Genomic DNA, 110,172 nt, shown 5'->3' with positions numbered 1-110,172 from the left:
CGCCGCGACCGATACGGATGTCCGTCTCTTCGCCACTGAGCGTCAGGGCGGCTGCGCCATCGGCGAACAGAATGGTTGCGATGATATCGGCCTTTTTCGGGCGCGCCTTGCGGAATGAAAGAGTGCAGGTTTCGACCACGACCAGCAGGAGGCGCGCCTGCGGATTGGCGGCGGCAAGTTCGCGCGCCACATTCAGGCCGGAGATACCGCCCGCACAACCCAGGCCGAACAGGGGCACACGCAGACAGTCATCGCGAAAGCCCATGGCGACCTTGGCCTGCGCTTCGAGGGTCGGCGTCGCGATCCCGGTGGACGAGACCGTCACGAGAATGTCGACCTGATCTGCGGTCCAGCCGGCGTGCGCCAAGGCCTGCGTCGCCGCATCAATATAGAGTTCGGTCGCGCCCGCCATGTAGCGCGCATTCCGGTCCGTCCAGCCGCCGGCCGTTTCGAACCAGTCGAACGGGGCCACCGAATAGCGCATCTCGACACCGGAGGTTTCGAACACGGGCGCCAGCCGCTCGAAACCCTTGAACCGAGGACCGAGTATTTCATGAGCGCGCCGGGCGACCTCACCCTGCGGCAGCGCATGCGGCGGGACGCAGGTGGACAGGCTGTGCAGATAAACGGTCATCACACCCTGATAGGCATGAATAGACGGGATTAACTAGGGCCATCCTGTCACATCTCCGACAGGTCGGTCATCTGGAACGGGCTTAGGGCCCAGACCCCTCAAACGTCCGCCCATGAAAAAAGCCCCGCTCGCGCGGGGCTTCGTCATTCAGACTGTCAGGTCCGCCTATTCGCGACCGAACAGGTTCATCAGGATGGTGAACATGTTGATGAAAGCGAGCAGCAGGGACGCTGCGCCGAAGGCCGACGCCTTGTTCATCATGTCCGTATCGCCTCGCGTCCCGTAATAGATCCGCTTGAGCGTCTGGGTTTCCCAGGCCGTGATCAGTGCGATCGCGCCCAGCGCCACCACATTGATGATCGTGCCGAACAGCCCGCCGCCAAAGACGCTGAGCGCCGGAACGAACATGCCGACAAAGCCAATCACGATATAGGCCAGGAAGGCTGCCATGGCATATTTGATCACGGCATTCAGATTGAAGCCGGTCGTGTAGCCGAACATGGACAGAGCCGCGAACATCGCCACCGTCATGAAGAAGATCTTCGCGACGATCATCGGATTGTAAAGCGAGGCATAGGCCGACATCAGAACGCCCATGAAGGCGGCAAAGCCGAACAGGAAGGCTAGCACGCCGCCCATCGACATGGAGGGAAGCTTGCGCCCCACCGCCCCGAAACCGAAGACGATGATCCCGAAAGAGACGATCGCAACGATCGGATTGTAGATGATACCCAGCAGGCTTGGATCGGCGAGAATGGCCTGTCCCACCATAAAGGCGACCGTGGCAGTCACGCCCATCGCCAAAGCCATCCAGCGATAAGTGCCGAGCATAAAGCTCTTCAGGCCGACATCAGTATCGATATCACCGCCGATGACGCCTCTATTGTAATCGTTCATTGTGAACTCCGTAAAAGTGGCGGACCTCGATCAGCGAGGTCTGTTGGGACCAATATAGGCGCAAAGTTGCGCCTTTGCCAATGACAAGCGGGTTAGCCGGGGGCGCGAGAGACAGTTTTTTCCTATAGTCGTGATATGAAAACGATAATGACGCGGGTGACAGTTTTGCTCAAAGCGCTGTAGGAGGGCGCCGACACGCTTTCCCGCACACAGGATTCAGACCTTATGGAACGACGCAAACTCGGCACGACGGATATTGATGTGACGTCGATCTGTCTCGGCACGATGACCTGGGGGCAGCAGAACAGCGAGGGCGACGCGCATGAGCAGCTCTCTTACGCCATTGATGAACGTGGCATCAATTTCATCGATACGGCGGAAATGTATCCAGTTCCGGGTCGGCGCGAGACACAGGGCCGGACGGAAAGCTATATTGGCAGCTGGCTGAAAGCGCGCGGCAAGCGCGAAGACATCGTGCTGGCGACCAAGGTGGTCGGACGGTCGGGCATGGTCTGGACCCGCGATGATGAGGTCGATCAGACACGCCACACCCGCGCGCAGATCGACATGGCAGTCGAAAACTCGCTCCGCCGCCTGCAGACCGATTATATCGATCTCTACCAGCTGCACTGGCCGGATCGGGATCTGTCGGCTTTCGGTCATCATAGCTATGATGATTATGACGCGCAGGATATGGTGCCGCTGATCGATATACTGGAAAGCCTGCAGCGCCATGTCGAAGCCGGCCGGATCCGCCATATCGGCCTGTCGAACGAATCCGCCTGGGGCATGATGAAATTCGTCGCTCTTTCAGAGGCTCATGATCTGCCGCGAATCCAGTCGAACCAATGCGTCTATTCGCTGATCGCGCGCCGGTTCGATTATGACCGCGCAGAGATCGCGATGCGTGAGAATGTCGGCTTGCTGGCCTACAGCCCGCTGGCCATGGGGGTGCTGACCGGTAAATATGATGACGGTAATGCTCCCGAAGGGTCGCGCGGGGCGCTGTTTGATGGTTTCATGGCCAATTACATGAAGAATAATGAGAGCTGGCTGGATGCCAACCGGACCGCGCGCGCACTGGGCCTGACGCCTACCCAATTCGCACTGAAATTCGTCGAAAGCCGCGACTTTGTCACGGCCAATATCATCGGAGCCACATCCGTGGAGCAGCTACGCGAAAATATCGACGCGCACGATATTGACTGGACGGAGGAGATGGAAAGCGAGGCCGACCGGCTGCATGCAACCTATCGCTGCCCGATGGGACGCTGACAACAGGTTCTGATGATCCTGTTCGCCGCCATCCGACCGCCATCAGGCGTCATCCGGGCCGTAACGCGCCTGCAGAAGGGCGTTCCCGGCGCGCGCTGGAGCCCAGCGGATAAGCTGCACATTACAGTCGGCTATTTCGGCGAGGTCCCGGACGTGCTGGCAGAAGTGCTGGATGCGGAGCTGGCGCGCCGCCCGCTATCGTCGATGGAGTTGACCTTGCGGGGGGCCGATCATTTCGGTCGGGCGGAGCCGCATCAGATCCATCTGAAACTGGCAGACAATCCAGGTCTGACGCGATTGCATCAGCATTGTCGCCGCGCCGCCCGCGAGGTCGGGATCACGATGGAAAAACGCTTATTCAAACCGCATCTGACGCTGGCCTATCTCAAGCCTTTTCCCGATCTGGAAAGGATCGCGGCCTATGAACAGCGTCACGTCAATACCGAGATCGGCCCGTTTCTGGTCGATCAGTTCGGCCTGTACAGCAGCTGGCAGCAGAAGCGCGGCCCCAATCGCTATGATCTGGAAGCGACCTATCCGCTGATTGGCTGATCAGCCCGGCGTCAACTTCAGCAGACGCCCTTCATTGTCTTCCAGCACATAGAGCGCGCCGTCCGGGCCCTGCTCCACTTCGCGGATCCGCGCGCCCCATTCGAAACGCTCCGCCTCCTTGGCAATGGTGCGGCGACGGTCGGATTTGGACGGCGTATCACCCGCAGCTTCGATCTTGTCTTCATCGAAGACGACGCGGACCAGCGCCTGGGAGCTGAGCCCGCCGATAAAGCCATCGCCCTTGAAACCTTCGATCAGGTCGCCGTCATAAATGACGAAACCGGCCGGGCTGATCGCCGGATGCCACCAGGCGGCGGGATGTTCATAGACGGGAATGTCGACATGATCCGGAATATCGACCCCCGAATAATGCTCACCATTGGACACGGTCGGATAACCGTAATTCTCAGACCGGATGATCAGGTTCAACTCGTCACCATGGGCCGGGCCCATTTCGTGTGACCAAAGCCGCCCATCTGCATCGAAATCGATACCGAGCGGATTGCGGTGGCCCAATGACCAGATTTCGCTGGTCACGCCGCCTTGCCCATAGAAGGGATTGGTCTCGGGCACCGAACCGTCCCGGTTGATACGGACCATCTTGCCCAGATTCATGTCCATATTCTGTGACGGGTAGAATTTCTGACGTTCGCCCGATGTGATGAACAGATAGCCGCCGCCGCCTTCCGCATTGTCCGGCGAAATGGCGAGCCTGTGGCCATAATGTCCATTACCGGTGACTTTCGGAAATTGCCTCCAGATCACTTCGCGGTCGGCCAACGCCCCGCCATTGGACCCGAGCGCAAGCGTCGCCCGCTCGACAGCCGCGCCGGACAGGCGCTCATCGTCCGCATCGCGTTCGACATAGGACAGATAGACGATATTGTTCGTCTCGAACGCCGGATCGAGAATGATGTCGCCCATGCCGCCCTGATTTCGCTCCGTGACCTCGGGCATATTGTCGATCCGGGCGACCTTGGTGCCGCGCCGATTGAGCAGCCACATAGTGCCGCTCTGTTCGGTCACCAGGGCGCGCCCGTCGGGCAGGAAGGTCATCGCCCAGGCTCCGTCAAATTCCGCCAGCGTTTCCATGGCCAGGGTCGTCCCCGCCGTACCGGTCACGCTGTCCTGTGCGGCACAGGCCAGGGGAAAAGCTGCGCAGGCAACGCTAAGAAGAGCAAGGCGGAGTGGGCGGGTCATGGAGCCTCCGAAAGACAGGATGGACGATAGGTCGTCTCTTACATACGATTATCCGCGCGAAACGTTCAGCCTTTTCGACCCGATCTCGCAAGATTGTGACCCGCACACCATGGTGAGAGACGAAAAAGGCCCCGCCGAAGCGAGGCCCGTTCCTGATGTTCTCAATCTATGGCGGTCTAGCCGCGGATTGTCAGCTCCAGACCGAACAGCCGGCCTTTTTTGAGCGGGCTGAAGGTCCCGATTGCAGGGTTGGCCCCGAACGGCACATTGACGCCTGTCGAGCGATTGGTTGCGCCCGGCACGAGCGGCGCGACGGCCCCGCCAAAGGGCAGCTGCGTATCACCACCCACTTGCACTTCGTCGAGCAGGTTGCGGGCGTAGAGCGACAGCGTCACCCCATCCATCGGTGTCTGCCAGGCGACATTGCCGTTCAGCATGTTCGCAGCCTGGACCCAGCCGAAATTATTGTCCGTATAGGCGAAAGCATCGCGATACTGGAAGTCCAACCGGCTGGTCAGCGCACCGGCATTGCCCAGATCGGCCTCATGGATAAAGCCGAAGCCATAGGTGGCGTCCGGAACACGCGGCAGAGCAAGTTCCAGATCCGCCGTATCGACATTGCCATCGCTGGAAATATCGAACAGCACTTCATCATAATCGGCGCTGATGACCCCGAGATTGGCAGTAACCAGGAAGCTGTCCGAAACCCGGAAACGGCCATCGACCTCAAAGCCGCGGATGGTCGCATCCGCCGTGTTGATAATGGTCTGCAGTACGCCGGCAGTCGGGTCGGACAGGTTCAGCTCGCGCTGCATGTCCTGCACGCCAGTTTCGAATATGGCGGCATTGAGCTGCCAGCGACGGTCATCGCTTTCCAGCTTGGCGCCGAGCTCGAAACTGTCGACCTGTTCTTCATCGAAAGCACGCTCCGAACCTGGTGGGAAAATGGCTTCGAAGGCCGCCGGGGCCGTGATCCGGAAGTTGTAGCCACCGGAACGGTAGCCGCGCGACCAGCTGCCATAGAACTGCGTGTTGTCATTTGGGAAATACTGAAAGCCCAGACGCGGCGAGAAATTGCTCCAGCTATCAGAGTCCGTGAAGCCGTTATTTTCCGTCGGAATAAAGGGATTGGTTCCCGTCGTCGGGCAGGTTCCACCAACGACCGAGCACATCGGACGCGGACGCACATAGGTAATGGCGGCGTCCTTATCTTCTTCCGAATAACGCAAGCCGAGGTTCAGAATGAACTGTTCCGTCACAGAAAAATCGACCGCACCGAACAACCCCAGCACCGTATGATCCTGCATTCCGCCGCCATAAAAGGTCAGCGGTGATAGCGGCGGCAGATCCCGCACTTCGGTATAGGCCACGCTCTGATCGAAATAGAACAGGCCCGTCGTCACTTCGGCCCGTCCGAACGTGCCTGTGTAGCGCAGCTCGTTGGAGATCTGGTCCTGCTCAAGCTCCGTCGTGGAATGGAACAGGAAGAGCGAGGTCGCATCGATGTCGCTATCCGTAGCGCTGCTGAAGTCGCGATAGCCGAAAATGTTGGTGATGACGCCGTCGCCCAGAGCCACGTCCCAGTCCAGCTTGATCGATCCCGTATAGGCCGTCGTGTCGTAAAATCCTTCATTGTCGACGGCGAAGTCGAAGCTTTCACGGTCATACAGACCCCGGTTCTGAGCTGACGGACCGTCCCCTTCCGAAGTGAAATATTCGCCTTTGGCCAGAATGGTGACATTCTCGCTGGCGAAGAATTCCAAGGCGCCACGACCGATATAGGTCTGCGCCTCGCCGTGATTATCGCCTGTCGCGAGGTTCTTGAAATAACCAGAATCGCCATTGAAGTAGCCGCCGAGTTTCCCGTTCAGACGACCTTCGATGATCGGGCCGGAAACCGTGCCCTGAATGAAGCTGTTGATACCACCCCGATCGTCGTCCAGCGGACTTTCGACCGCGACGCGCGCCTTATATTCGAACTCATCCGTCGGATTGCCGGTATTGATCAGGACCGCACCGCCCGTCGTGTTGCGTCCGAATAGAATACCCTGCGGGCCGCGCAGGACCTCGACGCTGTCCAGATCGAACAGATCGAACACGACACCGGAGTTCAGCCCCAGATAAACCCCATCGACAAAGACGCCAACGGTTGGATCGATGGAGGGGATCGAACTGTTCACGCCCAAACCCCGGATCGAGAAATTGGCCGTGCCGCGCGTCGTGCCAATATCGTCGAGGCTGACATTGGGGGCGGAGAAGGTCAGGCTTTCCAGACTGCGGACCTTCAGCGCTTCGAGCGTGCCGCCATTGAACGCCGTCACGGCAATGGGAACGTCCTGGACATTTTCCGCATCCGTCTTCTTGGTTGCAGTCACCACGATTTCATCCGTGAGCGCATCGATCGCCGACGTCCGGTCCTGCGCCAGAGCGGTTTGACCGGCGGCCAAGGCCGTCAGAAGCGCCAATGTGCTCGCACGGGCGGCATGGAAGTTCAGCATGTCAGGGTCTCCTATTGATTGTCGGAGCTGCATAGTCCTGTTTTCAGGCGGGCGTGCAGTCCGGATTGGCGAAACGGCTTCGGAGTCCTACTTTTCCGCATGGCTGTGATGAAAATGTCACAACTCACCGGCCTGACGCGCACATTCTTTGGGCGTCGGCTCTTGTTTGGCTCATAATTCGCAGCCTTCTGTCTTCCTCAGCATCACGCAGCCTTCCGTCGGCGCGGCTGCGGGATTCTTCTGATTTTGCGCAAATCAGGTTGAAACAAGGCCTGAGTTCCGCCAATAGTCCCGCCATCGCGAAGGGAAGCGCTACTTCTATGGGAGGAGGGGCGGCCAACTTCATACATCGCGAGGGGAAGCGTCGGGCGTCCATCAGGGACCGGGACCGGCGGCCAACTTCAGACCAAATTGAGGGAGACCCGATCAAGCAAGGGTCGGGGCCAACTTACCAATGACACTCTATCTGATTATCGGCGCGGCGCTACTTGCCGTGCTCTACGGGATCGTGACCCGTGCCAGCCTGATGAAGGCCAGCACCGGCAACGAACGCATGAACGAAATTGCCGGCGCCATCCAGGAAGGCGCCAAGGCCTATCTGAACAAGCAGTATAAGACGATCGCCATGGTCGGCGTCGTCGTGACGATTGCTCTGTTCTTCCTCTTCGGCATGAAACTCATCGCGCCGGTGGGCTTCGTCATCGGGGCCGTCCTGTCGGGTGTCGCCGGTTATGTCGGCATGCTTGTTTCCGTACAGGCCAATGTCCGCACGACGGAAGCCTCACGCGAGTCGCTTGGTTCCGGCCTGAATGTCGCCTTCAAGGCGGGCGCCGTCACGGGCATGCTCGTGGCCGGTCTCGCCCTGCTGGGTCTGGCCGTCTATTACATGGTTCTGACAGGCCCGATGGGCGCAGATGATCGCGGTGTGATCGACGGGCTGGTTAGCCTGTCCCTCGGCGCGTCTCTGATTTCCGTCTTTGCGCGTCTCGGCGGCGGCATCTTCACCAAGGGTGCGGATGTCGGCGGCGATCTGGTCGGCAAGGTCGAAGCGGGTATCCCGGAAGATGACCCCCGCAACCCGGCAACCATTGCGGATAATGTCGGCGACAATGTCGGTGACTGTGCGGGTATGGCGGCCGATCTGTTCGAAACCTATGTCGTGACTATTGCGGCAACCATGATCCTCGGTTCGATCCTGTTTGCGAGCGTCGGCGTGCTGACACTCTATCCGATGGCCATCGGCGCAGCCTGTATCGTGACGTCGATCATCGGCACCTATTTCGTCCGCCTGTCAAAAGGCTCCACCAACGTCATGGGCGCGCTCTATAAGGGCCTGATCGCGACGGGCGTTCTGTCCGTTGCGGCGATCGCGGGTGTCACCCATTTCGTTCTGGGCGGCTTCGGCGAGGTGGTCGGAACCTCCTTCACCGGCATGGATCTGCTCTGGTGTTCGGTGGTCGGTCTGGTCATTACCGGCCTGATCGTGATGATCACCGAATATTATACAGGCACCAAGTACCGTCCTGTGCGTTCGGTTGCAGCCGCATCCGAATCGGGTCACGGCACCAACGTGATTGCAGGTCTGGCCGTTTCCATGGAAGCGACCGCCATTCCGGCTCTGATTATTGTGGCTGGTATCATCATCACCTTCAGCCTGGCCGGCCTTTACGGCATCGCCATAGCCGTGACCGCCATGCTCGGCGTGGCCGGCATGATCGTCGCGCTCGACGCTTTCGGTCCAGTGACCGACAATGCGGGCGGGATCGCTGAAATGGCCGAACTGCCCCCGGAAGTGCGCAACACGACCGACACGCTGGACGCCGTCGGCAACACGACCAAGGCCGTGACCAAGGGCTACGCCATTGGCTCTGCCGGTCTAGGCGCGTTGGTGCTGTTCGCGGCCTATTATCAGGACATTCTGTATTTCTCGGCCCAGCCGGGTAATCCTCTGTCCGGTGTGACCGTCGATTTCAGCCTGACCAATCCTTATGTGATTGTCGGTCTCTTCATCGGGGGTCTGCTGCCCTACTTGTTCGGTGCGTGGGCGATGCAGTCCGTCGGACGCGCGGCCACCGCAATCGTCGAAGAAGTCCGCCGTCAGTTCAAGGCCGATTCTGGCATACTGGCGGGCACGTCCCGTCCGGATTATGCCAAGGCTGTCGATCTGCTGACCGGTGCGGCGATCAAGGAAATGATCAAGCCGTCCCTGCTGCCGATCCTCTCACCGATTGTGCTCTACTTCGCGATCTACTTCATCGCCGGCACAGAGCAGGCACTCGCCTCGCTCGGCGCGATGCTGATGGGCGTGATCGTCACCGGTCTGTTCCTGGCCCTGTCCATGACCGCCGGCGGCGGCGCATGGGACAATGCCAAGAAGTACATCGAAGACGGCAACCATGGCGGCAAAGGCTCGGAAGCCCATAAGGCGTCCGTCACGGGCGACACGGTCGGCGATCCCTACAAGGATACAGCCGGTCCTGCCGTGAACCCGATGATCAAGATCACCAACATCATGGCACTGCTGCTTCTGGCCATCGTCGCGCACTAGCGCGCACAACAGGATCTACGCGTTACGAGCCGCCCTTCGGGGCGGCTTTTTTCATGGCACATAAATGTTGGGCAGAGACCGGTCTTGCCGACGACCAACTGCTACTCTGCCAGTCGCGACGCAAACCAGTCGCGCGTCGGCTTGTCCGAGAGGCGTTCGATGGCGGCGAGCAGATCGGGCGTTGTCTTGATCTTCTCGATCATCATGACCCGCATCAGTACGCGAAACGCGTCACGTCCCAGACGCTCTTCCAAGTCGCGCAGCGCCAGCGGCGCGGCGCGGTAGCTGATCAGATAGGGTGGGCGGCCTGATGCATCCGGTGTCCAGATCGGCGGCAGATCCTGTCCGTCCAGACGCTCCGCATAATCGCCGAGATAGGCCGCATAGACGGCTTCGCCCATGGCATGGCGCACCCCCATCAGGGCGATATATTCCGCCACGCCTTCATTGATCCAGTTTTCGGCCCCGCCCGCATTGGCGTGGCTCCAGAAATGCGCCAGCTCGTGACAGATGAATTTCTGAAGATCCGTATCGGTTTCGTTTTCAATATCGGTCAGCGCGATCAGCGTTCCGCGCGAATAGCCGCCCTCGGCCCGGTCCGTCACAAGGATGGACGCTTTGGGAAGCGGCCCGGCCGATCCCGCCATATCGTTCAGATAGGTGGTGCAGATTTCCAGCGCCTGGGTCAGATCGTCGATCTTCGTCCCGGGCTCCCGGCGTGCATCATGGATGATGTAATCGTCCGAGGTGACGATCTGGGAATTGGACAGCAGCGAAAAGGCGATATCCAGGGCCGGATCGCGCTGGCGGATGCGAAAGCCCTGATCGACACGCTCGACCTGATCGACCCCGACGCCAGACCATTCGCCATCGATGCGCACGCCCAGATTGGCCGTCAGGTCACTGTCAAACCGCAGATCAAACGGAAACCAGAAACTGTCCACCGTCAGTTCGACCTTGTTGCTGTTCAACGTATTGATCGGAAAGGAGGGTTCCGGATCGAAGAGCGGGCCGGAATAGGCAAAGCGCACACGCCGGGGCCGGTCGCCGTCGACCGCACCCAGATCGACCTGATAGGCCCGGATCGCCCCATCGAAACGCGGATCGAGCGTAGTGGTCACGGACATTACATCCGCACCACTGACCGCAGCCGTTCCCAGCGCCGCACTGAGCCCGAAGGTGATCGTGTCGAGGTCGCTGTCCAGCACCTGTATCGTCCAACCCGCCGTCAGCTGTCCTGTTTCCGGCATGAACTGAATACTGCCCGTATAATCGAGATCGGCCCGGTCGGCGGCGTGCGCATCCGTCAGCGCGATGCCCATCAGACTACAGGAAAGACAGGCGGACAGAGCGAATGACGGCCGCACCAGTCTGCGGATTTTCTTCACATCCTGCCCCTTTCCTGCACCAATCCCGCGCCAATCCCGCGCCAATCCCTCCAGCTTCGATAGCGGCTCTCCGGAGCTTGGCAATTGTTTTCGGACGATCATGTCAATGCCGGCCTTTTCTGCGCTTCGATTCATTGACGGGCTTTGCCGACTTCGCCACGTTTGGGCCATGCCATCCCGGGACCCTCTTCTTCGCCCTGCCTTGCCCCGCGGGCGACCGGCCGACCGGCTGGCCGCCGGACTGGCCGCGCTGGGTCTAGTCGGATCGACCTTGGCGACGCTCTGGTTCTTTCTCGGTTTTTTCGAAACTGATCCGGCCTGGGCGCCGGCCAGTTCGGCCTTTTTGCTGTCCCTCGGTCTGGGTGCTTTTGCGATCATCCCCTGCGCCGTGACGATGCGCCTGTGCTGGACAGCGTGGCGGCACGGCTTTCAGCCCGCGCATGCGCTCTGGACCCTGTTCCTGATGGCGCCGTGGATCGGCTTGGCGGTCGTTGCCGGGCGGTCTGACTGGCTGCCGCTCTGGCTTTCTGCCGGTCCGTTGCTGATTGCCATCCCGCTCTGCCTCTGGGCGAGCGTGTCGCTATGGCTGGAACGGGTCAACCCGCCGACCGATAAGGGCTGATGGAATCGTGATGTCCTTGCGGGATGAAAGCACCATAAGAAAAGTTTATGTAAGGCTCAGCCTTCATTCAGGTGATGTGAGGCAGATACGCGCGCGAGACAAGGAGACCCGCCATGACGATCAACGCAACGCATAAATGGCTGCGTAAGGCCGGACTGTGTGCCGCCGTCGCCCTGATGACGGCCTGCGCCACGGCCACGCCCTATCAACCCGCCAGCGAGCCTGGTGCCTTTGACGGCTTTTCACAGCAGATGATCGAGGCCGATCGCGCCCGGATCAGCTTTGCCGGCAATTCCCTGACCAAACGCGATACGGTGGAAAACTACCTGCTCTACCGCGCGGCTGAAACCACGCTCGAGCGCGGCTATGACTGGTTCGAGCTGGTCGAACGCGATACGAAAGCCAAAACCCGGACCCGGGTTTCGCCCAGCGCCGGATCATTCTACGATCCCTATTTCGGCTACAGCTTCTATCGCCCACGCTTCGGCTGGTCGCGTGGCTATCGCTATTCGCATTTCCGGGGCTTCCGGCAACGGCGGGGTTTTGGCTTCCGCGGCTTCTATGATCCGTTCTACGATCCGTTCTTCAATGATTTCGATGTGCGTGAGATCACCAAATATCGCGCCACGGCCGAAGTGCGGTTCGGCAATGGTCCGCGCCCGGACGGTCGCAGCAATGCGTTCGACGCCCGTTCCGTGATCGAGAATATCGGCCCGACCGTGAAACTGCCCGAAGACCAGCGCTAGGGCCGGCCTGTCGGACAGTTCCCGGCGCCGGGCCCTGTCGTGGGACCTACTCGACTAGCAGTGCGGATGAGGGCGTCGAGCCCGTCATGATCAGCACATAATCGAAGCCGTGAATCGTCCGGGCCAAGGCGACCAGATCAGGATCGGTGGTGCGTGTCAGAACCGCACGCAACGGACGCAGATCGATCAGCGTGTATCCGCTGTCGAACGCGGCATCATAGAGCGGCCCCATGCCAGCACCGTAACCATCCTTCGGCGCGCCGTCCCGGAACGTCATCGCCGTAGGATCGAATACGGCGACAGATGAGCCCTGCCCCGGCAGCACAAAGAGGCTGACTGACGGGCGACCTTCAAGCGCGGCCAGTTCCGGCAAGGTCGTGCCGAGATCGAACACGCCGTTGGAATTCCGCCCGCGGACGAGATGCGACGCACCATATTTGGCGAAGACCCGCGGTTCGGGACTGCGCCCATCTGCTAGCTCCACCCGCCAGTGACGAAGAAAGTTCGCCACCAGATGATCTGCGCGCCGCTTGTTGGACGCAAAATTTTGGCCCGTCACGAACAGGCGATTGATTTCCAGCGTTTCTTCGATCTGATCGAGTATCCAGGCCGCATCCACGGATCGGTCGAGCCAGGCGGCCTCGACATCCCGGACCCGCTGCGGATCGCCGGAAAAACTGAACACGAATTGCGGGCTGCGTGTCTCTTCATATTTGGCCCAACCCGCATCGCTCTCAGCGCGCAAGGCGGACAGCGCTACAGCAGCCGCCTCAGGCTTGGGCATGGCTTCGAGCGCACGGAGCATCTGGCGATCGCCAAGCACTTCGTAGTCCGTCCCCCAGAGCACATCCGGGGCGTCGGCAAGATTGCCGCGCACAGTAGCCAGCATTTCGGCTTCTTCGGCCATGCCGAAAAACGCTGGCTGTCCGCCCGGCTCTGCGAACAGCTCTTTCAGCCCGTCTAAGCCGCCTTCGGCCAGAGCGTCATCCATTCGCGCCGCCATGAAGGGCGACACTTCGATCGCGAAGCGCGAATAGCCGCTCTCGCTCAGGTCCGTGAACAGTGCCGCAGCCAGTTGCGGGTTTTCGGCAATGCCGTGCTCTTCGCCGAGCAGGAAGAATTGCGACTGACGCCCTTCTGCAAGCAGCCGATCCCAACCATCGCCGGAAAAAATGTCGCCGGATTTCTCGATACGGTAGCGATTCGCTTTTGCCGCTTCCGTCACCCGGTCCGACAGGCTCGGCGGTGCAGGCTCCGTCGTCTGCGCGTGAGCGAGCATGGGCCACAGCAGCAGGCTGCTCATGAAAATGAGGGGCTTTATCATTGGCAATGTCATCCGCACAGTGCGGATCTCCTACAGCGTGCCCCGCCGTTCCAGTTCAACTGGTCCGGTCATGATGACATGATTATCGGCAGTTCGCCAGTCGATTTCGAGAACACCCCCATCGACGACGACACTGACTTTTCGACCCATGCGTTTCTGACGGTGGGCCGCAACGACGGCGGCACAGGCCCCGGTGCCGCAGGCCAGCGTCATGCCAACACCGCGTTCCCACACTTTCAGGCGCATCCGGTCCGGACCCTCGACCCGGGCAAACCCGACATTGGTCTGTTCCGGAAAGAGCGGATGAAATTCGACCATCGGTCCGGCCAGATGCGGTTTTACCGTGTCGAAATCATCGACGAAAAAGACGACATGCGGATTGCCCATACTCACCGCGCCAGGATTGCTCAGAACAGGCGCATCGATTGGGCCCAGCTTCACATCGACATGATGGGTATGCATCGGCTCCTTGAGCGGAATTTGCGACCAGTCCAGCTTGGGTTCGCCCATATCGACGGCGACAGACTGCGGCCCGGCGCGGGTGCAGGACAATAGCGCATCATTGGTCTGAACCACGGCCTCGTCATCGCCCGTTTCTTCCATGACCAGCCAGGCCGCGCAGCGCGTGGCGTTGCCGCACGCATCGACCTCGAAGCCTTTCTGGTTGCGGATTTCCATGAAGATATCGGCATCGGGCGATGTCGGCTTTCGCAGTATGATCAGCTGATCCGCGCCGAGCGGCCCCATGGCGGCGGAGCCCGGTTCGCTGATCCCCCGCACCTGTTCATCGCTCAGGGCGAAGTCCGGCAGATCCCGCGCATCGAAAATGGCAAACCGATTGCCTGCCCCGTTCATGATCAGAAAGTTCACAGCATGGCTCCGGCTTGCGCAAAGGCCCAGTCAAACGCCTTACTGGCGATCTCTGTCTGATTGGGACGCTCCCCCGTCATGGGTGAACCGTCCACAGGACTGCCCAGATCGGCATGCGCGAACACGGCCCCCGTTTCCGGGACGACCCAGAGGCCGCAATAGACGCCATAGGCTTCGCCGTGATGGCCGACCCATTGTCGGCCCGCCCCGGGGCGCGGACCATGCGGATAGATATAAACCCCTTCGCCGAAGGCGGTGAAATGCCCGGCTTCGTGACCGCGACCGTCAATACTTTCAGATTCCGAACCGCGTCCATCCGTCTCGCTCGCCTGCCAGTTCGGCGTCCAGAGAGCGGGCTGCTGCAGGACGATCTCTTGTCCGATCACGATCAGGTCGGACAGGCTGGCTCGCAGGCCGCCCTGCGGAGAGAACAACGTGCCGTTCGAGCCCGGCACATAGTCTTTCAGATCGAAGCCGCGATCGCGTAGTATGGCAGGCTCGGACGCGGCCAGCGTGTCAGGCCGATCGACCTGCACATCCCAGGCACCGGGTCGACCGCGCATGACGGGAAAGCCCGACGCCCGGCGTGCCGCACTGACACCGGACCAGTTGAACCCGATATCGAGCCCCAGCGGTTGCGCAATCCAGCGGGTGAATAATCGGTCGAACCGATCGCCCGTGGCGGCTTCCATGACCGTCGCAGCTATACCGTAATTCAGGTTGCTGTAGCGAAAGCCTGCCCCCGGCCGGACGCCCGGCTCCCAAATCTCATCCGTCAGCAGGGTGCGGATATTGCCCGGAGCCGCCATCCAGTAGACAGGCGGATCGATGATGCCGGATTGATGGCCGATCAGGCGACGCAGGGTGACCGGCTCCTGCAGAAACCCCGGATGGCGCAGGGGGTAATGGATGATGTCGCTGACATCGTCATCCGCATTCAGCTCTCCTGCGGTGTGAAGGCGGCGCATCAGCTCCCCAACCAGCAGTTTGGATACAGAAGCAATGCGGAATGGGGACGCTGCGGAAAAGACCCGCCCGCCGATCCGGCCCGACATGTCGGACAGCAGTGTTGGCGCCCCGTCACTGGCTGCAGGCACGCGGAGCACCCGGCCCCTGCCGGGTCTGTCGTCCATTTCCGGCACAGGCGCGGCGCGACTGACGCAGCCCACCCCTGTCAGGCCTAAGGTCACCGCACCGCTGGCCATTAATGTCTGTCGTCGTGTCAGCATTGTTCCGCTATATGGCCATAATCGGGTTTGCACAAAACCACTGATCCTGAGGGTTGTTTCGTATGCGTATCATTCTTTTTCTGCTCTGTCTGATGGTACCTCTATCGTCGCTGGCGCAGGACGCGCCTGCCGACACGGCCCCGATCACGGTCGCGTCCGGCCCGACCGACGCCCAGGTCGAGGCCCGGATCACGGATATTCTGGCGCGGCTAAGCGATACGCGTGAGGTCACGGTTGCGGTCGAAGGCAGTGTCGTCACGCTGGCTGGAGAAGCCGCCAATACGGAAGCGGCTGAACGCGCCGTCGGGATTGCAGAGCGCGTCGACGGCGTCGTCGCCGTTCAGGACGACATCGTCCGGACACTGGACGTGACTGATAATGTCACGCCGCTGGTCGACCGCTCAGCCGAACTGACGACGCAGTTCGTCCGCGCCCTGCCCCTGATCGCCGCCGCCTTGTTCGCCCTTGTCGCTATTTTCCTGCTGGGTCGCTTCCTGGCCAGCCGGACCGGCGTGATCAGACGCATGGCCGGCAATCCGTTTCTGGCCGAGCTGATCGCAACGGCCATTCGTATCGCTTTCGTGATGATCGGGATTATCGTCGCCTTGAACATATTGGGCGCGACGGCGCTGGTCGGGACGGTGCTAGGCGGGGCCGGGATCATCGGGATCGCGCTGGGCTTTGGCGTGCGCGACACGGTCGAGAATTATATCGCCTCGCTGCTGCTGTCGATCCGCCAGCCCTTCCGGGCGCAGGACCATGTCGTCATTGACGGGCAGGAAGGGATCGTCGTGCGACTGAATACGCGAGCGACCATTCTGATGACGCTGGACGGCAATCACCTGCGCATTCCCAATGCCAAGGTGTTCAAGGCTGACATCCTGAACTATACGACCAATCCGGAGCGGCGTTTCAAATTTCGGATCGGCGTGGACAGTGCGGACGATCCCGTTGCCGCCATTGCGGTCGGCGCAGAAATCATGGCCGATCTGGATTTCATTCTGGACGATCCGGGCCCGATGGGCACGATCGTCGAAATTGGCGACAGTTCGATTCTGATCGACTTTTTTGCTTGGATCGATCAGCGCGAAACGGGCTTCGGTACGGCACGCAGCCAGGCCATTCGCGATGTCAAAGCCGTCCTGGAAGAGCGTGGCTTCTCCCTGCCCGAACCGCTCTACCGCGTCCGCGTCGATGGCCCCGCCGCGCTGGGCAGTTCTTCCTCCGATGAGGCGTCCGATCACACGACGGAAACAAGGCCACGCGACGGAAAGGCGGCCAGGGCGCTGCACGCCGTTCTGAATACGGATGCCGACCTGACGATCGTCGAGCGCGTTGCAGAGGAACGTCAGGGCACCCAGCAGAACGACACGGGCACGGGCCCCGATCTGCTGAGCGATACCGCCCCGAAAGAGTGACGCGTCATGGCGCCCAAGATGACGCAGAGTTTATCCCGCGCCCGGTCCGTCGGCCCGCTTCTGCTTGCCAAAGTGACCCAACCCCTTAGAAGACGGCCCCACACAGGCCCGTAACGCGTATAAGACCTGACGGGCCGCCCAAAAGGAGACTTTCAATGAGCCCCCGTAACACGACCCGAAATTTTCTGACGGCGACCGCCATGGCCCTCGTGCTCGCGGCCTGTTCCAATGCTGACGAGGCAAGCGTGACCGAAACGACTGATACTGCCGCAACGGATATGGCGACGTCCGATATGTCATCGCCTGAAACGCCGTCGACCGACGCCGCAACCTATGTGCCTGTTGCTTACGAAACAGACGGTCAGCGCGATGCGGATCACCTTTGGCTCGAAGAGGTCGAAGGCGAAGCAGCGCTGGATCAGGTCAAGGCCTGGAACGAGGTGACGCTGAACGAACTGATGGCCGATCCGCGTTACGAGACGCTCTATAATGACGCGCTCTCCATTCTGCAGAGCAAGGACCGGATTCCTTACGTGTCCTATCGTGGCGGTGCGGCGCATAATTTCTGGCAGGACGAAACCAATGTCCGCGGTGTCTGGCGCAAGACGACGATGGACAGCTATCTGTCCGGCAATACGGCGTGGGAAACGGTGCTCGACTTTGACGCGCTCGCCGAGGCCGAAGACAAGAACTGGGTCTATAAGGGCAATAACTGCCTGTCGCCCGACTACACGCTCTGCATCATCAACCTGTCCGATGGCGGCAAGGACGCCGTCGTCCGCCGTGAATTCAACACGGAAACGGGGGAGTTTGTCGTCGACGGGTTCGTAACACCGGAATCCAAGGGCACGATGGACTGGGTCGATGAGAACACCATGGTGGTCGCCGTCGATTTCGGCGAAGGCACGATGACGGATAGTGGTTATCCCAGCACGGCCCGGATCTGGACGCGCGGCACGCCACTGGCCGAGTCGGTCGAAATCGGACGCGGCAACCAGACCGATGTCGGCTACTGGCCCGGTGTATTCGAGCTGTCCGATGGTCGGCGCGAAATCGTCGTCAGCCAGAGCGAGACCTTTTACGACACCAATTATTTCTGGTTCCCCCGCAATGCCGACGGCACGGTCGGCGATGCCGTCCCGTTCCCGATCCCCAGTAAGAGCAATCTCGGCGCCGAATTCAAGGGCCAGGTCATGCTGAGCCTCAATGAGGACTGGCGCGGCTTCAACTCCGGCGACCTGGTCAGCTTCGCCATTGACGACTTCATGGATGATGGCGAGATCGCGGATCTGAATCTGGTTTACAGCCCGGACGCGAAAAGCTCGCTCGGCGGTTATGGCGTGACCAAGGACAAGGTCCTGCTGGCCAAGACGACCGACGTCAAAGGCTCCGTTCTGGCATTTGACTGGGACGGCGAAACCTGGACGTCGGAACCGATCGCCTTGCCGGAAAACGGTGCGGCAGGCGTGGGGGCAACCAATCCGAAGGAAAGCATCGCTTTCCTGTCGGCCGAGGACTTCCTGACCCCGGATACGCTCTACACGATCGACACATCCGCCGACGCGCTGACGCCGGTCGCGGCCAAATCCCTGCCGGACTGGTTCGATGCATCGAACATGGTCAGCGAGCAGAAATTCGCGACATCAGCCGACGGCACCCAAGTGCCCTATTTCATTGTCCGGTCGAAAGACACGGCGATGAATGGTGAGAATCCGACCCTGCTTTATGGTTATGGCGGGTTCGAGATTTCACTGAATCCAAGCTATTCCGCCACGCGCGGCAAGCTGTGGCTGGAAAATGGCGGCGTCTATGTGCTCGCCAACATCCGGGGCGGCGGCGAATATGGTCCGAACTGGCACCAGGCCGGCCTGAAAACCGAGCGTCAGCGTATCTATGACGACTTCATCGCGGTGGCCGAAGATCTGATCGAAACCGGTGTTACCAGCCCGGATCACCTCGGCATCGAAGGCGGGTCCAACGGCGGGCTGCTGACGGGCGTGATGACAACCCAGCGTCCGGATCTATTCAACGCCGCCATCATCGCCGTGCCTCTGCTCGATATGCAGCGCTTCCACAAGCTGCTGGCGGGCGCATCCTGGATGGGCGAATATGGCAATCCGGATGATGCGGTCGAAGGGGCCTTCCTGCGCCAGATCAGCCCCTATCATAATATCCGCGAGGATGAGGACTACCCGGAAGTTTTCCTGATCACCTCGACCAAGGATGACCGCGTTCATCCAGGGCATGCCCGCAAATTCGCCATGCGCATGCAGGACCAGGGTCACGATTTCCATTACTATGAGAATATCGACGGCGGTCACTCAGCCGCGGCCAATCTAAAGGAAACAGCCAAACGTCTGGCCCTGCAGCATGTCTATCTGCTGCAGAAGCTGGCCGACGACGCCAGCTAGTTCCTGCAACATCATAGAATAGCGAAAGCGCCCCTGCGGGGGCGCTTTTTTCTGGTCAGTCCAGCCCTTCGACTGTGCCTAACGGGGCGCGGTCATAGGCAATTGTCCAGAGCGTTTTCGGCGCATCGCCGCTGACATCCTGCGTGCGTTGTTCCCAGCTGTCGGGACCGGTGATGACCCAGGCGCTGGCAATCGTCATGCTGCGGCCATCGGCCATTTCGTAGACCTCGTCCGGTGCCTTGAACCCGTCATCGACGGGAATGAGCGTGCCTTCGCTCTTACCGCCAGCGGTATCGAAATAGATATAGACGATCCGGCCCTCTTCCGCGTCCCAGCTGAAGATAGTCTCCCCGCCATAAGGGCCGCGCGCGCCATCGACAAAATGGCGGTCGCGGACGAAATGGCCTTTATTCATTGCGCGCAGGCAGTGCCGGTCCGTACTCTGGCCATCGCTGAAAACACCGTCCCAGCAGGAACCGACGAAAAACGCCATCGCATCCATGACAGGGGTCTGGTCTACCGTTGTCGCAAGGACTTCCGGTGGCGAGGATGGGTTGGCTGTGGCGCAGGCGGCAAGGGCCGACACGCCAATGCTTGCCATGATTGTCCTGATCATTCGTGTCATTATCTGTCTCCTAACCGATGGTTCCGAAAGCCAGGCCGAAAATCGCGAACAGGCCGATCATATAGCCACCATTGATGAGCGACAGGCGCAAGGGGCGACCTTCGAACAGGTCGCTGACCCAGTAACTGCCTGCCGCCCAGGCAAATCCTGCCGACAGCGCTGCGCCCATGGCGAAACCGAAGGACGGGTTCGGGCCCAGAAACGCGCCGAAAATCACGGCGGACAGCAAAAGCAGGATGAAAGCGCCGCCATAAGCTACACCGGGATTGGGCGGCGAAGTTTCATTATAAGTCGACAGGCGTTGCCATGTTTTGCCGAACAATATGGGTGAATACCATAGACCCCCCAGAATGAAGGCCCCGACAGTCGCAGCCGCGGCCGCGATAAGCGTAGATGTGTCCATGAAACAGTCTCCCTCATATGGACCGACACCAGAGGGTCTTCGGGACCGTCCCGAAGCTTTGATCCTGATAGCGTCTTCGCGGCGATCCCTACGCCTGCGCTGGGCCGCTTGATTGGAAGAATGTTACCTGCGCCGCATTTCCGCCCCACATTTCTGCCCCACATTTCCGTACAGTCATTGCCAGATCGCGCCGCCTAATCGAACAGGATCGATTCCCCGTCACTGGACCGGGCCGCGATGAAACGAAGCGGCGACTCGCCTGAGAAGGCTCTGAAGTCGTTAATGAAATGCGATTGGTCGGAAAAACCGAGATCCAGAGCCACATCTGCAAAATCCAGTCCCTTGGCATGCTCCAGCGCGCTCATGGCCCGACGGAAACGCTGCAACCGCGAAAAACCTTTCGGTGTCATTCCCGTGGCGTTGCCGACCAGAGTCGACAGATGTTTGCGACTGACCGACAGCTCGTCACACAGATCGCCGACCCTGATCTGTCCCCCGGTTGCGATCGTCGCGCCCACCGCCCAGAGCGCGGAAAACGGCATGGGCCGGATCGACCGCATGCGACAGCCGCGCAGAAAACCGCAGATGATGTCGAAACGGGCCGCGGTCTGCTTCGCCTCTCCGATCCGGTGCCAGATCGACTGCGCGGCCCCGCCGAACAGATCGTCAGCCGGGATGACCGTGTTGCGCAGCTCCCGCGGGTCGAGCCCGAATAATCGTCTGGCGGCGACCGGGGTCAGCGACACGCCAACCAGATGAGTGCCGTGAATCTCCGCGCGATAAGCCGGGCCGACATGGATCGGGCGGTCGAACAGACCGGACAGCCAGGCGCGGGTGAAGATCTGCGGATGATCCATCGACCCGTCCGGATAGAGCGCCTGCGGCCCGGCCAGATTGAAGATCAGATCGAGATGACCGCGCGGGACCATGCGCTCATAGCTGTTTCCGACGAAGCCTTTCGATTCCCACAGGCTGACGACGTCCCCGACCAGATCGATCGGGGCATCCCCGTCCGAGACGGTCCAGTTTCCGAATGGGGATGGAAAATGGTGCGTGCGGATGGACCCAGGCCGGTCCCGGAACGAAGGCGGGTCGATCACGATCCGGTCGCTATCATTTTCGCTGCCGCAAGTCGAACCCGAACAATATGGGCGTCACGCTTGGATCACAGCCGTGTGACGAGGCGAGAGCGATGTGTGTTTTGCTTATGAACCGATTGGTCCATAATAGGGTGGCACGGCTTCGTTGAGAGCCATCACATAAGACTTGAAAAGAGATCATCATGAATAATTTTCTGAAATCCACGGTCATTGCGACCGCCATCGCTCTAGGGACGACCAGCGCAATCCTCACCACACCAGCCTTTGCCATTGACGAAGTCAGCATCGCCGGATCGACTGCGGACGCGCCGAACCTGGCGGTTCAGGGTTATGATGTCGTCTCCTACCGCTCCGGCGACGCACCGGTCGTCGGTGCGGCGACTTACAGCGCCCAGTTCGAAGGGGCGACCTACCGCTTTGCCAGCCAGGCCAATCTGGACACGTTCAATGCCGACCCAGCCCGGTTCGTGCCCGTCTATGGCGGTTTCTGTGCCTATGGTGTGGCCAAGGGCAAGAAGTTCGACGCGGATCCACTCGCCTATACAGTCGTCAATGACCGCCTTTATCTGAACCTGAACAAGAAGATTCAGAAGAAATGGCTGAAAAAGCGCGATAAATATATCGATCAGGCCGAAGGCAACTGGGCCGATATCGAGCATGTCGCCATCGGCGATCTGTAGCGCCTGCCCCAGCTTTATTCGCGGGCGCATTCCGCCCTTTAGAGACCCGTCTGCTCCGGCAGGCGGGTTTTTCCTGCACCGGACGCAGCCAACAGGCAACAAAGCGCTTAACCCGCCGCGCAACCCTCGCTATGGGCGGCCATTATGGCGGCTTACAATCCATCTGCGACAGAACCGAAATGGCAGGCCCGCTGGGAAGCGGACGACGTCTTCACGGCGGATAATGCCAGTCTGAAACCGAAATTCTACGCGCTCGAAATGTTCCCCTACCCGTCCGGGCGCATCCATATGGGTCATGTCCGCAATTACGCCATGGGCGATGTGGTGGCGCGCTACAAACGGGCGCAGGGCTTCGAGGTGCTGCACCCGATGGGCTGGGACGCGTTCGGCATGCCGGCGGAAAATGCCGCGATCGAGACGGGCGGCCATCCCAAGGACTGGACCTACGCCAACATCGAACAGATGCGCGCGCCAATGAAACGGCTCGGCTTCGCACTCGACTGGTCGCGTGAATTCGCGACCTGCGATGTGGACTATTATACCGAGCAGCAGCGTATCTTTCTGAAGTTCTGGGAACGGGGCCTCGTCTATTCCAAGACCGCCAAGGTGAACTGGGACCCGGTCGACATGACGGTCCTCGCCAATGAGCAGGTGATCGACGGCAAGGGCTGGCGTTCCGGCGCAACGGTCGAACAGCGCGACATGGAACAGTGGTTCTACAAGATCACGGAATATTCGGAGGAATTGCTGGGCGGTTTGGACACGCTCGACCGCTGGCCGGACAAGGTCCGGCTGATGCAGCGAAACTGGATCGGCAAGTCGGAAGGGCTGTCGATGCGGTTCGAGTGGAGTGAAACTGATCCTGAACCAACCCCTTTGGTAAGCACTGCTCAGTTAATTTCTTTCGAAGTGTGCCGGGATGGTATCGAAATTTATACGACTCGACCCGACACCCTTTTCGGCGCTTCATTTCTTGCTCTCTCACCTGATCATCCAATTGCTAAAAAACTGGCGCGAACGAACCCTGATTTACAAGATTTTCGCACCGAGTGCGCCAAGATCGGCACGTCGGAAGAGGACATCGCCAAAGCGCCCAAGCTGGGCTTCGACACAGGCCTGCGCGTGCAACACCCCTTCACCGACGAAACACTTCCCGTCTGGATCGCGAACTTCGTGCTGATGAGATACGGCACGGGCGCTGTGTTCGGACAACCTGCGCATGACCAGCGCGATCTGGACTTTGCCCGCAAATATGGTCTGCCCGTCACACCCGTCATCCTGCCAGACGGCGAGGATGCGAAAGACTTTACCATCGAAGACGACGCCTATGTCGGCGAAGGTACGCTTTACAATTCAGACTTCCTGAACGGCCTGTCAAAGGACGAGGCGATTGCAGCGGCCATCGCCAAGATCGACGAGATGGGCCTCGGTGAAGGCACGACGCAATACCGCCTGCGTGACTGGGGTGTGAGCCGTCAGCGCTATTGGGGGTGTCCGATCCCGGTCATTCACTGCCCAGAATGCGGCGCCGTACCCGTGCCGGAAGATCAGCTGCCGGTCGAGCTCCCCTATGACATCGAGTTCGACAGTCCGGGCAACCCGCTCGATCGTCACCCGACATTCAAACATGTCAGCTGCCCGAAATGCGGCGCGGACGCAGAACGGGAGACCGACACGCTCGACACGTTCGGCGACTCGTCCTGGTATTTCGCCAAATTCGCCGGGAAGGACGGCCAGCCCTTCGACAAGGCGGCGGCGAGCGCCTGGCTGCCCGTGGACCAATATGTCGGCGGGGTGGAACATGCCGTGCTGCACCTGCTCTATTCGCGTTTCTTCACGCGGGGCCTGCGCGATTGCGGTCTGCTCGACCTGCCAAGCGGAGAGCCGTTTGCGGGCCTGTTCACGCAAGGCATGGTCACGCACGCCGTCTATACGGACGAAGACGGTGAATATGTCGTGCCCGCGGAGGTCATTGAAGACGGCAATATGCTGATCCGCATGGACACGAAGAAGGTCGTGACCCGGGGCGACGTCATCAAGATGTCCAAGTCGAAGAAGAACACGGTCGACCCGAACGATATCATCGAAACCTATGGCGCGGATGTGGCGCGCTGGTTCGTTCTGTCTGATTCCCCGCCCGAGCGTGACGTGGAATGGAGCGAAGACGGGGTGCGTGGGGCCTGGAACTTTCAGAAGAAAGTCTGGCGCATCGTGGAAACGACCGATGTGCCCGACCATTCGCCCATGGCCGCCGATCCGGACGCGACGGGCGGCGCGCTGACCTTGCGCCGTGCGGCGCATAAGGCGCTGGAGAAGATCACTGCGGGGATCGAGGCCTTCCGCTTCAACACGTCGGTCGCTCAAATCTACGAACTCACCAATGCCCTGTCCAAATATAAGGCGCAGGACGCGGTACGAATGGAAGCGCTCGGCATTCTGATCCGGTCGATCGCGCCCTTCATGCCGCACCTGGCTGAGGAATGCTGGGCCGGGCTCGGCGGGGACGGGCTGTGCGCCACGGCCCCTTGGCCGCAGGTCGATCCGGCCATGCTGGTCGAGGATAGCGTGACCCTGCCTGTTCAGGTCAATGGCAAGCGGCGGGCGGAGATTACGGTCGCCATGGACATGCCGAAAGCCGAGATCGAAGCGTGTGCCCTGTCCGAGCCGAATGTCGCCAAGATAATCGACGGTCAGACGGTACGAAAGATCATTGTCGTTCCGGGCCGGATCGTGAATATAGTGGCATCATGATCCGCACTATTCTCACTCTCCTGGCGATGACCGCCGCCCTGCTTCTGAGCGGCTGTGGCTTCAAGCCGGTCCATGCCACATCGGCAGGACAGACAAGCTTCAACGATATTCGACTGGTGGTCGAAGAAGGCGATGACGAGATCGATCGTCAGGCCGGGTTTCAGATCCGGCAACGATTGCGCGACCGGGTCGGGACCAGCACCCAAGCCAGCTACATACTGACGGTCCGGCCCAGCTCGACCCGCATCCCGCTCGGTCTGACCGGGCTTGACCGGGCCAGCCGCTTCGACAGCAACCTCTATGCCTATTGGAAGTTGACGGAAGCGGACAAGACCGAAATCCTGGCGTCAGGAACGGTCAATAGCGCGACGACCTTCGCCGCCGATGATGACCCGTACCGCCTGAATGCAACAGATAATGCCGCCCGCGAACGTGTGGCCCGCGATGTCGCGGACAAGCTACTGGTCGATCTGGCGCTCTATTTCGCCGATAATTCTGCCCCCTGACGCCGCCATGCCCGGGCCCATTCCCACAGAGGTTTCCTCAGAGACTGTGCGATGAAGGTAACGGGCGCACGCCAGAACCGGTTTTTGACCGAACCGCCACACGATCTCGTCGGCGCGCTGCTGTTCGGGCCGGACCGCGGACTGGTCAAGGCCCGGGCCGCGGCCCTGATTCAGACCCTGGCGCCGGATGTCGATCCGGCTTTCGGCGCGACCGTGCTGACTTCCGATGACCTGATCACCGATCCGGCCCGCCTGATGGATGAGATGAGCGCGATGAGCCTGTTGGGCGGGACGCGGCTCGTCCGTTTGCGACTGGATCATGAGCGTTCCGGCGCGGCGATCGGCAAGATCATCAAACAGATCGATGCCGATCCGTCCCGCGTCGAAGCCAAGCTGGTCATCGAGGCGGGAGATCTGTCGACACGGTCTGCGATCCGCAAGGCCGCCGAAGCGGCGAAACATCTGGCCGCGCTGGGCTGTTATCCGCTGGGGACCCGCGCGCGGCGTGATCAGGTGCGCGACCAGCTGCAGGAGATCGGTATCGCCGTCATGCCCAATGCGCTCGATCTGTGGGTTCCGCTACTGGAAGGCGATCACGCGCTGGCAGCGGCCGAGGTCGAGAAGATGGCGCTCTATAAGGGCTATGGCCGCGTCCCGGATGCGACTGTCACACCCGACGATGTGCGCACACTCGCCGCGGGCGCGCAGGGCTCCGCTATCGATCCGATCATTCAGGACGCATTTTCAGGCCGCATCGACAGCCTGGATGCGCGCTTCCGACGCGCGGTCGAGGCCAAGACCAGTCCAATCGCGATCCACTTCGCTCTGCAGCGCCATCTCCTGCGTCTGTGCGAGGCGGCGAGTCGAATGGAGACGGGCGATAGCGCCCTGGCTGCCACGCGCGCGCTTCGCCCGCCCATATTCCGCATGCAGGAAGATGCGTTCGTCGCCACGCTGAACCGCTGGAACAGTCGGGCTCTGCGCTCAGCGCTGAGCCAGTGTCAGACCGTCGAACGCCAGCTGAAAAGCACGGGCGCACCGGCGGAAGCCCTGACCGAACGGCTCCTGTTCGGCCTCGCCAATTTTGCAGCGCGACGCCGCGCCGCCTGATTTTCTACAAGGATTACCCCCCTCATGGACGTCATTGCCGATTACTGGGCCCAGGCGCAGGAGCAGTTCCCCTTTCTGCTAAGCATAGGCGGCAACATACTGGCTGCAGCACTGATCTTCGTGCTCGGCCTGATTGTTGGGCGCAGCCTGTCAAAGCGCATGCGCCGCTCGCGCTTTGGGGGCAGCCATCTCGATGCGACCCTTCGACCGGTTCTGGCCAGTCTGGTCTTCTATGTGATTCTGGCGATGACGCTCTATGCCGTGCTGATCAAGCTCGGCGTGCCGCCAGCCGCCCTCGTCGCCGTCTTCGGTGCCGCGGGTCTGGCGATCGGTCTGGCGCTGCGCGACACGTTGTCCAATATCGCCGCCGGGGTCATGCTGCTGATCCTGAGGCCGCTCAAGGTCGGCGATTTTGTCGATATCGGGCAAAGCACGCTGGGTACGGTCGAGGAAATCGGGCTTTTCACCTCCACCATCCGCAATGTCGAGAATGTCGCCGTCTATCTGCCAAACAGCCTGGTCTGGGGCAATCGCGTGCAGAATTTCGGTCGCCATGTGAATCGCAAGGCCATCGTCGACATCGGGGTCGGCTATGACACGGATCTGAAGGCGGCGCGTCAGCTTCTGCTTGACCTGATCGGCGCCCATCCAGGCGTGATACCTTTCGATGAAAGCGGGACCGGCGCGCCGACGCCGCCGGAAGTCTATGTGATGGGCTTTGGCGACAGTGCGATCAACCTGTCCTGCCGTTGCTGGCTGCCCGGCGATCAATGGCTACAGCGCATGACCGATTTGCGGGTCGCGATCAAATCAGCGCTGGATGATGCAGGCGTGGAAATTCCCTTCCCGCAGCGCGTCGTCCACATGGCCAAAACGCCTGAATAAGTGCGTCTGAAGACATGAATCGTCAGCGCTCGGCGATGCGCATTTATCCGCGCTCATCTTCGTCCGCACTCAGACAAGCGCGGAAGGCCGCGCCTTTGCCTCTCATCCCGACGACGGGGTCATAACGCAGAGGCTGATCGGTGACGAGCAGGTCCAGCGCCCGTGCGGCTTTGGGCAGCTCTGCGGCATTTTTCTGCCATTGCGCGCCGAACACATAATGACGGGCTGCGACCGCTTTATCGTCACCGTCACGCCAGCGTCCGCCGATCCAGACCCCTTGTCGGGCATTGGCCGTGATCCGTTTGCGCGCGCGCGGCAGCGACAGTAGAAATTCACCGGCAAAGGGGCGCAATGCCTCCGCTTCATCATCCGTCGTCGCAATCAGGATCACCTGATCGGTCATGTCGCGATCGCGGATCATCTGCACCACGGTCGCCATGTCAGCAGAGCTTTTGAAATCCACCTCCAGATAGATGCGGTCTTTGGCTCGATCGAGCATGTCGGCCAGAGTCGGAACCGGTTCTGCCGTAATCACACCCTTCATGTCTTTCAGTCGGAGCCGTGCAAAGGCATCCGGCTCCGTCGCCACGACCGGTCCCGTCGATGAGACGTGATCGTCCCACACACCGTCATGGAAGATGATCGGCGTCCCGTCGCGAATGGCGGCAATATCGATCTCCGCCATCAGGACGCCCGCCGCGATCATCGCCTCCAGGGCGCTGATCGAATTTTCCGGCAGTCTCAGGGAGCTGTCCGTGCCCCGATGCGCGGCCACCAGCGCCGCTTCTTTCGGCAGGCACTCAAACACAGTGCGGATCGGCGGCAGGGGCTCCCCGGCGGGAAAGGCGTTGGGCGGCGTCGGACCCGCGCTGGAACAACCCGTCAGAAAGACTGGCAGACAGGCTGACAGGAAGGCTACGCCCGACAGGGACAGAGATCGCATATAGGCAGTCATCACCGTCGCCTATAAGAGTGTCGCCATGACTGTCAAAACACAGATTGCTGACGGACCGGGCGATACGATTTTCGCTCTCTCGACCGCATCGGGCCGTGCCGGTGTCGCCGTCATGCGGCTGTCCGGGCCGCAAGCCCGGTCCGTTGCGGCGTCACTGACCGACGATCGTCCCCTGGCCGCGCGAAAAGCGGTCCTGCGTACATTGCGCCATAAGGGCGAACGTATCGATGAGGCGCTCGTGCTGCTGTTTCCCGCGCCGCACAGCTTTACGGGGGAAACCGTCGTCGAGCTGCAATGTCACGGATCGCAGGCCGTGATCGAAGCCGTCTCCACCGCTCTACTGCAGCACGGTCTGCGGCAGGCCCGTCCCGGAGAGTTTACCCGGCGCGCGGTCGAAAATGGCCGCATGGATATGACCGAAGCCGAAGGGCTGATCGACCTGATCGACGCGCAGACGGATGGCCAACGCCGGCAGGCGCTACGGCAGATGGATGGCCGGCTGAAAGGTCTCTATGAAGACTGGCGAAGCGGCTTGCTTGACGCGCTGGCCCAGGTTGAAGGCGAGATCGATTTTGCCGATGAGGGTGACGTTCCGGACGCGCTCTCGCACGCCGCTCGCCCTCATCTGGACCGCGTGATCGTCGGTATGGAAGCCGCTCTGATACAGGCGGATCGCGGACGCGCCGTCAGAACCGGGATCGAGATCGCCATTATCGGCGCGCCCAATGCCGGAAAATCGACCCTGCTCAATCAGATCGTCGGGCGCGATGTCGCCATTACCTCACCACACGCCGGAACGACCCGCGATATTGTCGAGGCGCATATGGTCATCGCCGGGCTGCCCGTCACATTCTCGGACACGGCCGGTCTGCGCGACACGACGGACGCAATCGAGGCCGAAGGCGTTCGGCGCGCGCGCGCGCGCGCCGAACAGGCGCATTTGCGCATCCTGCTGCAACGCGAACCGGCTATCGACACACACCTGCAGGATGGTGACATTGTGCTGAAGAACGTCGAAGGGCCTGTAAAAAAAAATGAAATCAATGCGTTAACAGGAAATGGGTTGGACGATCTCATGGACCGACTGACGATGATCGTCTCCACCCGCTTTACCGGAACCGAATCCGCCAGCCTGACACGGGCGCGCCATGTCGATTGCGCCAGACGCGCGCTGACGGCCACGCAATCGGCTCGGACCCATCTCGGGGTCGCACCCGAACTGGTCAGCGAGGACATCCGCGCCGCCCTGCGCGCCATTGACGAATTGGCCGGGCGCGCCGACATCGAAGAGGTGTTCGACCGGATCTTCAGCCAGTTCTGCGTCGGCAAATAGCGCGCCTGAGCCATGCTGCAGCGTGACAGGTGACGACGACGCCCCTCTGCCTTATAGGCCGCCGCATGAAATCTTACGATGTCATCGTTATCGGAGGCGGACATGCGGGCTGTGATGCAGCCAGCGCGGCTGCGCGTCTGGGTGCGAACACGCTGCTGTTGACGCATAAGGCGGCCACGATCGGAGAAATGAGCTGCAATCCGGCGATTGGTGGGCTCGGCAAAGGCCATCTGGTGCGCGAGATCGACGCGCTGGGCGGTGTAATGGGCCGGGTCGCGGATGCGTCCGGTATCCAGTTCCGCCTGCTGAACCGGTCTAAAGGCCCCGCCGTTCGCGGCCCGCGCACGCAAAGCGACCGCTGGCTCTACCGCAATGCGATGCAGGCCGAAATGGCCGCGCAGGCGCAACTCGATATTGTTGAAGGCGCAGTGCGCGATCTGATCGTTGACACCGGACGATTGTCCGGCATCGTGACGGAGGACGGCCGGGAGTTTCTGGCCGACCGGGTCGTTCTGACAACCGGGACGTTTCTCAAGGGCGTGATCCACATTGGGGACGAGCGAACGCCGGCTGGACGCTGGGGCGAACCCCCCGCGGACAGCCTGTCGGCGCGCCTCTATGCGATGGGCCTGTCCATGGGACGCTTGAAGACCGGCACGCCGGCGCGTCTGTCCAAGGCGTCAATCGATTGGGGCGCACTCGAGCTGCAACAGGCCGACGCGGTCCCTGTTCCGTTCAGCTTTCTGACCGACCGCATAACTGTGCCGCAGATTGCCTGTGCGATCACGCATACCAATGCTGATACCCACGCTGTAATCGCTGATAACATAACGAAATCAGCAATTTATAGCGGTTCTATCTCAGGGCGCGGGCCGCGATATTGTCCCGCTATCGAAGATAAGGTGGTCCGGTTTGCAGACCGTGACCGACACCAGATTTTCCTCGAACCCGAAGGTCTGCCGGGCCATCCGGATGGCGACACGGTATATCCGAACGGGATCAGCTCCTCTTTGCCGATCGATGTGCAGGACGCCTTTCTGCGAACCATACGTGGCCTCGAACAGGTCGACGTCAAACGCTACGGCTATGCGATCGAATATGATTATGTCGATCCGCGAGAGCTGCGCGCCACGCTAGAGACGCGCGCCCTGCCCGGGCTTTATCTGGCGGGCCAGATCAACGGAACGACCGGCTATGAGGAAGCGGCTGCGCAGGGCCTGATGGCGGGCGCGAATGCGGCTCTGGCGTCGCAAGGACGCGAGCCCTTCATTCTGGACCGGAGCCAGGCCTATATCGGCGTCATGATTGACGATCTCATCACCAAAGGCGTCAGTGAACCCTACCGCATGTTTACCAGTCGCGCCGAATATCGACTGCATCTTCGGGCCGACAATGCCGATATGCGACTGACGCCGCTGGCGATCGATCTGGGCTTCACCTCAAACGATCGCGCTGACATGTTTCACGTGAAACAATCAGAATTCGACGTGACGAAAACGCTCATTGCCTCCCTCACCCGAACGCCGAATGCTCTTAAGGAAGCTGGCTTTACGATCAATCAGGACGGTCAGGCCCGGAGCGTTCAGGATCTTCTGGCCTATCCCGACATCTCCATGGCCGATCTTCTGCCTGTCTTCCCGGAACTCCAGTCGCTTTCGCCCCGGGCACAGGACTTTGCCGAAATCCATGCGACCTACGCCGGATATCTGGAACGCCAGCAGCGCGACATCGATGCGTTCCGCCGTGATGAAGGGCTGAGGCTTCCCGATACGCTGGACTATGCGCAGATTGGCAGCCTCTCCAATGAAGTCCGGGAAAAGCTCGAAACAGCACGCCCCGCAACCTTGGGCCAGGCCGCACGCCTGGAAGGGGTCACGCCCGGCGCGTTGATGGCTGTTCTGGCGCATATGCGCAAACGCCCCGCCGCCTGACCATGACGAACGCAACATCTTTCGCCAACAGGGCGCCGATCCATCCAGCCAGCCTGGCGGATTATCAGCGCTGGGAGCAATTGTTGCGCAAGTGGAATGCGCGAATCAATCTGGTCGCGCCGGACTCTCTGGATCATTTCTGGAATCGCCATGCGTTGGACTCTGCTCAAATCCTGCCTTTGGTAACAGAACGGGACCGTACCATCGTCGATTTCGGTTCAGGCGCAGGCTTTCCGGCTCTTGCCCTTGCGATCGACGCGAAACACCAGAATGCCGATCGCCATATTCATATGATCGAATCGGTCGGCAAAAAAGCCAGTTTTCTGAAGAGTGTTTCACGTGAAACAGCGCTTCCCGCCACGATCCATGCCGCCCGGATCGAAGCCCTTCCATCCTTGCAAGCCGATCTGATCACTGCACGGGCTTTCGCGCCACTTGGCCGCATCTTACCTCTGGCCATGCATCATCTTGGCCCGGATGGGCGCATTTTGCTGCTGAAAGGCGCAAATGTTGCGCACGAAATCAAGGATGCGCAGCTGGACTGGTCATTCGACACGAAATTGCAGCCCAGCATGACGGAGGGCGGCGGCCAGATTCTTCTCATCAATGAGCTTAAGCCGCGCTGATTGTTTCACGTGAAACAGTCTCAGGCCGCGCATATTCTGTGCGAAACTCAGGTCACCTGATGGACTTGCGTCACGAAATGGCGGCATAGACGCCGAAATAGCGAATTTTCAGCGACGTGATGCGTTGCTGAGCGGCATCCAGGGATATTGACGTGATACCCAAACGAACTATGGCCGTGGTCAACCAGAAGGGCGGGGTCGGAAAGACGACGACGGCCATCAACCTTGCGGCCGCGCTGGCCGAGCATGAACAACGCGTTCTGCTCATCGATATGGACCCGCAAGGTAATGCTTCGACCGGCTTGGGCGTGCGGCGGGATGATCGTGAGCAGTCAACCTATCATGTGCTGACGGACGGCTTGTCGATCGACGATGCTGTGCGCCCGACGCGGGTTCGTGGGCTGTATATTCTGCCCAGTCACCCCGATCTGGCGGCGGCTGAGCTTGAAATCGGAACGGCTGACGGTCGGACGCGGCGGCTGAGCGATGCCATGGAGGCCGCGACGGCAGGTTTCGACTATGTGCTGATCGACTGTCCGCCCTCGCTCAACCTGCTGACACTCAACGCCCTGACTGCCGCGCGCTCCATCATCGTGCCGCTGCAATGCGAGTTTTTCGCCCTCGAAGGTCTGTCGCAATTACTGAAAACCGTCGAAATGGCGAAGGCCGGGATCAATCCGAAACTCGCCATCGATGGCGTGGTGTTGACCATGTATGACAAGCGTAACCGCCTCTCGGCTCAGGTCGCCGACGATGTTCGCCGTCATCTTGGACGTGCTGTGTTCGAGACCGTGATTCCCCGCAATGTGCGGATTGCCGAAGCGCCCAGCTTTGCCGAGCCCGTGACGACCTACGACTCCGCCAGCCAGGGCGCCAAAGCCTATCGCCGGCTGGCCCGTGAAATCCTGCGCAAACATGCTCAGCGCAAGAAGTAAAATGATATCAGGAGCTTGAACCATGGCTGGACGCAAAAAAGACAGAGGTCTCGGACGTGGCCTGTCGGCGCTAATGAGCGATAGCGGGTTGAACGAAGCCGCTGTTCCGGTCGCAGAAGACGACGCGCCGCTGGAAACGAAATCCGCGTCTAGCCCAGATTCCGCGCCGCCTCTGGCCCGGACACCTGAGGAGGCCAAGCTTGTTCAGACCCTGGTCGATACACGGAAGGGCGACGCGCCGCTGGAACAGCCTAATATTCTGCATGTCGCCATTTCTCGTCTGCAGAGAAATCCGGATCAGCCGCGAAAAGTCTTTGCCCGCGACAAGCTTGACGATCTGATTGCCTCGATCCAGCAGAAGGGTGTTCTGCAGCCCATTCTCGTTCGCGGGATCGATGACGGACAGTTCCAGATCGTAGCGGGCGAACGGCGCTGGCAGGCGGCCCTCAGGGCCGGGTTGACATCGATACCCGTCATGGTTCGCGACCTCTCCGATCGCGATGTTCTGGAAATCGGCGTGATCGAAAACGTCCAGCGCGCCGATCTGAATCCGCTCGAAGAAGCACTCGCCTATGAAAGGCTAATCACCGAATTTGGCCGCACCCAAGCGGAAATCGCGACAACAATCGGAAAAAGCCGGGTTCATGTCGCCAATACGGTCCGTTTGACCGGATTGACACCGCGCGGACGTGATCTGCTGATGACAGGCGCAATTACGGCGGGTCATGCGCGCGCCCTGCTGGCCGCCGATGATCCGGACGCGCTGGCCGAAGCCATCGTCGAGAAGGCATTGACTGTCCGGGACGCCGAACGCTGGGCGCAGGGGGATAAGAGTCCGAAACTCCCCGCCCGGAAAACGCGTGAGAAACCTGCCGACATTATCGCGCTGGAACAACGGATCCAAGACGAAACCGGCTTCCCCGCCGACATTCGTCAGTCGGGAAAGAGAGGGGAAATAAGATTAAAATACAATGACTTAGACCACCTTCAGGCCTTGCTGCAACGCATGGGGCTGATGGGCGGTTAACGCTCGCCTTCGGCGCGGCGCCCTTCCATCCGACGATGAACCCGCTCCCAAAGGGCCGACCCGCCCATGTCGGCCAGGAAGGCCGCATGCGCCGCGCGTTCCACATCCGTCAGAAGGCTCGGTAGAGGCGCAGGTCGCGCCCGGGCAGGCGCGGCTTTCACGGATGAACCAGAGCCCCCGGCGCGGTCTGGTTCGAAGGCCAGCGAACGCTCACGTCCGCCGCGCAGTTCAAGATAGACGCGCGCCAGCAATTCCGAGTCGATAATGGCCCCATGCTTGTCACGCGCCGACAAGCTGATGTCGAAACGCTTGCAGAGCGCATCGAGCGAGGCCGGGCTGCCTGGAAACTTCTCATTGGCCATAGCCAGCGTATCGATGAAGCGATGTTCCGGAATTTCGGGTCGGCGTGCGCGCCGCAGCTCCGCATTAATAAAGCCCATATCGAATTTGGCATTATGCGCGACCAGCGGCGCATCGCCGATAAAATCGAGAAAGGCATCGGCTCGCTCGGCAAATTTCGGCTTTCCGCGGAGAAATTCCGTGGTCAGGCCGGTAATCTCCACGACTTTAGCAGGAACGTCCCGCTCCGGGTCAATAAAGGCGTGAAACTGCTCGCCCGTGGGCAGCCAGTCGATCAGTTCGATACAGCCCAGCTCCGTGATCCGGTCCGCACCCTGACTGTCAAAGCCGGTCGTTTCCGTATCGAAGACGATTTCGCGCAAGCCCGCCATGATGAAAGTCTAGGCCGATTTGTCCGGCGAGGGCAGGGGCTAATGCGCGTCTTCTGTGGATTCCGCGCCCGCCAGAATAGCGGCCAGAACGTGATCGACTCTCTGACGCGCCGCCTCAATGCCGTCTGCAGTCGATATGATATAGTCGGCCCGGGCCTTTTTCTCTGCATCCGGCATCTGGCGAGCCAGCAGGCTATCGAACAGAGCGTCGCTCATACCGGGGCGCGCCATGACCCGCGCGCGCTGCACGTCCGCAGGTGCCGTCACAACGATCGTTACGTCGACCTCCGCCTCACCGCCCGTTTCGAACAGAAGCGGAATGTCGAACAGAACCGCTTCCGCTCCGTCATCAATCGCTTGCTGCATGAAAGCGGCGCGCATCTCGCCCACCCATGGATGAACGAAGCTGGTCAGGACATCCAGATTCAACGGGTCCGCGCGCATGTGATGGCCGAGAACAGACCGGTCGACCGCTCCATCCGCGCTGATCGCATCCGGAAACACCGCCCGTATCAGCGGAACAGCCCGTCCGCCGGGTGCATAAAGGCGGTGCACGGCAGCATCGGCGTCAAAAACAGGAACTCCCCGGCTCGCAAACAAGGCTGCCATGGTCGACTTCCCCATGCCGATCGATCCCGTCAGGCCGATCACGATCGGAGCTTGCCCTGACGCGCTCATCGCTGGCCCGTCATCAGCGCCTGACGTAAGAGATCCGATGGATCGGATGCAGGCGCCTCGACCCCGTAGAACAGCCGAAAGGAAGGGCGCGCCTGCCCGATCAGCATGGATAGGCCGCCGATCGTCTCCAAGCCCTGCGCTTCAGCCTGCGCGATCAGCGGCGTGCGTTCCGGCGTATAAATCAGGTCATAGACCAGACCCGTCTCCGGCGCGCGCGACAGATCGATATCCAGCGCCGGATAACCGCTCATCCCTGCCGCACTGGCATTGATAATCAGTCCGGCCCGATGGGTTGCCAGACTGCGCTGCGCCCAGGGTAGGGAATAGAAGGAGGGTAGTCCCGCCTGCGTCACCAGATCATCGGCGGTTTCGTCCGTGCGGTTGACGATAATGATCTCGGGCACACCTTCAGCGATCAGTGCCCCGATCACGGCGCGCGCCGCGCCGCCCGCCCCGATCACCAGTGCGGTCCGCTGACGCAGCCAAGCTTGGCCACGCCGTTGCAAAAGCGGGCTGATAAAGCCCTCCATATCCGTATTATGGGCGATCAGCTTGCCATCACGCATGAAGAGGCAGTTGGCGACACCAATCCGGTGCGCGTCCGCCGTCGCTTCATCGGCCGCGCGAAACGCACTCGTCTTGAGCGGCAAGGTTACATTGACCCCGCTGATCGTTGTCTGTTTGAGCGACCGAAAGGCACGGATCGCGTCCCACGGCTTGACCATGAACGGCACATATGCGCCGCGGATTCCGGCCTGTCGCAGCCAGTAATTATGCAGAACCGGCGACAGCGAGTGATGGATCGGCCAACCGCAAACGCCAGCCAGCTTTGCAATCGGGATCGAGGTCTCGCTCACGTCGCAACCGCTCCGCAATCGCGCAAATATTGCAGCAACGGTAGAAGGCTGAGGCCCAGAATCGAAAAGAAATCGCCTTCGACTTTGGTAAATAGCTGCGCTCCGGGGCCTTCGAACCGGTAAGCCCCGACACTTTTCGTCACCAGATCCCCTTCACGGGACAGATAATCTTCCAGGAAAGCATCAGAAAAGTCCCGCATCCACAGGCGCGTTTCCGACACATGACGCCAGACCGGCGTACCGTCACGCGCGACGACGACGCTCCCGACCAGCTCATGCCGCTCGCCTCGCATCGCCTTTAACCGGTCTCGCGCCGCCTCGACCGAAACGGGTTTGTCGAACAGAACGTCATCCATTACCATGACCTGATCCGCGCCGATCACCAGCCCAGACCGGCCTTCCATCATCAGCGCCCGCGATACACGCAACGCCTTGGCTTCGGCCAGTGCATCTGCGATCTCCCGGGGTCGGGCGCCCTCGCTCAGCATGGCCGTCTTGATCGCCGCTTCATCGACCGGTTTGACGATGACTTCGAAATCGAGCCCGGCTCCGCTCATAATGTCGCGCCGGATGGCAGATCCTGATGCCAGGATCAGAGGCGCAGACGGGTATGAGGGTCCTGACTGGGGCGACGCGCTCACATTTTTCTCCGCATGGCCGCGTCTGGGCGGTGCATCTTGTAAAGATTGATGATCTGCGCTGCCGTTTCCTCGATCGAACGCCGTGAGACATCAATGACGGGAAAGCCTCGGCGCGAAAACAGTCGTTTGGCAGAGCGTAGCTCATCGCGCACGAGCTCTTCATCTGTATAGCCAGAGCGACCCGTGGCAGAGAGACCCTTGAGTCGGTTCTGACGGATCTCCACGATGCGGTCGGGCGAGGCGAACAAGCCGACAACGAGCGGTCCTGTATCCTTGGGCAGGCGGTCGATAATCGGCGGCAGCACAATGCCATCCGGCCCCGTTGGAACCAGCGGAATATTCCCTGTCTTGTAACCACGATTGGCCAGATAGATGGATGTCGGTGTCTTCGATGTTCGCGATACGCCCAGCAGGATCAGATCCGCGTCAATCAGACCGTCCATCTGTTGTCCGTCATCATGCGCCATGGCAAAATCGAGTGCGCCGATCCGGCGGTAATAGGCATCGTCCAGCGTCCGCTGCGCGCCCACTTCGGACGTCACCGACACGCCCAGATAACGCCCCAGCATGGACAGGGTCGGATCGAGAATCGATACGGTCGGAATATGTCTTTCCGCGCAGAACGTCTCCAGCGTCTTGCGTTTCGCCGGATCGACCAGCGTGTAGAGCACGACGCCGGGCTTGCTTTCGATTGCATCCAACGTCCGGGTCAGCTGCGCTTCGGACCGGACCAGCGTATGCAGATGTTCCAGCGCGGTGGCATTGCGAAACTGCGCCGTCGACGCTTTCATCATGCCCACCAGCGTTTCACCCGTCGAGTCACTGACAAGATGAACGTGGAAACAGGTCGAGATATTAGGATTGCGCTCTGCCATTATCGCCTATGTCTGGTTTGCGCCTTTCATCCCGATCCGATGTCCTGTCCTAGCGGGACTTGTCCGCCCCTGTCCACAGATCAGACACGCTCAGCCGATCGGAAGCCTGAATGCGGGAATGGAATCGAACAGGCTGCCCATTCCATTCAGACCGACTCTGCGTTAACCCGTAATCCCGTGGAGAATGGGGATGAAACAGTCCGTTGAAAGACCATCCACAAAGGATCCCCACAAGCCAATCCCAACTGCCAGCACTGTTTCAGACCAGAACACACAGGCTGTGAAATGGATAATGAATTATGACCCTGTCCACAGTCTTTCGAGCGGCTGTTAAGACCTCTTACTAAAGTCTTAAGATTGTCCCCAGACTCACAGCCTCTACTATCTCCTCTTCTTTAAAAAATAAGTTTGAGAGAGGGGGCGCGACCGGGATTGTTTGGCGTATAAGCCCACATCATGAAGCCTGATATGAAAACCCCGATTCTCAGAGCCCTGTCCGGCGAACGCGTCACGCCCGTACCCGTCTGGTTCATGCGCCAGGCCGGACGGCATCTGCCGGAGTATATGGAGGTTCGAGCCACGGCCAAGGACTTCATCGATTTCTGTTTCTCGCCCGACAAGGCCGCCGAGGTCACGCTGCAACCGATCCGGCGATATGACATGGACGCCGCCATTCTGTTTGCCGATATTTTGCTGATCCCGATCGGACTGGGTCGTCGTGTCGAATTCGTCAAAGGAGTCGGCCCCACACTGGATCCGATCGATGCAGACGGGATCGCCGCGCTCACCGTCAGCGGAGCCGCAGACCGTGTCAGCGCGGTCTATGAAACCGTGGCCAAGGTTCGCGCTGAACTGGATGCGAAACACCCCGGCAAGACACTGATCGGATTTTGTGGCGGAGCCTGGACGGTCGCCACCTATATGCTGGAAGGTCGCGGCACCCCGAACAAGGAACACGCCAAACGCTTTGCCTATGAACAGCCGGCGGCAATGGCTGATCTGTTGCATGCCCTCGTCGAAAGCTCTGCCGATTATCTGATCCGGCAGGCACAGGCTGGTGCGCAGGTTCTGAAGATTTTCGAAAGCTGGGCGGAAGGCTTGTCGCCCGACCTGTTTGACCGGCTCATCATTCGTCCGACGGCCGATATGATCGCTCGGGTGCGGGCGGCCGGAATCGATGTGCCGATCATCGGGTTTCCACGCGGCGCGGGCCTCAATGCCGTGCGCTACGCGCATGAAACCGGGATCACGGCTATTGCCGCGGGAACGGATGTTCCACTGGATGATTTCCGTGCCACCATTCCGGAGGACATGTGTGTGCAAGGCAATCTCGACCCGCTGGCGCTAAGAACAGGCGGGAGCCCCTTATTCAGAGCGGTCGATGATGTGCTGCGCGACGGAGGCGGGGGTGCCCATATTTTCAATCTGGGTCACGGGGTTACGCCCGACGTCAGGATCGACGACGTCCATGCCGTGATCAACCGCATTCGGGATTATGATTATGACTGAGCCCTATCTCTGGATCAAAGCTTTCCATCTCACAGCCGTCATCTTCTGGATGGCCGGTATGCTCTATCTGCCGCGTCTGTTTGTTTATCACTCGGTTGCGATAGCGGGTGGCGAATTGGAAACGAAGATGGAGGAAGCGGAAGCCAAATTGCTGCGGATTATCGTCAACCCGGCGATGATCGTGGCGTTTCTGCTGGGACTGGTTTTGCTGGGTTATAATATGCCACCGCCGCTGTGGCTGCTGGTCAAAGTGGCCTTGGCCTTCTCCCTGATCGGTTTTCATGCATTTCTCGCCAAGACGCGCAAGCAGTTCCTGAATGGAGGCCGTCCGCGGTCGGAGAAATTCTTCCGCCGGATCAACGAAATCCCAGCGCTGGTGACGATCGTGATCGTCGTTCTGGCAATTGTGAAGCCGGTCTTCTGAACCTTTGCTCAGGCGTCGATCAGACCCAGAGCATGGGCGCGCAAGACCGCGCTCGGTCGATCGGATACGCCCATTGTGGTGAGGGTTCGCGCAATGGCGGTGCGGAGGGCTTCAGGGCGCAGATTGACCATGCCACAGATTATTGCATCCGGCTGACCGCTGGCCATGGCGCGCAAGATGCGCATCTGCACATCGGTCAATTCGAAATCGCGTTCCATCCCGGCCAGTCGCAGCTCACAGATCCGCAAGTGAAAGCTTTCACAGACAGACTGGATAGCGCGCCGCTTGACCGGGTCCCAGGGAGGGATCGGTTTGCGCCAGCCAATCCCGACATAACCATGCCGTCCGGACGGACCGAATAGCGGTACGGCCAACCCGTCGCCAGGGGACAGCCACCGGTAAAGGTCTTCCATATAGGCTTGCTGAGCGGGGCTGAGGCGAACGCGGTGCGGGATGTTGGACCACAGGACAGGTCGGGTCTGATAGGCCGCAAAGGCAGTAATCGGATCGATCCGGTGATAATCCGAGGATTCATAGTGGCGCACCCATTCATCCGGAAAGCCGTGCGACATGAGGTTGATCGTGGGCATGCCCCCAGCTTCATCGGCACGCGATAGGGGCGGGTCAATATGGTGATAGCTGAGAAGATCCGCGCCGACCGCGCGGGCAAATGTGTTCAGCGCGTCAAAGGCCTGATCTTCGTGATCGGCATGTTCGAAAGCGGCCAGGGCATGACGTGTCGGCTGTTCCCACATATCACTGTCTTAGCACAGTAAAACACGCCGCACCATGCGACGTGTCGACTGCGGTTAAGAATAGCTTGCCGGAAACGGCGGGGATCGCGTGCTATGCGTTATCGACTGTGGCGATATAGAGCTGACGGGCGCGGGTCAGGATCGCATTTTCAACCTGACGAGCCGTATCGGCATCAATCGGGGCATCATTCCAGCCACCGGCGCCGCGAACCTGTTTGAAAACGCTGACTTTCAGTGCATCGGCCCGGAGATTCTGGTCGAGGATGTAAGCCGTCGCCCGCAAACGCTCATTCGGAGCCGCTGGATCGGCATACCAGTCCGTGATCACCACACCGCCAAAAGGATCGACCTGATCCAGCGGCATAAAGTTCAATGTCTCCAGCGTGGCGCGCCACAGGAAGCTGTTCACGCCATTGGCCGGCGCGATGGCGCGTTCGCCGCCGCTGCGCGTCGAGGAATCGGACTTCTTGCCAATTCCGAGCGTGCCACAGCCGACAAGTGTCGCGGTGAGGGCAATCATCACGGCAGAGCGGCCGATACGAACATATGCAGTCATGGACGAGACCTTTTTCATGTCCTGTTTTTCCGGTCTTACCCGGGAAATTTGCGAAGCGACACCCCTGCGGTGCCTGTGTTGATCCGCGCGCTTATGGCAAACCCGGCTGCGTGGTGAAAGGGCGGGTTTCATAAACTTACCGTAAGCGCAAGAACTATCCTATGCGACAGCCTTTGCCAAAGCCCTTTCTGCGCCTCTCGAACACAGGACCGGGATGCGGTAATCACCATCTATGGTTAATGACATGGTAAACGCGGCGTTAACCTTCTCTTAGGGCACGGCAGGGCATAGCGAAGCGAGCTTTTTCGCCTGTCACGCCCGGAGCCCGGTCATGCCCCGCATCCGACATGAATTTGCAAGGCCGCCGCAGCCGCAGGCCGCCCCGATCCGACCGCTTCTGGATGCGCGTCAGGACGCACCGTCGCGTCTGCGCCAGCGACTGGCGTTTGCCATCGGTCCGACGCTGATCATTGCCATGGGGGCCACCGTGGTGGCGTCCGCACAGTCCAATAGTCCTTTTGCCAGTAAAAAAGAGACGCAGGCCTGGGAAACGCCTGCGGCGGCACAGCCGATTCCCGCAACGCCGGTCCGTGCGCCCGCTGCCGGGCCGTCCTCCATACGGCCTGCCGCAACACAGGGCGGTCTGGCCGGCCCTGCCCCGTCCTTGCGCCTGCGCGCAGCGCCGCGCGATCAATCCGATGCGATGACGGCGCGGTTGGAACCGGTCCGCCCGAGCGCGCCGCCTGAATCGGCTGCGTCTAAATCCGCGTCCGCCCCGGTCCGGTCTGAGGAAAAGCCGGCACCACCCGCCGCAGCCCCGGCTCCGGCACCGGCCCCAGTTCGGGCGACTATTTCGGCGTCCGCCGCACCAACGGCTTTAACGCCCGGCGTCACCGCGCCGCAATCCGCACCGGTAACCCGCCATGCGCCTGCCGTTCCCAGCCGTTGGACCTTAGGATCGAGCCACCGCGCTGGAATTCAAGGTGCGTCCACTTATGGTGCAACGAATCAGACCTGGTCAGCGGGCACGCAGACTTACGGCGCTGTCCCATCATCACCGCAGGAAAGCATCGCAACGCGCCAAGCCGGGCAATATGGATCCAGCCAGTATGGACAGGCCCGTCGATTGGCTGCGGATACGGACCCGTCGGATTTCAAACCGGAACCGGATTTGCCGATGGCTTGGTATCCTCCGGGAACAGGCCCACGGACGGCAGGCGCCTCGACCGCTCAGGCGCAGGTCAGATCGCAACAGGCAAGTCCTTATGCCGCGCCGCAAGGCCAGCCCGCCTGGGAACGTCAGCCATCGACATCGCAACCTCAGAGCGGTCCATTTACGCCCGGACCCAACGCACGCGGCCCCTATGCGCAGACTCCACCCAGCGAAGGCCCCTACAGTCAGGGGCCTTACAGTCAGGGACCCTATAGCCCGGGGCCCAACAGCCAAGGTCCTTATAATCAGGACCCCTATAATCAGGATCCAGGCAATCAAGGCCCCTATGGCCAAGGTCCCTATTCCGGGCCGATGGATCAGCAGCAACCCCAACGTCGGGGCTGGATGAACCGCATGGGTCTTGGTGCCCTCACCACCTTTATCCGGGGCGGGCTGCGTCTCGGGGCGGGCGCGCGCGAAAATAATGGCTGGGAAGAAACCTTCATCGCCGATGCCGATGTCGAAGCCGAAGTCAGTGCCGTCACGCAAGGCGGTATCGAATGGGGCGTGCACACGCAGGTCCGGGGCCAGTATGACAAAGGCCGCAAGGGCTTTACCCGTCGCCTGCCGGATTGTCCGCCGACCCTGATCGGCTGCCCATCCGTCATCGTTGCCGGCAATCAGGTCGCAGTGCGCGGCCACACATCGCAATTCTACACATTTGGGCCGGACGTCTCCAAGGACACGCAGATTGCGCTCGAATCCGCCCATCTGTTCGCACGCTCGGCTTACGGCGATGTGACGATCGGCCGGGATGACGGCGCAGCCTATCTGTTCAGTCTCGGTGCCCCAACCCTGCTCAATGTCGGGGCCAGCAATAGCGGCGTCGACTATACCGGGCTGGATGCGGTCAGGACTCGCAATGAAGCGTCCGGCTTTTCCGAAAAGATCACCTATACCAGTCCGCGCCTGCTCGGCGATCAGGTCGGCGTCGGCATTCAGATCGGCGGCTCCTACGCGCCCAATGCCAGCGCCTGCGGCGTCGACTACTGCGTTGATCTGAACGATATCGACAATGTCGCTGCGCCGGACATCAAGGATGTTCTGGAAGCCGGCATCGCGCTGGACCGGACTTTCGCCAATGGCCTGTCGGTCGAAGGCACACTGACCTATGCACGCGGCTCAGAACAGTCGGCCCTCGCCGAAATGGATGATCTGCAGACCTTCGGGGCGGGCGTCGAAGTCAAATTGTCTGACTGGACGCTGGGAGGCTCCTTCCTGCAGTCCAATCAGGGGCTGATGAATGGCGATTATCAGGCCTATGATGTCGGTCTGACCTGGCAGCCTTCGCAGCTTGGCTTTACGCTGGGTTACGGTCACGCGACCGATGATCTGGTTGGGCTGCAATCCGATCAGTTTGTCGGCGGCGTCACCTTCGATCTGAACGAGCGGGTCCGCCTGGGTGCCGGCGTGCAATATGCGGATCGCGACACGGTTCGGAATGTCGCTGGGACCGCGCAGATCGGAAACGAAAAAGCCACCGCCATCTTCATCGAAGGCGGCCTGAAGTTCTAGGCTGAGTTAAGGCAGCTTTGAGTCAGGCGGCAACGCCGTCTGCCCATTCCGGTTTGCGTTCGAACCACCGGGCCACGAAGGGGCAGCCTGGAACGACCCGGTAATTCTGCTGCCGCGCATCTTCGACCATGGCCGCGATCAGCGCTTTGCCGACGCCGCGTCCGCCAATGGCCTTGGGCACGCCCGTATGATTGGCGTTCCAGACACCGTCCGCAACCCGCCGCAAGGTCAGCTCGCCAGTCTCATCCGCGCCCGCGACGGTTGCGGTGAAGACGATCATCGCGCCGTCTTCCGCCTTGCTGATTGTCAGTTGCGCTTGTGTCGAAGATGCCGTCATGGATCGGGTCCTTAAAGATTGGGCTAGACCGCCGATCGAGGCCAGTCCGGCAATGCCCGTATCCAGCAGGGACGGGGCGGTTTCATTCGTGACACCGCCCAGAGCAAAGACCGGGCAGGGCAGGATGGTAGTGAGTCTCTGCAACGCGGCCACCCCGATGGGTGTTCCAGCGGACGGACTCGGCGATGCAAAGACAGGGCTGATGAACAGCGCGTCCAGCCGATCCAGCGGGCGCGGATCGTGATCCGGCGTCAGGGGAACGGGTTTGCTCGCTGCCGCGCTGATGATCCAGTCGGGCCGTGCCGCCCGCGATGAAGACAGGGTCTCGGCATCCGTGCGGCGCGAAAAATGTACGCCGTCCGCCTGACAGTCTTCCGCCAGAACCGGGTCATTGCCGATCAGCAGCTGTACGCCCCGATCCTGCGTGATCTGGCGAAGCCGTGTTTCCAGCCCGGGCGATCCGAAATGGCGATAGATCAGCGCCGATCCGGGCGACATGGCAGCGGCCAGATCCAGCAGGTCTGGCGTTCGCGTCGGATCGCTCATCAGAACCAGCGGATTAAGCCGGGACCGGATCGCCGCAGACCGGGGCAGGATGGCGGCCAGCTGCCCCATCGTGCTTTGCAGGGGGGCCGGGTTTGCGTATGGCGGGCTCATGACGCCCACGCCTAGCATAGACGAACCGATAGATCAGGTCCGCACCGACATTCTGGCGCGCATCGACCGCGCAGCCACCAGGGCCGGTGTGCCCACCCCGCAATTGACCGCCGTGTCCAAGATGCAGCCGGACGACCGCGTGGCGGCTGCGCTGGCGGCAGGTCAGACCGTTTTCGGGGAGAACCGGGTGCAGGAGGCCCAGACACGCTGGGGCAAAACGTTTGCGCCTGCGCGGGACGGTCTGGAGCTGCATCTGATCGGGCCGCTTCAGACCAACAAGGCCAAAGACGCCGTGACCCTGTTCGACGTCATTCAGACGCTGGACCGGGAGAAGCTGGCGCGGGCGCTGCTGAAAGCCGCCGACACCGTCGGTCACATGCCGCGCCTGATGGTCCAGGTGAATATCGGCGAAGAGGATCAGAAGGCGGGCGTTATGCCAGATGATCTGGATTCGTTTCTGGATCGTCTGCGTAGCGAATATGGGATCGAACCAGACGGGTTGATGTGCATTCCGCCGCTGGGCGCGCCTGTCGCACCGCATTTCTGGCGTCTGGAGCAGATGGCCCGGCGTCACGGTCTGGCGCAGCTCTCCATGGGAATGAGCGCGGATTATGAAACCGCCATTCCCTTCGGCGCTACCCATGTGCGCGTCGGCAGCGCACTGTTCGGCGCGCGGAAGACAGGCTAAACCGAACTTAATTTGACACAGGCCTCCGCCCACCTTTGGATCGGTTCAGGAGGCCTCATATGCGCACATTCATTGCGAGCTTGCCCATCATCGTCGCCATCGGCGCTCTGACAGCCTGTTCGGACCTGAGCCCGCCTGAGATGACTTCCGCTGAGCTGACACCGACTGCCGGGGCCAGCGAGACGCCGCCCGCCGATCTCGCGGCGGCAGCGAAGGACATACCCTTGGCGGACACGGTCATGGACGCGCTGAAGCTTCGCGACTTTGCGCGCATGGCGTTCCTGATGGAAACCGAGCCGGATGAATATGGCATGCGGCGGCAATTCTACCCCTATCTGGGCCGGGCCGCCGCCGAAATCGACCCGGAGGCATTCGGCACGCCGCCACGCTGTTCGCCGGCGCGCCTTGCGCAGCTGCAGGACGGCGCTGTCGAAGCCATTCTCGCCGCCGCGGAGGATCATCGCGTCATCATCGTCAATGAAGATCACTCCCGCCCGCAGCACCGGGCCTTCATCGGGCGTCTGCTGCCGGGCTTGGCGGAAAGAGGCTTTACCCATTACGCGGCCGAGACCTTCTCACTCAGAAATCACGACGGGCTGCGCGATCATGCGGCCTGGCAAAGCGCGGTCGCGGCGCGCGGTTATCTCCTGCCGGATGACGGCAATTATACGCAGGACCCTGTCTTTGCACAGACGGTGCGGGATGCCCTGTCCCTGGGGCTGACCCCGGTCGCCTATGAAACGGAACGGTTCGCGCCGCAGGGCGCAACCATGGCTGAGCAGGTCGCCTTGAGGGAGACGGAACAGGCGCGCAATCTGTGGGACCGTGTGCTCTCGGATCCGGATGCGCGGGTTCTGATCCATGTCGGCTTCAGCCATGCGCGCAAGACGCCGGACGCGCAGGGCAATATCTGGATGGCGCAGCGATTGGTTGAAAGCTATGGCGTCGATCCCTTTACGATCAACCAGACCGGTTGCACGGATGCCGAAGCCTCCGATGGCTGGCGCTATGCGACCTCGGCAGACCCTGCCGACGGCTTCGACATGCATGTTCATTCCATGCCGGAGCGGATCGTCAATGGACGTCAGGGCTGGCTCGCCGGACCGGACAGGGTGCGGGTCAGTGCGCAGGGCTTCATTCCCGATACGGCGCGTGAGCGGATGGCCGTGATCGAAGTCCGGGACGTGAAACAGCCTGACCTGATGCTGGACCGCGCGCTGGTCAGGCCCGGGGAGACGGTCGATCTGATGCTGCCCTATGGTCCGGTCATGGTCACGACATATGGCGAGCGCCGGACGGTGCTGGCCGAAACCCGCGTCACGACGAGCCGCTAACAACAATATTCATGCCGGTCCGGAGCCTGGGCAGCAGCGCCCACATATCGGGTGGGGCCAGCGCCAGACAGCCCAGGGTCGGACGGTGATCGGGCTGGCGGCAATGGATGAAGACGGCCGACCCGCGTCCGGGCCGGGGCGGGCTGTCATTATGGCTCATCACCAGCACGACGTCATACGCACCGTCCTTACGCCAGAGCCGCTCGTGGCTGGCGGGGTAGGGTCGGCGGATGAACCGATTATAGGCTGGATCATCCGGCGCGTCGCACCAGCCGTCATCCGGCGTCATGGCGTGCAAGGTCAGAGCGGTCGCAGGCCGGGGGAGACGGTCCGCGCGGTAGAGGCCGAAGCGGAGCTGATAGGTCCCGAGCGGCGTCTTTGCGTCGCCCTCGCGCCCATCCCTTTCGGGAACGCACCCGGCGCGGCCCTGTCCGAACCGCGCAGACCAATCGCCCAGACACACACGCCCGGAACCCGTGTCGAATTGGACCGATCCGTTCACAAATATATCACGCGCGTTTTACTCCGGCTCACTAATCCATGATTGGCGCAAAAGACTGTGCTGGTCTAGGACGTCCTCATGTCAGTTAAAAAACGTATCCTTATTGTCGATGATGATGACGCGCTGCGGGAGGAGCTTACCTCTCAATTCGCCTTTTTCGACGAGTTCGAAACTACCGCCGTCGCGACAGCGACGGACGGTATCAAGGCGGCAGAAGACGAAGATTTCGATGCCATCGTCCTCGATATTGATCTGCCGGATATGCAGGGCACGGATGCCTGTGCCGTCATGCGCAAACATGGTGTGGCTGCGCCAATCATCATGCTGACCGGCAATACGGGTGAAGCCTCGGAAATTCTCGGTCTCAATAGCGGCGCCAACGACTATGTGACCAAGCCCTTCCGCCTCTCGGTTCTGATCGCCCGCATCCGCGCGCATCTGCGCAGTTTTGAGCAAAGCGAAGACGCGACCTTCCGCATCGGGCCTTACACGTTCAAACCGTCCGCCAAGCGTCTGACACCGCCCCAACCCGAAGACGGCAAGACAGTGCGCGATATTCGCCTGACGGAAAAGGAAACCAACATTCTGAAATATCTCTACCGCGCGGGCGGCAAGCCGGTCGGTCGGGACGAGCTGCTGGAAGAAGTCTGGGGCTATAATAGCGGTGTGACGACGCACACGCTGGAAACCCATGTCTACCGGCTGCGCCAGAAGATCGAACCCGTCAAAGGTCAGGCCAGCATCCTGCTGACCGAAGCCGGCGGATACTCGCTGGCTCGGGAATAGGCCCGGCCTACTTTAGGCGTGCCTTCAGCGCCTGGCCCAGCTGCAGCGCGCCCTGATTGATGCCGTCCACCACGTTGGCATGCGGCAGATAGAGATAGGGTTCGATCATTTCGAGCTCGATCAGCGCCAGCTCGCCGTCCAGACCTCTCAGAAGATCAATCCGTGCATAGAGTGGGGTCTGGTCCAGTGTCGCCAGAATCGCATCCGCGGCTTGGATGTCTTCCGGGCGCGGCGTGTAGGTCGTTTCCGTGCCGCCATACAGGCTTTGAATCCGGTAGTCGCCCGCCTTGGCGTTCTTGACCAGTGCGTGGCTGAACCGGCCTCCGAAATAGAGGAAACTATATTCGCCTTCCTCGACGACGCTCGGCAGGAAAGGTTGGATCAGCGCGCCTTCTGGCGGTAGCGTATCCGCAGCGGGCCAGGGATCGCCTTGCCGGTAAAGTGCCTGCCGCCAGGCCCCGCCACCGACTTGCGGCTTGATGACGATCCGGTCGGTTCCGAACCTTGCAAACGCTGCGTCCGCGTCTTCAGGCGTGACGCTCTCGACCCGGAGCGTCGGGATCACCTTGGCTCCGCGTCGGGCCATCACATCAAGATAGAGCTTGTCCGAATTCCAGCGTAACAGATCCGGCGGATTGAGCAGGCGCGTCTTTTCATTGGCCCGCGTCATCACATCCAGAAAACGCCGCTCATGCCCTTCGAAATAGTCCCATACCATGAGCGGCAGCATGGCATCGAAGCGCTCTGCATGCCGATCCGCCTCGTCCCAGAGCACGGGCTCCAACATCATGTCGAGTTGCGCGAAGCCAGGGCGCAGCGATCCCAGCTCTTCATCGAATTCGAAAGCGTCATCCCGTTTCTTGCCAGGCCCGGGCAGAAGGTTGGCGGAGGCGAGCAGGCCGATGGTCATCATGGTTGAATTATTGCCTTCGATAAGGGCTGTGGCGGGTGTGCAATTTTGTCACTGACGCGAGACAAAAGCTGCGCTATGGGGCGCGCCATCATCCGTCAACCTGGCCTGTTTCTTCGCCGTCACTTTATACGGACCTGTCATGGCATCTCACTATCACATTGTCGGAATTGGCAATGCCATCATGGATGTTATCGCGCCTGTCGACGATGAATTCCTGGCTGATCATCATATGACCAAGGGGATCATGTCGCTGATCGATCAGGACCGGGCGCTCAGCCTCGACACCGCCTTTCGCGAGGCCGGTCAGGTGCAGACGATTGCAGGCGGATCGGCTGCCAACACCATGGTCGGTCTGGCTGCCATGGGCCTGAAGGCGGCCTATATCGGCAAGGTCGGCAAGGACCGGACCGGTCAGGCCCTGTCGGACGGCTTTACGCAGGCCGGACTCGACTTCGCGACGCGCCCGACTGAGACGGGGACCGCCTCAGCCCGCAGCATGATCGCCGTCACTCCGGACGGCGAGCGGACAATGAACACCTTCCTCGGGGCCTCGATCGAATTTGAGAAAGCCGACGTGCAGGACGCAATGATCCGCGCCGCGGATCTGCTCTATCTCGAAGGTTATCTGTTCGATGCCGACCCTGCCAAGGCGGCGTTCGTCCATGCCGCCGAAGTGGCACGTGCCTCCGGCGGGCAGGTCGCGGTGACCCTGTCCGACCCGTTCTGTGTGGAACGCCACCGCGAAAGCTTCCGCCATCTGGTCGATCACCAGACCGATATCGTCTTTGCCAATCAGGACGAGCTGATGACCCTGACCAGTTCGACCGATCTGGACGAAGCGATGGATGATATTGCCCGGGACGATCTGATCCTGTGCGTGACATGCGGCTCCAAGGGCTCCGTTATTTGCGAAGGCCGGACCCGGCATCAGATCCCCGTCGTCTGGGCCGATACGCTGGTCGATACGACCGGGGCTGGAGACCAGTATGCTGCCGGGGTCCTGGGCGGACGGGCGCTCGGCATGAGCTGGGCGGATGCCGGTTTCCTGGGATCGATCGCGGCGGCCGAAGTCATCGGCCATTACGGCGCGCGCCCTGAAATGCCCGTTCACGATTTCGCCCTGTCCCTCTGATCCTGGCGATCCGCATGGGGATGTGATGGCACCCACTTGAAACAGAACCGGTCCGACAACCGTATGCATGTCATGACCGATCTTTCCCCGTCTCTTGTCTGGTTTCGCGATGACCGCCGGCTCGGCGACCATCCTGCATTGCAGGCGGCCATGGATCGTGGCGGCCCGCTGGTCCTGCTATATATTCTGGAGACGGACGCGGCCCGGCCTCACGGTGGGGCGCGGGCGGTCTGGCTGCACTATTCGCTGACGGCGCTGCAGGCGGCGATAGAGGATCGGGGCGGCCGGCTCATTCTGCGGCGCGGTTCCTCCGCAGAGGTGATTGACGCCGTCATTGCGGAGACGGATGCGGGCGCGGTCTTCTGGAACCGCCGCTACCACAAGCCGGATCGCGACCGGGACGCGGCGATCAAGGACGATCTGGCGGCGCGCGGCCTGACGGTGGAGAGCTTTAACGGCAATCTGCTGGTGGAACCGTGGGAGGTCGAGACCAAATCCGGCACGCCCTACCGGGTCTTCACCCCGTTCTGGCGCGCCGCCACGGACGGGCTGGATGTGACCGATCCGATCCCGGCGCCGCAGCAACTGGATAGCTGCGTGCCGGACGTCAGCTCCGATGGGCTCGCAGACTGGGCCCTGATGCCGACAAACCCCGACTGGGGATCCAAGATGATGGATTATCACACGCCGGGCGAAGCGGGCGCGCAGGCGCGTCTGGCCGATTTTCTGGACGGTCCGATCGAAGAATATGCGGAAGGGCGGGACCGTCCCGACAAAGCGTTGACTTCGCGGCTGTCGCCGCATCTGGCGCACGGCGAAATTAGTCCGCGTCAGATCTGGGATGCGTGCAAGGATAATGACTATACATCGCGCAAATTCCTGACGGAGATCGGCTGGCGCGAATTCTCCTATTCGCTGCTGTTCTACAATCCCGATCTGGCGACGCAGAACTTCAATGACGGTTACGATGCCATGGCCTGGGATCATGACGATCAGGCCTTCGAAGCCTGGACCCGGGGCCGGACGGGTTATCCATTCGTCGATGCCGGGATGCGCCAGCTCTGGGAAACGGGCTGGATGCACAACCGGGTCCGCATGGTCGTGGCCAGTTTCCTGATCAAACATCTGATGATCGACTGGCGCGACGGCGAAGACTGGTTCTGGGATACGCTGCTGGAAGCCGACCTCGCCTCCAATGCGGCCAGTTGGCAATGGGTGGCCGGAACGGGGGCTGATGCCGCGCCCTATTTCCGTGTCTTCAATCCGTTCGGGCAAGGCGAGAAATTCGATCCCAATGGCGACTATGTGCGGCGCTGGGTGCCGGAACTGAAACGCCTGCCGAAAAAATATATCCACCAGCCTTGGAAAGCCCCGAAAGAGGTTCTGACAGATGCCGGTATCGTCTTGGGTCGTGATTATCCGGACCCGATCGTAGATCACAAATCCGCCCGGGAACGTGTGCTGAGCGCCTATAAGACAGCTCGCAATTCGGCCTGATCACAGGGGCATGCCATGAATCTCACCGGAACTTCATTGGAACCGCAACGCCTCTCAACCCATAGTAAAGGCATGATAGCCGTTCGATTTGTCCTCCCGATCACTCTTTTTGCCCTGATGACCGCCTGTACGGAGGCTCCGTCCCGCGTTCAGACGGAAAGCGAGCCCGATCCGCAGGCTGAGCCGAAGACCATGGTGGCCTCCGCTGTCAGCGGGCCGATGGCGCCTTATCTGGAAGAGACCGTAGAGGGGTTGGAAACCGCAATTTTCGCCGGGGGCTGCTTCTGGTGCGTGGAAAAGGATTTCGAAAGCCTGCCCGGCGTGATCGAAGTCGTCTCCGGCTATACGGGCGGGCGTCTGGACAATCCCGACTATAAGACGGTCAGCTACACGGAAACCGGCCATTACGAAGCCGCCGAAGTTCTGTTCGACCCGTCCGTCATCAGCTACCGCGATCTGGTCGATTACTACTGGACCACGGTCGATCCGACCGATCCATCGGGCCAGTTCTGCGACAAGGGATCATCCTACCGGACCGCCATCTTCGCGCAGCCCGATCAGGTCCAGGCCGCCGAAGCGAGCTTGGCTGCGCTGCTGTCTGACAAGCCGTTTGCCGCCGATATCGTTACACCGGTCCTGCCCGCCGTCACTTTTTATGACGCGGAAGACTATCACCAGGATTACTATAAGAAGAACCCGGTCCGCTATAATGCCTACAGGCTGGCCTGCCGCCGCGATGCGACGCTCAAACGTCTCTGGGGCAATGCGGCCAAGGGCGGACAATAAAACGTCGGTCCTGAACGCCAGTTGAGAGGCCCGAAACTCGACACGTTAATCGCGTGCCACCGGGCCCTTATAACCTTGCGCCGCATAGGCGATGAGAGCGCGTGACTTCCCGCCGCCCAGATCGATTTCGATCTCGCCCAGCCGGGTCAGCTGTTCGAAGTCGCGCGCAAAATAATCTGCATAGGTGGGATAGTAGGAGATCAGCAGAACGGACCGGTCGTCTTCCGGCAAAGGCCGCGTCATCTCCGCATGATTGTTCAGGCGCGGCTCATAGCGCCACATGAAGAGCGGGGCCGTGCCTTCCATGTCATAATAGGTCAGCGCGTAGAACATCAGGCGGTTATCGACGGCAACGGCGTCATAATCGCCAGCGGCAAACTGTTCGGTGATCCTCTCAACTGTTTCCGGCCAGCCGCGCTGTCGCTTCACCGCATTGGCAAAACCTAGCCGGTCGGTCAGGGCCGGGGACGTCAGGACCAGAGGCGGAACGATGCTGAGCAGCAGATTGACGGCCAGACCCGCCATCACCCAGCGTAAAGTTTGCTGCGAGTGTATCGCCCAAGCCGCGAGCAGCACTGGCGCTGCGGCATATGCTGCCGCCGCCCAGTTGGCGTTGGCACGGCTCAAAAGTGCTTGCAGGCAGATGACGCTTAGCGGCGTCAACACCAGCACGGCCAGCCACAGACGGAACGACGTCCGGTCCAGCCGCAGTCGCCAGAGCGCGATCAGAAGTAGGATGAAGGTGATCGGACCGAAAACGCCTAGCTGCCCCACGACAAATTCGATCAGCTCAAGCGGATTGAGCTGCACTCCGTCGCCCATATTCGCATTGTCGGTTGTGTGCTGCAACGTCGCAAAACTATGCTGCTGGTTCCAGATCAGATTGGGGGTGATGATTGCGGCTGCCACGATTGCGGCGACTGCGCCCTTCAGGCCCAGCAGTGACGCCCGGCTTCTGGCATCGAACAGCAGCGCCAGACCGAAGGCCGGCAACACATAGATCATGGCATACTTCGCCATCAACCCCAGACTCAGCGCGACACCCAGCATGATGACCCAGCGCCAGTCGGTGCGCTCGCGCAAGCGGATCCAGCTGTGAATGAAGAGGGCGACGAAGAAGAGGAGCGCCGCATCCGTGCTAATCAGAGAGGCCGATAGGGCCACGCCCGGCATCAGAATATAAAGGGCGCAGGCGATTAGTCCGGCACGGCTGCCGAACAGGCGGGACGCCGTCAGATAAGTCAGGATCGCCGTGCCCGTATGCAGGAAGGGCGAGGCTAGCCGGATCGCCCATTCCGCATGGCCAAAGATGGAGGTACTCACCCAAATGATCCAGGCGATCAGCGGCGGCTTGGAATAATAGCCGAAGTCCGGATCAAGCGACCAGGCCCAATATTGCGCTTCGTCGCCATGCAGGCCCGACGCGCTGAGCATCAGCATCACAATCCGGAAGACCAGCAGGGTTCCGATCAGCGCCGCCGCCCAGTTCGCGTCAGACAGATGGATATTGCGGGTCCTGATCGTCACAATGCGATCGCTATGCTGACATTTGCGCAAAATAAACTTAATTCGGGTCCAAGACACGCTCCATGACTGCATTCTTGCCCCATCCCGCGCCTCATGCGCTTATTTTCGACTCTGGTGTGGGTGGCCTGACGATCGCAGCCGAAATCCGGGCCGCCCATCCGCATGTTGCGCTCAGTTTTCTGGCGGATGATGCGTTCAGGCCCTATGGTGAGAAAACGGAAAGCCAGCTGAGCGCGCGTCTGCCGGGGCTGCTGCGCCCCATCTGCGATATGCTCAATCCCGATCTGGTCGTGATTGCCTGTAATACGGCCTCGACGACGGCGCTGCCGACGATCCGCGCGGCGCTGAACTGTCCCGTTGTCGGTGTCGTTCCGGCGATCAAGCCCGCCGCCGCCCTGTCGCAGACTCGGTCGATCGCGGTGCTGGGAACGCCGGGAACGGTCAGGCGGACCTATGTCGATGATCTGATCGCCGCCCACGCTGCCGATTGTCATGTCGAATTGGTCGGCTCGTCGGCGCTGGTCGAGCAGGCCGAACGCAAATTGTCGGGCCGGGAGGTCGACATGGCCGTCATCCGCCGCGAAACCGCGCCGCTTTTCGACGGCCTGCAAGGCGAGACCGTGGATGCGATCGTCCTGGCCTGCACCCATTTCCCGCTCTTGCGTGACGAGCTGGAAGCAGCGGCTCCGCGTCTCGTCGCATGGATTGACAGCGGCGAGGCCGTGGCCAGGCGCGTCGGCAATCTGCTGGACCGGATCACGCAGTTTCAAGCCTGTCCGCCGCTAAGCGACACCGCTTTTCTGACCGGGCCGGATGATGATCCTGCGCGGCGACAGGCCTTTGCCGAGCATGGCTTTGGCCGCATCGTCAGCCTTTAATCTAGTTAGGGTCGTGCGCCAAATCCAGAACACGAAGATTAGTGCATGAGGGTCACATAGGCCCAGTAGAGCGCGGCCAGCATGATGAAAAGACCGACGCCGCCATGAAGACACCGAAATTGATCTTCAGCGCGCCGCTCATGATGGTGACGACCTTGTAGGGAAAGGGTGTCAGCGCCGCACCGAACACAGCCATCGCGCCGTATGTTTTCACATTGGTAGAAAATTCTTCGACCGCAACGGCGCTGCCGAGATTGTCCAGCACCGGCATGGCCAGCGCATCGAATGGGCGCAAACCGGGAAGATAGCCGAATGCGCCGCCGATTACGAAAAAAGATCGTCGCAATCGTGACCAGTCGCCAGGCCCGTTTCAGTGCCGCCTGTACCATCGGAATCAGCATCCCGTCCGGCGAAATGGGAAAAACCGAATTTTCGATAAAGCAGATACCCGCAAAGGTCCGTTCGGCATTGTCGTGGCCTGTCAGAGACCGCCACCGACCGGGTGTGAGGGCTCCGCCTGAGAGGCGATCAGGCTCTGCTGCCAGCGCCAATGATCTTCGCACATGCGCTCTACCCCCAGCTCGGCGCGCCAGCCAAGGCGCGCTTCCGCCGTCTGCGTATCCGCCCAATAGGCTGCGACATCGCCGGGCCGACGCGGGCCGATCTTATGCGCAATCGGGTGCCCGACGGCCTTTTCAAAGGCCCGCAGCATGTCCATGACGGAATAGCCTGCCCCCGTTCCCAGATTGACGGCGTTCCAGCCCGTCTCCCGTTCGATCAGATCCAGCGCCGCCACATGTCCCCGCGCCAGATCGACGACGTGGATATAGTCCCGGACTCCTGTTCCATCCGACGTATCGTAATCGTCCCCCATCACGTCGAGATGCGGGCGGCGTCCCACTGCGACCTGCGCGATGAACGGCATCAGATTATTGGGTCGTCCTATGGGGTTTTCCCCGATCTGTCCGGACGGATGCGCGCCGCAGGGGTTGAAATAGCGTAGCACGGCAATCCGCCAGTCCGGGTCGCTGATCGCCAGGTCGCGCAATATCTGCTCGATCATCAGCTTGCTCCAGCCATAGGGGCTGGCGGGGGCGAGCGGATGGTCTTCCGTGAAGGGCAGAAATTGCGGCGCGCCATAAACGGTCGCCGAGGAGCTGAAAACGCAACGTCTGACCTGTGCCGCCTGCATGGCTTCAAACAGGGACAGGGCCCCTGCAACATTTTCACGGTAATAGTCCAGAGGCTGTGCGACGGAGTTGCCGACCGCCTTCAAACCCGCAAAATGCATGACCGTGTCGCAGTCATGATCCTTGAGGATCCGGGTGACTGTCTGCCTGTCGGCGATGTCAGCCGTATAGGCCGGGATGGTCGCTCCGGTCAGGGCTTCGACACGGGCGATCACGTCCGGCGACGAATTGGAATAATTGTCGATCACGACCACGTCATGTCCGGATTCGATCAGCGCGACAGCTGTATGCGACCCGATATAGCCGGCACCGCCCGTGACCAGAATGCTCACTTGTCGCTCCCTTTTGAAAGGCCTGCGGCCCCTTGGACATGATCGGACAACTAACCTGTTGCAGCGCTCCCTGCTACGACCTTCTTGCACGATCGGCTGCAACCGTTATCGCCATGCCACCAAGACCATGCAGATCGACCGCTTCGACATATCCGGGCCCGTCCTATTCACGCCCCGCCGTTTCGTGGATGAGCGCGGCTATTTTGCGGAGACGTTCCGCCAGAGCGTCTTTGTGGATGCGATCGGTGAGGTCGTGCAATTCGTGCAGGACAATCAGTCCCTGTCCGAGCGCAAGGGAACGATCCGTGGTCTGCATTATCAGGCTCCGCCGCACGCGCAGGGCAAGCTCGTCCGCTGCACGCAGGGTGCGATCATCGATGTCGCCGTCGATATCCGTTCTGGCTCGACGACTTATGGGCAGCATGTCCGGGTTCAACTGAGCGCCGGGAATGGCGCGCAGCTCTGGGTTCCGCCGGGATTCCTGCATGGTTTTGCCACACTGACGGATCACTGCCTCGTGCAATATAAATGCACGGCCTACTACGATGCGGATTGCGACGGAGGCGTGGCCTGGAATGACCCTGACCTCGACATAGATTGGGGCTTATCGGGAACCGACCCTGCCATATCCACCAAGGATGCGGCCGCCCCGGCATTCGGAGCCTTCAAAACGCCTTTCTGAGCGCTATTCGACCGTAACAGACTTGGCCAGATTACGCGGCTGATCCACATCCGTGCCCAGAGCGAGTGCCGTGTGATAGGCCAGCAATTGCTGGCCGATGGCCTGAACGATGGGCGCACTGATCATGGGCGCAGTCGGCAGAACAAGACATGTATCGACCTGATCGCCTGCGGCAGCCTTGCCTTCGGCATCCGTGAATAGAATGACACGGGCCCCACGGGCCGCGACTTCCTGAAGATTGGAGACGGTCTTTTCGAACAGGCCATCCATCGGCGCGGAAGCGATGACGGGCGTACCGTCTTCAATCAGCGCGATCGGACCATGTTTGAGTTCGCCCGCCGCATAGCCTTCGGCATGAATATAGGAAATTTCCTTGAGCTTGAGCGCCCCTTCCAGTGCGATCGGCACCATCGTGCCACGACCGAGGAAAAAGGCCGAAGAGGCGCCCGCCAGCGTACCGGCAATGGTCGCGATTTCGGCGGCGCTTTTCAGCGAGTCTGCGACTTTCGTCGGCAGGCCCATCAGTTCGCGTACATGCGTGGCAACAGAGTCGGAATCGAGCTTCCCGCGCAATTCGCCCGCCCCGACCGCCAGACAGGCCAGGGCCGCGACTTGCGAGGTGAACGCCTTGGTCGAGGCGACCCCGATTTCAGGCCCGGCATTGATAGGCATGGCGACGTCCGCTTCGCGGGCCATGGTCGAGGTCATCACATTGACCAGTGCCGCCGTTTTCAGACCGGCCTCTTTGGCGTAGCGTAGAGCCGCCAGCGTATCGGCGGTTTCCCCTGATTGGGACACGACGATCATCAGGCTGTTCGGATCCAGAACCGGTTCGCGGTAACGGAATTCCGAGGCAATATCGATATCGACGGCAACGCCGGCAATCTGTTCAAACAGATATTGCCCGACCATACCCGCATAGAAGGCGGTGCCGCAGGCCACGATGACGATGCGGTTTATCTGGCCCAGATCGAGCTCTTCGGGCAATGACACGCCCATGGCGGCCAGATCCAGATAATGGGAGAGGGTCCGCGCCAGCGTATCGGGTTGCTCGTGGATTTCCTTGAGCATGAAGTGATCGAAGCTGCCTTTGTCGGCAATATCGTCCGCCCCGCGCACGACCGTGATGTCGCGCTCGACAGGCGTTCCGTTATCATCGAAAATCTGGATCGAATCGGATTCCAGAACGGCCCAGTCGCCCTCTTCCAGATAGATGAGCTGATCCGTCAGAGCCGCGAGCGCCATGGCGTCCGAGCCGAGATAGCGTTCGCCCTTGCCGATGCCGACAGCCAGAGGCGAGCCGCGGCGCGCACAATAGATGCGGTGCGGTTCGTCTTCGACCAGAATGCCGAGTGCATAGGCCCCGCGAAACTGTGCCAGCGCGCGTCCGACCGCATCCTGAATAGTGCCGCCTTGGTCAATCTCGTGATCGATCAGATGTGCCGCGATTTCCGTGTCGGTGTCGGATTCTAGATTGCGATGGGCGAGCTTTTCGCGAATTTCGGCGAAATTCTCGATAATGCCGTTATGCACGATGGCGACCCGGCCCGCGCGGTGCGGGTGCGCATTGGTGACGCTCGGCGCGCCATGTGTGGCCCAGCGCGTATGCGCAATGCCGACGGGACCATCCAGCGGATCGACCGTCAAGACGGCTTCGAGATTGACGATCTTGCCCTTGGCGCGGCGACGATCGATCGCACCATCGGCGGCAATTGCCAGACCGGCACTGTCATACCCGCGATATTCGAGCCGACGCAGACCAGCCATCAGGCGGGACGTGACCGTCTTTGAACCAATAATACCAACGATACCGCACATAGCGTCTTGACCTCGATAATTTGCGCCAGGCTGGAACCTGCTCAGCCGTCACGACGGCCCTTGGCGGGACCCCGTGGCAGCGCCCGTAGCGGCAGAAAGCCTGTAGAGCAATCCCGCGCTCGCACGGGGAGAACTTTCCCGGGACTGACCCTTAATCAGGGCGAAATTTGCGCCGTATCATGGCGATGCTTTCGCCATATGTTGACATTATGCGGTCACGCCCGGAAAAAGCGCCTTTTCCGATATGGTTCGAACCCTGAGCCCTGAAGCCGTGCCCTGAACTCTGATCTCTGACTGATGCCTCATGACCGATAATGCTACAGATTACGCCGTGCAGGCCCTCCAGGTCGAGCGCGATGGCCTGAATGCATTGATCAATGCCTTGGATGTGTCATCCGACCACTCGTTGCACGGTGCGTTTCAGGCGGCGGTTCGCCTCTGTCACGACATGCGCGGTCGCGGACAAGGTCGGATCGTCGTCACGGGCATGGGAAAATCCGGCCATATCGGACGAAAGCTCGCTTCGACCTTGGCCTCGACCGGCACACCGTCCCTGTTTGTTCATCCGGCTGAGGCCAGTCACGGCGATCTGGGCATGATCAGCCGGCAGGATATTGTGCTGGCTCTGTCCAATTCAGGAGAAACGCGCGAACTATCCGATATTCTGCAATATTGTGCGCGCTTCTCGATCCCGCTGATCGCTATAACGTCCGGGGCTGACTCCACCCTGGCCAGAGCCGCGACAACCACCTTGCTTCTGCCGGCAGCCGATGAGGCCTGCTCCGAGACGCTTGCGCCGACGACCTCGACGACGATGAGCCTGGCGCTGGGCGACGCGCTGGCCGTGACCTTGCTGAAGCTGTCGGCTTTCGGGGCGTCCGACTTCAAGACGTTTCATCCGGGTGGAAAGCTCGGCGCGGGGTTCCGGGCGGTCGGCGATATTGTCAGCCAAGGCATGTTGCCCCTGATCGATGCCGACGCGCCACTACCGGCCGCGATCGCGCAAATGAGCGAAAGCGGTCTGGGGATTGTCGGGATCTGCGACATGTCCGGTCGCTTGATCGGGGTCATTACGGATGGCGATCTGCGCCGCAATGCCGGGCGGGACCTGATGGCGTTGCGCGCGGGGGATGTCATGTCGTCCAGTCCGGTCACGGTTACGCCCGGTCAGCTTGCCGCCGAAGCGCTGGCCCTTCTGAATGAACGGCGCATCCAGGCTGTTTTTGTCGTGGATGGGGGCACGCCCGTCGGGTTGCTGCACATTCACGACTTTCTGAAGCAGGGAGTCATGTAGCCCGAACTCATGTGGCCAAGGTTTATGTGACCGGGCTCATATAGAGGGGTCATGTCGCGGGGCGTTCGTCCCAGCTGATCAGTTGCGCTTCGTCCGGGCCGCTCGCGATGACGCCGAACGCGCCCGTCCGCAGTTTCAGCGGCGCATCCCCCTGTGCAACATGATCGAAAAGATAGCGCGCCGTTCCATTGCTTGTCACGACCATCAGGTCCTGCGTCTGCGCGCGGCTTAACAGGTCCCGCCACACGGCGCTGAGCGCGGCGGCGTCAATCATCCAGTCCGGGTGGGGAATGCGGTCCGTGTCCCAGCGGGTCAGGGCGTCTTGTCCGATCCGGGCGATCACGTCATCTTCCGGCTGGCCTTCATCCGGACCGTAATCGATTTCGGTCAATCCGGTCTCGACAGCCCATCGATCCGGACGGGACAGACGGCTGAGAATGGCGTCCGCGGTCTGGCTCTGGCGCAGCAACGGACCGCTGAGAAGATGATCGAAACTCTGCCCGGCGAAATGCGCCCCCAACGCTTGTGCCTGTTCCTGTCCGGAACGGCTCAGCGGCAGATCCGTCCGTCCGCCGACCCGCAGCACCCTGTCGCCTCGGTCGAACGTATTGCCGTGCCGGACGACGACCAGCCAGCCCATTAGTGAGACATTCCGGCCAGCAGCGCTTCGGCGCGCGCCAGATCTTCCGGCGTATCGATGCCGGACAGGCTAACGGGTGCGGGATCGACGCGGGCGCAGCTGATGATCATTCCGGCTTCCAGCGCGCGGAGTTGTTCCAGCCCTTCCGTGCGCTCATAGGGGCTTTCCGCCAGCGCCATGAACTGTTCCAGCGCCGCGCGCCGATAGGCATAGAGCCCGACATGGCGCAAAACGGGGGATAGTTCCTCGTGCTGACGCCAGATTTCTTCCTTGCGGATCGCCGGGATGATGGTCTTTGAGAACCAGCGCGCGCGGCCTGTCGCGCCGTCGATGATCGCCGTGGTTCCGGAAAAAGGTGTGGTGCGTTTATCCGCCCGAAGCTGATCGAGCGCGGCCCAATCGAGCGGCACGACAGGCGTGGCCATGTCGGCCTCCGGGTCGTCCGCCAGATTGGCCAGACAATGTTCGATATAGTCGGGCGGCGTAAACGGCGCGTCGCCCTGCAGATTGACGATGATCTCCGCCGTCGGCGCGACCATGTGACAGGCCGCCATGGCGCGGTCGCTGCCGGACGGGCAATCCGGATCGGTCATGACGACAGGCAGGTCGTGCGCCTCGCAATGATCTCTGATGCGGTCATCATCCGTGGCTACGACATAAGCCCGGCCCGGTGCCGCGCGGGCGACGACATCAGCCGTTTCAGCTGTATGCCGCAGCATGCTTTTGCCGCCGATCTCGGCCAGTGGCTTGCCGGGAAAGCGCGTCGAACCATAGCGTGCCGGGATGACAATCAGTGTGCGGATATGCGCAGCTGGCGCGATCATCCCTGGACGGCCTCTCGCACACGTTTGAGCGTGCTCAGCAAATCCCGCGCGCTGGAGAGCGGCAGGCAGCTCGGTGCATCGCAGAGCGCCGCATCCGGATCAATATGAAATTCGAGGAATACGCCGTCCGCACCGCTCGCCACGGCGGCCTTGGCGATGATGGGGACCCCTTCGCGACGACCGCCCGTCGACGCGCCCGCCGTGCGCGGATCCGCGCCGGGCAACTGTACGGCGTGGGTCGCATCGATCGTGACCGGCACGCCCAGATCGTGCATTGCGCCGATTCCCAGCATGTCCACGACCAGATTATTATAGCCGAAACTACTGCCGCGTTCGCACAGGATCACGCCGACATCCGGGGCGGCTTCGCCAATCTTGGCAATAATGTTTTTTGTATCCCAAGGGGCCAGGAACTGAGCCTTCTTGACATGAATGACACCGCCCGCTGCCTGCGTTTCGCGCGCGATAGCGACGACCAGGTCCGTCTGGCGGCACAGGAAAGCCGGGATCTGGACAATATCGGCAATGGCCGCGACGGCCTTGGCTTGATCGGGTTCGTGAACGTCGGTGCAGATCGGTACGTCCAGCGCCGCCTTGATCCGCGCCAGATGCGCCAGTCCGGCCTTCAGTCCCGGCCCCCGAAAGCTCGTGATCGAAGAGCGGTTCGCCTTGTCGAAACTGGCCTTGAAAACGTAGGGCAGCCCGAGATCGACACAGATGCGTTTAAGTTCCGTGCCGACTTCCAGCGACAGGCCTTCATCTTCGAGCACATTGATGCCGGCAATCACGGCAAGTGGCGTATGGGTGCCGCCGATCGCCCAGTCGCGATCTGCCAGTTGGATCGGTGTCATGAAACGCTCCTTTTCATGGACGCAGACTTATGGCGCGAAGTCCGCGCAGGAAACCGCTAAATTCGGCAAGGGCGCAAGATTGCTGTAGCCAACAAAAGAAGGTGTCCGCAGGACACACGAAAGCCCGTCCAGGGCTTTTTCATTCTATTCACCCCGTATGGGGTGTCGTAGCGCGCAAAAATTGGTGTCCCCGCGAGGGCGCTTTGAGAGCCATTTGAGAGCCCCTCCAGCACCTTCGCAGGGACACCTGCTCGCGGGTTTATGGCTGTCAGTCGATAGACTGAGTAAGAGGTTGAGCGATGAAGGGGGATGTAAGCGTGTTCGCCGCAGGTACGAGACTGTACTTGAGCTCTGTATGGCCGTTCAGTTGTCGCTCGAGTGCGACGTCGAAACGGACAGTATGCGCAGCTGGCCCGGACACGTCCTGCGCCAGCACATCAGGACTAGCAGAAATTGTCAGGAATGTCGGGCCTTCCCCTTGAACGACGACGCATTCCAGCTGGAGATCGATCTGATGAAGAGCGGCGGCATGCGGAGCATCACTGATGAAGTCTGGCGCTGATGCGCTGGCGAAAGGGGCCGACATGAGCAGGGAGAGGAACGTAAATGCGAGTGCCAGAAGGGCGGCTCCAGCAGATCGGAAGGGATGGAATTTCATGGAAGTCTCCGGGCGAGTGTGATTGACTGTGTGCGTGTCGATGACCCCTTTTCGCGCATAGAGGCGTAAGGAAACAGACTGACAGATGTCAGGTTGCTCACCTTGAATTCCCTTTGCGTCTGGCCGTGAGCCGTCTGAGGCGGGCGCGGAACCGGGCGGGGACCGGGACAACGGTAACGATCGTCAGGCCGCGCATCAGATAGGCATAGTCTAAATATATGATCGCCCAGGTCGCAACCTTTCCACTATATCTGAGTGCGTCCATCCATCGCCTGACCTCTCCTGACAACTCCCCACGACGCAAACCCTGTTCATTGACCACGAGAATGTGACGCTCGACTGAACGCCGGTTCAAGCCAAGCCTCTGACGCATACGGAGCGCCGCATGTCGCGAAACAATCAACATTCCATCGCCTGATCGACGCGCCAGACAGAGCGCCACTTCCATCCGTGCGCGCGCTCCATCAGAGCTGTATCGCCCCACATGGGGCTCAACCCCTCGGTTCCGGCTGACCGCAGCCCATCGATGTCATAGAGCTTCCCGGCGATCTCCACCCAGACATGATCGAAATTCGTCCACGGCCGAGCCTCAGGAAATATGGTGCGTAGGATACGATAGAGCTCGAAACAGGAGCCGTTCTTGTAGACGAACGCCGCATCCTGAAAACTGTCCCGGATGGCCCCGATCACCTGAAGTGGCTCAGCTTCTTTATGGAAACCCTCTGCGGTCATCCACCGCCCGTCAGAATGAGCTCGCGGGCCTTCGTCGGACCGGACGCACTGATTTGGTAAGAGAGTTCGACCGGCTGCAGATCGCAGAAGGCGAAGATGTCGCGGACATCTTGCGTGTCATTGATAGAGAGAATGAACCGACCTTTCAGGGCTCGTAAACAGTCGGCCAGACGCTGGAAGTCCTCGCGCTGGAAAGGCGCATCATAATCGTCCTCCGAGCCCATATAAGGCGGGTCCAGATAGAAGAGCACGCCCGCGCGGTCATAGGTCCGGATGAACCGTTCAAAGTCCATCTGTTCGCTCATTGCCGAGACGCCTCATAATCTCTACGCCGAGGCCTTTGTGGGTATGGGCGGCGTGTTTCTGCGGCGTCGCAGCCGTCCCAAAGCTGAAATCATTAATGACGCGAACGGCGAAGTTGCCACCCTTTTCCGGATCCTGCAGCGGCATTATCCTCAATTTATCGAAGTGCTGCGGGATCGGATGCGCACGGCCGTGCGCTGACGTGGGCAGTGTGTTCTGCCCGGCTCGGGACATTGGCGTGTCCCAGCCCCCGCATTGACGGAAGCGCTGTCATGGCCTTTGATGTCCCGAGGAGCCCAATGAGGACGATGACCATGAAAATGATGATGACGGCGATCGCAGCGACCGCCCTTTTGACGGTCCCTGCTCTGGCGCAAAGTGGAGACGCGAAGACAGAGATCGTGTCGTATAGCTGTGAAGAGCACCGCGCACTGACGAGTCAGGATCTGTGCAGCACGCACAAGACGCTGAGAACGAGCCGGGCGCGGCTGGAGGGGATGCGCCAAGCCGCCACGCGCAAAGCCTGTCTGGCACGCGCCGTCGAGGCCTATGGGGAGAAGGCGTGCTTTCATAATTACAATAAACTGATCGATAAAAGCCCTGATGGTTATGCTGCTTGTCGAGCTGCTAAAGCTGCATGTGAGAGACCTAAGGACAACGTCAAACAGCCAGCACCGACGATCGACGTCTGGAAATAGGTCAACTGTTTCGCTCACGGCTGCAGTTCTTCCGTTGGAGGTTCAAGCTCCATTCGTGTTGAGAAGCGACCATTCGCGCCGCCCGATAATTCATGCTCAACCCGCCTGACGATCCATTCACCATGCGCGAGAGGGTCCTTTGTCGTGAAGACGACAACAGCTTCGGCTTCGACTTCAGGGTTGCCCGGCATCTCGATTGACAGGGTCGCCGTCTGCCGCGCCAGCTGCGCATGCTTGGATTGCGCGGCTTTCAGCGCTTCCGCCTCACTGCTGAACGGTGTGTTCATCGTGTAAGTCGGGCCGTCCGGGCCGAACCGGACCCGTTCACTCGTCTCCGTGGCCGAATTGATCCAGCGCGCCGAGACACCGGCAAACTTGCTGCGGTCCGGTGCGCGCGCCGACCAGCTGGAGACGCTGCCTTGGTCGATCAGCACTTTGTGAGCGTCCTTACCCGTTCTCGACACCAGTCGACCTCGTGGCACGAAAATCAGCCTCCCGCCGCTCGGCTTTGCCACTGCATCATATTGCTCGGCCAATCGCGTCAGAAACTGCAGGTCGCTTTCCGCGTCCTGCTCGATCTGGGCATAGGGGATCTGGACGGGAACGATCGCGCCCAGCGCGGCCGAGACGGCGGGCTCCAGCCCATATTCGGCCGCAATAGTGCCGACGATACTCGCAAAATCCTGCAGCGGCCAGCTGCGCGTCTTTGGGGCCTTCATCTCACCTGTCATGTCGGCCGCCTTGGCCCCGATGGTCAGCGTATGGGGATTGCCCGTGCTCTCGATCGTGTCGACGACGTAGAGCCCCATGGCGTATTGCGGCACGTCATATCCCATGCGCACAGCCAGCGTCATGCCCTTTGGCGGATGCTCGAGCGCATGATCGCGGTTAGAGAGTTTAAGAGTGATGCGATCGGACGTTATTCCGGCCTCATCCACCACCGTCAGACGCATCAGGTGATCCCCGATCTTGTCTGTGATGTCACGTCCATTGGCGCTGATCTGATAGACGGGCTTCATGACCAGAGCCTCACCCGCGAATCCGCGACGACGGGCGTGAAGGATGGCAGGCTGATGATGAGACCAGCGGGCAGAATGGGCGGCTGATCGCGCAGCACCGGATTGGCATCAAGCACAGCTTCAACCCGACCAACCGTTTGGCCGTAATGATCATGCACGATCCGGTCCAGCACATCGCCTTCGACAGTTCGGTAGGTCATTGCCCGCGCGCCTCGTCAGCGCCGCTGTAGCAGATCAGATGCACGGTAAAGGACTGCTTGAAGGCAATGCCGGATTCATCGATATGACTTTTCACTTCACTAATTTCGCGGACCGCCCACGATCCATGATTGAAGCCTCGGCCATCAACCAGCAGCATCGGATCACCCTGACCGGCTATGGCGTCCATCCGCGCGACCTGATCCAGACCGCCGCGAAAATGCGGGTAGATCACCCCTTCGAGCTGGATGGTTTCTGACCCGCGTCCCAGAAACTGCAGGGCTGGCCGACGTCCGACACGACCCTGTTCCGTCCAGTTGTAACGGCGCGTTCGCGTCAGGGTCTGATAAGCCGCTGTGCCGATGGCAAAGCGGAAGTCACCTAGGGCCAGCATTGTCTCGCTCATCGCAGGCCTGCCTCGGCGCGTCTGCGCGACCGTTCATCGAGAAACGGCTCGAGGCGGCGAGCCGCTTCCTCACCGTCGAGCACCCCATGAAAATGGGCCTCCAACCGGTCGCCTTCATATGTGTTCTGTGTGACGGGTCCGGACACAGGCCCGGCTGGTGCGGGCGGCTGCAGGCGCTCGGATGGTTCGACCGGACGGCCTGATGCATCGAAGCCTTCAGCCTCGGCAAAGGCAGACCCGATCGACGCTATATCATTGTCGTTAGCCGCGACGCCAAGCCCGGCCGCTTCGCTCTTCACACCCCGGATCCGGTTCCACAGATTACCGACCCAGCGGAACGGGGCGGCCAGTTTCTCACCGATCGCTTTGACGGCCTCACCCGCAAGCGATTTTATCTGCCCGAATAGATTGCCGTAAAAAACAGCCACATTCTTCCAGGCACGCGACACCAGCCCGATCGGCGACCAGCTGAAGATGCCCTTCAGCAGACGGCCAAAGCGCGCGCCCGCATTGGCCGCGCCTTCGAATTCGCCCTCCATCGGGCTTAGCAACCCACCGACCCATCGGACCGCAGCGCCGATTTGGCGTAAGCCGCCCATGACCAGGCGCAAGGGTGGGTTTATCCGGTACAGGAACTGACCAATGCGCGTGATGCCGGATCCGAATGCCATCACGGGCGGGCCGATTTCCGACCAGAGACCGCCAAAGAAAGCCTTGATCGGACGCCACGCCTTGTAAATCGCAAAGGCCCCCAGCGCGACCAGGCCGACGACGATACCAATGGGATTAGCGGTCAGGGCTAGACCGATCGCACGGACACCGATGGCCGCGAAGCGCAAAGCCCGGCCGAGCAACCCGACCTGGCGTGCGCCTGTGCCCGCCGTCGAAGCCCATGCCGCCATCACGCGTCCGGATCTGGCGCGAGCCAGACTTCCGCCAACTTCCGCAGCCGTCGATGCGCGCTGTGCAAGGGTGACGCCGATTATCCGGCCCTTGAGCGCATCATAGAAGGCGAGCATGCGCCTGTTGGTCGAGACCTGCATGGCGGCGTTCCATGCCCATGTCGCCGTCGTCGCAGTGCCCATGGCGAAGGCCGCGCCGATGATGAAGGTCGTCAGCACACCGATTGTGAGCCCCAGTCCCGGCACATTTTCGATCGCCCAGGTCAGACCTTTCAATGTCCCGCCGATCGCACGACCGACGACGCTGACGACCGGCATCATGTCAGACCCGATTGCGGTCACCAGCTGACCGATCAGCTGGCGACCCTGACGCCACATGCCATTTGTGCTGTTCAGGAAGCGCGCATATTCTTCATTGACCAGATCGGACTGTGCCGCGTCAGCCAGTTCGGCATGTCCGTCCCGAAGCTCCTCCAGCTTGCCGAGCAGCGGAACGATGGCGACCTTGCCTTCTTCGCCGAACAGCGTGCCCAGCAGATCGGAGCGCTCATCGACACTGAGCCCGTCCAGCGACGCCTCGAGATCAGCGAGCGTGCCGATCAGATCCAGACCACCATCCGCCCCGCGCCGCATGGTGAAGCCGAGCTCGTCAGCCGCCTTTGTCATGTTGCGCATGACAGCTGAAAAAGCAGTACCGGCCCGTGATCCCTGCAGCCCAGCCGTATTGAGTTGTCCGATGACGGCGGCTGTCTGAACCAGATCAAGACGGGCTGAGGCCGAGGCTGCCGATGCATATTCCATCGATGCGCCCAGCTGGCCAAAATCCCGGATCTGATACTTGAACTGGGTGCGGGCATAGATGTTGCCGATCTCGGTCATCTTCTCTTCGGCCGAGCCCGTCATCTGATCGCCGAGGTTATTGAAGGTCGTCGCGACAATCTCGCCGACCTGACCACTCTGGCCGCGTGTAATCTTGGACAGCTTGTGGACCATGCGCGACCCAGCCCGCGCCACATCCTCTTCCAGGCTGGCGCTGTTGAGCGCATATTCGATATCGATCAACTCGGCTTCATCGGCCAGGCTATCTCTCGCAAAGGCCTGAGCGGCGGTTCTCGATCGTCTGACAGCGGCGTCCTTGTCGCCATCACGCGCATTGATGACGGTGCGAAGGTAAAGTCCCTCTTCTTCCCGGTTACCTTCAGAAACCAGGCCAGTACCGGCAATGGCAAGCCCGCCCATGGCCACAGCCCTGCCAACTGTCGTCCGATCAAAGCCAGCGCCGATCGCGTCATGATTGCGCCGCTGCGCATCGCCCAGCGCGCGTGTCTTGCGTGTGACGTCATCAACTTCGTCGGCATAGAAACCAGCCGCGCGGCGCGCCGCATTATAGCGCCGTTGAACCTCTTCAATACCTCGGTCCAGACGTTCAGAACTATTGCCGAGACCCTGCTGCTTTCGCTTCAGCTCATTGAGAAGGCGACCGTAGCGCCGCGCTTCGCGGCCTTGTCCGAGCCGGTCATTGACCTGCTCGATCGCCGTGCCGATACGCCGCTGGTTTGTAACAGCCCCGTCTGTGGCCTGCTTGACGGACGGCGAAAGCTGTCCTGAGATGAGGAGCCCGACTTTGATCAGCTTGCTGCTCATATCGCCTCCTCTTTTTGGTCAGTTCGGGGCCGGGGGATAGAGTTGGCGAAACACCGACCATTTTTCGTTAAGCTCACTGACGGTCAGAGACTGCCAGTATGGGATCGGTGTGTTCAGCTCGCGCGACAGGATCATGCAGGCCTGGCCGAGATCGACGGAGCTGGTTAGCCGTTTCCCTGAGTCATGGCCGCATAGGCATCCTGAAGCTGGGCATAGTCGGCCATGTCGAGTTCACCGATCAGATCTACGCTGATCTCGCAAAGCGATGCGAACAGATTGATTTCCTGCAGGTCGGTTTGCTTGGCTGAACGTGCGGCTGCTGTCTGATCCGCAACTCTCGGACGACGGATCGTGAGCGTGCTGAGTGGCGGTTCAATGTCGCTCAAAGGGTATTTGAGCGTAATTGTGAACGGACCGGCCCCGGTAAAATCGGTCGCCTGATCACCTTCCATCTGATCGGAAATGCTCTTTTTGGTCATGATGTCTCGCTCCTTACGTTACAGGCCAAGCGCGGCGCGGTGCTCGGCAAAACGGTCGACCCCATCCACAATGAAAATCTTGTTGATGACATCGACCTCGACGATCTCGACAGAACCGATCGTCGCCTTGAAGTAGCTCAACGTCGCCATCAGCTTCTGGCTGCCTTTGTCCTTGCGCTTGAGGTCGCCGAACTCGGCCTTCTTATAGAGACCGCGCGTCTGGAAGATGGCCTGCTCTGTCACATCGTCATTGACGAGTACGCCACGTAGCGTGAGCGGAAAGTCGGACCGGCCCAACCCTTCGGTGAAGGCGGCCGACATGCCGTCGACTGTCACCTCGGTCTCCATTTTCTCGACGAGGCCCATCCAGATATCCACAGTGCCACCCATACCGCCAGCCGTATGCTCTTCGGTGACAAGCCCGATGGCCGGGATCTTCGCTTCATTGATGCGCCCCGCAAGGCCCCGCCCATCAATGAAGGCGGTGAAGTCGCTGACGACTTTTGGGAGTTCGATCATGGTCTATTCCTTTGCGATCGTGTGAGTTGAACGCTCGCCTTAAGCGGCGAGCGAAGTCGCAACCTGATCAGCCAGAGAGGCGTAGTAATCAGGCTCGCGGTACATGCTGAAGGTCAGACGCTCGAGTGGGCCGGGCGGCTCGATGTCGAAGTTCAGATAAGCCCGACCGGCCTGCAATGTCGCGACGTCGTTCAGGTCCGGATCGAACCAACATCGGCCGCCCAGCAATGCGCCCCGTGCTGTCAAAGACCGCAAATAGGCATTCACCGAATCGGCAATATCAAGAAAGAGCTGAGCACTCATCGGCTGGTCCAATGCCCAGGCAAATGCACTCTCCATCGCAAGCTCAACGCTGTCCATCGTTCGCAGCACGCTCTGGAACGCGGTCAAAGGCTCCGCCCCCGTGCCGCGATTGCCCCAGATCCGGAAACCGTCGCGATGAATAAGCGTCGTGACATTGCCAGCATTGAGCAGATTGGTCTGCCCATTCACATTGCTGGGTTCATGATGGATTGGACGGCCTAGCCCGGTAATTCCGGCGAGAGGCTGGTTGGACACGGAGTGCCAGAAACCGAGATCGTCATCGACCTGCACGCGCCGTCCCGCCATGCGCGCCGATGCCGGTTCCAAGACAGAGGATCCGTCACGGAAAACACTGGACCAGGGATCGATCAGACGTCCGCGCGCATCCCCGAGCTCCAAGGCTGCCGCCAGCGCGGCCGCATCGGTCGTGTTCGGGCCGTCAGCATAGAAGACAGCCCGCAGGCTTTCAGCCACACCCTTCAGCTCGGCGACGACAGGATTGGCATTGTCATTCGGGCGCTGATGGGTCCAGCCCGTGGCGACGAGGATGCGTGGCGTCAGCTTGATCAGGCTCTCAGCCGCTTTGAAGGCATGAACACCGGTCAGTGTCGCCGCGTCACCGACGATATTGGTCAGCGTGTCCGTTTCCGACGCTCCTTCATCGACGCGGATAATGACAGCCGTGCCGCCCCCATTGTCGTAAAAGCCGTCCAGGGACGTAGGCAGGGTTCCAGTCGCGCCGAGACCCGCCATATCGGTCGAGCCGAGCACGCGGACTGGCGTATTAAGTGGGAATTTCTGCGCATCGGCATCGGGAGCCGTACCGATAATGCCCGCAACACTGATGCGCTTGGATTGAATAGGACGTGATCCGTCGAGTATGGTCAGAACCTCGACACCGTGAATGAAGCTCATACAAAACTCTCCTTGGTTTTAAGCGATGTTTGAAAGGCGCGACCGCCAAACAGGCGAACGGCAGTGTAAGCCAGACAGGCAATGAGACGGCTCATCCGCCCGTCCCACCCGGACCTTGGCGGCACCTGCGCGGCTTCGCGGAAAATGCGGTCCGCGACCCGTCGCTGAAAGGCAGGATCATCGGCCAGCTGGCGCAGATCATCGACGCGCTCTGGCAGGGGTCCGGTCAGCGTTCGGACATAGTCCTCGCCGAGCCGCGTTCGGTTGTTCAGGATGGCCCAGATCAGCGGCAATAGCGCTTGCGGATCGCCATAGAGGTAATCATGCAGGACCGCCGCCTTGGCGAGCCGTCCGGACGGGTTCAGACCGAACCAGTCATCGATGAGACGCGGGATGGTCGCCAGATCCGTCTTGAAGTTCTTTGGCACCAGAATGGCGATCGGCCCGTCCTTCTCCTTCAGCGCATAGGTAAAGGACTCGCGCAGACGGAAGCGCGGGCGACCGGTCCGGACGCAGTCCGGAATACGGCGGTAGATCAGCGGTGTAGTGAAACGGCCCATCAGCCGTCTACACCTTGCGCGCCGATGGCGGCCAGGATGGTCGCGACGCCGGTACTGCGCGTTGCAATTTCGTCCAGGACCGTGCCGGGTGTTTTGACGTTGGCCGTCAGCTGGATATCTCCGGCCTCGATCGCCGTGACAAAACCCTTAGCCAGAGAGGTCAGTCCCGTCTCACCGTCCGGGGTCGGGAACATGTCATCGACGCTTGCAAGAAATTGCGTCCGGATGGCTGAGATAGTCGTATTGTCAGCCATCGCCGACAGGAATGCGAGCAGGATCGCGGCGTTGATCTGCGTGGCGTCGGCCGTGGTGCCGAGAATGGAGTCACGATCGCCGACTTGCGCCGCGATCGTGGCTCTCACCGCATTGCGCGCCAGTAGACCATCGGCGATTTTAGCAGCAGCATCCCAGAGAGACAAGCCGTCCTGCCCCAGCCGAGCCTCGGCCTCGGCGCGCGTCACCTGCAACAGATTTTGACCATTATGAAGAATATCGAGACGGCGCATGATGACCTCCTAGAAGTTGGCGATCGGCGACCGAAGCCACCAGAAATTCGTGAAAGCTGTTCCGTCGGTCACACCCTGAATGATGCGCCCGTCCAGACCGGTCCTGGACATATTCGCCACTTCGAAGTCGAGGGTACCGGGCGCGCTTGGGGTGCCGAAAACACTGGCCGCATTCGCTCCGGTTTCCGACAGGGTCGTGTTGACCAGGTGCGCCTTGAGGCTGCCGCCTTCCTGGCGAAACGCGCCGAAGTCGAACTGGCTGCCCATCGCAATGTCGAGATCCAGCAAGAGCAGAGCTGCGAATGGATTCTCAAAAAAGATGCCACCCGGTCTGGATGCGGCTGCATCGTCCTGAACGGTGAGAGTGCGCTGGGCTGGAACTCCAGCTGCATCGACGCCTCGAAGGAAAAGATAGCCGCAGAAGGTCCGCAGCGTCGTCGACACGCTGAGGGTCATATTGTTCATGATCCCGATTTCGGTGTGCTGCAGGCTGCGCACTTCCTGCAGCGCGCGCTCCAACGTGGCAAACGGCGCGGCTAAAGTGCCTGCATTCGCGTCCTGCCCACTGGTCGGGTCGACATAGAGGAATACCCGGCCCTTATCCGCCTGAACGGCGGCGTCGGCCCGTGCCGTGGCCGCGACCGTCAGATCGAGAAGGCCGTTGGCACTGTCGATCCAACCCGCCTGTTCTAAGGCGAGCCGTCCCAGCTCGGTAGAGATGGTGTCTAGGATGTCGCTCATTGGAATCGCTTTCGTTCGAGTTTCATGCGGTTGGTCATGGCGGCCGTCAGGGCGAGATGGCCGATCAGCTCGGCATCGCGGACCCGATCCTCCACAAAGGCACGGCTGGCGATCGTCGTTGTTGGATCTATCTTGAGCTCGACAACTCCGGGGTGTTCGACGGCAAAGTCGAAACCAACCAGCGTTTCAGTGACGGCCCCTTCTTCCGCCACGACCTTGTCCGTGTCCGGGACATTGGCGATCGCGACCAGCACACCGTCTGCCGTCAGCAGACCGATCTCGCGGATCGTAAACCCGCCCACATCGGACGGAACCGTGACTTCGACAGTAAAGCGATCGCCATCGACTCCGAGCGGAGCAAGGCGCTGAACAGCGCCGCGCCAGCGTTCCGACCGTAGCGCGGTCTCCACGCCCGTTACCGGACCGCCGCCGTCTCCCACTGCAAATTGCGTGAGCGACACCATGTCTCCGGTCAGAAAGGCGTTTGTAACGGCAGCGCGACCAGCATCTGTCAATTTGGCCTGATAGGTGCTCATGAGTTGCCCCCCACATGGATCCGCGATCGGGTGATGGGTGCGGCGATGACCGACAGATCATCTTCCGCGCGCGCCTCTGGCGGGCGCAATCGGATATGCTGTCCGACGCGTGCAGCCGCGAGTATATGCAGCTGGCCGCGACCTGTGAGAACAACGGACAACGATTCCAGCCAGCTCCGCGCAGACTTCGTGTTCGCGATCGTCCGGTAGATCATGTCGATTTCGGCTTCGTCTAGCGGGCGGTCGTACACGAAGACTTCGGCTCGGAATGTGTAGGGCTCCCCGCCATGCTCGTACCATCGGGAGATCCGCACACCGAGATCAAGCGCTTGCAAAGCCCGACGGATGGCACCGATTGTTCCGCGATGCCGATGCACGGAAACAGCCGCCTTGATCACAGTGCGTTTTCGGGCCGTCGACCAGTCATCATCCCACACGTCCACGGCCAGCGCCCAGGCGAGATAGGGCAGGAGTTCAGCCGGGCAGCGCTCCGGATCCCACACAACCGGGATCCTTGTGGCCGGTTGATGCGCGGCGAGCAGCTGCTTTTCGACGAACAGCTCCAGCGGCGTGGCGTTATCTGGTAGCAGCGAACTCAAGACGGATCGCCTTCCGGCAGGACGGTCAGCGCACTCATGCGCGGGGCCGTCAGCGCGGCCGCATCAATGTCGACCTCGGGCAATTGGAGATCAACCTTCGTGACACCCTCCACGACGAGCGCGGCGATGAGCTGGTCACGGCTGACCGATCCGCCGATCTGGTAAGCATTGTCCGTCAGAGCCGTCACAGCCGACTGCGCCGCCGCGAGTACCTGATCTTGACCGGGGCCGGGATTGATCGTCAGCAGCGCATGCACGCTATAGTCGGCGATAACGGGCGAGAGCACGATGACCTGATCTGTATCAGGCACGACATCGTCATCGAGCACAACCGCCACATCATTGCGTTTGGCGACGTCGGCCGAGCCTTCAGGTTCCTCACCTGTCAGCACATAGACTTTGACGACACCCGGATCGACACTCACGTCATTGGTCCGTGTGCGGATATCGATATCGATCAGGTCTGGAACGCGCTCACGAATAATCGTTTCATAAGCCGATCGCGGTCCGGCAACAGAGAAGGCCGAATGAGATCGGCGAATGCGCAGCCTGAACCGGTCATCCGTCTCTTCTGCCTTACGCAAGATCGGGATCAGGGCTGCATGTGCGTCAAGCTCAGCCCCGCTCGCTGTGGCAAGCATAGATTGCCGGACGGCCTGGTTCGCCGCATTTTTGGCGAGCACAGCAAGATAGGCGGCTTCCTGCAGCAGCTTCCTGACCGGATCTGATTCCAGCTCAATCGTCTCAGCATATTCCGGTGCATCGGTGAGGAAGCTCTCAATACGTGCCACCAGCTCGGCATCATAATTAACCGTCCACTCCGCAACAGGAGGCAACCTTTCCAGATCGATTGGATCGAAGAGCGCGCTCACACCGTCACTCCGTCGATCCGAATAGGTTCGCCCAGTTGGGTGCGCGCCTCGATACCGACCTGCAGCTGTCCGCCCCGATCGGCCTGAACGAACACACGATCAACAATCAGACGGGGTTCCCAGCGCGACAGGGCATCGACACAGGCCGCAAACACATCAACCTTAAGAGCTGGCGTCATCGGTCTATCGATCAGCGCGTAGAGGCGCGATCCATAGTCGCGCATCATGACCCGTGACCCGATGGGCGTCGTCAGAATATCGCTGACGGACTGGCGCAGATGCGCCAGAAGATCGATACTCGATCCTGTATGTCGCGACATGGCGACCATCAGTCAGCGCCCGCATCCTTGGACTTCAGTCCTGTTTTGAGCGACTCTTTCGCAGGCTTGCGATCAGAGATCATGGCACCATAACTCGCCGCCTCTCGGTCGGTGAGAAACACAGAGTCACCGAACCGGCGCAAAGCACCAGCGACATTGATCGGACCGGCAACGGCGACGAAACGCTCTTTTCGCTGATTGGATTGTTCAGTTTGATTTTGTGACATCGCTGCCCTCCTGGATCTTGAACGTGTTTGGATTGACCGCATCGCCGACGCGGGCGACCTTCGCCCCGCCAGATCCGCCGAGCTCGATCGTGTCGGCGTCGATCATCACGGTTGTGCCGTCGATCGTCAGGGCGTCAGCGATGATCTGAATATGTCCGTCATGAACGTTGAGGCGTGTGGATCCGACCTCAATCTTGAGGGAACCGCCATCTGGCACACGAATTGTGCGGATGTGGGTCTGACGATCATAGCCATCTGACGCACCGTCATCATGCTGACGCAAGACGACATTGCCGTCCTGGCTCGGGGCAGGATGATCAGCACAGAAGAGCGCGGCTGGGAGAATACGCGACTGCTCACGTCGACCGCCGAGTGCGATAACCAGAACACGTTCACCTATCTCAGGCGCATCCCATTCGGCCTCGCCGCCCACCGCCCGCCGCGTCATGATCGGGATCCAGCCCGATATCCGGTCGCCGTCATCGATGCGCGCAACAGGCGGGCTCGCAGCCAGATCCAGATGCGTCACGGATCCGATGCGGAACAGGTTATCAACGCGCTCCAGAAGATCCGCAAAGGCTTTGTCATTCGTCATGACGCCCCTCCGATCAGCGGAAGATAATCGTTTTTATGCGGAACTCCGATTTCGGGAGCCCAGCTGTAGAGCAACTGGGAAAGCGTGCCGAGCTGCTCATCAATCTCGGGCTGAACGGTAACGGTCGTGCTCCAATGCACGGCCCAGAGCGCGACGCCGTCCTTGCGGACGCTGCTGTCATAAAGGTTGTCTGCCTGGATATCGCTGGCCTGACCGATGCCGCTGCCCAGGCGAAGGCCTGGCAGGATTGTCATGAAGGCCGAAACCATGGCGAGTGCCGCCTGCGAGCCGAGCAGTTTCTTGGCGTCGAGAACGGTATTCCTGGCCGTGAAAACGGTGACGATCTTCACATCGAGCATGGCCAGGCCACCCTGAACGACGCCCCCCTTGACCGTTGGCATCGCCACATGCGCGCTTGGGGCTTTTATTATGAACGCCTTGAGTTCGTCCGGCGTGAAGCGTCCCGGATGTGCATCGCAGGTCTTGAGCGCAGGAAGTAGCGTCGAGATGGCCGTCACCACCTTGTCCTGGACATGTTCAAGCCCGCTCACAGATCCAGACCGTTCAGATAGTCCGAGACAACCTCGAGGATCTCGGTTTCATCCGCAGGAGACAGGCCGAAGGCGGGACGGGCCGGCATGGTCGCGGCGTGGCGCCCGAACGCTTGGAAGTCTCCACCCAGCTGATGCATAGCCGCGTAAATGAGGGGAGAACCGACGACACCGACATCGCCGCGGACTTCCCCAAAGATCGAATCCAGATAATCCCCGCGCCCCTGCAACAGGCTGTGTCCGCCGTGGCGAGTCTCGGCATATGCAGGCGACCAGTCTGCCCAGGGTGTTCCGTCCGGAGCCCGCTTTTCATCCGTAATCCGGCGACGGGTCTGGCTTTCGACAATCCCTGTGACGCCAGACAAAAGCGCCCCGACATCAATCTTTGACGCAATTGCATCGAGACGCGCGCTCGCCAACTCAATTTCGGCCAGATCGATATGCAGAGCAACGGCGCTCATCTACAGCTCTCGCATCGCATGGCGGGAAAACTGACGAGGCGTTCCGGTCGTGACGACAGGACGCGGCGATTTTTGGCCCGGCTTGCTATCTAGGCCGAGCGTGGCGCGTCCATTTGAGAGATCCTTAAGCCAGCCTAGAGCTTGCTTGTTGCGCGTCTCCATGTCCTCTGTCCCCATATCGGCCCCGCTATTAAGCTTGTAGATCGCCATGACGACGCAGTGCTCGACGAGGATGGGCGGAACGGAGGTGAGGGGCAGCGTGTGACGGACGCCGACATAGGAGTTGATCTCGGCAGATGCGGCCTCGAGGGCGGCCGTGATACGCGCGTCCACGATCAGCCCATCCGCGTCGGCCGCGCCGATCAGCACGTCCTCGCCAAAGCGCGATACGATATCCTCACGCGTCGCATACATCAGCGGGCGGCACACTCGGTCTGGCGGGGAGTAACAAATGTCATCACGATCTCCATGGGCGGTTGAGGGTGCAGGCCGGGGACTGGAGGCCCCGGCCCGCAGGTTTCGGCCCGCCCCCATGCGCGAAACCGAAAGACTGTGACGGTTAGTCCTCGGCCGGACGCACCGTGACGCGCGGATCTGCGTCGAGTTGAGCGCGACGCGCCTTGGACAAGGCGCTCGCTGCAAGAGTGACTTCGCGACGATCAGACAGATCGAGCCCGGCGCGGCGATAGGAGCCCGCTGCATTTGCCTGGATGACGAGACGCTCCGTTGCAGGGGGCGGGTTGCCACCTGACGGCTTCTTGCCGGGCTTCTTGTTCGTCACAGGCTTTTTCGCTGCGGGCTTTTTCGCTGCGGGCTTTTTTGCCTCAACCTTCTGGTCATCGGGCTTGGAACCCGGATCGTCTGAGCCATCCGGTTTCGGCGCTTCCGTCTGAGATGTCTGAGTGTCCGACTTCGGCGCAGTCTTGTCCGCGCCATCAGGCTTGGGGGTTTCCGTACCGGTATTCTCTTGCGTCATCGCCGCCTCCGCTAATTCAGCTGCGGCGCGACGATCAGCTCGAACGCATCCTTGAATTCATTATAGGCGTCGTTGATCTTCGCCGCGCCGATCAACTCCTTGGCTGCCGACTGATTTCCGATCCCGACCATGAGCGTATTCGGCATGACACCCAGCGTCTCGCCCGAATGACTTTTGTAAGCCTGCATGGCGTCGCGAGCCGCCTTGAGATTGGCGGCGGTCAGGGGAGCCTTGGACGCGAAGGCGAGCTGCCAGTAACCATAGCCCGCATTGGACCGATGGCGCGTGCCGAACACATACTGGTCTTTCATGAAGACATGCTCCGGCATCGACCCATTGGAGATCCCGTCCAGACTGTCGAACTCGACGGGAGATCGGTTCTGGAAGATGAAGGGTTTGAGCGGCGCGGTCGTGTCGAGCAGGTACCAGGCTTCGCCGGCACCGTTCTGGAAGTTGGACACGCTCTCCTCCTTGCCGTCCGGTCCCACTGGATGGTCCGTGTCGAAGAAGTTCTGGCCGTCGAAACAGCGCGACGTAAAGCCCGCCTTGACAGCTTCGAATACCAGCTTGTCAGGGTGCTTGGCGGCCTTGTCGGCAATCTGCCGCGTGCGAACCGTATAGGATCCGAGATCGCCGTCCTCGATGCTGGTGCGCTTCACCGCGACCGTGCTTTCGAACAGGCGGTTATTGATGCGGTAGGCATGCTCGTCGAGTTCGCGGATCTGACGTTCACCAATCCACTCACGGACATCTGGTACGTCGGCGAGCCAGCCATAATTATTGCCGGATGTCGTGGACGGAACCTCTGTTGCGATGCGGTCCCAGACTGGCTCGATGCCACTGAAGACATCTTCAAATTCGGTGCGCAGGCCGCCCCGGATGGCTTGCAGGATTTCTGGGGTAATAACGAGAGGGTCCATGATTTTGCTTTCAGATCAATCGAGAAACGGGATGGGCGGACTTAAGGGAAAAGGATCCAGACGCCGTCTTCATCGACGTCGAGAACAATGCCGACAGCCGAGCGGTCTGTGGCGTCAGAGCTGACCGTATGATCATCGACAATGTAGGCCGATCCACCGATATGCTCGCGCGTGACCGGGGCGACCCCGTCATTGTCGTAGCGCTGTGCGAGATCGCGCTGCACGGTGATGCGGGCATCGCCATTTCCGCCAGCTGAATTGTCGCAGCTTTCAATGGCGCGACCAACAGAACGGAGACCGGCTGCCGCCGTTCCAGGCTGCGCGAAATCGTCACCGTTCAGAACGACGATCGCGCCGGAATGGATGACGGCCGTTGCAGCGACAGGATGGGCGACAAGGCCCGGCTTGCGAGAGACAATCTCGCGGCGTTTCGTAAGCGCCATGGATCAGGCTCCTTGATTGGCTTTGTTGGTGGCGATGAATTTCTCTTCCGAGACACCGAGCGCGCGGCAGACCTGCTGTTGGGCAGCTGTCAGCGACCCAGCTGTCGCGATCGGTTTGTTCAGTGATGCGTCCGGCTTGCCGACCACAAGGTCGGGGCTGACCTTGACGAGCTTGCGGAAGCTGTCGAGCCCTGCCTGTGTAGCGCACATGGCGACGTAATGATCCTTCGATGACGGCGCGATCCGCGCGGCAGCGATCGCCTGATCAATGACCTGCTCGACTTCGTCAGCACTTGGCGAAACCTCACCGGCGCTTTCCGTCTCGGCGAGACGGTCCACGACGGCATCGTAATCGGCGCGGGGAACGTAATCGGTGAGATCGACGCCCGCCCCCGCGCCTGCTTCACCGCCCTCAGGGTTTGCGGGGTCGGCAGGATCGCCGGGCTCACCCCCGCCTGGTTTATCTTCATTCGATGCAGCGACGGCCGCCAGAATATCATCAACGCTCGCATCGGCGTCGAGGCCGAGCTTTTCGCGCAGGGAGGCCAGTTGTTCTTCAGTCATGAGTGACTCCGTTGGTTTGGGTGTTGGATCGCCGTCAGCCTGAGACCGGGCGACGGCGGGCATGGTCATGGCAGGCGAGTTCACCAGACCGACGGAATGAAAGCCGGTGATCTCTCCGTCTTCGGCGTGGGAGAAGGCAGGCGAAAGATAGCGGTAGTGACGCGCCTGAAGTACATTCAAGCCACGGTCGGTCCAGTCGATCAGACCCCAGATCGCACCGTCGCGCACTTCCATTTGCGCGACCCAGCCTTCGGCAGGCGGACCCCATTCCGATCCGACCGAGCAGTGATTGATATCGACCATGATATCAACAGGGTCTGCATTATAGGCCGCAACGAGAGCGTCAGGATCCGGGTTTCTGTAGACACGATTGTCGCGAAGCTCCAAAATCTCCCCGGCTGGAAGGATCATGTTCCAGCTGGAGACCGCATCGCCCTCAGTCTCTTCAGGCAGATTGACGATGAGCTGCTGAAGATCCCGTGCAATCGCAAGTCCCTCGGGCAATTTCAAAGGGCCTCGAACCGCGTCGCCAGGATCATTGGCTGGGCCGGTCGCACCGGCGCTACAGAGCGCAAGCGCCATACCATCAATCAGTGTCCGGGCGGTCCAGTTCATGACCCCGCTATGGCGCAGGCGGATGAGAGCAAACACGCTGACAGTTGTCAGGCTGAAACCGGAAAACAGGGGAGGCGCAAAATTTCACCGCACAGCGCAATTTCGCATCCCGTCGTTAGAAGCTACCGGAAATGAGCGCAAGGGCGCTTGAGACTAGCTTGAGAGGCGCGGTGCGCGATAATCAGGCCTTAAGACCGCCCAAATTCTGTCAGGGCCGGTGATTTGCGTTGATTTTGCCAAGGATCGGACCTATTTCAGGCCTGAGGTCGGAGCCATTTCGCGTTACCAGGCTAACAGCTCCTGTGCGGGGATCGCGACCCGCCCGACCTCTTCATCCCTCACCGATATCGAATCGCTCGCCTGGGCCGCGTCGGTGCGTCTGCGAGGGTCGCGGCGGTCGGGCAGGGTCGGGACTACGCCGCTTGAACGTATTGAGCCAGAGCTCCGCGCGTTTTGGCAGGCTGGTCAGGGTCGCGTGCAGCCAGCGGCCCTCATGATAGAGAATGAAATTGATCCACCGCTTCCCGGTCGGGCCAGTCTGGATCCAACCGGTACCCTGATCGATCAGCAGCTGCAGCAGATCCCATTCTTTTGCATCCGGGTAATTGATTTCGACAGATGGATTGTGCCTCGCTGCCGACCGGCCCGTCCAGCCGATCACCGTGCCCTCATGCCCGGCCAAGTCGCGAAAGCGCTCTGGCAGAACGGCGACCGGCAGCGAGACACGCGGATCATCCGTCAGCTCGCCGCGCAGGAATGACTGCATGAAGGGACGGCTGCGGAGATCCGCGAACCCGACGCGAACCATTGTCTCGGTCAGGTCAGGCCGCGTGACTGACTGGCGCGCAAACAAGGTGCGGCGCAGATTATCCTGACGTTCAAGTCCCGGATTGCTGGCCCATTCGGGATCCACGCCCTGCGGCACGGTCCGGATCTCGCCTGTCTCCCGGTTGCGGACTTGCACGTCCGGTACGTCGGGTTCATCACTAACGCCGCCCAGCCGCTGCGCCTCCCGCGCACTGATCGCCCGCGCGCCGCATTTGCAGCCCCAGCCATTCGGGAAATACCAGACCCGCCAGAAGGGATGGTCAACGGGCAGGATGAGGCCCTCCTTGTCAGCATGGTGCGGGCGATGCTCTTCAGAAGGGCCAAGCGTATAGATGAGGTAGGGCAGGAACGCCTTGTTCCGCTGGGTGCGCTCCCAGGCACCGGCGGCACGCGCCGAGCGCATATTGGCATCGAATATGGTCCGTAGTCGACGCGGCGTGCCCAGTTCGATCAGATCATTCTCACCGGATACGCCGTCGCCGCCGAGCGTAAAACCCGTCCAGCCCTTTCGCGCCAGCAGCGGCTCAAGCTCGGCTTGGAACTGCGCAAAGGTCTTCCCCTCTTCCAGGGCCGTGACAAGCGCACCGCGAATATCACCCAGAATGTCGAAGCCGGTCGAGCGGGCGACCGTAAAGGCGAAGGCATGTTCCTGAGCCGCCAGATCCCGATAGCCGATCGTCGGCAGCAATTCCTTATTGCGCAGGAAATTGGTGACCGCTTCAGGCGGATTGGTTTCGAATACGAAATCTGTCACGATGAAACCTGCTCACAAGTTTCGATCAGAATGACACCCGCACCACTGGCACCGCGCAGCGCCTCTTGTTGTGATGTATAGATGCCTCCGGCCATTGTCAGGACAACCCGGCGATAATCACCTCCAAGCTGAGGATTGGACAATTCGTCAAAGGCTTCGAACTTGTACCGCCATTTGTCAGGCTCCCAGTCCATTGCGAAAACCGACAGTTCCCCCGATACTTCTCTTTGTCCGACCTGCACCTTCGCATTATCGGGCACCGCTCTACTCCGGCGTATTGCCGAGCAGGCGGGCGCTGACCAGCCCGTCACGCAGCCGGGCGGCGAGCGGATCACTGTCAGGCACGATAGCGTCCAGGCGCGCCAGCGCATCCTCATAGTCCGACGCATCTCTGATGGCGGCAATGATCGGATCGGCCAGCGCATCGGCAATCGGCTCCCAGTCGGAATGGGTCTTTTCAATCAGGTCTTCCAAGGCCGCATCAGGATCGACGCCGGAGCGGCGGGCCATGGCGATATTCTGTCGGGCTGTCGCGACGGCTGGGCTCCCGGCTTCAGGCACAGCCAGTACCGTGTCCGTATCCTTGGCCTGCGGTATGCCCCAGCGGGAATGAACGAAGGATTGCGGCACCTGAATACCCATGGCCGTGAAGTCCTTGATGGCAGCGCGCAGCTCATTCAGATCCTGCGCATCGAGTACCGGAGAGACGATCTTCGGATAGTGCGCCTGCGGCCCGAAATTCAGATCGATGACGGGACGCACGAGATAGCGGTTCAGGGTTGTGCATATTCGACGCGCATCGGCTCTCTTGATGTCAGTGCGCACATCATCATGGACTATGGCCTGTGCCTGACTTGAGCCATCGTCCGTCGTCATGGTCTGGCCGAGCACCGCCTTTGATATCCGCCGATCGCAATACTCGGCGAGTTCCTTGAAGGCCCCTCCGGATGTCGTGCCGGTCGCCTTGATGAACTCGATCTGCATGCTTTGCGGGATCGCGGCCGCTGCATCCGTTCCGATATTGCGCAAGGCGGAAACCAGCGTCGCGATATCTTCGTCCGTCGCCTTCGCACCATATTTGCCGACCCGGAGAGGCTGCCCGTAGGTTTCGACAAAGCCGACCCAATCCTTGATCGTGAAGTTCTGGAAAATATAGGTCCATGCCACAAAGCGCGCGAGCGCGGCCCGGTGCGGCGCTCCGCTCTTGAGCTTCGAAAAATGCGTAACGAACTTGTAGGGCTGGAGCGGGATGCCCGCACGATCATTCCGGCTCTTCAGACGGAGTTGGCGTCGGTCGAGCTGGTCGAGCTGAAAGGCGCGCGGATCGACATGGTTGAACGCGACCGGCACCCAGACACCGGATTCCGTGTGCCAGATAATTTCATTGACTGAGTAACCCTTACCGAGCGCATCGAGCATATCCTCGACCAGCTCAACCATGACCGGATTGTCGAGCATGGAGCCGATCAGCTTGGCCATCTCCTTGTCAGCTGGCGTGTCACCGCCTGGCTCCACAGAGTAATTAAGCCCCTCAACAGCCCGCTTGCGTGTTCCGAGGACGGAACCGTAATGCTCATTCTTTTCTTCAGCTTCTTCAGCAAAAATCAGAAACTGATCGAGATCGCCTTCACCATGGCGGCGCAGAATCCGCGACAGGGTAAAGGGTGTCAGGGAACCGAGAGCCGAGGCCCAGAGACTTTGTGAGGCGCTGGCAATCGCGACCGCATGGGAGGGTCCGGGCTTGGGTTTTTTTGAGTTCGGTATCGGGGCTGATTGACCGACCCGTTGAATATGACGGCCGGGCATCAATAGGCTCCTTTCATGGACGACAGACCTGAGCTGGTGCGCACTCGACGGCCGCCGAATGGCACCTCGGACGCACTCGACCGGGCAGCGGAGTGGTAGTCATATTGGATCTCGCCTGTCTCGGCGGCGAGCGTCGCCAGACCGGCTGCCCAAAACCGGTCCCCATGGCCATCCGTATCGTCATCCTTGTTGTTGTCATTGGCGAAGACGGGACGTCCCGAAGCGCCGCCGCTTTTCTTGATGGATCGCAGGTCGGCGCGCAGCAGTGGATCATTGCTGATCAGCATCTCCTCATCTTCAAACCGCCGCTTCAGCACCATGGCAATCTCGAGCTTGTTGGCAGATGTGAACATGACACCTTCGACAATGCTCTCGCCGTGACGCTCTTCCATTTCTTCCACGACGGCTTCGCCCATGCCCGTCTGATCGATATTGAACTTGATAATGCGGTACCGCTCAAAGAGCCGGTCCACTTCGCCATATTGTTCTGAAAAGCGCAGGCCTTTCATCACGATCAGCTCACGCTCTTCTAGCCGGTTCCCAACCAACTCGAAGAGATAGAGCACTGAGAGGTCCACCTTACGTGCCACGTCCCAACCCAGCACACACGGACCGCCCTGATAGGCATGCGGACCAACTGCATTGTCATTGGCGGCCGTCGCCTTGGCGATGTCGGCCGCCGCGAGCCAGGACCCGCCGCCTGCCGATGGAATGACGTCGAGCTCCTCGGATGCATTTTTCGCATATATGCCGCGAATGCGCGCGACAAACCCGTCGCGACCGAGTGACGCCATCTCCGGTTTCATCAGCGCGACACGCTCATAGAGCCCGTCCGCGATCGCCTGATCGAAGGTTACCTTCAACCAAACACCGGCTTGCTCTCCGGACTTCACCTCATCGAGCAGCTTGTTAAACGGATTGTCTACGCCATTATGCGTAGAGATGATGACCACCCGACCGCCCCAGATCGACATGGCGTTCGCCGCCTTGACCAGCTCATCGAGACTGTCAACGAATGCGGCCTCATCGATGATAACCAGACCCTGCTTGCCGCGGATCGAACGCGGTGCGGAACTGAGCGCCTGGATCTTGAAGCCGGACGCAAATTCGATCCGGAACGCATTGATCCCTTCATCATCTTTGCCTTCCTTGAACAGAAATTCGCCAGCTTTGGTCATCGCCTGGCCGAAGATCCGCGCAAAGAATGCGCAGGCCTCGACGAACTCCCGCGTCATGTCCATGGCGTAGGAAATATACATGACGTTCTGGCCGCCCGCCGCGCGGGACTTCCCGGCCCGCAGAACGGCATCTGATGCCAGCGCCCAAGTCGCACCGATACGACGGCTTTTCTCGATAACAACAAAGGCGGATTGTGCGACTGTGGCCAGAATACGCTGCTGGTAGCGCAGCAGAATCTTGTCATTGTCGTTGGATGCCTTCAGCCGGTCGGCATCGCTTGAGGCCTCGGCCTTAACCGCCTCCCAGTCGATTTCGGATTCAACTGTGGCGGGTTTCGCGCTCACGTCGATGGAGCCTCGAGAGCCGGTCGGTCAACGCCCAGGACTTGACGATAGATCATGTCAGCAATCTCGGCTGATACACCCTGTTCGGATACAGCGTCTCGCGCAGCCTCGGCGGCGAGCTGGCGCTCTTCTTCGCGGATCTGTGCCTGCAATTTTTTCTGAGACACGGTCGCTCTTGACAGATCCCCGATGAGCTTGCCCATCTTGGTTGGATCCATGGAGCCTTTCTCAATGCTGAAGTCCTGCATGTAGGAAAACAGCTCGGCGACGAATGTCCGTAGCACCCCATCCATCATCCCGGCATCGTCGTCAGGGAACATCCGGCGAATATAGTCCGCCTGCTCTGTTGCTATCCGGATCTTCTTGCACTGCTGCTCGAGCTCTTGGCCGTAGGCGTGCACAGACGATTTGCTGATTTCATAGCCCCGTTCCTGAAGCCAGGCAGCAAGCGTGCGATAACCGCCAAAGCCGTTTTCCTTGATGCGGCGGTCGAGCTCGGCGCGCTCCGCATCATTGAGGAGCACCATAATTTTGGACGGCGCTGGCATCTCGGTCAGTCACCCCAGTATTTCGGAGGCCGCGCAATCGACTTAGGGCAAGCAATTTCATTGTCGACGAGATCAGTACCTTTGCTGGTAATCTTGAAGACCCATTGATTGTCACCTTCGTCGATGCCGATATAGCCATGACTTTCGACATAATGCGCAGCATCGCGCATCTCGGAGCGCGTGACAGGCAGGCCAGATCGATTAATCGTGTCCAACACGATATCTTCATTGATGCCAAGTCGCCCGCCTGCGCTGGCACAAAGGATCACAGACCAGCGCAGATTACGCCTCGCTGATGCAACGGTGTGTTCTTGTGATATCGGCATCTCAGCCCTCCCTCGTGACAATGTTGACCAGCCTCTCTCCGAGCCGATCAAGTTTCAGTTCCAACGCCGTGTCCCGCTTCAGAAAATCTTCGCGGGGAACGTAGTTTCGAGAGAGATCCTTGACCATCGACCTCAGCTCCCTCTCAAGTAAATCCTGACGCTTGCGCAGGGCAGCGACATCCTGTTTGTAGCCATCAATCCTCTCGCGCTCGAGTTCATCGCGCGCCCTGAGAGCCGCCTCGAAAGCCTGAACTGCGGCCTCGACCCGCGCGTCAAAGAGCGCGGCTGTCTTTCCTTGATTGACGACGATCAGCCTGTAGACGAGCGTCAGCATTCCGCCGATGATCGTACAGATCAGGGTCGCAACACCGAGAACGGCCGCCCAGTCGATGGCTAACGGACTACCCATCATGTTCATCCGTCAGAAACGAGGTCCGTTCCGCCTGGCGTTCATCGACCTCCTCGACCAGCGCTTCGGCCGTATCAGACACGGTCCCCATGATCTCGTCGGTCTTGCGACCCATCTCACGTTTAAGATCCGCGATCATGCTCTGCGATCGCTGATCCTGCTCTTCGCGCATGGTAAGGATAGCGCTGATCGCGGACTCATTGTCGCTGCGTAAAACCCAGACTGTGAAGGCAAAACAGCCCGTCAGGAAAATACACAGAATGAAGATCGACAGCAGGACGATCGGCCAGTTCAGATCCATCCAGGCATAGAATTTTGATGTAATCGACATCATTCCGATGCCCCTTTTTCTTGTTGTTTTTTTGTCTCGTGACAGGCCTTCACGCTGTCGCGCAGGCGAATGGCGGAGGCGAGCAGATCGAAGACGGGTGATGAGGGCGGCAGAAACATCAGATCATCTGCCGCAACAGCGCGCAGATCCGCAGGCCATGGCTCGACCAGCGGACAGACATATTCCCTGACGACAACGGTCTCGACCTCAGGGGTCGTTCCGCAGGCGGTCAAGCACATCGTCGCGAGTGCGAGGGCCGTCCACATGGGCGTCCTGCATGGCTTCGGTGATTTCAGCATGACGCTCTCCATCTTCGACGGCCTGACGTAGCCGCCGTCTTTCTTCTTCATCACGAACTTCTTCGCGACCCTCATGGTGCGCGCGGCGCTTGATCCCAGTTATCGCCATCAACACGCCCAAAACGACGGCACCCGCCAGGACTAAGGCTCCGCCGATCTTGGACAGGCGAGCCGCGATCCATGCACCAAACCCTCCCATGATCAGCGGAGCCCACGCTGCCAGTCATCCTGGCGCGCGCGGCGGATCAGGATAAAGGCAATGATCGCAATCAGAGCGCCGATGCCAATGGCAGCGAACACCCAGAATGAGATGCTGGACATGAAAGAGGCCGTTCGAACCGTGGCTTCCGTTACGTCGGTGACAGAGCGCGCCGCATCACCGGCATTATGGGCTGCATCAGCCGCTTGCTCTGTGATCTCTCGGACCGCGCCGACTGTCGCGGCCGATGCCGCAATGCCCGTACCCGCCTGCCCGGCCGTTGTCGCTTTCATTGTCCGCGATGATTTCAGGTTCGGACGGATCTCCGACTCGGACGGTAAGACGCTCTCGCTCTGCCCCTGGCGGTTGGACGGAATAATCAACGCGCGCAGCTGCTCTTCATCGTCGAGCGAGTTGTAAGGTGTCGCGTCATAGTAACCGTGCAAGAACAGACGTGATTCTGCGATACGGCGCGCCTCAAGTGCGCGAGATACGACCCGTCGACGCTCGCCGGTTCCTCGGTCGGTAATGGTAATCTTATTCCACATCAGGAAAGCGGCCGCCGCGCCCGCCTCGTCACGGTTCAGGAAGCGACGCAGCACGGTCGATGTCACAAAGCCCGGATCGCGACCGCCAACACCGATATTGAAGGTCAACAGAACGAACGCGTCAAACTGGGTTTGAGACGGCATCAAGCCGCCGTCCTGACAGACTTGTGTGACCGCCGCTTCGAACTGAAGCAGGTCGCGTGTCAGCAGCTGAGCGATTTCGTGATCGCTCAGCACGGCATCTTTGTAGCGCTCGCGGTCTTCGGGCTTAATGAGATGCCCGACGCCGATCGTGTCATGGCCAGCCGCGTCCTGATAGACCCGTGCCCGGCTGCCCTCGAGGCGCTTCAGCAGGTCCCGTCCCGGTTGTGATAATCGCATAGCTCTGGCTCATTGTGGCGCGTGGATCGACACAAGCCATAGGCTTCAGAGATTTCTGGAACACACTGACAGCTGTCAGTCAGTCGGCGCTATCGTCACCAAAAAGCGGGAGTGTATCGGGGCCGCCAGTTTTCAGTGCGGCCCGGACGCGCCACCCTGTCCGGTCGCAGACACCGGCCAGTCTCGCCGCGTCGGTCGTCGTCGCCCCATTCTGCAGAGCGCGCCTCACAGCTCTGCGGCGTGCGCTGGGACCCGACCAGTGCCCCATTGGAATATCCATCTCGCAATTCCCGAATTCTTTAACGATTGCGCCCGCGGCGTCCAGCCCTACGCAATCAACCAATGCGGAGCCTGGGCGGTCGGACAGGTAAAGGCGGTGCCCGCCATGCGCGCGACACAGAAGCTGGGCGGCCTGCTGGCCTGCCGCATCTATGATGCGCTCGAGTGTCTCGGACACGGCCATTACCGACGCGATGTCCTGATGTTGCCGCCGCCCAGACCCTCACGGTCAATAATCTCTTTCAGTCCCTCGATGACAGTATTGCACTGAACGGGTGTCAGAAAATCAGCCCGGTCCGCCTTGGTCATGCGCTTGACATAAGCGTCGGGGAATCTCGGCTGGACTACCCCGCCATTACGCAGGACAGTCCAGAGCGCGTAGATCTTGCGCACAAGCGGATCGTCTGATCGTCTGCGCCAGCCGTCCGGGTTTTCATCTGATGGCGGCGCAAGTTCCGGCTTATATTTGGCAAACTCCCGGATGCAGGCATTGGCACCCGCCATGGTGATGCCCTTCGAACTCTCGCGTCCGATCTGGCCGAGGAGGATCGCCCGGAACGTCTCTTCGTCGATACTGTAACGCCGCCGTTCAGCATGAAGCCTGCGGAGTGCGGCGCTCATGACGGTACCCGCGTTTCGGCTTCGATCATCAAGACCAGATCGCGCGTGATTTCACGAACCTCGCACATGCGTATATCGGCAGCCAAACCCCGATCCCTACAGATATACTGTAGCTCTCCACTATGACGAATGATCGATGAGGCGAGACCATGGACGCGACGAAGAAAATCGGACTCGCGATCCTGGAAACGCGCTTTGTGCGCGGCTGAACTCTCACTCACCGTTTGCGACAACGGAACTGCGAACGCGTGCGTTAAATACGGTTTCCGGCTATCTGCAATCACAGCATCGTCATCCGCTCGACGCCACTCACACAGGCGACCGGCTCGCGCAGCGTCGCGTCGCAGGGCTCGCAATAATTGGACAGGGTCGGCTTTCCGCAGTAGCGACGCGTCCGCGTGTTGTAGCGCTGACACGTCCGGGATTTGCGAGCCTTGATCTCGGGTTTTTCCAGCTCGGCTTCGAGCCTTTCCAGAAATGCATGAGCGCTGTGCTTGCGTTTCTCTTGGCTCGCACCGTCTTCCTGCGAAATAAATGTGTGCCGACAGAACCGTACAGTCTCGCGGCGACAGCCTTCGACATCAGCCATCTGAACGTCCGTCATGCCCTGCAGCATCATTCTGGCGATCCGCCTTGTGCGGCGCTTCTGATTTTCCGAATGAAATTTCATGCGTCGACCTCATTGAATTTGTCAGCCTGATCACCCCACACGGTCCAGCCTGGCCGGGCCTGTCTCGAGAACAGCTCCAGACGCCGCGCACGGGGGATGAGCTGCTCAGCCGCAGCAAAGGCTTCATCGGGTTTTCGGCTGTGCTCCCGGACGGGGCCTTCGATGACAGAACGCACATTCCGCGCCGTCGAAATTTCACCTGTTGTCGCGATCAGGAAAGGTACGTTCGCATCCGAGACCGTAGCGAGCAGAAACGGTTCATTTGCAGACCGCAAAACATAGCCCGTCCCGAAACCGAGCTTGCCGTGGCGCGTGCGCTTGACCCATGTTCCAGCCGTCTTGAACTGAAATCCCCATGCCCGGATCACCTCGAACGCCTGGTCGAGCATCGGATTGGTCGCCCAAAGCCAGAGTAGACAGTTCTTCGACGCCAGTTCCCCGACTGGCAGCGTGCGGATATCGTCCAGGCTCATGCAGCGATAATGCGACTTGGCATTCTTCGCTTCGCCCTTCTCAGACCAGCAGCCAAAATCCCAGGGCGGATCTGCCATGATCAGGTCGAACCCAAACAAAGGCAGATCGGAAAATGGATAATCGTCACTCATCGACCTGACACCTTCCGGACGGCGTCATCCAGAAATTCGCTAACAGACCTCTCCGTCTTCAGAACCTCATCCATCTGATCGGCAGCGAGGTTCAACGTCCCCGCCATACGGCGCAATTCCGAGACCGAGACCGGACGCTTAAGGATCACGTCAACGTAGAAACGAACTTCGCCGTTTTTGATCTCTGGCGTGAGTTCGAACACGGTCTCATGTTCATGATCAGACATCAGCTGAGCCCCACGATCATAGCGGCCATGATGACGGCAAGGGCGAGACCGGCGCTGAGCAGGTCGCGTCCAAAGCTGGATTTTCGGTTGTTCGGTCCCGGTCGCATGGCGCGCCCCCTGTCAGTCGATTGATTTTCAATTCCAGTGCGAGAACGCTGTGCGTGGCGCGCTGGTAGCGTGTCCGCGCCCTGAGGCGCTGACCCCGTCCGGCGATGCGAAGGGCCTTGCGGGCGACATCGCGTTCGGCTCGGGCTTTTTGAAGAGCCGCAGTCAGGGCCTGCCGCTCTGCCCAGTCGAGCAAAGAGGCATCGCCCTGATTGCGGCTGGACGTCATCCGTCTGCTGTCGATGCGCGCCCGGTACCGAGCGCCATCTCCAATTGATAATCGCGGCAATCCCGCGCGATGCGGAACGCGGAGAGGATCTGCGGATCGCCGGACCCTTGCGACTCCATGTGCGATGCCGCCGACATCACCTGTTCAAGGCTGCGCTGCGCCATGACGACATGACCGCTGCGCAGGTAAGCCCAGGCTTCGATCAAGGGTGCGGCCACGGGATCGCGGCCGCAGAGCATGAACACAGGTTCACCCTCTCGCAGGATCGGCATACTCGGACCCTCATCATTTAGAATGTGCGGAACGATAGCCGTCAGCAGTGCAGTCAGGCGGCGAAGAGACTCCGCATTACCGGACGTCTCCAGTCGTGCCGCAATGGCATCGGCCAGCGGGTCGAGCGCCGTGATAGCTGCGCTCATGGCATCGTGTTCATCTTGGAAAGCCATGGCCTACTCCATCCTAGCAGAAGGCCACGCGCGCCGCCTGCGCGCGGTGATGGCCACAATAAATCGAACCGGTGTCGGTCGGACGTCCGCAGGCCATCTGCTCACGACCGCGCCCTTCTCCGACGAGAAAGCTACATTCATGGCTCGTCAGCTCGTCATAGGGCTTCGGGGAATAGGCTGGGTCGACCGCGACATAGACCGGTCCTGCGCCCTCTCCGTCCTCGGTATCGACCGTTTTCCAGAACGGCCCATTTGAATACAGATCAGTCATCGAGGCCTCCCATGTAGAGATCCAGCAGGGCTTCCTGCTCGGAGCGTTCATTGACGTCCTGCTTGCGAAGCGAGATCAGTTTCCTGAGAACTTTCGTGTCGAAACCAAAGGCCTTCACTTCAGAATAGACCTCGCGGATATCCGTCGTCAGTTCGGCCTTCTCGGCTTCCAGACGCTCGATGCGGGCGATGAACTGACGCAATTTCTCGCGCGTGGCATCGCCCATTTGTTCCTGACGGTCGGCTTCACTCATCATGACGAGGCCTCCAGCGTATCTTCAAAGGGTTTGGCTTCGATCATCTCGCCAGCAGATTTGATCGAGACGCCGGGAATTTTGCTGGCGACTGTCTGCTCTCGCAGCATGGCGTCCTTATCGACTTCCTTTTTGATGCGGATGAAGCGCCTGAGCCGGTTGCTCGACAGATATTCGAGGACTTTGTCGACACCGCGCAGGGTCACCTTGGCGGGTTGCTGCCGCCAGAAGACTGTGCCGGTTTCGAGTTTGATGGTTTTCGTCTTGCCACCATTCGTGAGGGCATCCCGGTTCGCTTCCGCCCAGGCAAACAGACCTTTGGAGATGATCTCCTTTTCATTGATGAAGGGCTCAACCTTTGCCGCCGCCCGTACTTTCAGATCAGCTGATTGCTCGCGCAGATCCGTATCGATGTCGCGAATCCGGATATTGACCTTCTGCAGGCGGCTCATCCATTCCTCGGCCTCGGCCCGCGACTGCGGCGCTCCGCCTGATATTTTATTGTCTCTCTTGCTCACTATATTCTCCATGTGTGATTGATGACCGCTCATGAGGCGCGGTCGGACCCGCCTGCCGGGTCCGAAAAGGATTCAACCCGACGCCCAATTCTGATGATTTTTCCGTCCCGACCGATGACTTGCAGGCCTGCTCTGGCAGCAGCTTCTTCTGCAGCAGCGAGCTTCCCCTGTGGCGCGCGGGTCGGCACGCCATTAGCCTGATCGACCGCCGCTTCGATGACGGTTCCTGAGGCCGTCATGATGCTGACGCCGAGTTTCAGCGTACCGGTCAGCATCGATGGTGAGACTGGTTCCCCGGCCTCGATGCGCGTCCGTAATCGCTCGAGCGCGACGATTCCCTGACCTAGATTGTCGAGAGCTTTTTCCAGAAGGGATGTGTCAGGAGCCTGCTTCATGACGGCTCTCCCGCAGACCGCGCATTCGGGCAGCCATTCCGGCAAGCCTTGTAGAGCCTCACTTTGATGGGATTGGTTGGCACCAGCTTTTCACGCTGCGCCTTGTTGCAACGCTCGCCCGTAATGATGCCCATGACAGGACAGCTGACAGACCCGCGCATCAAGGTCTGGCGCACCGCCGTTTCGATATGAACCAGTCGCCCTGTGTAGGATCGATTGATCACGCCGGAGATCGAGCTCGGACTGTAACCTATCCGGCTCGCCACATCACCGGTCGAACCTTCGCCGTCGACGGCTCCAGCAAGCACCTCAACCCAGTCTGGTAATGTCTTCCATGCGGCGCGCGCCTTCTCGAGCGCACTCGCAGTCTGCTTGGCTGCCGGGCTCATGACGGGGCTCCCACGTCAGGATCCTCATCGATCCAGCGCACCCAGTCGCGCTTATTCGGATCATAGAGCCGTGGTGGACCGTCCTGCCTCTTGCGAACACGTGGATGCTCGGGACCTGTATGCTCGCGCAGCCAGAAGACCTTTACAGAAGATCCACCGCGACCGCGTTTCTCGCGGCGCGGCAGTTCCGTCAGATAGCCCGCGCGCTTGAGTTCGCGTACATAGGTTCGGGCATTGTCCTCTGGCTTTCCATCCGTGTCATTGGACGCCAGCGTCAGGATCTCGGGAATGGTAAAGCGCGGCTTTCGCTTCATGGCCCGCCAGAGCCGTGCCCGCAGGCTCTGATTGCTCATCTGGCGATCTTTCAGCGGCGCATCCGGCATCGGGCCAGACGGGATCGTCCCACCTGATGCGAGCAGCTCACGGCCTGATTCAGTCGGACGATACCGTCCAACAGACGCGACGCATATAAGCCCCCGCCTGATCAACTGCCCAAGTTTGTGGTTGGCATCGCATCCGCGCAGACCGAGCTCCTGGGCGACGAGATCCCGCGTGACGCCGTAACTGTCGCAGTCTGTGCCTTCGATGACGAGCTTCAACACGTCCATCTGCCGGACATCTGTTTCGCAAGGCGCGCTCATGCGCTCGCTCCGCGTGCACGGTTATCATGTGTCAGGCGCAAGCCTTTCAGCATCGGCAGAGTGACGGCCTCGCGACGGCGGCGACCAAGGGCTTCGACCCTGGCGATCGCATTCATGACGCGCCGATGATTACCACCCGTCTGCTGATGGATTTCGGCGATGACCTCATCGGTGATCTCAACCTCGCAGCGGGTCCGACACAATGCCTTAATGTCGGCAATGCTCGCGACTTCCAGCTCGACGACATTGCCGATCCGGTCATAGATCTGCTTGTGCGGCTTCAGGACCGATAGCGTTCCCTTGTGACCGCCGGTCAGCAGCATGGTCTGTGTCATGTCCGTGATGTCCCGGAGTGTCTCGATCACGACTAAGCGGCGGGCGGCATGGTTTATTTCATCAACCATGAGGAGCTGTTCGCCATTCATCAGCTCACTGATGATCTGCTCATAATTGGCTTTGCTGGAGCTTTTCGCTTCGATGCCGAGAGCCGCTGAAACGTCCTTGAGCATCCAGTTGACGGTCCAGTCAGCCTTGGCACGAACGAGCGGCACATCTTCCTGAACGGAATACCATTCAAACATAGAACTCTTGCCGAGACCCGGTTCAGCCTCGACCAGCATCCAGCTGGATTCGACGGCTCCCCTGGCCTTCAGCGTCTCGACGCCGTCCATGAACCGGACGGCATTGCTTACTTCTCGGCAGAACGTATGTCTCACAAATCAACTCCAGTTATGTCTGTGACGAAGGTTGAGAGCCCGGCGATGGACAGCTTCAGCTGAAGCGCAGCGGATTGGCTGACGTATTGGGTCAGCAGCGCAACGTCCTCGGGGTGGGGTGCGGGCTCGGTTTGAATGAATTGGGCAAAGGCGACATCGTCATCGAAGACGGGTCGAGCGGTTCCGTCATCACGGATCCATGTTTCGACGGGGCGCTCGATTTTGGCGTCCAGTTCGGCGACCATGGCTTCGATCCGTTCGACCGGCATCTCGTCCCTGACTGGTGCAGCAGTCGGAACGGGCGCACGCGGTGCGCCGTTGGCTGCTGCGCGCTCTCTGGCGAAACCCGGACCGACATCCCGTCCCGACAGATCCGCGTCGGGATTGAAAGGGATGACGTTTGGAACGAAGGGCACAATCTTGGAGGCGTGCTGGGCCTTTGATCGTAGGATGGACGGAGCGAAGTCTTCCGGATCGAACGCATCCTGTGCGGCTCGAACTTCAGCTTCGAACTGACGCGCCTCGTCTTTCTGTGCGATCTTCGCATTGAGCGCGATCTGCTGTCTGTCAGCCTCCGTCATCGACGGGTCTTCCGCGCTGCAGATAAAGCGCTCACGATCAGCGGAATAGCAGTAGATCCGTGCCGGATCGCTGGGGTCGAACTTTACGAACACACGCTCGCCGACCATGCCGCCCAGTTCTTGGGCGATATAGGTCCGTCCAAGCGCCTTGACGCCTCGCTTGAGGACCTTTCGAACGCCGTCTGTACCGGGTGATGTCGCAAGCAGCAGGTCGAGCGCGCGCTCATCTTCGATCAGAACCGGGTTGCCGCCATCAAGGGCCCGCAGCATCGGTGACGTTTTCAGCGCTTCATGGGTGCGTGTGTGATAATCAGTTTCGATCCAGGCATCGATGATGCTTTGAATCTCACCACCATCCAGCTTAGCCTCAATAAGACGTTCTGAACGCCCCATCCGGTCGGCCATGGCCTTGCGGTTATTGAGTGCCTGACGCTCGGCGACATTGTGTCCGACATAGCCCGGCAGGATCTCGAACAGCTGCCGCGTCATCGTGCCGAAAAACCGCTCGACATGTGGCTTCGCAGCAGGATCGAACGGGGCGCAGAAGTCGAGGGAAAAGCCCATATCCAGCGCCAGCCGGGATATATAGGTGGCCGTATAGTCTTTACCGTTATCGCATTTGAGGGTTTCGGGAAGGCCCCAGTCGAGCACAGCTTTGCGAAGTAACAGCCCGACCGAAACGGCAGATGGCTGGCGGCTGACCAGCACCTTTGCCCGGCGTGAAAACACATCGACGATGGCCGTCAGTGCGTAGCGTTTGGAGCCACCTTCCGGCGTTACGCACATCACGTCACAGACTGTGCCGTCGATTTCCCAAAGCTGATTGACCCTAACGATATGTTCGGAGCGCGAGCCGAACGCGGTGCCATATTTGGAGCGCCACGCATCCGGGTCAGAGACCCTCAACATTCCGCGCGCATGTTCAGCTTTCCACTTGCGGACCCATTGCTGCAGCCCAGACAGGCTGGGAACGGGCTCGATCCCAGCGGCAATGATACCCTCGCGCAGCAGGCTGGTTTTCAGGTGCGGTCGTCCTGTGATCTGCGAAATAATGAAGCTTGAGAGCGCTGGATTATTGTCGAACATATTGCCCGTCTTCGGGCCTTTCTTCGCGTTCGACAGCGCCTTGGACCCGCCCTCTTCCTTGGCGCGCAGCCAGCGCATGGCGGTCCGGACTGTGAAGCCTGGAATGGCCTCGCGTGCCCAGTTCGGCACGATGAAGGAGTGGTCGTCATAAGCCGCCTTGACCGCTTTTGCAGCCGCACTCGGCGCGCACATGGCGTCCGCCGTGAAGGCTTCGATTTCCGAGACGATCAGCCCGCGCGCATCAGCGATGCGTTTGTCCTTCACACGGGGCTTCTGGATCGTTTTTCGCTTGGCGGAGCGTTCCCGTGCGGCCTCAGTCGCCAGATGCAAGCGCGCCCAGTGCGGCAGCGCAAACTCGACGCCTCCTCCTTGGTTTTCGCGAGGTCGGCACAACCATCCTTCTCGGGCAGCCTTTTCCTTGATGCGGTGCTGCATCTTAGGAAGCCCCGGTAGACCAAACGCTGCTATCTCAGTCGCGGAGTAATATGCCTTGAGCGCGCTCATTCGACGCCCTCAGCCTTAGCGACTTCGTCAATTGCAAGGCTCTGAACTCTGACGAGCTCATAAATGTCGATCTCCCGCTTTTTGTATCGACGCCACGCAGCATTGACCTGTGTCTGTGTCGTCCTAGAGACCATCGCCCAGTGTGTGCGACACATCAGCTGACCGCGACCGATGCGGTCCTGACAGAACTTTGCGTCGCAGCGCTTGACCCCCCGACCGCTCATGCCTCTGTCTCCAGCGACAGTCCCTGATACCGCTTCAGGAGTTCGCCGAGTTGGGCGATGGCTCGTGCCCGTCCCGTCGCGCAGTCTTGCTCTTCTCGCTCCGGCAGGCCTTTCTCCAGCCGGTCTTCGCGACGGTTCTTGATTGAGAGCCGGAGCCTGCGCATGAAATCGGCGGCGCACAGCTTCTTCTTCAGAGCCTCTTCAACCAGCCATTGGACATGCCCGATCTCGTCAAAGCCGAGTGTCAGGACGAAGGCATAATCTTCGGGTGACAGAGCAGGGCAGCTGGGCTGCTTGAGATCATCAAGTTTCTGAGAATTCAGCGCCCGCTCAATGAAGCGGATCTCGAAGGCCGACACGGCTTCGAACTGCAACATCTCATAGTCTTCGAATTTCAAAGAGAGACCGCAACCCTCGGACACGTCGAGCCAAGTCCTAGCGCGCTCGAGTGCGGCCAAGGGCGTATCATCAAGAGGTCTGTCGAACGGCGGCTCGATGACAACAGCGTAAGCGCCGACGTCGAGTCCTGTCCGCCGGGACCAGGCCTGTGCGGCCTTCGCGTTCGGGAGAGTGACTGTGCAGACACCCATTATTCCGCACCAGAGACTTGACGGGCGTCCCTTGTTTGCGGAACGTCGTTTCTTGGAAGGAAGCGCCCCCGCAAGGGACGCCCGTCTGGCCCGTAACGGTCAGGCCAAATGGAGCTGGGTGTTTCACCCAGCATGTCTGCGATGATCTTCTCGCCCCTGGGAAGAGGCTGCACGAGTACGGCTGAAAAGTAGCCGGGCTTGAAATCATGCATCCGGTCCAGACGCGCCAGCGAGTAACCTAGGCGACGAAGCTCTGCCTTGATGCTCTCGCGGTCCCACTCCTTGGCCTCGACTTTGGTTGCGTCGCCTGATTGGTGCATGCCGTCGTTTCTTTCCCTCGTGGCACGAACCCGATTGCGCCCGGTGTCGTGCTGTGAGCCTCAATAGATAAAACGATGGATAGTCCCAAAAGTGGTACTGTCAATAAGGAAATGATACTTTTATGGGAGAAAGTCTCAAAAGTGTTGCAGATCGTCTCAAAAGCGTAATTCCGGAAGGCGTTACGCAAGACCAGTTTGCGGACGAACTTGGCTATCCAGTCTCATCGTTTAAGCGATGGCTATCAGGCTCTCAGGATCTAAAGGCATCGATAGTTGCCAAAATAGCTAAGGAGACGGGGTCAGATTTGAACTGGATTCTGAATGGTGTTCCGAGTGTTGATGTTGCTGGCGGGGAGCTCGTTCTAATTCGACGTTTCGATATTGAGGCGTCCGCTGGAGCCGGAGCAGTTATCAACGGGGAGCCCCAGATTGCTCCAGTGGCATTCGAGCGAGATTGGTTTCAGGAACATGTCGGTCTATCAACGGAAAACCTCTCAGTAATCACGTCGCGAGGCGACAGCATGTTTCCTACGATCCGGCCAGGAGCATTATTGATTGTCGACCATGGCATAGAAGAGTTCCATGGCGACGAGATATATGCCTTCACAATCGACGGGGATCTTTATGTGAAACGCATCCAGAAAATCCTCGGCGGAGGGCTACTTATTCAGTCCGATAACGAGGCATATATCGATCAGGAAATCGAGTCTCCCGAAAGCGTAAACATGAAGCTCATCGGCATAATAAAGTTCATTGGAAACTGGGTATGAGTAGCGGTCATGTTCCAACCGCTTGAAATTCTGCCAAGTTATTGTTTTTCAGTATCTTAGGTGAAGATTACCGTTGCAGCTCAAATGGTAACCTTTCCAAAATCTAACCCGCGGCCTTTTCCTAGGTTTTAATGGGACTTGAGCGCCACTTGAGAGATGCCGCTTCGGACACCTATTATTATGTTTCGGCTTTTTTGGTCATCTTCTCTTGTTTTCGGCCTTCCATCTCCCACGCCGTCAGACTGTCAAATTCCTCAATAGTTTCAATCTTGTCCTGCCAAGTCCCGTCCGGTCCTGCCAAGTCCAGCCTTTGGACACCTATTACTGTTGGTTACAATTGCACACGCCTGAATGCCCTTGGCCGTTGACGCTTGCGTAGATGACTTTAAGAGCCTGACCCGCGCGCCGGTGTGGTGGAATTGGTAGACACGCGGGATTCAAAATCCCGTGTCCCTGGGACGTGTCGGTTCGAGTCCGACCACCGGTACGCGTATTTCCAGCGGTTTCGTTTCGTCGGCTTTACTGATCGACGCCGTCTTCAGAGACATCCGCCTTGAAAAGCTCGTCCATCAAATCTGTCCGGATGGCGCGTGTCGGGGCGTCACCATAATTGCTCAGCATGATTATTGCGAGATCACGGTCGGGAACCATGCCGAACCATGAAATATAGCCATTATTGCCGCCGGAATGGCTGAGCATTTCCAGACCATGAATATCACCGACGAACCAACCCGGGATCACGGTCATAGTGTCATTGAGTGGCATGGTCTGCGTTCTCTGCGTGGCCCGGGCAGCTTCCGTCAGGAGACGTCCATCCGTCAGGGCCCGGAAATAGGCCGCAAGATCATTGCCTGATGCGTGAACGGCGCCGGCGCCTTGCTGGACGAAGGAATAGCTGAGGGCCTCGGTCCGCGCTCCCGGCTCACCATTGTAACCCTGAATCAGTCGCGGATTGTCTATGGCCTGCAATGCGGTTGCTTCGGGATCAATGCTCTCAACGGAGGCAGTTGTCATTCCCGCACGATCAAAAACACGGGTGGCGACGATTTCACCGAAATCGGCACCGATAATGTCTGATGCAATCGTGGCCAGCATCTCATAGCCGAAATTACTATATTGCCAGTTTCCGGTTCCCTTTGTCTGCGCAAGGGGCCCGGCCTTTTTTATGGCGGCCTGAACCGCTTTCGCGTGGTCGGTTTCACCCAGTTCGAATTGTTCCAGCAGACCGTTTGTCAGGTCCGGAATGCCGGATGCATGGACCAGAAGATCGCCGACGGTGACAGCGTTCCATCCGGGCGGCGATGCCTCGAAAAAGGTGTCGACAGGCGTATCGAGCGACAATTGCCCCTCGTCGACGAGTTGCAGGATAATCGTCGCCGTCATCTGCTTGCTGGTCGAAAACAGCTTGAAAACGGTGTCGGCATTAATGGCGGCAGCCGTTTGTGCGGACCCGCTGCAGGAATATTCATAAACTGTACGGTCGCGATCGACCACCATTACGATCCCTGAAAAGCGATCTGCGTCGCAATGATCCTGAAGTTGGGCTGTTGTTTTCGAGACGTCGAACGCCGGTGTCGATGCAGCTTCAGGATCAACGGCCTCTGCGCCGCAGGCCCATAAGGTCATCAGACCGAAAATCAGAGCTATTTTGCGCATAAAGGGCGTTTTGGGAGAGGCGAGCACACACATTTATTTACGCCATGTATCGGATGCATGCAACGACCGCGGAAACCCCTCCGGTCCGACCTCACCCCGGCGAGACAGGGCTTTCGAAGCCGTCCGGTTTCAAGGCCAGAACGGAACAGTCGATGGCGCCAAGAATGGTCTCTGCCGTATTGCCGATCAGAAAGCCCGGAATGCCGACGCGTCCGATCGTTCCCATGACAATCAGATCCGTGCCGAGCGTGTCGGCCAGGGCCGGTATCTCGGCGCGGGCGCGGCCTTTGACGATATGGGTTTTGATCCGGTTCGACGCGAACAGATCCAGATCGAGACGGGTCTCGCTGGCCTGGACCAACTGGTCCAGCATCTCCGACGCGGCAGCCTCGCATCGGCCTGCATAATCAGACAGGTTCTCAGGCGCCATCGGGATCCATCCGGCGATCATTGCGCCTTCACCCGGCACGGTAAAGACATTGGCGATGTGCAAATCGCTCTTATCCTGATCCGCGATCACGACGGCCAGGTCGACAATGTCGTCATTGAGATGGTGCCCGGCCTCCTCCGTATTGAGCAGGTCGGCATGATCGAAATCCACAGCTGCCATCACGCTGGCAAAGGCTCCCACGCTCGCGCGCTTGAGCAGGAGCAGCGGACAAGGGCATTTGCGCAGCAACTGCATGTCTTCGCTGACGAAGAGCCGGTTGGCGGGGCTGCCGTCCTCGGACACGGTCGCCACCACCAGATCATGCCGGTAGAGCTGAACCCGTTTGATGATTTCCATATAGGCCCGGCCATCCATGACTTCACAGACCGTTTCGATGCCGTCCGGCACACCGGCGGCGACCAGCTTCAGATGATCGAGGCGCTTATGACGCAACGCGTTGAAAGCCTCGGCGAGTTCGTCGTGGAACGTCCCTGACGGTGATCCGCTGACCATGGTTTCGACCACGGAGACGAGCGTCAGCGTCGCGCCCTCTTCGCGCATTAGCGATATGGCGCGCGCCAATGCGGGCGCGGCGTCATCTGGGCCAACAACATAAAGGACGTTGGAAAACAGGCGCATCATAACCTCCATCTTGCATCGGGTTCGTCCCCGGCGGCTCCGTCGATGGCGTCGGGAAAGTGACAGCCAGCCTAGCCGTACTGTGCTCGACCGTAAATTTCACATGACGAATTCCGCCTATAGGCGTTGCATATGAAGACCCCCGTCATTGTGCCCTGCGTCACCTTTTCCTGGCAAAGCTTGAAGTCGAAGCGAGACCCCGATAGTAAGGCGTTACGTCCCCTCGACTGCTGTGCCCCAACGGACCGGCTCGCGGACGCAAGCGACGAGTTCTCCCCTTGGACATCTTTCGCCTCGCCACATCCGATGACGCCGAAGCCATCGCCCGTTTTACGTCAACCGCTGATGCCGGACTGACGACCGTGCCGCGATCGCAGGCGCGGGTCGATGACTATATTGCGGCGACCCACCGCTTTCTGGCTGGCGACAGTCAGGCCAACCGTCTGCTCTTCGTCGTGGAACGGGACGGGCAGGTCATGGGCATCTCAGGCATCATTCCGCGTCTGGGCATTGAGCGCCCCTTCTATTCCTTCAAACGCTCGCGCCATGCCCGCCGGGCATCCCAGATCAATCTGCGGACTGACTATGAAACGCTACAACTGACGACCGATTTCGACGGCTATACCGAATTGGCGTCGATCTTTCTGGCACCGGAAGCGCGCGGCAAGGGGGTGGCGCGTCTGCTGTCGCTGGGACGGCTCTGCTTTATCGAGAACCATCAGGAGCTGTTTGCGATGCGGCTGATGGCGGATATTCGCGGATGGGTCGACGATCAGGGCAACAGCCCGTTCTGGGATCACCTGACCTCGAAATTCATTCAGACGGACTTCGATATTGCCGATCGCCTGTCCGCCAGCGACGGGCGCTTCATCGTTCAATTGCTGCCAAGCCTGCCGATCCTGATGAACCTGTTGCCGGACGCGGCGCGCATTTGTGCGGGGCGACCCCACGAAATCTCGCGCGGTGCGATGAACCTGCTGATGGGGGCCGGGTTCGAAGACACGGAACTGTGCGACATTTTCGATGGTGGCCCTGCCATTCAGTGCCGGATCGGGGCAACGCTGATTGCCCGGACAGTGCGCGACATGACAGGTTATGGTGACGGGCTGCAGCGCCTGCTGGCCTTCACCGGACAGGGCGCGGATTTCCGGGCGACACTGACAACGGGCGATCTTGCCGCCGGGACGCTCAATGCTGCGGCTGAACCGCTGGGCTCCGCACGGATTGCGCTGGCTCAGGACCGGCGAGGCTGAGACGCAGACAGGGCTGAATGATCGCTATGACGACGCGCGAAATGAATTTTGACGGGCTGGTCGGCCCGACCCACAATTATGCCGGATTGAGCCGGGGCAATATCGCCTCGGCCACGCATAAAGGGCGGACGTCCAACCCGCGTGCGGCCGCGCTGCAGGGTCTCGACAAGATGGAGCGGCTGCTCGATCTCGGCCTGCCGCAAGGCGTTCTACCGCCGCATGACGGCCCCCGTATCGGCTTTCTGCGCGCGCTGGGGTTCACCGGGTCGGATGCCGATATTCTGTCTCTGGCCCACCGCGTGAACCCGGCATTGCTCGCCAATGCCAGCTCGGCGTCCTGCATGTGGACGGCCAATGCCGCGACCGTCTCGCCCGCCGCGGATACGAAGGACGGTCGGGTCCATTTCACGCCTGCCAACCTGATCTCCATGCCGCACCGGGCGATGGAACATGGCCAGACAACACGGACCTTGCGCCGGATCTTTCACGACGACACTCACTTCGCCGTGCATGACGCTCTGCCGATGAATCCGATGCTCGGCGATGAAGGGGCCGCGAACCATAACCGCTTCTGCAAAAGCCACGGCGATGCCGGGCTGGAGGTCTTCGTCTATGGCCGCGCCGCGCTCAATGCCAGCGACGACGATCCGACCTTCCCCGCACGCCAGACATTGGAATCCGTTCATGCGCTCGCCAGCCGCCATGGGCTGTCGACCGCCCATTTCCTGCGTCAGAATCCCGCCGCTATCGATGCCGGCGCTTTCCATAATGACGTGGTCTGCGTGGTGAACGAAGATATGATGCTCTATCACGCGTTGGCATTTGAAGCGCCGGACGCGATGGAGGCCGCGCTGACGCGAGCTTGTGAGCCGCTCGGTTTCGCGCCGCGCTTCGCGCGCGCGGACATGCCCATCGGTGATGCTGTCTCTTCCTATGTTTTCAACTCACAGCTGGTGACGCTGCCGCCGGACGCGAAGGGGCGCAGCAAGATGGCGATGATCCTGCCGACCGAGACAGAAGAGACGCCGAGTGCGAAAGCCTATGTCGACCGCCTGCTGGATGACGGCATTATCGACGCCGCGCATTATCTCGACCTGCGCCAGAGCATGAGCAATGGTGGGGGACCGGCCTGTCTGCGTTTGCGCGTGGCGATGAGCGAACCGGCGATGGCCGCCATGCATCAGGGCGTGGTGATTACGGCGGCAAAGCTGGATTCGCTGCGCGCCGTAGTGCGGACACATTATCGCGACAGTCTGACCCTCGACGATATTGCCGACCCGGCCTTTCTGACCGAATCGCGCGCGGCACTGGATGCGATCACGCAAGCGCTGGATCTGCCGAACCTCTATGACTTCCAGAAGGACGCCTGATGCTCCCATTAACGACATCCGGGAAGCTGGCTGAGCTGAATGCGGCTGATCGGGCCGCGCTCGATCATGTCGCTTCGCGACAGGCGGCGATGCTGGACCGGGTGCTCGGCTGGGCTCAGGTCAATACGGGCAGCTGGAATGCGGACGGATTGAAACAGCTGGCACCGTCCATTGCCGATGCACTGAAAGAGACCGGCGCGGCGGTGGAGGTCGTCGACACCCCGCCAATCGAAAAGATCAACGCCAAGGGCGAAACCGACGCTTTTTACACCGGGCCGGTTCTGCGCGCCGTGCAGCGTCCGGACGCGCCGGTGCAGATCGTGCTGACCGGTCACTATGATACGGTCTTCCCGCCGGGCACCTTCACCGACATCGCCGATATGGGGGAGGGCAAGCTGAACGGGCCTGGCCTCGCGGACATGAAGGGTGGGATCTGCGTGATGATCGAAGCGCTGAAGACGTTCGAAGCGCATGGGCAGACGGACAGGCTCGGCTATACGGTCATTCTGACACCGGATGAGGAAACGGGCAATTTCGCGTCCGATGCATTTCTGCGCGCCGCCGCGGCCAAGGCGCATATCGGGCTGACCTTCGAGCCCGCCATGGAAGACGGCGCGCTGGCCGGGGCCCGCAAGGGATCGGGTATATGGGACATCGTGTTTCGCGGTCGCTCCGCCCATGCGGGCCGGGAGCCTGAAAAAGGGCGATCTGCCGTCTGGGCCGCCTGCGAGATGGCGTTGAAAGTCGAAGCGCTGATGGGGATGCGTGACGGTGTGGTTTTCAATGTCGGCAGTGTCGATGGCGGCGCAGCCGTCAACATCGTGCCGGATAATGCCGTCTTAAGGGTCGGCTCTCGCGCACCCGATCCGGACGCGGCCATATGGGCCGAAAGCCAGATCATGGCCGCGCTGGAGGAGACCTTGCAGCGCGACGGCATCACCGCGCATGTGCATGGCGGTTTCTACCGCCCGCCCAAGCCGCGCAACGCCGCGCAGGACCGCTTGATCGGCGAGGTGCGCGAAACGGCTAAGGGTATCGGGCTGGACCTCGTCTTCAAGGACACGGGCGGCGTGTGCGAAGGCAATAATGTGTTCGCGGCAGGCACTCCCAATATCGACACGCTGGGTGTACGCGGCGGACGTATCCATTCCGCCGACGAATTCATGGTGGTGGACAGTCTGTCGGAACGGGCCGGGCTCGCGACGCTGATCCTCAACCGTCTTGCGGATGGCCGCATGGACGGCCCCGCGATCAAGAAGCTGATGTCATGAAAAGTATCAACCCGGTCACGGGCGAAACCGTCTGGGAGGGTGAGGCCGCTTCCCCTGACGCCGTGAATTCAGCCGTCGGGAAAGCCCGTGAAGCGTTTCATGCTTTCTCCCTGACGCCCGTGTCGGCGCGCATCGCCATGATGGAACGCTGGGCGAGTGAAATCACGACCCGGACAGAGGTGATCGCCCGCGCCATTTCGGACGAAATCGGCAAGCCCATGTGGGAAGCGCGGACCGAAGCGGGTGCGATGGCAGCCAAGGTCGGTCACTCGATCCGGGCCCAGGCCGAGCGGGCGGGGGATACGCAGTCCGACGCGATGGCGCTGCATCACCATCCGCACGGGGTCATGGCCGTGTTCGGCCCTTTCAATTTTCCGGGTCATCTGCCCAATGGACATATCGTTCCGGCTTTGCTGGCCGGAAACAGTGTTGTCTTCAAGCCGAGCGAACTGGCGCCGAGCCTGGGGGATATCTTCACCGACATCGCCGCCGCGGCGGGCCTGCCAGACGGCGTGCTGAACATTGTGCAAGGCGGACGCGATACGGGGGCGGCGTTATTGGACGCGGACATTGACGGATTGCTGTTCACAGGCAGCGCGACGACCGGAACATTCTTTCACAGACATTTTGCGGGGCGTCCAAATGTGATTCTGGCGCTGGAAATGGGGGGCAACAATCCGTTGATCATTCACGATGCAGCGGATGTCGACGCGGCTGCGGATATTGCGACCGTCTCAGCCTACATCTCTGCGGGGCAACGCTGTTCCTGCGCTCGCCGCCTGATCCTGCCCACAGGCGCGTTCGGGGATGCGGTTCTGGACCGGATCACTGCAAGGATTGCAGCGATGAGGATCGGTGCGCCGGATGCGGATGTCTTCATCGGCTCCGTCGTCTCGGAAGCGGCAGCGAAAGCAGCCATGGCGTTCGAGGCTGATCTGGCGGAATGTGGCGGTCGGTCGCTCGTGGGCCTGACGCGAGACGGGGCGTTCCTGCGGCCGGGTCTGATGGATGTGACGGATTGCGACGCGCCGGACGAAGAGATTTTTGCGCCCTTCCTGCAGGTCTACCGGGTCGATGGTATCGAGGCGCAGATTGCACGTGCCAATGCGACCCACTTCGGTCTGGCCGCCGGCCTTGTCAGTGATGATCCGGACCTCTGGGATCATGTCCGCCCGCGTTTGCGCGCCGGAATCGTGAACTGGAACAAGCCGACAACGGGCGCCGCATCGTCCATGCCGTTTGGCGGACCGGGTCTATCCGGGAATTTCCGACCGGGGGCCTATTATGCGGCGGATTACTGTGCCTGGCCTCAGGCCAGCCAGATCGCATCGACACCGCACAGCCCGGCCCTGCCGAATTTCTGATAGACAGCGACAAGCAGGTTCGGGCCGCGCCTATGGCGCGGCAGTGTTGTCACCTGTGGGCGTTTCGTCCAGATCGGGGTGAATCAGCGGACAATCGAACAGCCAGAAAAAGCCGTTCAGATCGTTCCTGATCTGAACCTGGCCGCCGCTCTGCTGTTCCGGCATGGTTTTGACGAGCACATGTGACAGACCTGCCGGTAAGTCGGCATCCGCGCGTGGTGTAGATTCGCGCCACTGGAGACGCAGCCGCCTGTCGCCGCGCCGCAGGCAGAAAAGCTCTGCCGCTTCGCCTTTTCGGGCCAGTTCGCCCAGCGCCAGCATCAGCATCTCCACATAATCCACGGGAACGCTGACTGGATCGAATTCATAACGGCTCAACCGGTCCTGATCATCAATCGCCGCTTCGACAACATTCTGGATCGGCACGTCGAAAAACAGATAGCGAAAGGCCACGCTGTGGCTGTCACGGACGCGCGACAGGCGTCGGGACAGGGCCGTCCGACCGTCAGTATCCTCCAGATCGGAGCGTGTCGCCAGGGTTCGCATGATCGTGAAACTATTGCGCAAGCGGTGCGCCATGTCGAAGGCGATCCGTTCTGCCGTGTCCCGCTCACGCCGTCGTTCCGTGACATCGACCGCCATGACGAGGATCGCATCCGGTTGTCCATAGGGCGCAAAAAGCGGAACGAGGGTGAGCATCATAACGCCCATCTGTCCGTCTGGACGACGATAGAGGCGTTCGCGAGCGACGCGTTCGCCGCGCTGCGCGCGTCCCAGCATGATCAGAATGTCCGCGCGTGATTCCTCGGAATAATCCCACCAGGGCCCGCGTTCGAATGGCCGCCCGATCCAGTCAGGTCGTGTATCCAGCGGCCCCCCGAGCGGCGCGAAATTACATTCCAGAACGGTTCCGTCCTTCGACAGCAGACCCGCGAAGATGGGCAGGCTCGCCAGCAGCAGTCGCGCCTTGCGCTCTGGGGACCGGAAGGCTCGCGGCCGGACGATGACAGGGCCGCTCATGCGGGATAACCGTCAAAGCCGAAATCGCTCGCCAGCGGCACATCCAGAGCCCGGACCGGGAGTTCGAACGTCCAGGACAGCCCGTCTTCGGCGTTCAGCAGACGCGCCGTCCCGCCAGTGATCTGCGGGAACAGGCGCTCAGCCAAGGTGAAGCCGAAGCGACGGCCCAAGTCGGCGGGCACGGGGGGGCCGCCATCTTCCGTCCAGTGCAATCGTAACGTCCGCCCGTCATGATCGTCGACGACATCCGATTGGATGGAAACTGTGCCCGCTCGCCCTTTGCCGTCATCGCGCCAGGCCCCGAAGCGACGCGCATTACTGACCAGTTCGAACAATAGAAGGGTCATGAGCGGGACATGTTCGATCGCTATGTCGCCGTCTATTTCGTTCAGCTGCAACCGGCCCTGCTGCAAGGCGTCGGGCAGGTCTTCGCACAACATGCGGATCAACGCCTGCAGGGGCCAGTCCTGGCGTTCCGGGTCGCTGATGATATCGATCACGCTGGCGAGTGCATCCAGCCTCAGGGTCAGACGGTCGCGGAGTTGATCGCGCGATTGACGCGTCGGTATGTCATCGGCGGAGGCCTCGATCACGGTCTGCGCCAGGCTCAGCATGTTCTCGATCCGCAGATTGGTCGTAGCCAGGCGGTTTCGAACCTGTCCGTCGCGAAGACCCAGCCCATTATCGTCGCAGTCGATCAAGGTGACAGTCAGTTCCTCGATATGATCGCCTTCGTCGCGGACGGGTGTCAGCGTCAGCAACCCCCGCCCGAACTGATCAGCGGCTGTCGTAGTCGAGCGACGATAGGGGCGTTCGATCTGCACGCGTTCACCGGCTGCGGCCCGCTCGCAGAGATCGACGATTTGCGTGATCGAGTCATGGTCATAGGCAAAACTGGGAAGGTCCCACAGAAAGGCTTCACGGGTTTGCGGGTGCGTTTCCATTAACTGACCATCGACCGAGAGCAGCCCGGAGAAGATGGGCAGCGCTTCGATCAGGCGTGCCAGTCGCCGTCGCTCCAGCTGCTCTCTGGCGGCGATATCCGTCTGCTGTCCGTCTTGATCGTCCGGCACGGTGTGATCCTCTGACGCTGTCTGCCATGTCGCCAGATCGTGAGCTGGCGGGGTCGTCATGGACCCAGCCTAGACTGTTTCGAACGGTCGCGCGAACGCTAACTTCGCCCGGTCAGCACCCCGGCACACGCTACTTTGCCAGACAACCCATCAATCAGGCGGCATCCGTCAGGTCGAGTTGAGCCCCGACAAGCTGGTCGATCAGTGCAGGACGCGTATCCAGGTCGAACCGTTCGGCAAACGCAGCCTCATTGTGAAACATGACTGTCTGGCGACCCGTCTGAATCAGGCCCTCCGCCTCCAGCGACCGGAAGGCCCGGTTGACCGACACGTTGGTCAGCCCCAGAAGACGACCGATCTCTTCCTGCGTCATGGGCAGCTGAAGCGTGGTCAGCGATGTGTTGAAACTGCGGCGGCAGCGCTTGAGCATGATAAACAGGAAATAGGCCAGCCGGTCCGGGGCCTTCATGTGACCCGCGACGGCGGACATGATCTGCAGGTTCATCATGCTGCGCACGATTTCGCGCATGACGAATTCGCC

Annotated in this window: 123 protein-coding genes, 1 tRNA gene and 2 pseudogenes (2 of these 126 only partly in view); 37 read left to right on the top strand and 89 right to left on the bottom strand. The window is 60.4% G+C overall.

Annotated features, from left to right (window positions below; genetic code table 11):
- A protein-coding gene (locus AB6B39_RS01985) for a type III polyketide synthase (protein WP_284371315.1) crosses the window boundary here: on the bottom strand, positions 1-634 show its 5' portion. Its footprint begins 419 nt before the window's first position; 634 of the gene's 1,053 nt are visible here — the first part of the coding sequence; it begins with the start codon at positions 632-634; its stop codon lies beyond the left edge, outside the window.
- Positions 635-799: 165 nt separating this feature from the next.
- Positions 800-1,531 carry a Bax inhibitor-1 family protein gene (locus AB6B39_RS01980; protein ID WP_284371313.1) on the bottom strand — a complete coding sequence of 244 codons (732 nt, stop codon included), beginning with the start codon at positions 1,529-1,531 and terminating at the stop codon, positions 800-802.
- Between the two features lie 225 nt (positions 1,532-1,756).
- Between AB6B39_RS01980 and AB6B39_RS01975 the strand changes: the two genes are divergently transcribed.
- Positions 1,757-2,806 carry an aldo/keto reductase gene (locus AB6B39_RS01975; RefSeq protein WP_284371311.1) on the top strand — a complete coding sequence of 350 codons (1,050 nt, stop codon included), beginning with the start codon at positions 1,757-1,759 and terminating at the stop codon, positions 2,804-2,806.
- A gap of 12 nt (positions 2,807-2,818) precedes the next feature.
- Positions 2,819-3,358, top strand: a complete 540-nt coding sequence (gene thpR / locus AB6B39_RS01970; protein WP_284371309.1) for an RNA 2',3'-cyclic phosphodiesterase — start codon at positions 2,819-2,821, stop codon at positions 3,356-3,358.
- Here thpR and AB6B39_RS01965 read toward each other — a convergent pair whose 3' ends face one another.
- Together AB6B39_RS01965 and AB6B39_RS01960 are read right to left on the bottom strand one after the other, a co-directional pair.
- Positions 3,359-4,558, bottom strand: coding sequence for a PQQ-dependent sugar dehydrogenase (locus AB6B39_RS01965; RefSeq protein ID WP_284371307.1), 1,200 nt, complete (start codon positions 4,556-4,558; stop codon positions 3,359-3,361).
- A 176-nt stretch (positions 4,559-4,734) separates the two neighbouring features.
- The gene (locus tag AB6B39_RS01960) at positions 4,735-7,056 is read right to left on the bottom strand and encodes a TonB-dependent receptor (RefSeq protein ID WP_284371305.1); all 2,322 of its coding nucleotides are present in this window, start codon (positions 7,054-7,056) and stop codon (positions 4,735-4,737) included.
- A 454-nt stretch (positions 7,057-7,510) separates the two neighbouring features.
- Between AB6B39_RS01960 and AB6B39_RS01955 the strand changes: the two genes are divergently transcribed.
- The gene (locus AB6B39_RS01955) at positions 7,511-9,604 is read left to right on the top strand and encodes a sodium-translocating pyrophosphatase (RefSeq protein ID WP_284371303.1); all 2,094 of its coding nucleotides are present in this window, start codon (positions 7,511-7,513) and stop codon (positions 9,602-9,604) included.
- Between the two features lie 101 nt (positions 9,605-9,705).
- Here the strand turns inward: AB6B39_RS01955 and AB6B39_RS01950 are convergent, their stop codons facing one another.
- Entirely contained in the window at positions 9,706-11,094 is a 1,389-nt protein-coding gene (locus tag AB6B39_RS01950; protein ID WP_284371301.1) for a hypothetical protein, read from the bottom strand.
- A gap of 67 nt (positions 11,095-11,161) precedes the next feature.
- Here AB6B39_RS01950 and AB6B39_RS01945 point away from each other — a divergent pair, with 67 nt between their 5' ends.
- Together AB6B39_RS01945 and AB6B39_RS01940 are read left to right on the top strand one after the other, a co-directional pair.
- Positions 11,162-11,614 (top strand): hypothetical protein, encoded by a 453-nt coding sequence (locus AB6B39_RS01945; RefSeq protein ID WP_284371299.1) that lies wholly within the window; start codon positions 11,162-11,164, stop codon positions 11,612-11,614.
- 113 nt (positions 11,615-11,727) lie between these two features.
- Complete coding sequence (locus tag AB6B39_RS01940; RefSeq protein ID WP_284371296.1) at positions 11,728-12,360, top strand: CC0125/CC1285 family lipoprotein; 633 nt, start codon at positions 11,728-11,730, stop codon at positions 12,358-12,360.
- Positions 12,361-12,406: 46 nt separating this feature from the next.
- On the opposite strand, the gene AB6B39_RS01935 is transcribed toward AB6B39_RS01940, so the two are convergent.
- The 3 genes from AB6B39_RS01935 to AB6B39_RS01925 are packed head-to-tail and all read right to left on the bottom strand — an operon-like array spanning position 12,407 to position 15,783.
- On the bottom strand, positions 12,407-13,663 hold the full coding sequence (locus AB6B39_RS01935) for a hypothetical protein (protein WP_371398681.1): 1,257 nt from the start codon (positions 13,661-13,663) through the stop codon (positions 12,407-12,409).
- A 51-nt stretch (positions 13,664-13,714) separates the two neighbouring features.
- Positions 13,715-14,554 carry a diaminopimelate epimerase gene (dapF, locus tag AB6B39_RS01930; protein WP_284371292.1) on the bottom strand — a complete coding sequence of 280 codons (840 nt, stop codon included), beginning with the start codon at positions 14,552-14,554 and terminating at the stop codon, positions 13,715-13,717.
- The gene (locus AB6B39_RS01925) at positions 14,551-15,783 is read right to left on the bottom strand and encodes a serine hydrolase domain-containing protein (protein WP_284371290.1); all 1,233 of its coding nucleotides are present in this window, start codon (positions 15,781-15,783) and stop codon (positions 14,551-14,553) included. The genes dapF and AB6B39_RS01925 overlap by 4 nt, the downstream gene beginning before the upstream one ends.
- 62 nt (positions 15,784-15,845) lie before the next feature.
- Between AB6B39_RS01925 and AB6B39_RS01920 the strand changes: the two genes are divergently transcribed.
- A complete protein-coding gene (locus AB6B39_RS01920; RefSeq protein WP_284371288.1) occupies positions 15,846-17,201 on the top strand; it encodes a mechanosensitive ion channel family protein in 1,356 nt (451 codons plus the stop codon).
- A gap of 155 nt (positions 17,202-17,356) precedes the next feature.
- Positions 17,357-19,612, top strand: a complete 2,256-nt coding sequence (locus AB6B39_RS01915; protein WP_284371286.1) for a prolyl oligopeptidase family serine peptidase — start codon at positions 17,357-17,359, stop codon at positions 19,610-19,612.
- A 55-nt stretch (positions 19,613-19,667) separates the two neighbouring features.
- Here AB6B39_RS01915 and AB6B39_RS01910 read toward each other — a convergent pair whose 3' ends face one another.
- The 3 genes from AB6B39_RS01910 to AB6B39_RS01900 form a co-directional block, all read right to left on the bottom strand.
- The gene (locus AB6B39_RS01910) at positions 19,668-20,237 is read right to left on the bottom strand and encodes a hypothetical protein (protein WP_284371284.1); all 570 of its coding nucleotides are present in this window, start codon (positions 20,235-20,237) and stop codon (positions 19,668-19,670) included.
- A 10-nt stretch (positions 20,238-20,247) separates the two neighbouring features.
- On the bottom strand, positions 20,248-20,640 hold the full coding sequence (locus tag AB6B39_RS01905; RefSeq protein ID WP_284371283.1) for a DUF1761 domain-containing protein: 393 nt from the start codon (positions 20,638-20,640) through the stop codon (positions 20,248-20,250).
- Positions 20,641-20,834: 194 nt separating this feature from the next.
- Entirely contained in the window at positions 20,835-21,740 is a 906-nt protein-coding gene (locus tag AB6B39_RS01900; RefSeq protein ID WP_284371282.1) for an AraC family transcriptional regulator, read from the bottom strand.
- A gap of 182 nt (positions 21,741-21,922) precedes the next feature.
- Here AB6B39_RS01900 and AB6B39_RS01895 point away from each other — a divergent pair, with 182 nt between their 5' ends.
- The 5 genes from AB6B39_RS01895 to AB6B39_RS01875 all read left to right on the top strand — a co-directional run bounded on the left by AB6B39_RS01895 (position 21,923) and on the right by AB6B39_RS01875 (position 27,672).
- Positions 21,923-22,420 (top strand): YHS domain-containing (seleno)protein, encoded by a 498-nt coding sequence (locus AB6B39_RS01895; RefSeq protein WP_284371280.1) that lies wholly within the window; start codon positions 21,923-21,925, stop codon positions 22,418-22,420.
- A 144-nt stretch (positions 22,421-22,564) separates the two neighbouring features.
- On the top strand, positions 22,565-25,171 hold the full coding sequence (gene leuS, locus AB6B39_RS01890; protein ID WP_284371278.1) for a leucine--tRNA ligase: 2,607 nt from the start codon (positions 22,565-22,567) through the stop codon (positions 25,169-25,171).
- Complete coding sequence (locus AB6B39_RS01885; RefSeq protein ID WP_284371277.1) at positions 25,168-25,677, top strand: hypothetical protein; 510 nt, start codon at positions 25,168-25,170, stop codon at positions 25,675-25,677. Before leuS ends, AB6B39_RS01885 begins: the two co-directional genes overlap by 4 nt.
- Before the next feature lie 84 nt (positions 25,678-25,761).
- Complete coding sequence (gene holA, locus AB6B39_RS01880) at positions 25,762-26,787, top strand: DNA polymerase III subunit delta (protein ID WP_371398680.1); 1,026 nt, start codon at positions 25,762-25,764, stop codon at positions 26,785-26,787.
- Between the two features lie 24 nt (positions 26,788-26,811).
- Positions 26,812-27,672, top strand: coding sequence for a mechanosensitive ion channel family protein (locus tag AB6B39_RS01875; protein ID WP_284371275.1), 861 nt, complete (start codon positions 26,812-26,814; stop codon positions 27,670-27,672).
- A 43-nt stretch (positions 27,673-27,715) separates the two neighbouring features.
- Here the strand turns inward: AB6B39_RS01875 and AB6B39_RS01870 are convergent, their stop codons facing one another.
- Positions 27,716-28,627 (bottom strand): glycerophosphodiester phosphodiesterase family protein, encoded by a 912-nt coding sequence (locus tag AB6B39_RS01870; protein ID WP_284371274.1) that lies wholly within the window; start codon positions 28,625-28,627, stop codon positions 27,716-27,718.
- A gap of 25 nt (positions 28,628-28,652) precedes the next feature.
- On the opposite strand from AB6B39_RS01870, the gene mnmE reads away from it, so the two are divergent.
- The 5 genes from mnmE to AB6B39_RS01845 all read left to right on the top strand — a co-directional run bounded on the left by mnmE (position 28,653) and on the right by AB6B39_RS01845 (position 34,479).
- Entirely contained in the window at positions 28,653-29,960 is a 1,308-nt protein-coding gene (mnmE, locus tag AB6B39_RS01865) for a tRNA uridine-5-carboxymethylaminomethyl(34) synthesis GTPase MnmE (protein ID WP_284371273.1), read from the top strand.
- Positions 29,961-30,025: 65 nt separating this feature from the next.
- Positions 30,026-31,891, top strand: a complete 1,866-nt coding sequence (mnmG, locus tag AB6B39_RS01860; RefSeq protein WP_284371272.1) for a tRNA uridine-5-carboxymethylaminomethyl(34) synthesis enzyme MnmG — start codon at positions 30,026-30,028, stop codon at positions 31,889-31,891.
- Between the two features lie 2 nt (positions 31,892-31,893).
- On the top strand, positions 31,894-32,517 hold the full coding sequence (gene rsmG / locus AB6B39_RS01855) for a 16S rRNA (guanine(527)-N(7))-methyltransferase RsmG (protein ID WP_284371271.1): 624 nt from the start codon (positions 31,894-31,896) through the stop codon (positions 32,515-32,517).
- Positions 32,518-32,669: 152 nt separating this feature from the next.
- Positions 32,670-33,452, top strand: coding sequence for a ParA family protein (locus tag AB6B39_RS01850; RefSeq protein WP_284371270.1), 783 nt, complete (start codon positions 32,670-32,672; stop codon positions 33,450-33,452).
- 22 nt (positions 33,453-33,474) lie between these two features.
- On the top strand, positions 33,475-34,479 hold the full coding sequence (locus AB6B39_RS01845) for a ParB/RepB/Spo0J family partition protein (protein ID WP_284371269.1): 1,005 nt from the start codon (positions 33,475-33,477) through the stop codon (positions 34,477-34,479).
- Here AB6B39_RS01845 and dnaQ read toward each other — a convergent pair.
- Genes dnaQ through AB6B39_RS01820 form a run of 5 tightly spaced genes read right to left on the bottom strand, consistent with a single transcriptional unit; the run spans position 34,476 to position 38,261 of the window.
- Entirely contained in the window at positions 34,476-35,210 is a 735-nt protein-coding gene (gene dnaQ, locus AB6B39_RS01840) for a DNA polymerase III subunit epsilon (RefSeq protein ID WP_284371268.1), read from the bottom strand. The genes AB6B39_RS01845 and dnaQ overlap by 4 nt on opposite strands.
- Positions 35,211-35,249: 39 nt before the next feature.
- Positions 35,250-35,888, bottom strand: coding sequence for a dephospho-CoA kinase (gene coaE, locus AB6B39_RS01835; protein ID WP_284371267.1), 639 nt, complete (start codon positions 35,886-35,888; stop codon positions 35,250-35,252).
- Complete coding sequence (gene aroE / locus AB6B39_RS01830; RefSeq protein WP_284371266.1) at positions 35,885-36,745, bottom strand: shikimate dehydrogenase; 861 nt, start codon at positions 36,743-36,745, stop codon at positions 35,885-35,887. The genes coaE and aroE overlap by 4 nt, the downstream gene beginning before the upstream one ends.
- Entirely contained in the window at positions 36,742-37,386 is a 645-nt protein-coding gene (locus AB6B39_RS01825; protein ID WP_284371265.1) for a Maf family protein, read from the bottom strand. Before AB6B39_RS01825 ends, aroE begins: the two co-directional genes overlap by 4 nt.
- The gene (locus tag AB6B39_RS01820) at positions 37,383-38,261 is read right to left on the bottom strand and encodes a pyruvate, water dikinase regulatory protein (protein ID WP_284371264.1); all 879 of its coding nucleotides are present in this window, start codon (positions 38,259-38,261) and stop codon (positions 37,383-37,385) included. Before AB6B39_RS01820 ends, AB6B39_RS01825 begins: the two co-directional genes overlap by 4 nt.
- A 468-nt stretch (positions 38,262-38,729) precedes the next feature.
- Here AB6B39_RS01820 and hemE point away from each other — a divergent pair, with 468 nt between their 5' ends.
- A complete protein-coding gene (hemE, locus tag AB6B39_RS01815; protein ID WP_284371263.1) occupies positions 38,730-39,770 on the top strand; it encodes a uroporphyrinogen decarboxylase in 1,041 nt (346 codons plus the stop codon).
- Positions 39,763-40,194 carry a CopD family protein gene (locus AB6B39_RS01810; protein ID WP_284371262.1) on the top strand — a complete coding sequence of 144 codons (432 nt, stop codon included), beginning with the start codon at positions 39,763-39,765 and terminating at the stop codon, positions 40,192-40,194. The genes hemE and AB6B39_RS01810 overlap by 8 nt, the downstream gene beginning before the upstream one ends.
- 8 nt (positions 40,195-40,202) lie before the next feature.
- Here the strand turns inward: AB6B39_RS01810 and AB6B39_RS01805 are convergent, their stop codons facing one another.
- Both AB6B39_RS01805 and AB6B39_RS01800 read right to left on the bottom strand, forming a co-directional pair.
- A complete protein-coding gene (locus AB6B39_RS01805; RefSeq protein ID WP_284371261.1) occupies positions 40,203-40,949 on the bottom strand; it encodes a helix-turn-helix transcriptional regulator in 747 nt (248 codons plus the stop codon).
- Between the two features lie 91 nt (positions 40,950-41,040).
- On the bottom strand, positions 41,041-41,505 hold the full coding sequence (locus AB6B39_RS01800; RefSeq protein WP_284371259.1) for a DUF3576 domain-containing protein: 465 nt from the start codon (positions 41,503-41,505) through the stop codon (positions 41,041-41,043).
- A 331-nt stretch (positions 41,506-41,836) separates the two neighbouring features.
- On the opposite strand from AB6B39_RS01800, the gene AB6B39_RS01795 reads away from it, so the two are divergent.
- Positions 41,837-44,233: a porin gene (locus AB6B39_RS01795; RefSeq protein WP_284371257.1), complete on the top strand. Its 2,397-nt coding sequence runs from the start codon at positions 41,837-41,839 to the stop codon at positions 44,231-44,233.
- A gap of 22 nt (positions 44,234-44,255) precedes the next feature.
- Here the strand turns inward: AB6B39_RS01795 and AB6B39_RS01790 are convergent, their stop codons facing one another.
- Positions 44,256-45,227 (bottom strand): N-acetyltransferase, encoded by a 972-nt coding sequence (locus tag AB6B39_RS01790; protein WP_284371255.1) that lies wholly within the window; start codon positions 45,225-45,227, stop codon positions 44,256-44,258.
- On the opposite strand from AB6B39_RS01790, the gene AB6B39_RS01785 reads away from it, so the two are divergent.
- Entirely contained in the window at positions 45,226-45,915 is a 690-nt protein-coding gene (locus AB6B39_RS01785; RefSeq protein ID WP_284371252.1) for a YggS family pyridoxal phosphate-dependent enzyme, read from the top strand. The genes AB6B39_RS01790 and AB6B39_RS01785 overlap by 2 nt on opposite strands.
- Positions 45,916-45,974: 59 nt before the next feature.
- The gene (locus AB6B39_RS01780; protein ID WP_284371250.1) at positions 45,975-47,249 is read left to right on the top strand and encodes a hypothetical protein; all 1,275 of its coding nucleotides are present in this window, start codon (positions 45,975-45,977) and stop codon (positions 47,247-47,249) included.
- On the opposite strand, the gene AB6B39_RS01775 is transcribed toward AB6B39_RS01780, so the two are convergent.
- Positions 47,233-47,751 (bottom strand): L,D-transpeptidase family protein, encoded by a 519-nt coding sequence (locus AB6B39_RS01775; protein WP_284371248.1) that lies wholly within the window; start codon positions 47,749-47,751, stop codon positions 47,233-47,235. The genes AB6B39_RS01780 and AB6B39_RS01775 overlap by 17 nt on opposite strands.
- Before the next feature lie 78 nt (positions 47,752-47,829).
- Here AB6B39_RS01775 and AB6B39_RS01770 point away from each other — a divergent pair, with 78 nt between their 5' ends.
- Positions 47,830-48,537 carry a response regulator transcription factor gene (locus tag AB6B39_RS01770; RefSeq protein WP_284371246.1) on the top strand — a complete coding sequence of 236 codons (708 nt, stop codon included), beginning with the start codon at positions 47,830-47,832 and terminating at the stop codon, positions 48,535-48,537.
- 7 nt (positions 48,538-48,544) lie between these two features.
- On the opposite strand, the gene AB6B39_RS01765 is transcribed toward AB6B39_RS01770, so the two are convergent.
- A complete protein-coding gene (locus tag AB6B39_RS01765) occupies positions 48,545-49,450 on the bottom strand; it encodes an ATP-grasp domain-containing protein (RefSeq protein WP_284371244.1) in 906 nt (301 codons plus the stop codon).
- A 139-nt stretch (positions 49,451-49,589) separates the two neighbouring features.
- On the opposite strand from AB6B39_RS01765, the gene AB6B39_RS01760 reads away from it, so the two are divergent.
- The 3 genes from AB6B39_RS01760 (at position 49,590) to msrA (ending at position 52,865) form a co-directional block, all read left to right on the top strand.
- Positions 49,590-50,582 (top strand): adenosine kinase, encoded by a 993-nt coding sequence (locus tag AB6B39_RS01760; protein WP_284371242.1) that lies wholly within the window; start codon positions 49,590-49,592, stop codon positions 50,580-50,582.
- 72 nt (positions 50,583-50,654) lie between these two features.
- Entirely contained in the window at positions 50,655-52,079 is a 1,425-nt protein-coding gene (locus AB6B39_RS01755; protein ID WP_284371240.1) for a cryptochrome/photolyase family protein, read from the top strand.
- 72 nt (positions 52,080-52,151) lie between these two features.
- Entirely contained in the window at positions 52,152-52,865 is a 714-nt protein-coding gene (msrA, locus tag AB6B39_RS01750; RefSeq protein ID WP_284371238.1) for a peptide-methionine (S)-S-oxide reductase MsrA, read from the top strand.
- A gap of 45 nt (positions 52,866-52,910) precedes the next feature.
- Here the strand turns inward: msrA and AB6B39_RS01745 are convergent, their stop codons facing one another.
- Positions 52,911-54,392 (bottom strand): ArnT family glycosyltransferase, encoded by a 1,482-nt coding sequence (locus tag AB6B39_RS01745; RefSeq protein WP_284371235.1) that lies wholly within the window; start codon positions 54,390-54,392, stop codon positions 52,911-52,913.
- Between the two features lie 62 nt (positions 54,393-54,454).
- Between AB6B39_RS01745 and murI the strand changes: the two genes are divergently transcribed.
- On the top strand, positions 54,455-55,270 hold the full coding sequence (gene murI, locus AB6B39_RS01740) for a glutamate racemase (protein WP_284371233.1): 816 nt from the start codon (positions 54,455-54,457) through the stop codon (positions 55,268-55,270).
- Between the two features lie 52 nt (positions 55,271-55,322).
- On the opposite strand, the gene AB6B39_RS01735 is transcribed toward murI, so the two are convergent.
- Together AB6B39_RS01735 and galE are read right to left on the bottom strand one after the other, a co-directional pair.
- Positions 55,323-55,616, bottom strand: a complete 294-nt coding sequence (locus AB6B39_RS01735) for a YqaA family protein (protein WP_284371231.1) — start codon at positions 55,614-55,616, stop codon at positions 55,323-55,325.
- 135 nt (positions 55,617-55,751) lie between these two features.
- Positions 55,752-56,792, bottom strand: a complete 1,041-nt coding sequence (gene galE, locus AB6B39_RS01730; protein WP_371398679.1) for a UDP-glucose 4-epimerase GalE — start codon at positions 56,790-56,792, stop codon at positions 55,752-55,754.
- Between the two features lie 127 nt (positions 56,793-56,919).
- Here galE and rfbC point away from each other — a divergent pair, with 127 nt between their 5' ends.
- Positions 56,920-57,474 carry a dTDP-4-dehydrorhamnose 3,5-epimerase gene (rfbC, locus tag AB6B39_RS01725; protein WP_284371227.1) on the top strand — a complete coding sequence of 185 codons (555 nt, stop codon included), beginning with the start codon at positions 56,920-56,922 and terminating at the stop codon, positions 57,472-57,474.
- Positions 57,475-57,477: 3 nt separating this feature from the next.
- Here rfbC and glmS read toward each other — a convergent pair whose 3' ends face one another.
- Positions 57,478-59,292, bottom strand: a complete 1,815-nt coding sequence (glmS, locus tag AB6B39_RS01720; RefSeq protein WP_284371225.1) for a glutamine--fructose-6-phosphate transaminase (isomerizing) — start codon at positions 59,290-59,292, stop codon at positions 57,478-57,480.
- Between the two features lie 304 nt (positions 59,293-59,596).
- Between glmS and AB6B39_RS01715 the strand changes: the two genes are divergently transcribed.
- Positions 59,597-60,586 carry a KpsF/GutQ family sugar-phosphate isomerase gene (locus tag AB6B39_RS01715; RefSeq protein ID WP_284371223.1) on the top strand — a complete coding sequence of 330 codons (990 nt, stop codon included), beginning with the start codon at positions 59,597-59,599 and terminating at the stop codon, positions 60,584-60,586.
- A gap of 49 nt (positions 60,587-60,635) precedes the next feature.
- On the opposite strand, the gene AB6B39_RS01710 is transcribed toward AB6B39_RS01715, so the two are convergent.
- The 6 genes from AB6B39_RS01710 to AB6B39_RS01685 form a co-directional block, all read right to left on the bottom strand.
- On the bottom strand, positions 60,636-61,226 hold the full coding sequence (locus tag AB6B39_RS01710; RefSeq protein WP_284371221.1) for a histidine phosphatase family protein: 591 nt from the start codon (positions 61,224-61,226) through the stop codon (positions 60,636-60,638).
- Complete coding sequence (locus AB6B39_RS01705) at positions 61,226-62,050, bottom strand: 3-deoxy-manno-octulosonate cytidylyltransferase (protein WP_284371218.1); 825 nt, start codon at positions 62,048-62,050, stop codon at positions 61,226-61,228. Before AB6B39_RS01705 ends, AB6B39_RS01710 begins: the two co-directional genes overlap by 1 nt.
- On the bottom strand, positions 62,047-62,901 hold the full coding sequence (gene kdsA / locus AB6B39_RS01700) for a 3-deoxy-8-phosphooctulonate synthase (RefSeq protein ID WP_284371216.1): 855 nt from the start codon (positions 62,899-62,901) through the stop codon (positions 62,047-62,049). Before kdsA ends, AB6B39_RS01705 begins: the two co-directional genes overlap by 4 nt.
- 268 nt (positions 62,902-63,169) lie before the next feature.
- Positions 63,170-63,559, bottom strand: coding sequence for a hypothetical protein (locus tag AB6B39_RS01695; protein WP_284371214.1), 390 nt, complete (start codon positions 63,557-63,559; stop codon positions 63,170-63,172).
- Between the two features lie 399 nt (positions 63,560-63,958).
- On the bottom strand, positions 63,959-64,291 hold the full coding sequence (locus AB6B39_RS01690) for a hypothetical protein (protein WP_284371212.1): 333 nt from the start codon (positions 64,289-64,291) through the stop codon (positions 63,959-63,961).
- Complete coding sequence (locus AB6B39_RS01685) at positions 64,288-64,596, bottom strand: DNA adenine methylase (RefSeq protein WP_284371210.1); 309 nt, start codon at positions 64,594-64,596, stop codon at positions 64,288-64,290. The genes AB6B39_RS01690 and AB6B39_RS01685 overlap by 4 nt, the downstream gene beginning before the upstream one ends.
- Here AB6B39_RS01685 and AB6B39_RS01680 point away from each other — a divergent pair.
- Positions 64,565-64,768 (top strand): annotated as a pseudogene (locus AB6B39_RS01680) (DNA adenine methylase); the annotation flags it as partial. The gene AB6B39_RS01685 and the pseudogene AB6B39_RS01680 sit on opposite strands and share 32 nt — an antisense overlap.
- Before the next feature lie 140 nt (positions 64,769-64,908).
- On the top strand, positions 64,909-65,292 hold the full coding sequence (locus AB6B39_RS01675; RefSeq protein WP_284371205.1) for a hypothetical protein: 384 nt from the start codon (positions 64,909-64,911) through the stop codon (positions 65,290-65,292).
- 14 nt (positions 65,293-65,306) lie between these two features.
- Here AB6B39_RS01675 and AB6B39_RS01670 read toward each other — a convergent pair whose 3' ends face one another.
- The 52 genes and pseudogenes from AB6B39_RS01670 to AB6B39_RS01415 all read right to left on the bottom strand — a co-directional run bounded on the left by AB6B39_RS01670 (position 65,307) and on the right by AB6B39_RS01415 (position 98,785).
- Positions 65,307-66,311 (bottom strand): phage late control D family protein, encoded by a 1,005-nt coding sequence (locus AB6B39_RS01670; protein WP_284371203.1) that lies wholly within the window; start codon positions 66,309-66,311, stop codon positions 65,307-65,309.
- On the bottom strand, positions 66,308-66,511 hold the full coding sequence (locus AB6B39_RS01665) for a tail protein X (RefSeq protein ID WP_284371202.1): 204 nt from the start codon (positions 66,509-66,511) through the stop codon (positions 66,308-66,310). The genes AB6B39_RS01670 and AB6B39_RS01665 overlap by 4 nt, the downstream gene beginning before the upstream one ends.
- A complete protein-coding gene (locus AB6B39_RS01660; protein WP_284371199.1) occupies positions 66,508-66,915 on the bottom strand; it encodes a phage tail protein in 408 nt (135 codons plus the stop codon). The genes AB6B39_RS01665 and AB6B39_RS01660 overlap by 4 nt, the downstream gene beginning before the upstream one ends.
- Entirely contained in the window at positions 66,912-69,461 is a 2,550-nt protein-coding gene (locus tag AB6B39_RS01655) for a phage tail tape measure protein (RefSeq protein WP_284371197.1), read from the bottom strand. The genes AB6B39_RS01660 and AB6B39_RS01655 overlap by 4 nt, the downstream gene beginning before the upstream one ends.
- A gap of 164 nt (positions 69,462-69,625) precedes the next feature.
- The gene (locus AB6B39_RS01650) at positions 69,626-69,940 is read right to left on the bottom strand and encodes a phage tail assembly protein (protein WP_284371195.1); all 315 of its coding nucleotides are present in this window, start codon (positions 69,938-69,940) and stop codon (positions 69,626-69,628) included.
- Positions 69,941-69,958: 18 nt separating this feature from the next.
- On the bottom strand, positions 69,959-70,459 hold the full coding sequence (locus AB6B39_RS01645; protein ID WP_284371193.1) for a phage major tail tube protein: 501 nt from the start codon (positions 70,457-70,459) through the stop codon (positions 69,959-69,961).
- A gap of 39 nt (positions 70,460-70,498) precedes the next feature.
- Positions 70,499-71,677, bottom strand: coding sequence for a phage tail sheath C-terminal domain-containing protein (locus AB6B39_RS01640; protein ID WP_284371191.1), 1,179 nt, complete (start codon positions 71,675-71,677; stop codon positions 70,499-70,501).
- Entirely contained in the window at positions 71,674-72,237 is a 564-nt protein-coding gene (locus AB6B39_RS01635) for a DUF1353 domain-containing protein (protein ID WP_284371189.1), read from the bottom strand. Before AB6B39_RS01635 ends, AB6B39_RS01640 begins: the two co-directional genes overlap by 4 nt.
- Positions 72,237-72,743, bottom strand: a complete 507-nt coding sequence (locus AB6B39_RS01630; protein WP_284371186.1) for a hypothetical protein — start codon at positions 72,741-72,743, stop codon at positions 72,237-72,239. Before AB6B39_RS01630 ends, AB6B39_RS01635 begins: the two co-directional genes overlap by 1 nt.
- A 9-nt stretch (positions 72,744-72,752) precedes the next feature.
- Positions 72,753-73,484, bottom strand: a complete 732-nt coding sequence (locus tag AB6B39_RS01625) for a hypothetical protein (RefSeq protein ID WP_284371184.1) — start codon at positions 73,482-73,484, stop codon at positions 72,753-72,755.
- Positions 73,481-74,020 (bottom strand): phage tail protein, encoded by a 540-nt coding sequence (locus AB6B39_RS01620; protein ID WP_284371182.1) that lies wholly within the window; start codon positions 74,018-74,020, stop codon positions 73,481-73,483. Before AB6B39_RS01620 ends, AB6B39_RS01625 begins: the two co-directional genes overlap by 4 nt.
- Entirely contained in the window at positions 74,017-74,619 is a 603-nt protein-coding gene (locus AB6B39_RS01615; protein ID WP_284371180.1) for a phage tail protein I, read from the bottom strand. The genes AB6B39_RS01620 and AB6B39_RS01615 overlap by 4 nt, the downstream gene beginning before the upstream one ends.
- The gene (locus AB6B39_RS01610; protein ID WP_284371178.1) at positions 74,616-75,491 is read right to left on the bottom strand and encodes a baseplate J/gp47 family protein; all 876 of its coding nucleotides are present in this window, start codon (positions 75,489-75,491) and stop codon (positions 74,616-74,618) included. The genes AB6B39_RS01615 and AB6B39_RS01610 overlap by 4 nt, the downstream gene beginning before the upstream one ends.
- Positions 75,488-75,811: a GPW/gp25 family protein gene (locus AB6B39_RS01605; protein ID WP_284371176.1), complete on the bottom strand. Its 324-nt coding sequence runs from the start codon at positions 75,809-75,811 to the stop codon at positions 75,488-75,490. Before AB6B39_RS01605 ends, AB6B39_RS01610 begins: the two co-directional genes overlap by 4 nt.
- Positions 75,812-75,819: 8 nt before the next feature.
- Positions 75,820-76,038 carry a hypothetical protein gene (locus tag AB6B39_RS01600; protein WP_284371174.1) on the bottom strand — a complete coding sequence of 73 codons (219 nt, stop codon included), beginning with the start codon at positions 76,036-76,038 and terminating at the stop codon, positions 75,820-75,822.
- Complete coding sequence (locus AB6B39_RS01595) at positions 76,019-76,633, bottom strand: phage baseplate assembly protein V (protein ID WP_284371172.1); 615 nt, start codon at positions 76,631-76,633, stop codon at positions 76,019-76,021. Before AB6B39_RS01595 ends, AB6B39_RS01600 begins: the two co-directional genes overlap by 20 nt.
- The gene (locus tag AB6B39_RS01590) at positions 76,630-77,184 is read right to left on the bottom strand and encodes a hypothetical protein (protein ID WP_284371170.1); all 555 of its coding nucleotides are present in this window, start codon (positions 77,182-77,184) and stop codon (positions 76,630-76,632) included. The genes AB6B39_RS01595 and AB6B39_RS01590 overlap by 4 nt, the downstream gene beginning before the upstream one ends.
- The gene (locus AB6B39_RS01585) at positions 77,181-77,645 is read right to left on the bottom strand and encodes a phage virion morphogenesis protein (RefSeq protein ID WP_284371168.1); all 465 of its coding nucleotides are present in this window, start codon (positions 77,643-77,645) and stop codon (positions 77,181-77,183) included. The genes AB6B39_RS01590 and AB6B39_RS01585 overlap by 4 nt, the downstream gene beginning before the upstream one ends.
- Positions 77,646-78,059, bottom strand: a complete 414-nt coding sequence (locus AB6B39_RS01580) for a gp436 family protein (RefSeq protein WP_284371166.1) — start codon at positions 78,057-78,059, stop codon at positions 77,646-77,648.
- Between the two features lie 145 nt (positions 78,060-78,204).
- Positions 78,205-78,621, bottom strand: a complete 417-nt coding sequence (locus tag AB6B39_RS01575) for an HI1506-related protein (protein ID WP_284371164.1) — start codon at positions 78,619-78,621, stop codon at positions 78,205-78,207.
- Between the two features lie 11 nt (positions 78,622-78,632).
- A complete protein-coding gene (locus AB6B39_RS01570) occupies positions 78,633-79,541 on the bottom strand; it encodes a Mu-like prophage major head subunit gpT family protein (RefSeq protein WP_284371162.1) in 909 nt (302 codons plus the stop codon).
- Positions 79,542-79,582: 41 nt separating this feature from the next.
- On the bottom strand, positions 79,583-79,984 hold the full coding sequence (locus AB6B39_RS01565) for a hypothetical protein (RefSeq protein ID WP_284371160.1): 402 nt from the start codon (positions 79,982-79,984) through the stop codon (positions 79,583-79,585).
- Between the two features lie 3 nt (positions 79,985-79,987).
- Complete coding sequence (locus AB6B39_RS01560; RefSeq protein ID WP_284371158.1) at positions 79,988-81,163, bottom strand: phage protease; 1,176 nt, start codon at positions 81,161-81,163, stop codon at positions 79,988-79,990.
- A gap of 331 nt (positions 81,164-81,494) precedes the next feature.
- Positions 81,495-82,745, bottom strand: a complete 1,251-nt coding sequence (locus AB6B39_RS01555; RefSeq protein WP_284371155.1) for a phage minor head protein — start codon at positions 82,743-82,745, stop codon at positions 81,495-81,497.
- Positions 82,742-83,005, bottom strand: a complete 264-nt coding sequence (locus AB6B39_RS01550; protein ID WP_284371153.1) for a hypothetical protein — start codon at positions 83,003-83,005, stop codon at positions 82,742-82,744. The genes AB6B39_RS01555 and AB6B39_RS01550 overlap by 4 nt, the downstream gene beginning before the upstream one ends.
- A 4-nt stretch (positions 83,006-83,009) precedes the next feature.
- Positions 83,010-84,551 carry a DUF935 domain-containing protein gene (locus tag AB6B39_RS01545; RefSeq protein ID WP_284371151.1) on the bottom strand — a complete coding sequence of 514 codons (1,542 nt, stop codon included), beginning with the start codon at positions 84,549-84,551 and terminating at the stop codon, positions 83,010-83,012.
- The gene (locus AB6B39_RS01540; RefSeq protein WP_284371149.1) at positions 84,551-86,074 is read right to left on the bottom strand and encodes a terminase large subunit domain-containing protein; all 1,524 of its coding nucleotides are present in this window, start codon (positions 86,072-86,074) and stop codon (positions 84,551-84,553) included. The genes AB6B39_RS01545 and AB6B39_RS01540 overlap by 1 nt, the downstream gene beginning before the upstream one ends.
- The gene (locus AB6B39_RS01535; RefSeq protein ID WP_371398678.1) at positions 86,071-86,601 is read right to left on the bottom strand and encodes a DUF3486 family protein; all 531 of its coding nucleotides are present in this window, start codon (positions 86,599-86,601) and stop codon (positions 86,071-86,073) included. Before AB6B39_RS01535 ends, AB6B39_RS01540 begins: the two co-directional genes overlap by 4 nt.
- 26 nt (positions 86,602-86,627) lie before the next feature.
- Positions 86,628-86,948, bottom strand: a complete 321-nt coding sequence (locus tag AB6B39_RS01530) for a hypothetical protein (RefSeq protein WP_284371145.1) — start codon at positions 86,946-86,948, stop codon at positions 86,628-86,630.
- Position 86,949: 1 nt separating this feature from the next.
- Positions 86,950-87,360 carry a hypothetical protein gene (locus tag AB6B39_RS01525; RefSeq protein WP_284371143.1) on the bottom strand — a complete coding sequence of 137 codons (411 nt, stop codon included), beginning with the start codon at positions 87,358-87,360 and terminating at the stop codon, positions 86,950-86,952.
- Positions 87,350-87,691: a hypothetical protein gene (locus AB6B39_RS01520; RefSeq protein WP_284371142.1), complete on the bottom strand. Its 342-nt coding sequence runs from the start codon at positions 87,689-87,691 to the stop codon at positions 87,350-87,352. The genes AB6B39_RS01525 and AB6B39_RS01520 overlap by 11 nt, the downstream gene beginning before the upstream one ends.
- Positions 87,692-87,895: 204 nt before the next feature.
- Positions 87,896-88,186 carry a hypothetical protein gene (locus tag AB6B39_RS01515; RefSeq protein ID WP_284371140.1) on the bottom strand — a complete coding sequence of 97 codons (291 nt, stop codon included), beginning with the start codon at positions 88,184-88,186 and terminating at the stop codon, positions 87,896-87,898.
- A gap of 2 nt (positions 88,187-88,188) precedes the next feature.
- Positions 88,189-89,115, bottom strand: a complete 927-nt coding sequence (locus AB6B39_RS01510; RefSeq protein WP_284371138.1) for a lysozyme — start codon at positions 89,113-89,115, stop codon at positions 88,189-88,191.
- 79 nt (positions 89,116-89,194) lie between these two features.
- Positions 89,195-89,572: a helix-turn-helix domain-containing protein gene (locus tag AB6B39_RS01505; protein ID WP_284371136.1), complete on the bottom strand. Its 378-nt coding sequence runs from the start codon at positions 89,570-89,572 to the stop codon at positions 89,195-89,197.
- Between the two features lie 5 nt (positions 89,573-89,577).
- A complete protein-coding gene (locus tag AB6B39_RS01500; RefSeq protein ID WP_284371134.1) occupies positions 89,578-90,015 on the bottom strand; it encodes a regulatory protein GemA in 438 nt (145 codons plus the stop codon).
- A gap of 280 nt (positions 90,016-90,295) precedes the next feature.
- Complete coding sequence (locus tag AB6B39_RS01495) at positions 90,296-90,685, bottom strand: hypothetical protein (RefSeq protein WP_284371132.1); 390 nt, start codon at positions 90,683-90,685, stop codon at positions 90,296-90,298.
- Positions 90,682-91,290, bottom strand: coding sequence for an MT-A70 family methyltransferase (locus AB6B39_RS01490; RefSeq protein WP_284371130.1), 609 nt, complete (start codon positions 91,288-91,290; stop codon positions 90,682-90,684). Before AB6B39_RS01490 ends, AB6B39_RS01495 begins: the two co-directional genes overlap by 4 nt.
- Complete coding sequence (locus AB6B39_RS01485) at positions 91,287-91,517, bottom strand: hypothetical protein (RefSeq protein ID WP_284371128.1); 231 nt, start codon at positions 91,515-91,517, stop codon at positions 91,287-91,289. The genes AB6B39_RS01490 and AB6B39_RS01485 overlap by 4 nt, the downstream gene beginning before the upstream one ends.
- Before the next feature lie 16 nt (positions 91,518-91,533).
- Entirely contained in the window at positions 91,534-91,851 is a 318-nt protein-coding gene (locus AB6B39_RS01480) for a hypothetical protein (RefSeq protein WP_284371127.1), read from the bottom strand.
- A complete protein-coding gene (locus AB6B39_RS01475; RefSeq protein WP_284371124.1) occupies positions 91,848-92,297 on the bottom strand; it encodes a hypothetical protein in 450 nt (149 codons plus the stop codon). Before AB6B39_RS01475 ends, AB6B39_RS01480 begins: the two co-directional genes overlap by 4 nt.
- A 13-nt stretch (positions 92,298-92,310) precedes the next feature.
- A complete protein-coding gene (locus AB6B39_RS01470) occupies positions 92,311-92,568 on the bottom strand; it encodes a hypothetical protein (protein WP_284371122.1) in 258 nt (85 codons plus the stop codon).
- The gene (locus AB6B39_RS01465; RefSeq protein WP_284371120.1) at positions 92,561-92,824 is read right to left on the bottom strand and encodes a DUF2312 domain-containing protein; all 264 of its coding nucleotides are present in this window, start codon (positions 92,822-92,824) and stop codon (positions 92,561-92,563) included. The genes AB6B39_RS01470 and AB6B39_RS01465 overlap by 8 nt, the downstream gene beginning before the upstream one ends.
- A complete protein-coding gene (locus AB6B39_RS01460) occupies positions 92,821-93,339 on the bottom strand; it encodes a host-nuclease inhibitor Gam family protein (RefSeq protein ID WP_284371118.1) in 519 nt (172 codons plus the stop codon). Before AB6B39_RS01460 ends, AB6B39_RS01465 begins: the two co-directional genes overlap by 4 nt.
- 29 nt (positions 93,340-93,368) lie before the next feature.
- Positions 93,369-93,734 carry a hypothetical protein gene (locus tag AB6B39_RS01455; RefSeq protein ID WP_284371116.1) on the bottom strand — a complete coding sequence of 122 codons (366 nt, stop codon included), beginning with the start codon at positions 93,732-93,734 and terminating at the stop codon, positions 93,369-93,371.
- Positions 93,731-94,123, bottom strand: a complete 393-nt coding sequence (locus tag AB6B39_RS01450; RefSeq protein ID WP_284371114.1) for a hypothetical protein — start codon at positions 94,121-94,123, stop codon at positions 93,731-93,733. Before AB6B39_RS01450 ends, AB6B39_RS01455 begins: the two co-directional genes overlap by 4 nt.
- On the bottom strand, positions 94,120-94,764 hold the full coding sequence (locus AB6B39_RS01445; protein WP_284371112.1) for a hypothetical protein: 645 nt from the start codon (positions 94,762-94,764) through the stop codon (positions 94,120-94,122). Before AB6B39_RS01445 ends, AB6B39_RS01450 begins: the two co-directional genes overlap by 4 nt.
- Positions 94,761-95,480: a hypothetical protein gene (locus AB6B39_RS01440; protein WP_284371110.1), complete on the bottom strand. Its 720-nt coding sequence runs from the start codon at positions 95,478-95,480 to the stop codon at positions 94,761-94,763. The genes AB6B39_RS01445 and AB6B39_RS01440 overlap by 4 nt, the downstream gene beginning before the upstream one ends.
- The gene (locus AB6B39_RS01435; protein ID WP_284371108.1) at positions 95,477-97,411 is read right to left on the bottom strand and encodes a transposase family protein; all 1,935 of its coding nucleotides are present in this window, start codon (positions 97,409-97,411) and stop codon (positions 95,477-95,479) included. Before AB6B39_RS01435 ends, AB6B39_RS01440 begins: the two co-directional genes overlap by 4 nt.
- A pseudogene (locus AB6B39_RS01430) lies at positions 97,412-97,651 on the bottom strand (DNA-binding protein); the annotation flags it as partial.
- A complete protein-coding gene (locus AB6B39_RS01425) occupies positions 97,648-97,875 on the bottom strand; it encodes a hypothetical protein (protein ID WP_284371106.1) in 228 nt (75 codons plus the stop codon). The pseudogene AB6B39_RS01430 and the gene AB6B39_RS01425, both read right to left, overlap by 4 nt.
- The gene (locus tag AB6B39_RS01420) at positions 97,872-98,465 is read right to left on the bottom strand and encodes a hypothetical protein (RefSeq protein ID WP_284371104.1); all 594 of its coding nucleotides are present in this window, start codon (positions 98,463-98,465) and stop codon (positions 97,872-97,874) included. The genes AB6B39_RS01425 and AB6B39_RS01420 overlap by 4 nt, the downstream gene beginning before the upstream one ends.
- Positions 98,465-98,785: a helix-turn-helix domain-containing protein gene (locus AB6B39_RS01415; RefSeq protein WP_284371102.1), complete on the bottom strand. Its 321-nt coding sequence runs from the start codon at positions 98,783-98,785 to the stop codon at positions 98,465-98,467. Before AB6B39_RS01415 ends, AB6B39_RS01420 begins: the two co-directional genes overlap by 1 nt.
- 122 nt (positions 98,786-98,907) lie before the next feature.
- Between AB6B39_RS01415 and AB6B39_RS01410 the strand changes: the two genes are divergently transcribed.
- A complete protein-coding gene (locus AB6B39_RS01410) occupies positions 98,908-99,555 on the top strand; it encodes an XRE family transcriptional regulator (RefSeq protein ID WP_284371100.1) in 648 nt (215 codons plus the stop codon).
- A 404-nt stretch (positions 99,556-99,959) separates the two neighbouring features.
- Positions 99,960-100,042, top strand: a tRNA-Leu gene (locus AB6B39_RS01405).
- A gap of 32 nt (positions 100,043-100,074) precedes the next feature.
- On the opposite strand, the gene AB6B39_RS01400 is transcribed toward AB6B39_RS01405, so the two are convergent.
- Positions 100,075-101,211, bottom strand: coding sequence for a serine hydrolase domain-containing protein (locus AB6B39_RS01400; protein ID WP_284371098.1), 1,137 nt, complete (start codon positions 101,209-101,211; stop codon positions 100,075-100,077).
- Between the two features lie 91 nt (positions 101,212-101,302).
- The gene (locus AB6B39_RS01395) at positions 101,303-102,283 is read right to left on the bottom strand and encodes a universal stress protein (protein WP_284371096.1); all 981 of its coding nucleotides are present in this window, start codon (positions 102,281-102,283) and stop codon (positions 101,303-101,305) included.
- Between the two features lie 275 nt (positions 102,284-102,558).
- Between AB6B39_RS01395 and AB6B39_RS01390 the strand changes: the two genes are divergently transcribed.
- The 4 genes from AB6B39_RS01390 to astD are packed head-to-tail and all read left to right on the top strand — an operon-like array spanning position 102,559 to position 107,538.
- Positions 102,559-103,533, top strand: a complete 975-nt coding sequence (locus AB6B39_RS01390) for an arginine N-succinyltransferase (protein WP_284371093.1) — start codon at positions 102,559-102,561, stop codon at positions 103,531-103,533.
- Between the two features lie 26 nt (positions 103,534-103,559).
- Positions 103,560-104,903, top strand: coding sequence for an N-succinylarginine dihydrolase (locus tag AB6B39_RS01385; protein WP_348520173.1), 1,344 nt, complete (start codon positions 103,560-103,562; stop codon positions 104,901-104,903).
- On the top strand, positions 104,903-106,174 hold the full coding sequence (locus AB6B39_RS01380) for a hydrolase (RefSeq protein WP_284371089.1): 1,272 nt from the start codon (positions 104,903-104,905) through the stop codon (positions 106,172-106,174). The genes AB6B39_RS01385 and AB6B39_RS01380 overlap by 1 nt, the downstream gene beginning before the upstream one ends.
- Positions 106,171-107,538 carry a succinylglutamate-semialdehyde dehydrogenase gene (gene astD, locus AB6B39_RS01375; RefSeq protein WP_284371087.1) on the top strand — a complete coding sequence of 456 codons (1,368 nt, stop codon included), beginning with the start codon at positions 106,171-106,173 and terminating at the stop codon, positions 107,536-107,538. Before AB6B39_RS01380 ends, astD begins: the two co-directional genes overlap by 4 nt.
- 30 nt (positions 107,539-107,568) lie before the next feature.
- On the opposite strand, the gene AB6B39_RS01370 is transcribed toward astD, so the two are convergent.
- The 3 genes from AB6B39_RS01370 to AB6B39_RS01360 all read right to left on the bottom strand — a co-directional run.
- On the bottom strand, positions 107,569-108,558 hold the full coding sequence (locus AB6B39_RS01370) for a PAS domain-containing protein (protein WP_284371085.1): 990 nt from the start codon (positions 108,556-108,558) through the stop codon (positions 107,569-107,571).
- The gene (locus AB6B39_RS01365) at positions 108,555-109,691 is read right to left on the bottom strand and encodes a sensor histidine kinase (protein WP_284371083.1); all 1,137 of its coding nucleotides are present in this window, start codon (positions 109,689-109,691) and stop codon (positions 108,555-108,557) included. The genes AB6B39_RS01370 and AB6B39_RS01365 overlap by 4 nt, the downstream gene beginning before the upstream one ends.
- A gap of 94 nt (positions 109,692-109,785) precedes the next feature.
- Positions 109,786-110,172: the 3' portion of a Crp/Fnr family transcriptional regulator gene (locus AB6B39_RS01360; protein WP_284371081.1), read on the bottom strand. The gene runs 357 nt beyond the window's last position; the window shows 387 of its 744 coding nt (coding positions 358-744); its start codon lies beyond the right edge, outside the window; the stop codon is at positions 109,786-109,788.

Source organism: Algimonas porphyrae, from assembly GCF_041429795.1.
Classification (GTDB): domain Bacteria; phylum Pseudomonadota; class Alphaproteobacteria; order Caulobacterales; family Maricaulaceae; genus Litorimonas; species Litorimonas porphyrae.
The sequence above is the reverse complement of the archived record's forward strand: the minus strand, read 5'-3'. Positions and strand labels throughout refer to the sequence as shown.

Excerpts from the sequence above, each read along its gene's own strand:
- AB6B39_RS01980 (WP_284371313.1), bottom strand. The coding sequence starts at position 1,531 with ATGAACGATTACAATAGAGGCGTCATCGGCGGTGATATCGATACTGAT.
- AB6B39_RS01975 (WP_284371311.1), top strand. The coding sequence starts at position 1,757 with ATGGAACGACGCAAACTCGGCACGACGGATATTGATGTGACGTCGATC.
- thpR (WP_284371309.1), top strand. The coding sequence starts at position 2,819 with ATGATCCTGTTCGCCGCCATCCGACCGCCATCAGGCGTCATCCGGGCC.
- AB6B39_RS01965 (WP_284371307.1), bottom strand. The coding sequence starts at position 4,558 with ATGACCCGCCCACTCCGCCTTGCTCTTCTTAGCGTTGCCTGCGCAGCT.
- AB6B39_RS01960 (WP_284371305.1), bottom strand. The coding sequence starts at position 7,056 with ATGCTGAACTTCCATGCCGCCCGTGCGAGCACATTGGCGCTTCTGACG.
- AB6B39_RS01955 (WP_284371303.1), top strand. The coding sequence starts at position 7,511 with ATGACACTCTATCTGATTATCGGCGCGGCGCTACTTGCCGTGCTCTAC.
- AB6B39_RS01950 (WP_284371301.1), bottom strand. The coding sequence starts at position 11,094 with ATGATCGTCCGAAAACAATTGCCAAGCTCCGGAGAGCCGCTATCGAAG.
- AB6B39_RS01945 (WP_284371299.1), top strand. The coding sequence starts at position 11,162 with ATGCCATCCCGGGACCCTCTTCTTCGCCCTGCCTTGCCCCGCGGGCGA.
- AB6B39_RS01940 (WP_284371296.1), top strand. The coding sequence starts at position 11,728 with ATGACGATCAACGCAACGCATAAATGGCTGCGTAAGGCCGGACTGTGT.
- AB6B39_RS01935 (WP_371398681.1), bottom strand. The coding sequence starts at position 13,663 with ATGAGCAGCCTGCTGCTGTGGCCCATGCTCGCTCACGCGCAGACGACG.
- AB6B39_RS01925 (WP_284371290.1), bottom strand. The coding sequence starts at position 15,783 with ATGCTGACACGACGACAGACATTAATGGCCAGCGGTGCGGTGACCTTA.
- AB6B39_RS01920 (WP_284371288.1), top strand. The coding sequence starts at position 15,846 with ATGCGTATCATTCTTTTTCTGCTCTGTCTGATGGTACCTCTATCGTCG.
- AB6B39_RS01915 (WP_284371286.1), top strand. The coding sequence starts at position 17,357 with ATGAGCCCCCGTAACACGACCCGAAATTTTCTGACGGCGACCGCCATG.
- AB6B39_RS01910 (WP_284371284.1), bottom strand. The coding sequence starts at position 20,237 with ATGACACGAATGATCAGGACAATCATGGCAAGCATTGGCGTGTCGGCC.
- AB6B39_RS01905 (WP_284371283.1), bottom strand. The coding sequence starts at position 20,640 with ATGGACACATCTACGCTTATCGCGGCCGCGGCTGCGACTGTCGGGGCC.
- AB6B39_RS01895 (WP_284371280.1), top strand. The coding sequence starts at position 21,923 with ATGAATAATTTTCTGAAATCCACGGTCATTGCGACCGCCATCGCTCTA.
- leuS (WP_284371278.1), top strand. The coding sequence starts at position 22,565 with ATGGCGGCTTACAATCCATCTGCGACAGAACCGAAATGGCAGGCCCGC.
- AB6B39_RS01885 (WP_284371277.1), top strand. The coding sequence starts at position 25,168 with ATGATCCGCACTATTCTCACTCTCCTGGCGATGACCGCCGCCCTGCTT.
- AB6B39_RS01875 (WP_284371275.1), top strand. The coding sequence starts at position 26,812 with ATGGACGTCATTGCCGATTACTGGGCCCAGGCGCAGGAGCAGTTCCCC.
- AB6B39_RS01870 (WP_284371274.1), bottom strand. The coding sequence starts at position 28,627 with ATGACTGCCTATATGCGATCTCTGTCCCTGTCGGGCGTAGCCTTCCTG.
- mnmE (WP_284371273.1), top strand. The coding sequence starts at position 28,653 with ATGACTGTCAAAACACAGATTGCTGACGGACCGGGCGATACGATTTTC.
- mnmG (WP_284371272.1), top strand. The coding sequence starts at position 30,026 with ATGAAATCTTACGATGTCATCGTTATCGGAGGCGGACATGCGGGCTGT.
- rsmG (WP_284371271.1), top strand. The coding sequence starts at position 31,894 with ATGACGAACGCAACATCTTTCGCCAACAGGGCGCCGATCCATCCAGCC.
- AB6B39_RS01845 (WP_284371269.1), top strand. The coding sequence starts at position 33,475 with ATGGCTGGACGCAAAAAAGACAGAGGTCTCGGACGTGGCCTGTCGGCG.
- dnaQ (WP_284371268.1), bottom strand. The coding sequence starts at position 35,210 with ATGGCGGGCTTGCGCGAAATCGTCTTCGATACGGAAACGACCGGCTTT.
- coaE (WP_284371267.1), bottom strand. The coding sequence starts at position 35,888 with ATGAGCGCGTCAGGGCAAGCTCCGATCGTGATCGGCCTGACGGGATCG.
- AB6B39_RS01820 (WP_284371264.1), bottom strand. The coding sequence starts at position 38,261 with ATGGCAGAGCGCAATCCTAATATCTCGACCTGTTTCCACGTTCATCTT.
- hemE (WP_284371263.1), top strand. The coding sequence starts at position 38,730 with ATGAAAACCCCGATTCTCAGAGCCCTGTCCGGCGAACGCGTCACGCCC.
- AB6B39_RS01810 (WP_284371262.1), top strand. The coding sequence starts at position 39,763 with ATGACTGAGCCCTATCTCTGGATCAAAGCTTTCCATCTCACAGCCGTC.
- AB6B39_RS01805 (WP_284371261.1), bottom strand. The coding sequence starts at position 40,949 with ATGTGGGAACAGCCGACACGTCATGCCCTGGCCGCTTTCGAACATGCC.
- AB6B39_RS01800 (WP_284371259.1), bottom strand. The coding sequence starts at position 41,505 with ATGACTGCATATGTTCGTATCGGCCGCTCTGCCGTGATGATTGCCCTC.
- AB6B39_RS01795 (WP_284371257.1), top strand. The coding sequence starts at position 41,837 with ATGCCCCGCATCCGACATGAATTTGCAAGGCCGCCGCAGCCGCAGGCC.
- AB6B39_RS01785 (WP_284371252.1), top strand. The coding sequence starts at position 45,226 with ATGACGCCCACGCCTAGCATAGACGAACCGATAGATCAGGTCCGCACC.
- AB6B39_RS01790 (WP_284371255.1), bottom strand. The coding sequence starts at position 45,227 with ATGAGCCCGCCATACGCAAACCCGGCCCCCCTGCAAAGCACGATGGGG.
- AB6B39_RS01780 (WP_284371250.1), top strand. The coding sequence starts at position 45,975 with ATGCGCACATTCATTGCGAGCTTGCCCATCATCGTCGCCATCGGCGCT.
- AB6B39_RS01770 (WP_284371246.1), top strand. The coding sequence starts at position 47,830 with ATGTCAGTTAAAAAACGTATCCTTATTGTCGATGATGATGACGCGCTG.
- AB6B39_RS01765 (WP_284371244.1), bottom strand. The coding sequence starts at position 49,450 with ATGATGACCATCGGCCTGCTCGCCTCCGCCAACCTTCTGCCCGGGCCT.
- AB6B39_RS01760 (WP_284371242.1), top strand. The coding sequence starts at position 49,590 with ATGGCATCTCACTATCACATTGTCGGAATTGGCAATGCCATCATGGAT.
- AB6B39_RS01755 (WP_284371240.1), top strand. The coding sequence starts at position 50,655 with ATGACCGATCTTTCCCCGTCTCTTGTCTGGTTTCGCGATGACCGCCGG.
- msrA (WP_284371238.1), top strand. The coding sequence starts at position 52,152 with ATGATAGCCGTTCGATTTGTCCTCCCGATCACTCTTTTTGCCCTGATG.
- murI (WP_284371233.1), top strand. The coding sequence starts at position 54,455 with ATGACTGCATTCTTGCCCCATCCCGCGCCTCATGCGCTTATTTTCGAC.
- rfbC (WP_284371227.1), top strand. The coding sequence starts at position 56,920 with ATGCAGATCGACCGCTTCGACATATCCGGGCCCGTCCTATTCACGCCC.
- glmS (WP_284371225.1), bottom strand. The coding sequence starts at position 59,292 with ATGTGCGGTATCGTTGGTATTATTGGTTCAAAGACGGTCACGTCCCGC.
- AB6B39_RS01715 (WP_284371223.1), top strand. The coding sequence starts at position 59,597 with ATGACCGATAATGCTACAGATTACGCCGTGCAGGCCCTCCAGGTCGAG.
- AB6B39_RS01710 (WP_284371221.1), bottom strand. The coding sequence starts at position 61,226 with ATGGGCTGGCTGGTCGTCGTCCGGCACGGCAATACGTTCGACCGAGGC.
- AB6B39_RS01705 (WP_284371218.1), bottom strand. The coding sequence starts at position 62,050 with ATGATCGCGCCAGCTGCGCATATCCGCACACTGATTGTCATCCCGGCA.
- kdsA (WP_284371216.1), bottom strand. The coding sequence starts at position 62,901 with ATGACACCGATCCAACTGGCAGATCGCGACTGGGCGATCGGCGGCACC.
- AB6B39_RS01695 (WP_284371214.1), bottom strand. The coding sequence starts at position 63,559 with ATGAAATTCCATCCCTTCCGATCTGCTGGAGCCGCCCTTCTGGCACTC.
- AB6B39_RS01690 (WP_284371212.1), bottom strand. The coding sequence starts at position 64,291 with ATGACCGCAGAGGGTTTCCATAAAGAAGCTGAGCCACTTCAGGTGATC.
- AB6B39_RS01685 (WP_284371210.1), bottom strand. The coding sequence starts at position 64,596 with ATGAGCGAACAGATGGACTTTGAACGGTTCATCCGGACCTATGACCGC.
- AB6B39_RS01675 (WP_284371205.1), top strand. The coding sequence starts at position 64,909 with ATGAAAATGATGATGACGGCGATCGCAGCGACCGCCCTTTTGACGGTC.
- AB6B39_RS01670 (WP_284371203.1), bottom strand. The coding sequence starts at position 66,311 with ATGAAGCCCGTCTATCAGATCAGCGCCAATGGACGTGACATCACAGAC.
- AB6B39_RS01665 (WP_284371202.1), bottom strand. The coding sequence starts at position 66,511 with ATGACCTACCGAACTGTCGAAGGCGATGTGCTGGACCGGATCGTGCAT.
- AB6B39_RS01660 (WP_284371199.1), bottom strand. The coding sequence starts at position 66,915 with ATGAGCGAGACAATGCTGGCCCTAGGTGACTTCCGCTTTGCCATCGGC.
- AB6B39_RS01655 (WP_284371197.1), bottom strand. The coding sequence starts at position 69,461 with ATGAGCAGCAAGCTGATCAAAGTCGGGCTCCTCATCTCAGGACAGCTT.
- AB6B39_RS01650 (WP_284371195.1), bottom strand. The coding sequence starts at position 69,940 with ATGACCAAAAAGAGCATTTCCGATCAGATGGAAGGTGATCAGGCGACC.
- AB6B39_RS01645 (WP_284371193.1), bottom strand. The coding sequence starts at position 70,459 with ATGATCGAACTCCCAAAAGTCGTCAGCGACTTCACCGCCTTCATTGAT.
- AB6B39_RS01640 (WP_284371191.1), bottom strand. The coding sequence starts at position 71,677 with ATGAGCTTCATTCACGGTGTCGAGGTTCTGACCATACTCGACGGATCA.
- AB6B39_RS01635 (WP_284371189.1), bottom strand. The coding sequence starts at position 72,237 with ATGGGCCGTTTCACTACACCGCTGATCTACCGCCGTATTCCGGACTGC.
- AB6B39_RS01630 (WP_284371186.1), bottom strand. The coding sequence starts at position 72,743 with ATGCGCCGTCTCGATATTCTTCATAATGGTCAAAATCTGTTGCAGGTG.
- AB6B39_RS01625 (WP_284371184.1), bottom strand. The coding sequence starts at position 73,484 with ATGAGCGACATCCTAGACACCATCTCTACCGAGCTGGGACGGCTCGCC.
- AB6B39_RS01620 (WP_284371182.1), bottom strand. The coding sequence starts at position 74,020 with ATGAGCACCTATCAGGCCAAATTGACAGATGCTGGTCGCGCTGCCGTT.
- AB6B39_RS01605 (WP_284371176.1), bottom strand. The coding sequence starts at position 75,811 with ATGTCGCGACATACAGGATCGAGTATCGATCTTCTGGCGCATCTGCGC.
- AB6B39_RS01600 (WP_284371174.1), bottom strand. The coding sequence starts at position 76,038 with ATGTCACAAAATCAAACTGAACAATCCAATCAGCGAAAAGAGCGTTTC.
- AB6B39_RS01595 (WP_284371172.1), bottom strand. The coding sequence starts at position 76,633 with ATGACGAATGACAAAGCCTTTGCGGATCTTCTGGAGCGCGTTGATAAC.
- AB6B39_RS01585 (WP_284371168.1), bottom strand. The coding sequence starts at position 77,645 with ATGAGCGCCGTTGCTCTGCATATCGATCTGGCCGAAATTGAGTTGGCG.
- AB6B39_RS01580 (WP_284371166.1), bottom strand. The coding sequence starts at position 78,059 with ATGTATGCGACGCGTGAGGATATCGTATCGCGCTTTGGCGAGGACGTG.
- AB6B39_RS01575 (WP_284371164.1), bottom strand. The coding sequence starts at position 78,621 with ATGACGCAAGAGAATACCGGTACGGAAACCCCCAAGCCTGATGGCGCG.
- AB6B39_RS01570 (WP_284371162.1), bottom strand. The coding sequence starts at position 79,541 with ATGGACCCTCTCGTTATTACCCCAGAAATCCTGCAAGCCATCCGGGGC.
- AB6B39_RS01565 (WP_284371160.1), bottom strand. The coding sequence starts at position 79,984 with ATGGCGCTTACGAAACGCCGCGAGATTGTCTCTCGCAAGCCGGGCCTT.
- AB6B39_RS01560 (WP_284371158.1), bottom strand. The coding sequence starts at position 81,163 with ATGAACTGGACCGCCCGGACACTGATTGATGGTATGGCGCTTGCGCTC.
- AB6B39_RS01545 (WP_284371151.1), bottom strand. The coding sequence starts at position 84,551 with ATGCCCGGCCGTCATATTCAACGGGTCGGTCAATCAGCCCCGATACCG.
- AB6B39_RS01535 (WP_371398678.1), bottom strand. The coding sequence starts at position 86,601 with ATGGTGCTCCTCAATGATGCGGAGCGCGCCGAGCTCGACCGCCGCATC.
- AB6B39_RS01530 (WP_284371145.1), bottom strand. The coding sequence starts at position 86,948 with ATGCCGATATCACAAGAACACACCGTTGCATCAGCGAGGCGTAATCTG.
- AB6B39_RS01525 (WP_284371143.1), bottom strand. The coding sequence starts at position 87,360 with ATGATGGGTAGTCCGTTAGCCATCGACTGGGCGGCCGTTCTCGGTGTT.
- AB6B39_RS01520 (WP_284371142.1), bottom strand. The coding sequence starts at position 87,691 with ATGATGTCGATTACATCAAAATTCTATGCCTGGATGGATCTGAACTGG.
- AB6B39_RS01515 (WP_284371140.1), bottom strand. The coding sequence starts at position 88,186 with ATGGGAGGGTTTGGTGCATGGATCGCGGCTCGCCTGTCCAAGATCGGC.
- AB6B39_RS01510 (WP_284371138.1), bottom strand. The coding sequence starts at position 89,115 with ATGCGATTATCACAACCGGGACGGGACCTGCTGAAGCGCCTCGAGGGC.
- AB6B39_RS01500 (WP_284371134.1), bottom strand. The coding sequence starts at position 90,015 with ATGAGCGCCGCACTCCGCAGGCTTCATGCTGAACGGCGGCGTTACAGT.
- AB6B39_RS01495 (WP_284371132.1), bottom strand. The coding sequence starts at position 90,685 with ATGAAATTTCATTCGGAAAATCAGAAGCGCCGCACAAGGCGGATCGCC.
- AB6B39_RS01490 (WP_284371130.1), bottom strand. The coding sequence starts at position 91,290 with ATGAGTGACGATTATCCATTTTCCGATCTGCCTTTGTTTGGGTTCGAC.
- AB6B39_RS01485 (WP_284371128.1), bottom strand. The coding sequence starts at position 91,517 with ATGTCTGATCATGAACATGAGACCGTGTTCGAACTCACGCCAGAGATC.
- AB6B39_RS01480 (WP_284371127.1), bottom strand. The coding sequence starts at position 91,851 with ATGACGTCCAGCCGCAATCAGGGCGATGCCTCTTTGCTCGACTGGGCA.
- AB6B39_RS01475 (WP_284371124.1), bottom strand. The coding sequence starts at position 92,297 with ATGGCTTTCCAAGATGAACACGATGCCATGAGCGCAGCTATCACGGCG.
- AB6B39_RS01470 (WP_284371122.1), bottom strand. The coding sequence starts at position 92,568 with ATGACTGATCTGTATTCAAATGGGCCGTTCTGGAAAACGGTCGATACC.
- AB6B39_RS01465 (WP_284371120.1), bottom strand. The coding sequence starts at position 92,824 with ATGATGAGTGAAGCCGACCGTCAGGAACAAATGGGCGATGCCACGCGC.
- AB6B39_RS01455 (WP_284371116.1), bottom strand. The coding sequence starts at position 93,734 with ATGAAGCAGGCTCCTGACACATCCCTTCTGGAAAAAGCTCTCGACAAT.
- AB6B39_RS01450 (WP_284371114.1), bottom strand. The coding sequence starts at position 94,123 with ATGAGCCCGGCAGCCAAGCAGACTGCGAGTGCGCTCGAGAAGGCGCGC.
- AB6B39_RS01445 (WP_284371112.1), bottom strand. The coding sequence starts at position 94,764 with ATGAGCGCGCCTTGCGAAACAGATGTCCGGCAGATGGACGTGTTGAAG.
- AB6B39_RS01425 (WP_284371106.1), bottom strand. The coding sequence starts at position 97,875 with ATGAGCGGTCGGGGGGTCAAGCGCTGCGACGCAAAGTTCTGTCAGGAC.
- AB6B39_RS01420 (WP_284371104.1), bottom strand. The coding sequence starts at position 98,465 with ATGGGTGTCTGCACAGTCACTCTCCCGAACGCGAAGGCCGCACAGGCC.
- AB6B39_RS01415 (WP_284371102.1), bottom strand. The coding sequence starts at position 98,785 with ATGCACCAATCAGGCGACGCAACCAAAGTCGAGGCCAAGGAGTGGGAC.
- AB6B39_RS01410 (WP_284371100.1), top strand. The coding sequence starts at position 98,908 with ATGGGAGAAAGTCTCAAAAGTGTTGCAGATCGTCTCAAAAGCGTAATT.
- AB6B39_RS01400 (WP_284371098.1), bottom strand. The coding sequence starts at position 101,211 with ATGCGCAAAATAGCTCTGATTTTCGGTCTGATGACCTTATGGGCCTGC.
- AB6B39_RS01395 (WP_284371096.1), bottom strand. The coding sequence starts at position 102,283 with ATGATGCGCCTGTTTTCCAACGTCCTTTATGTTGTTGGCCCAGATGAC.
- AB6B39_RS01385 (WP_348520173.1), top strand. The coding sequence starts at position 103,560 with ATGACGACGCGCGAAATGAATTTTGACGGGCTGGTCGGCCCGACCCAC.
- AB6B39_RS01380 (WP_284371089.1), top strand. The coding sequence starts at position 104,903 with ATGCTCCCATTAACGACATCCGGGAAGCTGGCTGAGCTGAATGCGGCT.
- astD (WP_284371087.1), top strand. The coding sequence starts at position 106,171 with ATGAAAAGTATCAACCCGGTCACGGGCGAAACCGTCTGGGAGGGTGAG.
- AB6B39_RS01370 (WP_284371085.1), bottom strand. The coding sequence starts at position 108,558 with ATGAGCGGCCCTGTCATCGTCCGGCCGCGAGCCTTCCGGTCCCCAGAG.
- AB6B39_RS01365 (WP_284371083.1), bottom strand. The coding sequence starts at position 109,691 with ATGACGACCCCGCCAGCTCACGATCTGGCGACATGGCAGACAGCGTCA.